Source organism: Nocardiopsis sp. iso_238, assembly GCF_056173325.1.
The window spans coordinates 4,159,924-4,272,929 of sequence record NZ_CM149668.1 but is presented as its reverse complement, the minus strand read 5'-3'; the positions used below and the strand labels follow the sequence as shown (position 1 = coordinate 4,272,929).

Below are 113,006 nucleotides of genomic sequence, written 5' to 3'. Positions count from 1 at the left end.
GGAGGAGGTCCGGGAGTCCCTGGACCTGTGCCTGTCCTGCAAGGGGTGCCTGAGCGACTGCCCCGTCAACGTGGACATGGCCTCCTACAAGTCCGAGTTCCTGCACCAGCACTACAAGGGGCGGATCCGCCCGGCCGCGCACTACTCGATGGGCTGGCTGCCGGTCCTGGCCCGCCTGGCCTCCCTGGCCCCGATGGAGGCCAACCGGGCGGTCCGCCTGCCCGGGGTGTCCTCGCTGGCCAAGCGGATGGCCGGGGTGGCCGCCGAACGCGACCTCCCCGCCTTCGCCCCGACCACGTTCACCCGCGCCCACCGGCGCCGTCTCAACCGGGGCGAGGGCCGCGCGGGCGGTCCCAAGGTGGTGCTGTGGCCGGACACCTTCGGCAACCTGTTCAACCCGAACGTCCTGGTCTCGGCCGTCCGTGTGCTGGAGGACGCCGGGTTCTCCGTGGTGCTGCCCAAGGGGCAGGTCTGCTGCGGACTCACCTGGGTCTCCACCGGGCAGCTGGACGTGGCCCGGGCGGTGATGCGCCGCGCGGTGGCCGCCTTGGCGCCGCTGGTGTCCCAGGGGCTTCCCGTGGTCGGCCTGGAGCCGAGCTGCACCGCCGCGCTCAAGCACGACCTCGTGGAGCTGCTGCCGGGGGAGGAGAGCTCACGGGTCGCGGCCGCCGTGCACACCTTCGCCGGGTTCCTCAACGAGCACGCCCCGGAGTGGCGGCCGCCGCGCGTGGACGCCTCGGCTCTGGCGCAGGTGCACTGCCACCAGCACGCCGTGTCCGGGTTCGACGCGGACCGGGAGCTGATTGCCCGCGCCGGGATCGACGGCGAGGTGCTGGACTCGGGCTGCTGTGGTCTGGCGGGCGACTTCGGCTTCACCGAGGGGCACTACGAGGTGTCCTCGGCCATCGGTGAGCGCGAGCTCCTGCCCCGGGTGCGCGCGGCCGCGCCCGAGACCCTGGTGCTCGCGGACGGCTACAGCTGCCGCACCCAGATCGAGCAGGGGACCGGGCGCCGGGCCCTGCACCTGGCCGAGGCGCTCGCGCTGGGCCTGGACCGCGGGGACCGGGCCCAGCGCGACTGACGCGTACGGGTACGCGGTGGGCTCACACGCCCATCTGTTCGTGGAGGAGGGCCAGGGCCCGGGAGACGGCGTCGGTCAGGCGCGGGTCCTCGGGGTCCAGGTCCTCGCCCAGGTGCACCCGCCAGTCGATCTCACTGCCCAGGGGCGCGCGCCGGGCCACGAGCCGGAAACCGGTGGCGGACTCGGCGTTGGGGAAGGGGACGAAGCGGTTCACCAGGATGGTGGAGGTGACCCGTTCGGCGACGGTCTCGGCGATCCGCCGGTAGTCCACCGGGTCGCCGGTGAGTTCGGTGCGCAGCCGCACGGTGTGCTCGCCCACCCCCTCCTCGACGAACGTGAGCGTGTCCGGGCTCCACCGGGCCCGGTCGATGTCCTGCCAGGGCACGCTGCGCCCGTCGGGCAGGTACAGGGCCCGGGTGGTCGCCACCAGCACGGCGGCGGTCCCGGAGCCCTCGGCGGCGGGGGCGCTCCCCGCCGGGGCGGCGACCCGGGCCTGGGAGAGCACCCGCTCGCCGCGCTCCAGTCGGGAACGTATGTCCTCGGGGACGTTCTGGCCGAACAGTGCCATCCTCAGACGTCCCGGCCCTCGGCCCCGCCGCCGTTGGCACCGGTCCCGGGGCGGGTGCCGTTGGACGGGCTGGTCTCCCACTCGACGAGTTCGATCTCCTCTTCGGTGGGTCGCGCCAGGAAGTCGCGCACGGAGGTGATGGGCATCTTGTCGACGGCCCTGTCGTAGACGGCGCGGCCCGCCCTGCTGGTCTGCGCGCCGACGACCCCGGCCACCTCCTGGACCAGGGGGCTGTCGGCCACCTTGCGTGCGGTGCGGGCGAGCTGCTCGTAGCGGGCCCGGCCCGCCTTGGCGCCCAGCACGTATCCGATGGCGAGTCCGGCGACGAACGTGATCCGGTAGCGCATGGGTTCCTCTTTACGGCCTTGGTGACGGTCGGCGTGGTCCGTGCCCCGACGTTACCCGGTCGTGCCGCGGGCCACACGGGCCGACACCGGTCACGAGCACTCCCGAAGCGCGCTAGTCTGTTCATGTCGACGAGGCCGCAGGCCCCGGAGGCACGCGATCCCGCGTAGCTCAATCGGCAGAGCAGCCGGCTGTTAACCGGCAGGTTACTGGTTCGAGTCCAGTCGCGGGAGCGTTGGAGGAAGGCCCATCGGAGGAGTCCGGTGGGCCTTCGTCGTGTGCGTCCCTCCGGCGTCGCGGAAGCTGCGCCGAGGTCCGGGAAAACGTCACGAGCACCCTTGCGGACGCGCTAGGATTGGTGCTGTCGCCAAGGCCGCAGGGCCTGGGGGAGACGCGATCCCGCGTAGCTCAATCGGCAGAGCAGCCGGCTGTTAACCGGCAGGTTACTGGTTCGAGTCCAGTCGCGGGAGCGTTGGAGGAAGGCCCATCGGAGGAGTCCGGTGGGCCTTCGTCGTGTGGGTGGACGCGGGCGACCCCCGCCCGCTGCCGGGCCCGTGGGCTCCAACGCGGGGACGAGGGTGGACCGTACTCAGACGCGTCCCACGCCGCCGATGATCAGTTGCCGGTTGCGGTGCGGCATCTGGTAGCTCCCCGGGATGGGGGGAGCGACCGGCAGGGTCCGCCACTTCTGGGCCTGGAGCAGGCCCGGAGGCACCGACTCCCAGCCGTCGAAGAGCGAGGCGACGTCGGCTTCGTCGCGCCAGTACCCGTGCCCGAGCTGCTCGGTGAAGAGCTGCTGGAGCTGGTCGGCCCGGAGTGCGTCCTTGGGGTGGCGGACGGGGTCGGGGCGACAGTAGTGGCTGAGGACCATGTGGCTGCCGGGAGCCAGGGCATCGCGGAGCTCCGCGACGCCGCGAGCGGCCGCGTCGAGGTCGCCGAGGTGCGAGACCACCCCGGTGAGCAGGAGGCCGACCGGCCGGTCCAGGTCGAGGAGGCTCGTCTCCGGGTCGCGGAGGAGGCTCGGGACGTCCTCCAGCCCGCCGCGCACGGCGGTGGTGGTGCGGCCGTCGCGGATCAGGGCCAGGTGGTGGGCGAGCACCACGGGGTCGTGGCTGGCGTAGACGACCCGGGCGTCGGGGACGCTCTCGTGCGCGATCTCGTGCGGATCCCCCGGAGCGGGCATGCCCGCACCCACCTGGAGGAACTGACGGATGCCCAGATCGGCGGAGAGGTGACGCACCGCCCGCTGGAGGAAGGCGCGTTCCCCCAGGACGAGGTCGACGAACCCGGCCGCGGTGTTCTCGGCCTTCGCCGCCAGGTCCCGGTCCACCTGGAAGTGGTCCTTGCCCTTGAGGTGGAAGGAGTGGAGCCGGTGGATGTTGGCCCTGGCCAGGTTGACGGGCGGCGGGGGCTTGGCCCGGACGTGATTGTCCCCCGCCTGCCTCAGGAAGTCGGGGGAGGTGAAACGAGACATCGCCGTCCTCTTGTCTGAGGTGGGGAAGTGCGGTCGACTCCCAAGATTGGGATGACCCCTCGCGGGGTCGCGTCAAAGGATTCTATTCCGCGTTGGCGCGGTTGTTAACAGAGTCCACGATACAGGTGGTAAAAATCGTCGCCCGGGCTCGTCCTTGGAGGTGTGGACGTCACACGTTAAGACGGGCTTGCGTGAACTTGCGCTTATACACCTAATGTCCATTTTGCGAGGAATGGGGGTGGGGTCGTGTCTCCTTCGCCCCGGACACCCGCAGCGGAGGGAGCCACATCCCCCTTCCCTCAGGCCTCACCGGGACCTCCGCCGCCGACGTTCCGGCCCCCACGCGTCCGGCCGCTCCGCGTGGGTGGTGCCCGAAGGGCCCGGGTCGTCGGTCCCGAACGGTTCGGGCGTGAAATCGGGCGGTGCCACTATTGGAAAGGCGGTGGACAATTTCCCTAACGCCCCCGCCTGCCTGCGAGAATCCACTGAAGCGCCGTTAGGTCATTCGTCGTCCCCAGTCGAGGGAAGCGTCGGGAAAGGGGGTGCTCGGGGAAGGGGGCGCGCATCCTCGGAGCCCGGCTCCCCGACCCCCGTTAACCTGGTGCCATGGACCGTCCCCACACCATCCTGAGCTGCGCGATGTCGATCGACGGACGCATCGACGACACCAGCCCCGAACGCCTCCGCCTGTCCAACGAGGCCGACTTCGCCGAGATCGACGAACTGCGCGCCGGGTGCGACGCCATCCTGGTCGGCGCGGGCACCCTGCGGGCCGACGACCCGCGCCTCCTCGTGCGCTCACCGGTCCTGAGGGAACGCCGACGCGCACAGGGGCGCACCGAGAACCTGCTCAAGGCCGTGGTCACCCGGAGCGGCGGCGTGGACCCCGGCGCACGCCTCTTCTCCACCGGGGACGCTGGCGCGGTCGTCTACACGGGCGGTGCCGGGGTGGCCACCGCCACCCGCCTCCTGGCCGGACGCCCCGACACCGATCCGCCCGCCGAGGTCGTGGACGCCGGTGAGCCGCCCACCGCCGAGGCGATCCTGGCCGACCTCGCGGCGCGCGGTGTCTCCCGCCTGCTGGTCGAGGGCGGCGGCCACATCCACACCCTCTTCCTCACGTCGGGGCTGGTCGACGAGCTCCGGCTCGCGGTCGCCCCGTTCCTGGTGGGGGAGGAGGACGCCCCGCGCTTCGTCATGCCGGGCGCCTACCCCTACACCCCCGGGTCGCCCATGCGCCTCGTGGAGGCCCGCGCCCTCGGAGAGATCGCGGTGCTCCGGTACGTCCTCGGCCCAGGGGAGCGGTGATGGAACGGAACGGGACCACGGGCGGACCGGCGCCGGAGGAGGGCGCGGCCGACGCGTTCTGGCTCGCGGAGACGGTGCGGCTGTCCCGCTCCTGCCCGCCCTCGACCACCGCCTACTCGGTGGGGGCCGTCGTGGTGGCCGAGGACGGTCTGGTCCTCGGTGCGGGGTACTCCCGCCGCGACGACCCGCACGACCACGCCGAGGAGGTCGCGCTGCGCGGGATCGACCCCGAGGACCCGCGCCTGGCCGGGGCGACCGTCTACTCGTCCCTGGAACCGTGCAGCTCCCGCGCCTCGCGGCCGCGCTCGTGCACGGAGCTCATCCTGGCCACACCCGTGCGACGGGTGGTCCTGGCCTGGCGCGAACCGGCGCTGTTCGTGGACTGCGACGGCGCCGAGCGGTTGGCCGCCGCGGGGGTCACCGTGGTCGAACGCCCCGACCTCGCGGAGGGCGTCCGCGAGGTCAACGCCCACCTGCTCGGCTGAGGGGGACCTCCGCACGGAGGTCCCCGCCCGTCTACAGCCGGTTCACGTCCGTCACGTGCACCACGGCTCGGCCCTCGGCGTTGGACGCGGCCAGGTCGACCTCGGCGCTGATGCCCCAGTCGTGGTCACCGGCCGGGTCCGCGAGGATCTGCCGCACCCGCCACATGTCGTCCTCCTCCTCGATGAGGAGCATCTTCGGGCCGCGCGCGTCCGGGCCCGTGCCGATCTGGTCGTGTTCGGCGTAGTACGCCTCCACGGCCTCGGCCCACTCCTCGCCGCTCCACTCGTCGTCCTCGGACAGCTTGCCGAGGTCGCCGTAGCGCCGACGGGAGGCCAGCTCCACGCGGCGGAACATCTCGTTGCGGACCAGGACCCGGAAGGCGCGGGCGTTGGAGGTGACCGGACGGACCCTCTCCTCGGCCTCGGCGGTCTCGCCCTCGGCCTCCTCCTCGGGGTTGGTGAGCTGCTCCCACTCGTCCAGCAGGCTGGAGTCCACCTGGCGCACCAGCTCGCCCAGCCACTCGATGAGGTCCCGCAGCTCCTCGGTCTTGGAGTCGTCCGGCACCGTCTGGTTGAGGGCCTTGTAGGCGCTGGCCAGGTACCGCAGCACGAGACCCTCGGAGCGGGCCAGCTCGTAGTAGCCGACGTACTCCACGAAGTTCATCGCCCGCTCGTACATGTCGCGGGCCACGGTCTTGGGCCGCAGCGGGTGGTCGCCCACCCACGGGTGGCCGCGCCGGTAGACCTCGTACGCGTGGTCGAGGAGCTCCTCCAGCGGCTTGGGGTAGTCGATCTCCTCCAGCCGCTCCATGCGCTCGTCGTACTCGATGCCGTCCATCTTCATCTGCTGGACGGCCTCGCCCCGGGCCTTGTTGAGCTGGGCGCCGAGGATCTGACGCGGGTCGTCCAGCGTGGACTCCACCACGGTGAGGGCGTCCAGCGGGTACGTCGGGGACTCGGTGTCCAGCAGCTCCAGCGCGGCCAGGGCGAACGTGGACAGCGGCTGGTTGAGGGCGAAGTCGGCCTGGAGGTCCACGGTGAGCCGGGCCGTGCGGCCCTGGCCGTCCGGTTCGGGCAGGGCCTCGACGATCCCGCCGTCCAGCAGCGACCGGTAGATGGCGATCGCCTCACGGATGTGCCGCCGCTGCGACTTGCGGTCGTCGTGGTTCTCGGTGAGCAGGTGCTTCATGGCGGCGAAGCAGTTGCCCGGCCGCGCGATGACGCTCAGCAGCATCGCGTTGCTCACCCGGAAGCGCGAGTTCAACGGCTCGGGGTCGGCGTCGATCAGCTTGCGGAAGGTGGCCTCGTCCCACGAGACGAACCCCTCGGGGGCCTTCTTGCGCACCACCTTGCGCCGCTTCTTGCTGTCGTCGCCCGCCTTGGCCAGCGCCTTCTCGTTCTCGATGACGTGCTCGGGGGCCTGGGCGACCACGTTGCCGACCGTGTCGAACCCCGCCCGCCCGGCGCGGCCGGCGATCTGGTGGAACTCTCGCGCGCGCAGCCTGCGCACGCGGACGCCGTCGTACTTGCTCAGGGCGGTGAACAGCACCGTGCGGATGGGCACGTTCACGCCCACCCCCAGGGTGTCGGTGCCGCAGATGACCTTGAGCAGCCCGGCCTGAGCCAGCCGCTCCACGAGGCGCCGGTACTTGGGCAGCATCCCCGCGTGGTGCACGCCGATGCCGTGCCGCACGTAGCGGGACAGGTTGCGGCCGAACTTGGTGGTGAAGCGGAAGTTGCCGATCTCGTCGGCGATCCGCGCCTTCTCCTCCTTGGTGCACATGTTGATGCTGGTCAACGACTGTGCGCGCTCGATCGCCTGCGCCTGGGTGAAGTGCACGATGTACACGGGCGCGTCCCCGTTGCCGAGGAGCTCCTCCAGGGTCTCGTGCAGGGGGGTGGTCCGGTAGTCGTAGTAGAGGGGGACGGGGCGCTCGGCTGAGGTGACCACGGCGGTCGACCGGCCCGTGCGCTTCTCCAGGTCCTCCTCGAACCGGCTGACGTCCCCGAGGGTGGCGGACATCAGCAGGAACTGCGCCTGGGGCATCTCCAGCAGGGGCACCTGCCAGGCCCAGCCCCGGTCGGGTTCGGCGTAGAAGTGGAACTCGTCCATCACGACGGTGTTGATGTCGGCGTCGCGGCCCTCGGCCAGGGCGATCTGGGCGAGGACCTCCGCCGTGCAGCACACGATGGGCGCGTCGGCGTTGACGCTGGCGTCACCGGTCATCATGCCGACGTTCTCGGTGCCGAAGATCTTGCACAGGTCGAAGAACTTCTCCGACACCAGCGCCTTGATGGGCGCGGTGTAGAACGCGCACTCGTTCCGTGCCAGGGCGGCGAAGAGCGCGCCCGTGGCGACCATGCTCTTGCCGGAGCCGGTGGGGGTGTTGAGGATGACGTTCGACCCGGAGACGACCTCGATGAGGGCCTCCTCCTGGTGCGGGTAGAGGGTGAGGCCCCGCTCCTCGGCCCACAAAGCGAACGCCTCGAAGAGGGAGTCGGGTTCTGGTTCGGCCGGAAGCACATCAATGAGACTCACGGTCTCTATACTGCCCGCTCCCCGACCCCCTTCGGGACACGGCGGGGTGTTCGTCCCCTCACCGGCGCCCGCAACACGGACGGGCACGTCCCCGAGGGGGAACGTGCCCGTCACCGTGGTACCGCTCCGAACCTAGACGAGGCCGAGCTGCTTGACGGTGTCGCGCTCCTCGACGAGCTCCTGCACCGAAGCGTCGATACGGCCGCGCGAGAACTCGTCGATCTCCAGGCCCTGGACGATCTCCCACTTGCCGTTCCTGGAGGTGACGGGGAACGAGGAGATGAGGCCCTCGGGGACGCCGTAGGAGCCGTCGGACGGGATGGCCGCCGAGGTCCAGTCGCCCTCGGGGGTGCCGTTCACCCAGTCGTACACGTGGTCGATGGCGGCGTTGGCGGCCGAGGCGGCCGAGGACGCGCCACGGGCCTCGATGATCGCGGCGCCGCGCTTGGCGACGGTCGGGATGAAGTCGTTCTCCAGCCAGGCCTGGTCACCGACGGCCTTGGCGGCGTTGGCGCCGTTGACCTCGGCGTTGAACAGGTCCGGGTACTGGGTGGCGGAGTGGTTGCCCCAGATCGTGAGCTTCTTGATGTCGTTGATCGACACGTCGAGCTTCTTGGCGAGCTGGGTCAGCGCGCGGTTGTGGTCCAGACGCGTCATCGCGGTGAAGCGCTCGGCCGGGACGTCCGGGGCGTGGCTCTGCGCGATGAGGGCGTTGGTGTTGGCCGGGTTGCCGACCACCAGGACGCGGATGTCGTCGGCGGCGCCGGCGTTGATGGCCTCGCCCTGGGGCTTGAAGATGCCGCCGTTGGCCTGGAGCAGGTCACCGCGCTCCATGCCCTTGCCACGCGGGCGGGCGCCGACCAGCAGGCCGACGTTGGCACCCTCGAACGCCTTGGTGGCGTCGTCGAAGATGTCGATGCCCTGGAGCAGCGGGAAGGCGCAGTCGTCGAGCTCCATCGCCGTGCCCTCGGCGGCCTTGACGGCCTGCGGGATCTCCAGCAGGCGCAGCTTCACCGGGGTGTCGGCGCCGAGCAGCTGGCCGGAGGCGATCCGGAACAGCAGTGCGTAGCCGATCTGACCGGCGGCGCCGGTGACGGTGACGTTGACGGGTGCGTTGGACATGCGTGAACTCTCCTGACGACGTTGTGCGACCCGCGATGTTACCAACGGGTTCGTGACGGCTCCGGTGCCGGGCCCAGGGGGTACGGCCAGGCGCGCGCCGCACCATCACACCCTAGACCGCCCCCCGGTGCCGCTCGCGACCAAGGTGCGCCCAAGCGCTTCGCGCGTCGTCACAGGTGCGGGCAAGCCTTGCGGAGCAACGGATTTCGGGCGAGGAAACGCCGGACGCATCCTGTTAGGATGACGTTTGCTGACGACGGAGGGCCGGTAGCTCAGTTGGTTAGAGCAGGGGACTCATAATCCCTGGGTCGCGGGTTCGAGTCCTGCCCGGCCTACCCCTTCCGAACATACGAAAAGCGCCGCCAGCCTGCACAGACAGGCCAGCGGCGCTTTCTTTCTCTTCCGGACGTGTGCGGTCGGTTACGGCCCCGTCCCGGTGGCTCCGGGGAATGCGCGTTGAAGTTCCGCGCGCTCGAACCCGTCGAAACCGCCCTTCATGCGCGTGCGGGATTCCTCTTCACTCCCGCTCGTGATTCGGGCATAAAACCCAAGAAGGACATGAAGTCCGTGGCCAGCCCATTCCGCAGTCCGGTGTGGAGGGACGCCACTGCTCCGGCTGGCGGACGCACCGACGCGGTGAGGGGTGCACCCGTCCCGGTTCGCCCTAGAGAACCGCCCTCAGGTCCCGAAGCCCTTCAACCACCACAGGCCCGGCATCCTCGCCCACTGCTCCCGTTGGGCGGCGGAACGTTCCCGTGCACGCTGGTACCAGGCCTGGGCCTCCTCCTCCGGCAGGGGCGGCGGGTCGGGCAGGTAGGCCAGGTGGGCGGTCTGGATCTGTTCCCGGGTCAGTGGACTGGACACCCCGGCCTGGGCCAGGCTCACGGCGGCGGCCACCAGCGCGTAGCCGCTCGGATGGCCGCTCTCGGGGCCCTGTCACGTTCCCACTCCGCGACGCGGGTCCACCGGGAGCGGCGACGGCCGGTCGCGACCGGCCGTCGCCTTCGCCCCGGACGAGGGTCAGTCGTCTCCGACCAGCCCCCGCACGAAGGCGCGGTAGTCGCGCAGGGTCACGCGCAGGGCCTCGGTGTCCCCGTCCGCGTCCTCCAGTGCGGTGCGCAGGGCCTCGCGGCGCGCCTCGATCTCCGCGATCACGGCGTCCGCCACCTCCGAGGCCAGGGCGTCCGCCGCGCGCACCGAACCCGGCGGGTCGTCCACGAACGCGCCCTGGGCCTCGTCCCAGCGTTCACGTACCTCGCCTGGGACCAGGCCACGGGGGTGCGGCCGCCAGCTCCGGGAGGGGTCGGGGGTCTTCCGGGGGCTGCCCTGCCGGGGCACTCTGACCTCGGCGGGCTCGGGGGTTTCCGACTGTTCCGTCGGAGCGGGGGGCTCCACGGGTCCGGGGTCGATCCGCTTCGCACCCGGACGGTGCCTGGGCCGTACTGGGCGATCCGCCATGTGTACCTCCCTCGTGTGCTTACTCCACCTGTGCGGTGCGGGTGGTCTCGGTGCCGAGCAGGGCCTCCACGAGGCCCCGGTAGGCGATCAGGGCCTCGCGCAGGTTCTCGGTGGCCGCCTGGTCGGCCTCCGCGAGGTGCCCGGCGGCCCCGGCGGCGCGGTACCGGGCGACCGCCCCGGGGTGGTCCACGGACAGGTCCCGGGCCCGCCGCTCGAAGCTCGCGTCGTCGTGGACGCCGTCCTCCGCGACGGGACCGTCGGGGTATCCGAGGTCCCGCATGATGGTGTCGGTGAGTCTTCGGGCTCCCCGGACCGCTCCGACCGGGTCGTCGACGAACCCCTTCTGCACGTCGGTCCAGGCACGCGCGTAGTCCGAGCGTTCCTCCTCGGTGGGTGCGCGCAGATCCGTGCCCCGGCGCTGGCGCAGCCGTCCGGAGAGGTCCTGTTCGGCCCCCTCCCTGCCGCCGTACGCCTCCAGGGCCTGCTCGTACTCCGGGCCGAACCGCTCCCTGAGCCGCCGCGTGCGCAGGGCGGGGAGGACCGCCAGCCACGCGATGATCGCGGCTCCTCCGATGACGATGACCACGGCCGCGACGATGATGACGATCGTTCCGGTCTCCACGGGGGGTACCTCCTGACGAGCCTGTGCCCCCGGGTACCGGGCGCGAAACGCCACGTTCCGTGTTGGGGACGACTGGGGCCGCTCACGGCAGGTCCGGAACCCGATTGGTCCGATACGCCCTAGACTGGCCGCCGGTCGGAGGGGCACCGTGGCCCACGTCTCGGCAACCACCGCGCCGCGGGGACCGTCGAACACGTGTGGTGAATGGACGGAACCGGTGAGGAAGGCGTGCGGTGGACGGGGGGAGAACGGCGGTGTACGGCACGGACCGGCCCGCCACAGTCTGGGACCATGTCCTGAGGGTGGTCTCCGTCGGCACCGTGGCCGTCCTGCTGCTGGTCGCCTTCAACGCCAGCGTCTCCCGCGACGTCGCCATGCGGCCCGCCGAGGACCGTGACGAGTCCGGCGCGCTCCCGCTCTCCGAAGTCCTCGACGAGACCGGTGTCTCCCAGGACGGCACCGTGGGCTCCGCCGACCTCGACGGCGCGGGCAACAGCCTCTCCGCGCGCACCCTGGCGGCGGCGGGCTGGAACCCCGGGGAGGAGGTGGTCCTCCTGGACACGCCGCTCGCACTCCCCGCCTACGGCCCGGGCCGCCCCGACCACGTGACCGCCGACGGCCAGTCCGTGGCCCTGTCGGCCGAACCCGCCCGGTGGGACTCCCTCACCTTCCTGGCCACCGGCACCCGCACCGACGGCACCGGCGCCGACGTCCGGGGCGAGGGCCGCGTCGTCTACACGGACGGCACCACCCAGGACTTCCCGCTCTCCGTCCCCGACTGGGCGGCCGGTCCGGCCGGGGACTCCGCCCTGTCCCTGCCCTACGCCAACTCGGCCACGGGATTCGGGCAGGGCGCCATCGGGTCCGTCCGCCTCTACGCCCGCTCGGTACCGCTCGACCAGGGACGCGAGGTCGACCACGTCGTCCTGCCCACCGTCGCCGACGACGACGCCAGCCTGCACGTGTTCTCCCTGGGCGGGCGGGCCGCGCAGGCCTGGACCGGCACCTGGGCGCGGGCCGTCTCCGGGTACGCGTCGGTCGGCCCCTGGGAGGACCAGACGCTGCGGATGACCGTCCGCACGACCACCGGCGGACACCAGGCGCGCCTCCGGTTCGACAACACCTTCGCCTCCCGCCCGGTCGCTCTCGGGGCGGTCTCGGTCTCGTTGCGCGGCGAGGGCGCGGCCACCCACGGGGCGCCGGTCCCGCTGACCTTCGACGGGGCGCCCGGCGCGGTCATCCCCGCTGGGGGGAGACTGGTCACCGACCCCGTCGACATCCTCCTGCCACCGCAGACCGAACTCCTGGTCAGCGTCCACCTGCCCGAGCGGGTGACCGCCGCCCCCATCCACTACGCGTCGGTCGACACCAACTACACGAGCGTCCCCGGCAGCGGCGACCAGACCCTGGACCGCACGGGGGAACCCTTCACCGGCCTGGTGGAGCAGTGGCCCTTCCTCACGGGCGTCGAGGTGATGGACGGGCCCGGAGCTGTGGTGACCTACGGCGACTCCATCACCGACGGCCTGCGCTCCACCCGGGACGGACACGCGCGCTGGCCGGACGTGCTGAGCGCACGGCTGCACCGGAGTGAGGACCTGCCGAACCTGGGCGTTCTCAACCTCGGGGTGGCGGGCAACCGGATCACCTCGGACGGCTACCCGGGCGAGGGCGTGTCCACCTACGCCAGCGGTGTGAGCATGCTGCACCGGGCCCAGCGGGACGTGTTCGCGCAGAACGGAGTGGAGGCCCTGGTGCTCTTCGCCGGGATCAACGACCTGCGCTGGGGCGCCACCCCGGACGTGGTGGTCGCCGGGCTCGGACGGCTGGCCCTGACCGCCGAGGAGCACGGGGTGCGGGTGTTCGTGGCCACGCTCGCCCCGTGCGCGGGGGGTTCCCGGTGCACTCCGGAGGTGGAGCAGGCGCGCCAGCGGGTCAACGCGCACCTGCGCTCGGAGGCGGGGGACCCGGAATCGGTCTTCACCGGGGTGTGGGACTTCGACGCGGTGCTGCGGGACCCCGATGTCCCGGAGCGGATACGCCCGGAGTTCGACTCCGGCGACCACCTGCACCCCAACGACGCCGGGCTTCGGGCCGTCGCGGAGTCCGTGGACCTGTACGAGCTGGTCGGCGGCTGAGCCGACGCGGTCAGCGCGGACAGCGCAGATGGTGGTGGATCACCAGGTCCACGTACACGCCGCCGAGGTCGCTGAGGCTGAGCCCGGCCTCGGGGTCGTACCAGTGCAGGAGCGAGTCGAAGGTCTCCAGGACGCTGTCGGTGGCCCTGCCGGTGTCCCGTATCCGGAACTGGTCGGCGGTCACCCCGGCCACGATGATCTCGCGGACGTGCTCGCGGTAGGTCCGGTGCAGCGAGCTGATCTCCCGGTGCCGGACGGGGTGGATGGCGCGCAGGGTGGGCAGCAGTTCCTGGCTCAGTGCGATGGCGGAGCGGTGCCGCCAGCCGGAGTTCACGTGTCTGCGGACCAGGCTGGACATGCGTTCGGTGGGGGCGTTCCCGGGCGCGTCCGCGGCCAACTGGCCGTTGACCCGCTCGCGGGTGGCGCGTAAGACCACCGCGTAGGAGAGGTCGAACCGGGTGGGGAAGGCACGTCTGAGGCACGCCGCGTCGGTGCGCGTCTCGGTGGCGATGAGCCGCGTCAGGTCGGACATGGCGATCCCGCGCGAACCGTGCTCGGCGAACAGCCGGGCCGCGCAGTCCAGGACGGGTGCCGTCGTGCGAAGTGCGTTCGGGGGGTGATCGGCCGTCATTCGTCGTTTCTCGTCGGTCGGTGTGCACCGCGGACGTCAGGGGGAGACAAGGATATCCGCGAACGGTCGACACACAGTGTGGAACGGAGGAATTGACCGGAGAAGATGTCATTCAGGGTGCGCGTGGTGTTGATGTTCCCGCCGTCACCGAGTGGGGGAGTCGTCGTTCGTTCCCCCAGGTCGTCCCCTGGGACACGCGAATGGCGCACCGGATATTCCGGTGCCATCCCGGAAGGGGACGGGAATTGTCGCCGTGCCGTTCCGTGCCGCGCGCACCATTGTTCACGGCGGCCCCGGTGCCGTTTCCTGGGCACGGCCCGAAGTCAGGGAAACGAGGTCGTCGACGCGATCGGTGGCGAGCGCGTCCACGCCCATTCCCATGAGTCGGGCCATCTCCGGGAACTCGTTCACGGTCCAGGCCACCACACCGAAACCGTGCCGGTGGAGGTCGGCCACCCGCTCCCGGTCCACCAGGGAGAAGTGCATCCCCAGGAACGTCGGGCGCAGCGTGCGGGCCACCTCCTCCGGCGGCGGTCCGGGCTGTTCCCAGGCGAGCATCATCCGGGCGCCGGGGCTGCGGGCGCGCAGCGCCTGGAGCGTCTCCAACGGCCCGGTGAACAGCGCCAGGTCGCCGAACCCGTGTTCGCGCAGGACGGTGTCGGCGGCCAGCGCCGCCTGTGGAGAGGCCGCGTCGACCAGCAGCGGCGCGGTGTTCCCGCCGCCGAACTCCGCGATGACCTCCATGAGGGTGGGTATCCGGCGCTCCACGTCGTCCCTGGCGGAGGCGAGTTCGGCCAGGGTCAGGTCCGCGACCTGGCGCGGCGGGGAACCCGGGAGGGCCACGACACGTTCGTCCACCAGGACGGGATACCCGTCCGAGGTCAGGTGGACGTCGATCTTGACCAGGTCGGCTCCGGCACGCAGGGCCGAGCGCAGTGCCGGGAGCGTGTTCCCGGGGAATCGTGCGGTGTCTCCGCGTAGTGCGATGGACAACGTCATGGAGTCAAGAGTGGCAAAGACCCCGCGGTTACGTGGTGCAAACAGGAAAAACGCCCACCAAGGCGTCCCGGACCGCAGGCGGGGGGACCGCGCACGGGTCGTTCGCGCCCCGATTGCGAGCGGTCTCACGTCGTGGGGGCACGTCCTGGGTACGGCTACCTGGGAAACTTCGATAAGGGGTGTCGTATCCGAACGGCACCCGCAGGCCAGGCCCCCGAGTGTGAGGCGAACGATGATCCCGGACCAGCGGCGAGAGCACATCCTGAAGCTCCTCCAGGAGCGCCACGTGCTGAGTATCAACGAGCTCACGTCGATGCTGTCCGTGTCCCACATGACCGTGCGTCGCGACATCCAGGCCCTGGAGAACGACGGCAAGGTCCTGTCGGTCACCGGAGGCGTGCGGCTGGCGGCCCGGCTCAAGAGCGAACCCTCCTACCTGGCCAAGGCCCAGCTGGAGGTGCCCGCCAAGCGGGCGATCGCGCGCGCCGCCGCCGAGCTCGTACGCGAGAACTTCACCATCTACCTGGACGCGGGGACGACCACCCTCCAGATGGTGCCGCTGCTCACCGACAAGGTCGGGCTGACCGTCATCACCAGCGACTTCAACGTCGTCGGCCACCTGATGGAGTACCCGGGGATCGAACTGATCCACACCGGTGGCGTGGTGTCGCACTCCGACCACTCCTCCGTCGGACAGTTCACCGCCGACTTCCTGCGGCAGGTCAACGTGGACCTCGCGTTCATCGCGAGCAGCTCCTGGGACGCCGAGCGCGGCTCGACCACGCCCTCCGAGGCCAAGGTGATCGCCAAGCAGGAACTGCTGCGCATCGCCTCCAAGAGCGTCCTGGTGGTGGACAGCACCAAGTACGGGAAGTTCGGCACCTTCCGGGTGGCCCGCCTGGAGGAGTTCGACCTGATCGTCACCGACGACCGCCTGCCGCGTTCGGCGGTGGACGAGCTCGGTGAGCGCGACATCCGGCTCAAGACCGTCCCGAGCGAGTAGCGGCGCGCCCGGCCCCTCCGGGCCGGGCCGACTAGTCCTCGCCGGTGTCGGGGTCGGCGGGCACGAACAGGGCGAGCTCGGTGCCGTCGGGGTCCTGGAAGGCCAGGATGGACCCCTCCTCGGTGTGCACGACCGGGGTGTGCTCCACGTCCAACCGGGTGAAGCGGTCTTCCCAGGCCTCCAGGACGCCGAGGTTGGCGGCGGCCAGCGTGAGGCGGCCCAGACCGCAGCGGCGACTGTCGAAGCGTCCCTTGAAGTTGTCCCGTTGCTGGACGAGGGCGACGGTCAGCCCGTCTGGGAGGGGGAAGACGGTCGGGGGCGGCCCGTCGGTGTGCGCGGGGTGCTCCGGCCTCAGGCCCAGGACGGAGCGGTAGAAGCGCACGCTGACGTCGAGGTCGCGCACGGACAGGGTCACGCGGGCGATCCCGGCGATCGGAGGAGGCGGGGAGGCCTCGCGGCGGAGACTGGCGCGGGGGGACAGCGCCTTGAACAGATCGAGCACGATCGACAAGCCTACGCACACCTCGGGACCGCCGCCCGACGTCTTGACGCGCGCTTAACACCTTGCACGCTGGATACGGCGTCGTCGCAGGTCAGACCCCGGAACTGAGTCCCGTGTCCTTGGTCACGGGCGGTTCGGAGGCAGCTCCGTCCGGGGAGGCGGGACGCTCGTACCACCGGGCGCGCAGCACCAGCGTGGTCACCGCCAACGAGATCACCCCGCCCGCCGTGGCCAGCGCGAACGCGCCCTGGTGCCCGTAGGAGTCGGCGAGCGAGCCGGAGATCATCGAGCCCAGGGCCTGTCCCAGGATCAGGCTGCTCAGGATGATCGACATCGACTGCGAGAGGCGGCTGGGCGGGGCGGCGCGCTCGATCAGGCCGAACAGGCTCACCAGGTGCGGACCGATCGCGATGCCCAGGACGAGGATGGTGATCGCGAGGGTCGCGGGACCGTGCTCCAGGTACAGCGGCAGGGTGAGCAGCGCGAGGCCGCCCGCCGCCACCCGGGTCCGCGCGGTCAGCGTGAAGCCCACCGGCAGCGAGGCCATCATCAGTCCCGCGAGGGCGCTGCTGGAGCCCATCACCGCGTACATCAGCCCGGACAGGTCGCCGTGCCCGGCGTTGTCCGCGAACGCCGTCACACCCGTCGACATCCCGCCGAAGAACAGCCCCTGGCAGAACATCGGCACGGCGAGCAGCAGCAGGGCGGGCCGGGTGATGCGCCCCTCGGCGCCGCGTACGGGTGCCGACCCGGGCGGGGCCGTGGGGTGCAGGGCGAAGACGGTGCCGAACACGCCGATCAGGACGGCCGCGCCGAGCACGCTCGCGGAGGGGGACAGGGTGAGGGTGAGGACACCGACCAGCGCCGGACCCAGGACGAACGAGGCCTCGTCCAGGACCCCCTCCACCGACATCACGGCGGACACCGAGCGCTCGCGCTCCAGCCCGCGGTCGGGGCCCTTGCGGATCAGCACCACCCAGCGGGTGCGGGCCATCGGCCCCACCTGGGGCATGCACAGACCGCCGACGGCCGCCAGCGCGACCAGCGCGGTCAGCGGGGCGTCCGCCGTGACGGCGGCCACCAGGGCGCCGATGAGGGCGGCGTCCACGATCGCCATGACCAGGACGGGGACGCGCTGACCGTGGCGGTCCGCGAAGCGCGCGATGATCGGTCCGCCGATCGCCTCACCGAGCGCGAACGCCCCGGAGACCAGTCCGGCGGCGCCGACGCTGCCGGTGGTGCTGGTGACCAGGGTCAGGAGCCCGATCAGGGTCATGGACACGGGGAGCCGGGCCAGGAAGGTGGCGAGGAGCAGGGGCCAGCCGGCGATCCGGTGCATCCGTCGCAGGGTCTCCAGGGGTGACATTCAGCCTCGTTCTGTCTCGTGGTGCCGCGCCGTCGCCCTCGGCCGCAAACCATCCCATGATAGGTGGATCTCTCCAGGAGGAGGACGAACCCTGACTTTCGTGGGTGCCCCGAGACCGGTACCCCTGTGTAGGTTCACCAGCATGGACTTCGACCCGCGCCGGTTCCCGGCACCCGGACGGCCCACCCGGGGCGCCCTCGCGCGCGACCTCCTGCTGTGGCTCGGGACCTCCCTCGTCCTGCTGGCCGAGGCCTACGCCCTCACGGTCGCCGGGTACGAACCCGCCCTGCCCGTCCTGGTGCTGGTGGCCCTGGCGGGGGTGGTGGTCGTGCTCAGCCGCACCCACCCCCTGCTGGCCCCGTGCGTGGCCGTGTTCGTGTGCACGTGGTCCCAGGCCTTCACGGTCCTCCTGGTGTGCGCGGCCTACCTGGCCGGACGCCGGTCCGCACGGCTCGGGCCCGCGGTGGCGCTCTTCGCGGGCCTCTGCCTGGCCATGGCGGTGCTCGTGCTCAACCACGTGGACGAGACCCCCGGACTGTGGGTCACCGCCGGGTCCACCCTGGTGTTCTGCACCGCGCTGCCCTGGCTGGTGGGCGTCTACCGACGCCAGCACAGGGAACTGGGCCAGGCGGGCTGGGAGCACGCCCGTCAGCTGGAGCTCGAACAGCGGCTCACCGCCGACCGGGCCAGGCTGCGCGAACGCGCCCGGATCGCCCAGGACATGCACGACTCGCTGGGCCACGACCTCAGCCTGATCGCGCTGCGCGCCGGGGCCCTGGAGGTCGCGCCGGACCTGGCCGAGCACCACCGCGAGGAGGTCGCCCGGCTGCGCGCCGGCGCGGTGGAGGCCACCGCCGGACTGCGCGAGATCATCGGCGTCCTGCGCCCCGGCACCGGAGCCGGACCCGCCCCCACCGCCCCGGTCGGCGAGGACGTCCCGGCGCTGGTCGCACGGGCCCGAGACTCGGGGGTGGACGTCACCCTGGTCAGTGCGGGACCACTCGACGCGCTCCCGCCGATGGTGGACCGCGCCGTGCACCGGGTGGTGCAGGAGTCCCTGACCAACGCCACCAAGTACGCGCCCGGCGCCCCCGTCGAGGTGCGGCTGACCGCCGACGACACCCGGGTGGAGGCGTGCGTCACCAACCGCCCACCGGACGAGCCGGGCCAGGAACCGGGCTCCGGCGGCGGGCACGGCCTCACCGGGCTGGGGGAGCGGGTGCGGTTGGCGCGCGGGGCGCTGACCACGGGTCCCCACGAGGGCGGCTGGCGGGTGCGCGCCATCCTTCCGCTGGACGGCGCCGAGGTGGTGGAGGGCGAGGTGATCGACCAGCTCCACAGGGCGGCCCGCAGACGTGTCCAGCCGTGGACCCTGGCCCTGGTGGCCGCCCCCGTGGCCGTGGTCGTCCTCGTGGTCGCCACGGTCTACTACGTCCTCGCCGAGAGCCTCGCGGACAGCACCCTCCCACCGGAGGAGTTCGCGGCGGTCTCCGTGGGCGCGCACCGCGATGACCTTCCCCTCCCGGCCCAGCCGATGCGGATCACGGAGGCGCACCTGGCGGAGTTCGGTTCCGCCGACCCCGCCTGCGAGCAGTACCGAAGCTCGGCGGGGATGTTCGACGACGACGTGGACTTCTACCAGCTGTGCTTCGAGGACGGGGCGCTGGTGACCAAGGAGAGACTGACGAGATGAGCCGTGGGACGCCGCGACCGGGACCGGAGATGGGGAAACTGTGATCAGGGTGCTGCTCGCCGACGACGAGGCGATGATCCGCGCGGGTGTACGGGCGATCCTGCGGAGCGATCCGGGGATCGAGGTCGTCGCGGAGGCCGCCGACGGACGCCGGGCGGTGGAGCTGGTGCTCTCCCACCGCCCCGACGTCGTCCTCCTGGACATCCGCATGCCGCGCATGGACGGGCTCGCGGCCTGCGCCGAGATCCTGCGGGTGGCCCCCGGCACCAGGGTCGTCATCCTGACGACCTTCGGGGAGGACGCCTACATCTCCCAGGCGCTCGGGGACGGCGCCAGCGGGTTCCTGCTCAAGGCGGGGGACCCCCGTGAGCTCATCGCCGGGGTGCACGCGGTCGCGGAAGGCGGCGCCTACCTGTCGCCCCGGGTGGCCCGGCAGGTGATCGAGCGGTTCGGCGGAGGCAGAGCGGCGAAGGAGGCCGCCGCGGCGGCACGCCTGGCCGACCTCACCGACCGCGAGAGGGAGGTGCTCGCCCTGGTCGGCGCGGGCCTGTCCAACGCCGACATCGCGGAACGCCTCTTCCTCGTCGAGGGCACGGTCAAGAGCTACGTGAGCGCCATCCTCAGCCGCCTGGGCATGCGGAACCGGGTCCAGGCGGCCGTCCTCGCCTACGAGGCCGGGCTGGTCGAGGACGCCGCGCGCTGACCTTTTGGGCCGGGGCCCCGGCGGGAAGACTGGTGGCATGAGCTCCGAGGACCGTTTCCACCCCCTGCGGCAGGAGGACGCCGTCCTCCTCGCCGCGTCCTGGCGTCAGCTCGCCGGTGAGGACTGCGAGGCGCGCGCCGTGGGGGACGAACTCCTCGGCCGCTGGAGCGAGGACCACCGCCGCTACCACACCCTCTCCCACCTGTGGAGCACGCTGCGGGCGGTGGACGTGCTCCAGGAGGAGGCCCGCGACGTCGACGCCGTGCGGTACGCGGTCTGGTTCCACGACGCCGTGTACGAGGGCAACCCCGGCCACGACGAGGACCAGAGCGAGGCCCTGGCGCACCGTCTGCTCGCGCTCCTGGGGAAGGACCCGGTGCTGATCTCCGAGGTGGTGCGGCTGGTGGGTGTCACCAGGGACCACCGGCCCGAGCCGGGGGACGCCAACGGCGCGGTGCTCTCCGACGCCGACCTGTCCACCCTGGCCGGGGCTCCGGAGAAGTACCTGGCCTACACCTCGGCGGTCCGCGCCGAGTACTGGCGCTACCCCGACCGGGTGTTCCGGGCCGGACGGCTGCCGGTCCTGCGTTCGCTGCTGGAGAGCCCGCACCTGTTCCACACGGAGTTCGGTCGGGCGCACTGGGAGCCCCGGGCCCGGTCCAACATGCTGGCCGAGGTGGACCGGCTCAGCCGCGAGCTCTCGGAGGAGCCTGCCCCGACCCGCCGCGCTTGGGGCGGCGCAGTCCCGCCGCCCGCAGACGGGTGACCAGTTCACGGCCGCTGACGAGCTCGGCCCCCAGCTCCAGAGCACGCGGGTGCAGGTGCTCGGGGACGTCGTAGTGGTCCCTCTCGAAGGCCCGGGCGGGGACCCCCAGCTCTCGCGCGAAGGAATGCAGTTCCTCGAAGGAGCTGTCGCTCACCAGGTGGGCGAAGCGCCACCCACGGGGGCCCGGCCAGACGGGGCTGTCGATCAGTACACTCACCGGTCAACCCTAGACGCGCGGCCCCGTGCTCTTCACGGCCTGTTCGCTGACCCCCTCCATCTGGATTGCTGTCGACCCCGTCCGAGGGCCACGGAGGAGAGGGCCGAGGAGAGCCCCCGTCATCGCAGGACGTTCACCGGAGCCCCGCAAGCTCGGGGGAGGCCGACTCTCGTTGGTCCCCGCGCCGCTTCTCACCTGTGAGACCCGCGCACGCGGCTCTGGTCGCGCCGGGTCTCCTTCTCCGTGAGACCCGCTTCTCCGTGAGACCCGCTTCTCCGTGAGACCCGCGCACACGGGGATGGGCCGGGGTCCTCACCCACATCGCCCGGATCCACTCGTGAGCCCAGCGGTCGCGGGGATGGACGGCGTGGCGGCCGGACGGGCCCGACGGACCTCGGTGAGCCCCGCACCTGCGGGGGAGGGCTGGCGGGTGCGGGGTTGGCCGTCAGCGGGTCCGGGGGGCGGTGACGACGCGCCAGGGGACCGGGCTCGACAGGATCATGGTGCTGGAGGGGCGGCCGTGCTCCGCGAGCTGGTCGATGACCTCCTCGAAGTGCTCCATGGAACGCACCGCGATGAGCAGCACACAGCAGGCGTCGCCGGTGACCCGGTGCACCTGGAGGATCTCCGGCAGCTCCAGGGAGGACTGCTCGCGCAACAGGCAGTGGGCGCCGAAGCACTCCATACGTACGAGCGCGGTGACCGGGAGACCGGCGGCGGCCGGGTCCACGTGGGCGTGGTAGCCGGTGATCACCCCCCGGTCGGTCAGGCGGCGGACCCGGTCCGCGACGGCGGGCGCGGAGAGGTTCACCCGCCGGGACAGCTCATTGAAGGACAGGCGCCCGTCCCGTTGGAGCTCGTCGAGGATGCGCTGGTCAACGCTGTCCAGTGGGGTTTCCAGTCGTGAGGCCATACTTCACGTTCCCAAGGCTGATGTCGGATTCCTGTTACGAATGCTAGGTCAGTGCCCGACTTGCGTGGTCGACGTCCCTTCCTTATCGGGGTCAATTGTTCGAGTATGTGAGTTCACGTACACGCAGGTTCGTGAGACCACCGCAGTCACGCAGTACACGAGGGGTACACCCGATGCTCTCCACCACGTCCGCCCAGCAGTGCCCCTACGCCCCGACTGACGTCGGCGCGGCCGAGGCCCGCGCCACGAAGGCGGAGAGCAACGAAGGCAAGCCCACCCTGAGCTTCGACAGGAACACGCCCTACGCCGACTACCTGGGTGTGGACACCCTGCTCGGCCTCCAGAACCCGCGCACCAAGGAGCCCGCCGAGTCGGCCTTCATCATCGGCACCCAGGTGATGGAGCTCCTGTTCACCCTCGTCCAGGAGCGCTGGGAGGCGGCCCGGGACGCGCTGGAGGTGGACGACGTCCCCGGCGCCGTGGCCTGGCTGCGCAGCGCCTGCAACGCCCAGGACGTGCTCAACAGCACCTGGGGCCTGTTCGGGGACATGACGCCCACCCAGTTCAACCGGTTCCGGGACGCCTTCGGCGAGGCCTCCGGCTTCCAGTCCTACAGCTACCGCAAGCTGGAGTTCGTCCTCGGCCACAAGTCCGCTGCCATGATCCGCCCGCACAAGGCCATGACCGGTGTCGTCGACGACCTCACCGCCCTGATCGAGCGCCCCAGCCTGTACGACGCCGCGCTGCGCCTGCTGCACCGCCGGGGCCTGCCCGTCCCGGACGCCCGCGCCGAGCGGGACTGGAGCGAGGACTACGAGCCCTCCCCCGAGGTCGAGGCCGCCTGGATCGAGGTCTACGCCGACGACCGCCCCGGGAACGACCTGTACCTGTTGGCCGAGGCGCTGGTGGACGTCGCGGAGCGGGTGACACGATGGCGTCAGCTCCACCTGGTCGCGGTCAAGCGCACGATGGGCGGCAAACCGGGCAGCGGCGGATCCAACGGTCTCAACTGGCTGGCCCGCAACGCCGAGAAGGACGTCTTCCCGGAACTGTGGTCCCTGCGCAGCACCATCTAGACCAGGACACCACGGCACTAGGAAGCAGGACCCGATGACGCCCATCTCCCGTGAGGAGTGCGCCGCCCTGGACGCGGCCGACCCCCTCGCCCCCCTCCGCGAGGAGTTCGTCCTCCCCGAAGGGGTGATCTACCTCGACGGCAACTCGCTGGGCGCCCTGCCCCGCTCCACCCCCGCCCGGGTCGCCGACATGATCGAGCGCGAGTGGGGCCAGAACCTCATCCGCAGCTGGAACGACGCGGGCTGGTGGGACAAGCCGCGCACCCTCGGCGCCAAGGTCGCCCCGCTGGTCGGGGCCGGTGCCGACGAGGTGGTCGTCGGTGACGGCGCCTCCGCCAACCTCTTCAAGACCCTGGTCACGGCCCTGCGCCTGTCCGACCGCACGGTGGTGCTGGGGGAGGCGGGCAACTTCCCGACCGACCTGTACGTCACCGAGGGCGCTGTTGGTCTCGCCGGGGCCGAACAGCGCCGTGTGGACCCCGACGGCCCCGAGCTGGCCGAGGCCCTGTCCCGTGGCGACGTGGCCGTCCTGCTGCTGAGCCACGTGGACTACCGCAGCGGGGTGCTGCGTGACATGGCCGGGATCACCCGCCTGGCGCACGAGCACGGCGCCCTCGTGATCTGGGACCTCTGCCACAGCGTGGGCGCGGTGCCCATCGACCTGTCCGGGAACGACGTGGACTTCGCGGTGGGGTGCACGTACAAGTACCTCAACGCGGGCCCCGGCGCCCCCGCGTTCCTGTACGCGGCCCGCCGCCACCACGCGGCCTCGGACCAGCCGCTCAGCGGGTGGCACGGGCACGCCCGGCCCTTCGACTTCGCCCCCGACTACGAGCCGGCCACGGGAGTCTCGCGCTTCCTCAGCGGATCGCAGCCCCTGGTGGCGGACGCGGCCCTGGAGGCGGGGCTGGACGTGTGGGCCAAGGCCGACCTGTCCCGGGTCCGGACCAAGAGCCTGGCCATGACCGACCTGTTCCTGGCCAGGGCCGCCTCGGTGGGGCTGGCCTCGATCACCCCGGCGGAGCACGACCGGCGCGGCAGCCAGGTCTCCCTCGTCCAGCCGGAGGAGGGCGCCGGGTACCCGATCGTGCAGGCGCTGATCGAGCGCGGTGTGATCGGGGACTTCCGGGCCCCCGACGTCATGCGCTTCGGCTTCACGCCGCTCTACTTGCGCTACGTGGACGTGTACGACGCCGCGACGGCGCTGGTGGAGGTCGTGGAGTCCGGCGAGTGGCGGGCCGAACGGTTCAACCAGAGGTCACAGGTCACCTGACCGACACGTACTCCCCGGTGGGGCAACCCACCGGGGAGTTCTTTGTGTCCACGGGGCCTCGGGCGCCTTCCGGTGACCCTCCCCAGTGCCGGGATGGCCCGGTCTTTGCCATGGCGGAGATGCCACGCCGACGCTCCGGCGGTCCGCTTCTTCGTGACCTTTCGACGTGTCCGTGGCCCTTTGGGAGGGTCTGGTCCACCCCGTGCCGGTACTTTCTGGTTTATGACGACGGCCACTCATCGAGCCGTCCGAGACGCCCCCTTGGGCCCGGGATCCCCTGCGGTTAGGGCAATCCTGTGACCTGCGGGTTCTCCGAGAAGGGCGTCGTTTCGTGTTCGTCGAAACACGCCCTGTCATTTTACCCGGAATCCTTCGGCACTTTGCCAAAGCCTGGGTTAGTGTCCTTCGTGACCGGTTCGTTATGGACCTTTAGCGATCCGGTGCCGAGCCCTTGACCGGCCTGCGAGCCGGAAGGGAAATCGAGACCTCTTCATCTCTCTCGGGAACGAGCAGCGCGAATCCACGCGCAGCTGTCCGGCGGAGCCGATCCGGCCCCCCGTTCCCACCCCGCCACTCGCCGCCAGCGACGCGGGGAGCGCCATGGCATGACACCAGTCCGGAACACGGACCCTTTCCGTTCGTGTGCCCCGACGCGCCATGGCCCGGTCTTCTCGGCTTCTGTCGTCAACCTGGCTATCACACATGAGCAACGACACTCCCATTCAGTACGGCGAAGTCACCGCGACCTATTTCTGGGACGACGGTTCCGGCATCAACGGAGACACCGGGATGCCCGCCGGAGGCGAGCCCATGCAGAAGGGGCTGTTCTCCAGCCCCAGCTGGCCGCTGGGCACCGAGGGATTCATCGTCCACGAGGGCGAGGAGTACGAGTTCTTCATCGGTGACCGCGGTCCCGGCGTTCCCTCTGAGAACTGCGACGTCCTCCTGGACATCGACGGCCACACCTTCGCCGACATGATGGGCGAGAGCTTCGACGAGAACTCGCTCGTCGTCAGCGGCGGCAACGGTCACGCTGAGGTCGAGTACTTCATCACCAAGTGGGGCGACGGGAACGGCACCGAGGGTGCTCCCCACCCGTTCAACCAGTCCGGCAACAAGTGTGAGAACGCGGTCTCCGACATCCCCGCCAAGTACCTCCCCGAGGAGAAGGCGGAGAAGGAGGAGAAGAAGGACGAGGAGAAGAAGGAGGAGAAGAAGGAGGAGCCCAAGGACGCCTCCGACGAGACCTCCGAGGAGGAGCAGCAGGACGAGGCTCCCGCCGCCGCTGAGCAGGAGGACCAGGACCCCGGCGTCACCGCCGAGACCGCGGCCAACGACCTGTCCGGCTTCGGGCTGACGGGCGCCGAGGGCACTCCCTCCGCCGCCGGTCTGCTCACCCTGGCGATCATCCCCGCGATCCTCATCGCGATGTTCTTCGCCTGGACCCGCCGTCCGTCCGGTGCCCACGCCGGTGCCGAGGACGAGGGCGGCAAGGGTCTGATGGCTGAGAGCGACGGCCGCCACGGCATCGCCACGCTGTTCGACAAGCTGCTCGGACGCTAGCTCCGACACGACCACCCCCGGACCCACCCCGGTCATCCGTGACCACGGGAGTCCGACAGCCAGGTGTTCCTTCTGGCGGGGGGAAACAATGAGACTCCCGTAGGGCGCTGACCCTCGGAGAGTGGGTAGGCCAGGGGCCGCGATCGACGATCGCGGCCCCTGTGCTGTGCGCACCCCGTTGCCGAATATACCCCCAGTGGGTATGTTCGGGGCGCTGGCCGAGCCACGGCACGCACACGGACGGAGGGGGCGCCATGCCTGTCGACGGGTACGCGGAGTACGGCTACGAAGGGGTGCGCGAGGTCTTCCGGGAACTGGTGGACGACGGCCGGGAGACCGGAGCGGGGCTCTCGGTGTGGCGGGACGGCCGCGAGGTGGTCCGGCTGAGCGGTGGCTGGGCCGACACCGAACGCCGCCGCCCCTGGGGCCACGACACCCTGGTCCAGCCCTACTCGGTCTCCAAGCCCTTCGCCGCGCTGGCCGCCCTGGTCGCGACCGGTGGGGGAGTGCTCGACCTGGACACGCCCGTCGCCCGCCACTGGAAGGAGTACGGGGTCGCGGGCAAGGAACACACCACCCTGCGCCACGTGCTCACCCACAGCGCGGGGCTGCCCCGCTTCCCCCCGACCGCCGCGGCGTCGGACCCCCTCGACGACGCCGGGCTCCGGGCCGCCCTCGCGGACGCGGAGCCCGAGTACGCCCCCGGCACCCGGATGGGCGAGCACGCGCTCACCCATGGACACCTGATCGACGGAGTCCTGCGCGCGGCGGCCGGGACCACCCTCGGCGCGGCCTTCAACGAGGTGGTCAGACCCGCCCTGGGGCTGGACGCGTGGTTCGGGGTGCCCGAACACGCGCTCGCCCGCGTCGCGGACGTCGAGTACGCGCACCCGGACTGGCCCCGGGCCCAGCCCGCCGCCGACTGGCTCGCCGTCCCGGACGGGCCCCTGGACCCCGCCGTGGTCAACTCCGACGCCTGGCGCGGGTCCGTGTTCGGCGCGGTCAACCTGCACGCGAGCGCCACCGGTCTGGCCGGTTTCCTGGACGGGATCACGGACGGGGACGGTCCGCTGCGCGCGCTCCTCGGACGCGAGGCACACGAGGAGTACCTCGCCCCCCAGGCCACCGGGTACGACGAGGTCTTCGGCACGGAGCTCACCTGGACCCTGGGGTTCCTGCGGGACGACGCCAAGATCGCCAAGGGCGGGATCGGGGGATCGGCCGTGTGGAGGTCCCTGCGCCACGGCCACTCCTGCGCCTACCTCACCCGGAGACTCGACGACCACTCCAGGGCGGCCGCGATCGCCGCTGCCCTGGGCGACGACCTCTCCGTGGCGCCCGTGCGCTCCGGTCGCCCCTGAACGGTCGGAGCCTCCGAGCCCCGGAAGGCGGGACACCGCCCGGGGCCGTCCGGAGACGAGGGGAGGTGGGGCGGGCCTCCGGTCACCGTTGACGCGGAGGGCCCGCCCGTCCCGTGGACACGGCGGCGTGTGGGCCGCGTGCCCTCACCCGTGCCGGGACCCCCGGGACGGCACCCGAACCCGCGTCGTTCCGGCGGCGCCGTTGCCGCCCGCGGATGCGGAGCCCTCCCGTGTCTCCGGCGCGGTGGTCCCTAGGGGGCCGAACCCCGCGGGTACGCGGCGGTTCCGGCCCGCTGGCCGCAGCGGTGGCCGACGACCGCGGCGCGGCGGGGTCCGGTGGGAGCCGCGTGGTCGGGCCCGGAGAACGAGGGGAGCTCCTGACGTCGGCCGTGCCGGTCCACCGAGCACACCGGCCCCCGCGAGGACGGAGGAGGAACCGGACAAGGCCGATCATCGGTGCGCTTCATGTCTTGAATATGAGGCGAATCACCCCATATTGTCGATGCCTCCGGGGTGATGCTGGACGAACTGCTCGGTAGGACGCCCGTCATCGCACATCATCTAACGTGTCCACGACGCGGACGGTATGAGGTAAGACACATGGCCGTGCAGCTGGACGACACCGACCGCCGGATCATCGCGCTCCTGTGCGACGACGGCCGCATGTCGATCCGTGCCGTCGCAGAGAACGCGCACATCTCGCGGGCCAACGCCTACTCCCGTCTCGAACGCCTGCGCGACGAGGGCGTGATCAGGGGCTTCACCGCCGTCATCGACCCCGAGAAGTACGGCACCGCGCTGTCCGCCTACGTCTCCGTGCGGATCGAGCAGCACTCCTGGGAGAGGTTTCGCGGCTATCTGCGCGACATCCCCGAGGTCGACCACGCGGCACTGGTCTCCGGTGACGTCGACCTCCTGCTCCTCGTCAGGGTGGCCGACGCCGCCGCCCTGCGCACCTTCGTTCTGGAGCGGCTCCAGCGCCTGCCCGAGGTGAAGAGCACCCAGACCATGTTCATCCTGGACGAGCCCCACCTCCAGTAGGAGGAGGACCTCCGGTCGCGGTGAATAGGGTCCATTTCACCCAGGACCGGACCTTGTTCGGTCGGGGCCACTTGGAAGAATGGACCCATGCCCGAGTACCGCGTCATCGACGCCTTCACCGACCGGCCCCTCGCGGGTAACCCCGCCGCAGTCCTCGTGCTGGACGACGTCTACCCCGACGCCTGGGCGCAGGGGATCGCCGCCGAGTTCAACCTCTCGGAGACCGCCTTCGCGCGCCGGATCGAGGCCCCCGACGCCGACTTCGAGCTGCGCTGGTTCACCCCGGTCACCGAGATCGACCTGTGCGGACACGCCACCCTCGCCACCGCGCACGCCCTCACCGAACTCGGCGTGGAGGGACCGATCCGCTTCAGCACCCGCAGCGGCGTGCTCACCGTCCGGAACCGGGACGGCAAGCTCTGGATGGACTTCCCCGCCCGCCCCGCCACCGCCACCGAGGCCCCCGAGGGCCTGGCCGAGGCCCTGGGCGCCGAACCCCTGTGGACCGGGATCGGCGGCAACAACGACCTCCTCGTCGAGTTGGCCGACGCCGCCACCGTCCGTGCGCTGGACCCCGACCCCACCGCCATCCGGGCCCTGCCTGCCCGCATGGTGATCGCCACCGCCCCCGGTGACGGCGGATACGACACGGTCTCCCGGTGCTTCGCTCCGTCCATGGGCGTCCCCGAGGACCCGGTCACCGGAGCCGCCCACACCGTGATCGCGCCGTTCTGGGCCGAGCGGCTCGGCCGGACCGAGTTCCTGGCCCGCCAGGCCTCCAGGCGCGGTGGTGACCTGCACCTGCGCCTGGACGGCGACCGCGTGCTCATCGGGGGCGACGCCGTCACCGTCGCCACCGGCGACCTGAACCTGTAGAGGAGATCCCCATGGAGCAGTGGGCCACCAGGGAAGAGATCAACGCCGCGCGCGAGAGGCTCGAAGCCGGCCACCCCGGCTGGCGGCGCCCGGCGGCCTACGGGGTCGGCGTGCACCGGGACGGCCGGACGGTCTTCGGGCTGACCAACGTCGGCACGAGCCCCCTGCCCGCCGTCGTCCTGGCCATCGTGTGCGGACACACCTCGGGTACCGCCACCCACGAACTCACACCCGCGCGCCTCACAGCGGCCGCCGACGCCCTGGCTCCGGCGGCGGCGTGCACCGAGCTGCGGCACCCCAACCTGGTCGAGTGGCGACGGCTGCTCAAGGAGATCGAGGAGAGGGGCGGGCGGCCCGTGGCGGTGTTCGTCGGAGACCTGGCCGAGGACCCCGTGGACCCGCACGACCGGGCGTTCCGGGCGGCTATCGCCTGATACACACCACCGGGTGGGAAGCCGATCCCGTCGAATTCCCGGTTTTCCCCGTGCGGCCACCCCTGGTCCGGTAAGAATAGTTCCACGACACCCCCCACCCCCCTCCGTGGAGGTGTCGGGACGGCGGCCCGACCGGAGCACCCCTTGATTCCGGACGGGCCGCGTCCTCCCCGCCGATCGGTGCCGGTCCCCCTCCAGCCCGGTCGGCGTCCTCTGGCGGTCGGGCCGAGAACCCCGTACCCGGCTCGACCCCAGAGGCCGGGAGTCCTCAGGGGACGTCGACGCCGGGCGAGTCCAGCATCCGGGGGAACAGCGCCTCGATCTCCGCGAGACCCATCCGGTTGATCCGGTCCTTGGCCGCCTGGGCCCGGGCCGTCGTGGGCAGGTCACCGGAGAGCAGCCGGGGCAGCAGCAGCCGCCGGACCAGGAGCTCGCGCTCGGAGACCCCCTGCGGGCGGCGCACCACCGAGACGTTCACCCGGACCGCGTGTTCGTTCCCCGGCACGGCTCCCGGCCGGTCCGTCTCGACCGCCGCGTAGCGGAACCCGTGCGCGAGTTCGCACGGCCCGCACCCCACCGGTCCCCGGCTCGACGCGCATCCGCACTCCGCGCACACCAGTCGGTCCAGCGCCGCGTCCACCACCCGCCAGTCGTGCCGGTCCGGTTCCCCGCCGACCAGCGCGGCCACCTCGGGCCCGTCCTCCAGCCCCTCACGGATGCGGAAGGCCTCCCACTCCTCCTCCAGGACCGCGTCCACCAGCCCCCGGCACCGAGCACAGTCCGGAGCCCCGCTGTACTCGGGCCCGGGGCACTCCGGGCACGCCCTCAGGGCGTCCCCCACAGCAGGGCGCACGGGCCTCACCTCCGGGACCATTCAATCCGCCCGGGTCCCCGCGCCTCCACCCCTTTTCCGGGAGGGCCCTGGCTGTTCGCACTCCGGAGTCCGTCACCTGGGCGGTGTCACGAGGACCCCACCAGGGCGTGGATGTGGTCGGCGGCGTTCCTGGCGCCGTCGACGCCGGTCAGACGGCTCTGGAGCTCCCCGGCACGGGAGCGCAGGCGGGGGTCGCGGAGCAGGGTCTCCAGGGCACGGCGGAGCCGTTCCCCCTGGGCCTGGTGGGGAGGGAGGCCCACGGCGTTGCCGAAGCGCACGCATTCGTCGACGTTCCAGCGCTGTTCCATCTGGAGGCCGATGCCGAGGAACGGCTTTCCCGAGGCCACGGCGGTCTGGACGGTGCCCTCGCCGCCGTGGATGACGGAGGCGTCGATGAGGTCCCCGAGCCGGTGGGCGGGGAGCAGGTCGAACACGTGCACGTGGGGGCCGAGGCGCTCGCGGTCGCCGGGCTCCAGGTAGCGGGCGACCGGGGCGATCACCGTGACGGGCAGGCGGGAGAGCTCGTGGAGGACCCGCAGGACGATGTCGCGGTGACCCGAGCTCCCCATCGCGCAGTAGACGACGCGTCGGTCGGCCCCACGGGCGGTGTCCGCCAGGTGCCGTACCTCCGGGGGCACCTCGTGGGGCAGCCGGGCGTAGACGGGGCCGACCCAGCGGTAGTGGGGCGGGAGCAGGTAGGGGCGCGGCTGGCCGGAGATCGAGGCGACCAGGTTGAGGTCGCCGTCCAGGGCCTCCACGGTACGGCGGGGGAGCCGCACCCCGTTCTCGCGGGCGACCTGGGAGAAGCCCCGGGGTTTGAGGGTGGTGTACCGGGCGGCCTCGCGCAGGAGGACGGCGGCGCCGGTGTTGACCATCCGGGACAGGCGGCCGTCCCCCTGGAGGAGCGGCACCGATCCGGTCTGGCGCAGGTGCGGCCACGAGTAGGCGAACGGCCTGACGTAGACCAGGGGGACTCCGCTGGCGCGCGCGGAGATCATCTGGCTGAGCGTGGTGCCGATGACCGTCGCGGACGGCCGGAGCACCTTGTTCAGGGCCAGTTCGCTCTGGACCCGGGCGCGGACCAGCTCCGTGGTGAAGGGGTGGCTCACGCCGCGTCCCTGGTCGAAGCGGACCAGCTGGTCGGCCTGTTCGTCGGTGAGCCCGGGGGAGAGCGGGTGGTACTCGAACCCCTCGTCCTCGATCAGCCGCGCGTACCGCTCGGAGTATCCGGTGAACACGCACTCGTGCCGGTCCCTGAGCTGCCGCGCGACCTCGATCGCCCGTGTCGTCTCAGCGAGGTTGAAGGTTTCCGGTGCGAACAGGACCGTGCTCATGGTGCGGACTCCTCGGGAGAGGGGGGCTCATCGCAACCTAGCGGCAGGGGGAGGCGCCGGGCAAAGGGCGGTCGGGGAGGGTGTCGTGCGTCACTTCGGCTTGCCACGGGAGTTCCCCGGAAAGAAACTGGGACGGGCGTCCCAATTGTTTGGGGCGCAACGAACCACGAGGGGACCACCATGCCCAATCCGTACGCCCGGATCTTCGCCGTGCCGGGGACGCGGGGCTTCACCGTCGCCGGGATCATCGGCCGCATGCCCGTGGCCATGACCAACGTCGGCGTCATCACCATGCTCGCTGCCACCCACGGCAGCTACGCGCTGGCCGGAGCCGTCGCCGCCACCTTCACTCTGTCCATGGCCCTCATCACCCCCCAGGTCTCCCGGCTGGCCGACCGTCACGGCCAGCGCCGCGTCCTGCCCCCGGCCGCCGCCGTCAGCGTGGCCTCCCTGCTGCTGATGCTGCTCTGCGTCCAGGTGGAGGCCCCGGTGTGGACGCTGTTCGCCTGCGCCGTGCCCAGCGGGGCCATGCCGAGCATGTCCGCGATGGCCCGCGCCCGCTGGACCGGGATCCACCGGGGCACGCCCCTGCTGCACACCGCCTACTCCTTCGAGTCAGTGGCCGACGAGCTCACCTTCATCACCGGCCCGGCGCTGTCCGTGGTCCTCAGCACCATGGTGTTCGCGCAGGCCGGACCCCTCGCGGCGGCCGCCTTCCTCGCCGTGGGCGTGAGCCTGTTCGTCGCCCAGCGCGGCACCGAACCGCCGGTCCGCGAACCGGAACCCGCCACGGAACGGGGGCCGCGCGGGCTCGGGGCGCGCATCGTGGTGCTGGTGCTGGTCCTGGCCGCCGGTGGGGTGATCGTCGGTGCGGTCGACGTGGTGGCGGTGGCCTTCGCGGAGGACCTCGGCGTCCCCGGGGCGACCGGGATCGTGCTCTCCGCCTACGCCCTCGGCTCCGCGGTCTCCGGCCTGGCCTTCGGAGCCCTGAACCCGCCCTGGAGCGCCCACGCCACGCTGGTGCTGGCGGTGGCCGGAACCGCGCTCACCACGCTGCCCCTGCTCCTGGTCGGCGGGATCGCCGCGCTGGCCGTGTCGGTCTTCGCGGCGGGGGTCTTCTTCGCCCCGACCATGATCCTGGTGATGACCCTGATCGAACGCTCCGTCCCGCCCGCCCGCCTCACGGAGGGGATGACCTGGGCCCTGACCGGACTCACCGTGGGAACGGCGGTCGGAACCCTCACGGCCGGGCTCACCGTGGAGTCCTCCGGCACCACCGGCGGCTTCCTCGTGGCGGTGGTCGCGGGCCTGACCGCCCTGACCGTCACGGTCGCGGGCACGCCACTGCTGCGCGGAGCCGCCGCGACACGGCACGAGACGGAGGCTCCGCTACCCTCGGCGCAGGAACCGAGGAGGACACCTGAAACAGACGGACGGGCGCCGCGCCAAGGGTGAACTGCGCCGGAAGGCCCTGATCGAAGCCACCCTGCGCGTGGTCGAACGCGACGGGGTGGCGGGGGTCAGCCACCGCACGGTCTCCCAGGAGGCCGGGTTGCCCACCTCCGCCACCACCTACTACTTCACCGGGTTGGGCGACCTCCTGACCGCGGCCCTGACCAGCGTGATGGACGAGGACTCCGAGCGCATGCGCCGTCTGTCCGGCGACGGGGACCGACGGCGCGAGCTCGCGGAGCTGATGGCCCGGGTCGCGGCCGAACCCGGTCACCTGCTGGCCGAGTACGAGCTCTTCCTCCTCGCCGCGCGCCGTCCGCACCTGCGCGGGTCCACGGACACCTGGCTCGCGGCCGTGCGGGCGTTCGCGGGCCGCTACACGGACGACCCGGTGCGGACGCGTGTGGTCTCCGCCGTGGTCGACGGGGTCCTGCTGCACTCCCTCCTGACGGAGGCCAAGCCGAGCGCGGACGAGTTCGAGGCGATCCTCACCGACGTGCTCCCCGACCCGCAGGACTGACCGCTGTCGGTGGACCGCGCGGACACGGTTGTCCACAGGGTCGGAGCGGGATTCGCACAGAAGTCCTAATCTGGCGGGGGCACCAGTACGTAGCGACACCGGGGGAGACGATGACGGAGCGGCGGGGGAACGGCGGCCAGGGGCGCCGGTACGGCGGTGGCGGCGGTGGTCGGGGCGGCTCCGGCCGCAGGCCCGAACCCGAACCCATCCGGGGGGTGCGCGACGAGGCGCGGCTGTCCCAGGAACTCCTCGGGATGCAGGGCGCCTCCTACGGCCGCTACAAGTCCCTCAAGGGCGACTGGGACTTCGGGGACTTCACCCTGACGGTGCAGCGGGTCCAGGCCGACCCCTTCGCCCCGCCCTCGCGCGTCCGCGTCCTTCGGCCCGACGCCGGTATCCCCGCGAGCGCCCACGCGGATCCGGTGCGCCGTCGGGCCACCGCCGACTACCTCGGACGGCGCGCCCGCCGACTGCTGCGGGGGTCGCTGCTGAAGATCGACACCGGGGGCCAGGAGGTCATCGCCCGCTCCTCGTGCCAGATCACCGAGGACGGCGCCCTCGACCTGCGGATCGGGGTGGACCTGCCCGGCCACGGCCGCCGGATCGACGGGCGCACCGCCGAGCGCGAGCTGTGTCGCACCCTCCCGGCGCTGGTCGACGACCTCGACTGGGACGAGATCGACCACGCGGAGGCGGCGGCCTTCGCCGACACCGTGGCCGACGCCGTCGCCCTCAGGGCGAGCCTGGCCGACCGCGGTCTGGTCGCCTTCGTCGCGGACGGGGCGGTCCTGCCCCGGCGCAGCGGAGTGAGCGACGAACCCATGGCGGGGGAGGGCGTGGTGCCCTTCGCCGCCCCGGCGAGCCTGCGCGTGAGCGTGGACCTCCCGCACGCGGGCACGGTCACCGGCATGGGGGTGCCCGAGGGCATCACCCTGATCGTCGGCGGCGGTTTCCACGGCAAGTCCACCCTGCTGCACGCCCTGGAACGCGGCGTCTACGACCACGTGCCCGGCGACGGCCGCGAACTGGTCGTGACCCGGGGGGACGCGGTGAAGATCAGGGCGGAGGAGGGGCGCCGTGTGGAACGGGTGGACGTCAGCCCCTTCGTGCGCAACCTGCCGACCGGCGCCGACACCCGCGACTTCCGCACCGAGAACGCCTCGGGCTCCACCTCACAGGCGGCCAACATCTGCGAGGCGGTGGAGGCCGGGTCGCGCACCCTGCTGGTGGACGAGGACTCCACCGCCACCAACCTGATGATCCGCGACGAGCGCATGCAGGCCCTGGTCCACGGCGACCGGGAACCCCTGGTGCCCTTCGTGGACCTGGTCCGCCCCCTGCACCGCGAGCACCGGGTCTCCACCGTCCTGGTCATGGGTGGCAGCGGTGACTACTTCGACGTCGCCGACCAGGTGATCATGCTGGACGCCTACCACCCGCACGACGTCACCGAGCGGGCCCGGGCGCTGGCGCACGACCGCGCCGACGCCGAGTTCACCCTGCCCCGGGCCCGGGTGGTCGACCCCGGCTCGGTGGACGACGACACCGCCAAGGGACGGAGCCGGATCAAGCGCCGGGACATGGACGTACTGGTCTACGGGGAGAGCGACGTCGACGTGCGCTCGGTGGAGCAGTTCGTGGATCCCGGACAGATCACCGGCGCCGGTCTGGCCCTGCGCGCCCTGGTCAGGGGACGGCACCTGGACGGGAACCGGACCGTGGCCGAGGCCCTGGACTCCCTGGAGGAGGCGCTGGCCAAGGAGGGCGTGACCCTGCTCGGCGCCGACTTCGGCGGTGACTACGCCCTGCCGCGCAGGCACGAGACGGTCGCGGTCCTCAACCGGCTGCGGACCCTGAGAGTGCTCGGCCAGGGCTGACCGAGACCGTCAGGACGCGGATCGCGGGACCATCGGGACGGCGGCGCCCAGAGCGGTGTGGGCGTCGTCACCTCCGGGGTCGCGGGGTCCGGACCCACCCGCCCCGGGTCGGTATTGTGGAAAAGCAGGGCACAGCGACCCCGTCAGGGGCCACCGGAACCTTCCGGGCAGGCCGACACGGGTGTGTCGCGGCCCCTGCGAACCCGACCAGTTTTGGAGACGAGAACCCGGTGCGCGACCCCGCAGAACTGTACGAACTCCACCCCGGCTTCGACGACGTCACCGGGCTGGTGATGCTCGTCTGCCTGGACGGCTTCGTCGACGCCGGAAACGCTGGCAGCCAGTTGTCCGAGTCGCTGTTCGAGCGGTTCACCGCCGAGGAGGTCGCGACCTTCGACGTCGACCGCCTGGTGGACTATCGCCGCCGCAGGCCGCAGATGACCTTCGTCGAGAACACCTGGACCGACTACACGCCGCACAAGCTGGCCCTGTACCGGATGCACGACGCCGAGGGCCACCCCTTCCTCGTCCTGCACGGTCCCGAGCCGGACGGCGAGTGGGAGGCGTTCATCGCGGCCGTGACCGGCCTCGCGGAACGCTTCTCCGTCTCGCTCTCCATCAGCGTCAACGGCATTCCCATGGCGGTGCCGCACACCCGACCGGTGACGGTCACGCCGCACTCCACCCGCCCCGAGCTGATCGAGGGACACACCCCCTGGATCGGCCGGGTCGAGGTGCCCGCCAGCGTGTCCGCGCTGATGGAGTACCGCTTCGGGGAGAACGACCACGACTTCGTGGGCTACGCCATCCACGTGCCCAGCTACCTGGCCCAGTCCACCTACCCGCGGGCGGCCATCGCCGCCCTGGAGTACGTGGCCGGGGCCACCGGGCTCGCCCTGCCGAGCGAGGAGCTGGAGGAGGTCGCCGCCACCACGGACGTGGAGATTGCGGAGCAGGTCGCGGCGTCCGAGGAGGTCCAGCGCGTGGTCGCCAACCTGGAACGCCAGTACGACGACATCATGTCCTCGCGCGCGGAGGAGGGCGGCGGGCCGGTCCCGCTGTCCGACGACGGCGCGGGGCTGCCCACCGCCGACGAGCTCGGCGCGGAACTCGAACGCTTCCTCGCTGAACGCGAGGGAGACGGAAACGGATGACCGTGTTCTACCAGATCCTCTTCAGCTCGGTCCTGCGCCACATGGACGCGGAGACGGTGCACAAGCTGAGCTTCGCCGCGCTGCGCGGCGTCACGGCCGTCCCCGGTGTGGCCGAGACCATGGGCAGGGTCCTGGGCCCGCGCGAACCCGAGCTGACCGTGCACGCCTTCGGCCGCGAGTTCCCCGGCCCGCTCGGCATGGCCGCCGGGTTCGACAAGAACGCCGAGAGCCCGCGCGGTCTGGCCGCCCTGGGCTTCGGCTACGTCGAGGTGGGCACCGTGACCGCCCACCCGCAGCCCGGCAACCCCAAACCGCGCCTGTTCCGGCTGGTGGCCGACCGCGCCATCGTCAACCGCATGGGCTTCAACAACGAGGGTTCCGCGCTGGTCGCGGAGCGCCTGCACCACCAGCGCCGTGGCCCGCTGCTCGGGATCAACATCGGCAAGACCAAGGTCACGCCGGAGGCGGAGGCGCCCGCCGACTACGCGCTCAGCGCGCTGCGGCTGGCCCCCTACGCCGACTACATGGTCATCAACGTCAGCTCGCCCAACACACCGGGGCTGCGCAACCTCCAGGGTGTCGAGCAGCTGCTGCCCCTGGTCAGCGCCGTCCGCGCGTCCCTGGCCGAGGCGGGCCGCCCCGAGCTGCCGCTCCTGGTGAAGATCGCCCCGGACCTGGCCGACGAGGACGTCGACGCCGTCGCGGACCTCGCGCTGGCCGAGGGCCTGGACGGGATCATCGCCACCAACACCACGATCTCCCGTTCCGGACTCGACACCTCCGACGAGGATGTCGAGGCGGCCGGAGCCGGGGGCCTGTCGGGCGCCCCGCTCAAGGAGCGCTCGCTGGAGGTCCTGCGCCGCCTGCGCTCCCGCGTGGGCGACCGGGTCACCCTGGTCGCGGTCGGCGGCATCGAGACCCCCGAGGACGCCTGGGCCCGCGTCCGCGCCGGCGCCACCCTGGTCCAGGGGTACACCGGGCTGATCTACGGCGGTCCGCTGTGGCCCCGCCGCATCCACCGGGGCCTGGCCCGCCTGGTCCGCGAGGCCGGGTACCGGTCCGTCCAGGAGGCCGTGGGGTCGGACGCCCCGGCTCCGGCGCTCACGGTGGTCCGGGAGACCCACGAGGCCAGCTGACCGACGCGCGGGCGGCCGGTGGGGGTTCCCACCGGCCGCCCGCGCGTGTGCGCCCTACCAGTCGCCGTCCCAGTCGGGAGGGTAGACGTTGCCGGGTTCCGGGCCGCCGAGCGCCTGGCTGCTGGTGACGAACACGTAGTCCTCCGCGCGCAGCCGTTCGACGATCTCCGGGACCGCCGCGAGCGTGGCGGGCCGGGGGTCGTGCAGCAGCACCACCGCGCCCGGTTCGACCCCGTCGAGGACGGTCTCCACGATCTCGTCCCGGTCGTGCCCCTTCCAGTCCCCGCTGTCCACCGTCCACGCGACCTCCGCCATGTCCTGCGCGGTGATCTCCTCGTGCACGTCGTCGTTGGTGGCGCCGAACGGCGGCCGGAACTGCTCGACCGTGAACCCGGTCTGCCTGCGGACCATCGCGCTCACCGCGGCCGTCTGCGCGGCAAGGCGCCCGGGGTCCATCTTGTTCATGTGCTCGTGTTCGTCGCCGTGGCTGGCGATCTCGTGCCCCTCGGCGTAGGCGCGCCGCAGCACGCTCGGCCGGGTCAGGGTCGGGCCGCCGTTGAGGAAGAAGGAGGCCGTCACCCCCTCCTCCGCGAGGACGTCCAGCAGGTGCGGGGTGGCGTCCACCGGTCCGTCGTCGAAGGTCAGGGCCACGCACCTGGTCTCGCCGTCCTGGCAGTCCACCTCGGGGTCACCGGCGGTGACCACTCCGGGCGGGGGACCGTCCCCGGCGTCATCGGACCGGGCCGCGGGCAGGGCCAGGTCGGGTTCCGCCACCAGGGCGGCCTCCCGGGCGCGCTCACCCAGGTCCGACAGCAGCGGTGCGGCCCGCTCGTGCCCGACCACCACGGCCCTGCGACCGGGGGCGCTGTCGGGGACGTGGCCGTCGACGATCGGTGACAGGTGCCCGTCGTCGAACTCGACCACCAGGTCCCCCGACGCGTTGAACCCGATCGAGTCGTAGGTCCGCAGCACCGGGTGGAACGCGTCGGGGTCGACGTCCTCGTCGTCCGCCAGCTCCTCGCGCGCGATGGCGTTGAGCCGGACCAGCTCCTCCTGCCCGCGCAGCAGTTCGGTGGAGGAGGACACGGAGAGGTCGTGGGCGTCGTACCAGTACGTCGCGTAGCCCTCCCGCAGGCCGTGCATGTCCTCCTCGGTGCGGACCAGCCGGACCCCGAGGACCCCGTCCCCGGCGGCGACCAGCTCCCAGTCGACGTCCAGCCGCACGGGATCGCGGGTCCCGGCACGGAAGTCCCGCACCTCCTGGTCCACCCGCGCGGCAAGGCCCTCCGCGAAGGCGTCGGCGCCCTCGAACTCCGGGTAGGCGACGCTGACCTCCACGCCCTCGGGCTCGTGGGGGTGGCCGGTGAAGTCCCGGGCGTCGCCCCGCCACTCCCCGACACCGTCCCCGACCTCGTCGGCCAGCACGGTGAGCCGCTCGGGGTCGCCCTCGTCCACGCTCACCGCCCCGTTCCCGCACGCGGCGAGCGTGAGGGACAGCAGCACCAGGGCGGTCCCCGGCCGGAACGGCTGTGCCCGGACCGGGCCGGGTGGGGGAACGGTCCGGCCCGGCCCAACTCTCCTCGACGCCAAGACCCGACTCCCTCGTCCCTCTGGGGATGCTCCTCACGACTGCTGGGAGCAACATAGGGGACAACACCCCGGCCCCTCTGGCGGTGTCCACATGTGGACACCGCCAGAGGGGCCGGGGTGCGGGTGGGTCACTCCGAGTCGCTCGGAGCCTCCTCCGGGGCCTCCTCCTCGGGGACGCCGTCGACGTAGGTGCGGCCCGGCTCGGTGGTGCCGAGCAGCTGCGACACCGTGACCATCGAGTACCCGCGTTCGTCCAGTTCACGGATGATGTCGATCGACGCGTCGATGGTGGTGGGGTGGATGTCGTGCATCAGGATGATCGCGCCGTCGGACGCGCCGTCCAGCGCGCGATCGCGCACCACGTTCGCCTTGCGGTCCCGCCAGTCGTTGGTGTCCACGCTCCACAGGATCTGCGCCAGCCCGAGCTCCGCCGTCACCTCCGCGACCGTGTCGTCGGTGGCCCCGTACGGAGGCCGCATCAGGTCCATGGTGTATCCGGTCTCCCGGTACACCAGCGCCTGCGTCGCCTCCAGGTTCTCGCGGACACCGTCCGCCGAGAGCTCGGTCAGGTTGGGGTGGTCCAGAGTGTGGTTGGCCACCTCGTGCCCCTCGGCGTAGGTGCGCCGCACCACCCACGGGTGCTCCCTGACCGGGAGGCCGGTGACGAAGAAGGTGGCCTTGGCGTCGTGCGCGGCCAGGGCGTCCAGCAGCTCGGGGGTGCGCCCGCCGGGGCCGTCGTCGTAGGTGAGCGCCACGCACTTGGTGTCGGGCGCGGAGCAGTCGACCGAGTCGTCACGCGGGGCCAGCACGCCGGGCGCAGCCGAGGCCGAGCCGTCCTTGTCCGCCTCCGGGGCCTCGTCGATCGAGAAGGCGCGCACGCCCGTGGTCGCCGCCTCGCGCACCCGCAGGCCGAGGTCGGAGAGCAGCGACTCGGCCTCGTCCCGGGGCAGTACCGCGTGCACGCGGCCCGCACCGGCCGGGGCGACCTGGCCCTCGTCGAACTCCACCACGAGGTCACCGTCCGGGTTGAAGCCCACCGAGTCGTAGAGGGAACTGATCGGGTGCAGCGCCGAGGGAACGGCGTCCGTGCCGGACACCGCCTCGCGCACCCGCTCGTTCAGTTCGGCCAGCTCCTCCTGTCCGGCGAAGAGGTGGCTGGAGCCGTGGACCGCGCCCGTGCCGGTCTCGTACCAGTAGGTGCTGTGCCCCTCCCTGGTCTCCTCGGAGTCCGTCTCGGTGGTGGTCATCCGCACCCCCACGATCCCTTCGTCGGCGGCGGTCAGGCCCCACTCCCCGAGGAACGTGCGCGCCCCGGGGTTGGCCGCCTCGAAGGAGCGCGCCTGGGCGCCGAGGGTCCTCTCCAGGAAATCGGTCAGCGGTCCGGCGTTCGGAATGGACGGGTAGGTGACGGAGACGTCCGCCCCGCCCTCGTAGGCGAGAGTGATCTCCTCTGTTCCGGGGACCGCGTCGGGGGAGACCGTGGTCAGTTGGTCGGGTTCGCCGGTGGCCGGGGTCCGTGTCCCGTCACCGGATGACTGGTCGCCGTCGCCCGCCAAGGCACTGTCCTCCAACAGTCCGATCGGTCGGGACGCCGACAGCACCAGTCCCAGCAGGACGACCATCGCGATCGCGACCGTGAGGAGGGGCTGGTCGGGAGCCATGGTCTGCCGGTCTTGCTGCTTCACCTGGGGTTCTCCACGTTCATCGTCTGACGAACGTTCGTGGGGGAGGAGGGGGAGCGCTCCCCCACGTAACGCTGATTGTCGGTTGGGATGCCGCGAACCCGACGCGGGTTCACGCCGAGTGGGCGAGGACCACGCCGGGTGCATGGGCGGAGGGGGCGCTCCCTATACTTGCAGCCGTGGAAGGTACACGCTCCACCCTTGGTCACCCCGGAAGCCTTCCGGGGCGGGCGTTGCGTGTCGAAAGAGGGAACCCGGTGCGAGTCCGGGACTGCCCCGCAGCGGTGAGTGGGAACGAACGTCGTCATAAGCACTGGTGATCCGACCGGAAAAGTCGGAAACCGGGAAGCGGCGACCAGTAGGAGGGCCGGCGGTCACGCCGGAGCACGCCCACGAGTCCGAAGACCTGCCTCCGCCCGGCGGCGCACCCGTGCCGTCGGTGGTCCCGTGCCCCGAGGGAGGGCCGAGGGCGGAGACAGCCGTGCGCCGTCGGGCGCCTCCTCGGCGTGTCCGCGTCCTCGCTCGCCTCGTGGCCGGTACCCGGCTTTCGACGAGGGAGAGAAGCTCCATGCCCAGCACCCCGGCCGCCAGGCCGTCCGTGCGTTCCACCGTGCACGGCTATCCGCGCATCGGCCCCGACCGCGAACTCAAGCGCGCCAGCGAGTCCTACTGGAAGGGCGGCACCACCGCCGCCGAACTCGACGCCGTCGCCGCCGAACTCCGCCTGGGCGTCTACGCCCAGCTGCGGGAGGCGGGCGTGGACGACCTGCCGTCCAACACCTTCTCCTACTACGACCAGGTGCTGGACACGGCGGTCCTGTTCGACCTCGTGCCCTCCCGCTTCGCCTCCCCGGCCCAGGCCGGTGAACGGGACGAGCAGCTGCGCCGCTACTTCGCGCTCGCCCGGGGCGAGCAGGGCGCCCCGCCGCTGGAGATGACCAAGTGGTTCGACACCAACTACCACTACCTCGTCCCCGAGCTCTCCCCCAGCACCCGGCCGCGCCTGGTCGGTGACAAGCCCGTCACCGAGTTCCGTGAGGCCTCCGAGGCCGGGTTCCAGACCCGCCCCGTGCTGGTCGGCCCGCTGACCTTCCTCCTGCTGGCCAAGGCCGCCGACGACGCCCCCGAGGGTTGGGAGCCCATCGAGCTCCTCGACCAGCTCCTGGACGCCTACGCCCGGCTGCTGTCCGACCTCAGGGCCGCCGGCGCCACCGAGGTCCAGCTCGACGAGCCGATCCTGGCCACCGACGAGGGCCGCTCGGCCGTCGGCCACCTGGAGCGCGTCTACCAGCGCCTGGGTGCCCTCACCGACCGCCCCTCCCTCCTGGTCTCCACCTACTTCGGCTCCATCGGCGCCGCCGCCCTGCGCGTCCTCAAGGACTCCCCGGTGGAGGCGGTCGGCCTCGACCTGGTCACCGACGCCGAGGGCGTCGAGGACCTGGCCGCGGTCTCCGGCCTCGGCTCCACCCGCCTGGTCGCGGGCGTCGTCGACGGGCGCAACGTGTGGCGTACGGACCTGCCCGCCGCCGTGGCGGAGCTGGGCACCCTGCTCGCCCTCACCGACGAGCTCACCGTGAGCACCTCCTGCTCACTGCTGCACGTGCCGATCGACCTCGACGCCGAGACCTCGCTCGCCCCCGAGCTGCGCGCGGCCCTGGCCTTCGCCAAGCAGAAGGCGGGGGAGGTGGCCCTGCTCGGCCGCGTGCTCACCGAGGGCGAGGACGCCGACTTCGACGCTGCCGCCACCGGGAACCCGTCGTTCACCGACGCCCGGGTGCGCGCCCGCCTGGACGCGCTGGGTCAGGACGCCTACGAGCGCCCCGAGGACCGCGGCGCGCCCACCGACGTCACCCTCACCACGACCACCATCGGCTCCTTCCCGCAGACCCCCGAGCTGCGCCGCGCCCGCGCCGCGCACCGCAGGGGCGAGCTGGCCACGGAGGAGTACGAGCGCACTCTGCGTTCGGAGATCGACCGTGTCATCGCGCTCCAGGAGGAGATCGGCCTGGACGTCCTCGTCCACGGCGAGCCCGAGCGCAACGACATGGTCCAGTACTTCGCCGAGCAGCTGGAGGGCTACGCCACCACCGAACGCGGGTGGGTGCAGTCCTACGGTTCGCGCTGCGTGCGCCCGCCGATCCTGTTCGGTGACGTCTCGCGCCCCGAGCCGATGACGGTCGAGTGGATCACCTACGCCCAGTCGCGCACCGACAAGCCGGTCAAGGGCATGCTGACCGGTCCGGTCACCATGCTCGCGTGGTCCTTCGTCCGCACCGACCAGCCGCTCGGGGAGACCGCCCGCCAGGTGGGTCTGGCCCTGCGCGACGAGGTCGCGGACCTGGAGCGGGCGGGCATCCGCCACATCCAGGTGGACGAGGCGGCCCTGCGTGAGCTGCTTCCCCTGCGCGAGGAGCAGCGCCAGGCCTACCTGGACTGGGCGGTGAACTCCTTCCGCCTGGCCACGTCCGGGGTGGCGGCGAGCACCACCATCCACACGCACATGTGCTACTCGGAGTTCAACCAGATCGTCGGCGGCATCGAGGCGCTGGACGCCGACGTCACCAGCGTCGAGGCCGCCCGTTCGCGCATGGAGCTCGTCGAGGCCCTGGGCGCGCGCGGCTACAAGCGGGGCATCGGTCCGGGCGTGTACGACATCCACTCGCCCCGGGTGCCGTCGGTCGAGGAGATCGAGGCCTCCCTGCGGCTGGCGGCCACGCACGTGGACGCCGGGAACCTCTGGGTGAACCCGGACTGCGGTCTGAAGACCCGTGGTTACGCGGAGACCGAGCAGGCGCTGCGGAACATGGTCGAGGCGGCCCGCCGGGTCCGCGCCGACCTCCCGTAGCAGCGGGGGCCGGACACGAGGAAGGGGGCCGCGGCGATGCCGCGGCCCCCTTCGGTGTTCCCGGCCGCTACACGGCCCGCACGGGTCAGCCCCCGACGATGGCCAGCGCCTCGTTGGCGGCGTTGACCATGATGTCCTGGGTGTTGTCCGGCAGGGCGAGGTCCTCGTGGTCACCCTGGGTGGTGTCGAGGTAGTAGGTCACCGAGATGATCAGGTTGTCCTGGCGCATCAGCAGACTGGCCTCGGGAAGCTTCTCCCCGAGCAGGTCGGTCTTGGTGACGACCAGGTACGCCTCGCTGCCGAGGCCGTCCAGCTCCTCGTCGATCTCGATGTCGTCGGCGTCGTAGCGGTCCGACTCGGCGCCGCCGCGGATGCGGTCCAGCGTGTACTCGATGTCCTCGGCGGCGGCCTCCGGGGAGTCGCTGGCGCTGTAGGGGAGCTTGAAGCCCACCTCCAGCGAGCCGAAGCCCTCGGTGGAGCTGCTGTCGGGGAGGTCACCGAGGTTGGAGCAGCTCGACGTGTTGTCGGAGACGTACTTGCTGCCGCTGTCGCGGAGGACGAAGTCCGTCTGCACCTGGTCGGTGAAGGACTCGCAGGGCTCGGTGGGCAGGGCGTGGGGCGGGTCGCCGAGGGCGCCGTTCGAGGCGGGGGTCTCCTCCTCGGCGGGCTCCTCCTCCGCGGGCTCCTCTTCCACGACCTCGGAGGACTCGTCGGGGCCGGAGGCGATCTCGTCGCCGTCGTTGCCGTTGGTGACCAGCATGACGAACACGGCGATCACCAGGACGATGATGACCGCGCCGCCGCCGATGACCACCCAGAGCCCGGCCTTGCTGCCGCCGCCGCCCTGGGGCGGCGGGGCGGGCGGGTATCCGCCGGGTCCGCCGGGTCCGCCCGGTCCCGGGCCGTAGGGCGGCTGTCCGCCCGCGTACATGCCCTGGTCGGGTCCGGGCGCGCCCGGGTAGGGGCCCTGACCGTAGCCGGGCTGACCGCCGGTGGCGGCGTCACCGTAGGGGTGCCCCTGCGGCGGGCCGTAGGGCGGCTGTCCGCCGGTGCCGTCCCCGCCACCGTAAGGGTTCTGCGGTGGCTGGTTGTAAGGTCCGTTTTCGCTCATGGCTCCCCTCGCCCGGTGATGTGGTGACCGTGTTGTGTGAGGCGCGCGTTCGCGCCCGTGGGTTCTCACGAGTTCCCGTGGTGGCCACCGGCGGATCGCCGGGTGTGTGACAGCACGGGGAACCGTGGGGGAGGTGGGCCCGCCTCGGACGCCGTGACCGCGGGCGAGAGCGGACGGGCGAGGGCGGGAGTTCCCCGTGTTCGTGAGGAGGTCCCCGGTTCGAACGGGGCGCCGACCGCCGTGTGTGGAGCCAGCGGGTCGGTTCCCCGCCGGCCAGGGGTCGGGACGCCTTGCATCATAGCCCTGACCGGTGTCAACAGGGCAGGCCGGACCTGGGGTAGGAGGGTGAATCGTCACCGTTTCGTGCTTCTGACACACCAGTCCGTCATTTGCGTGACTTAATCGTGATGTCAGTGCATGGACAGGGTGGCGGGCATTCGGGTATCAGGACCGCCGGAATGAGGGCCCTTGGTCCCGTAAGGCGTGTGCGGAGACACCCCCTGTGACCTGCGTGACCGTTCCGGGAACCCGACCGGTGCGCGGGGCGCGGCGTGTGTGGCCGGTTGTGGCCAGGGAGAACACGGCTCGCAGCCGTGCCCAGGAGGGTCAGAACATCGAGATGTGCACGTGGTCGAAGTGGTTCTCGGTCATGTTGCCCCGGTCGGACATCGCCCGCCAGCCCTCGTCACCGCGCCGTACGTCCCAGATCTGCTGGCGGTAGATGACGTACATGATCCCCAGGTCGTCGGCGTTCTCCATGGCCCACTCCGAGATCTCCCAGCCCCGGTCGATCTCCTCCTGGCTGGGCATGCCGCCGTTCGGGTCCAGCATGAAGTCGCAGGCCCGGCCCTTGGGGTGCTCACCGACAACGAAACCGCCGTCGGGCCGGTAGCAGCCGACCCCGCCCACGTCGTCCCCGCGCCCGAACTTCTCGATCACCAGGTCACGCATCTGCTCCGTGCGCGGGGTGATGCTGTTGTGCGACTGCATGGGCTGGCTCGGGTGGTCCGCGATCAGGACGTGCACCTCCGACCGGCGGTCCTCCAGCTCGGTGAGGTCGTCCGAGGCCGCGTCCAGCCGCTCCTGCGCGTTCTCCTGGGCCACCTCGTCACGCGAGAGCGCCTGGTTCAGGTGGTCGATCTTCTCCTGGTTGGTGGTGGTCAGGTAGTCGATCACCACGGCACGGTCGATGACCTCGTCTGGCTCGGCCTCCACGAACAGCGACATGGACGGGTCGATCCCGCTGCTGGTGTAGGTGGCCACGGCCAGGGAGACCACCTGGTCGCGGGCGTCCCGCACCTCCTCGCGGGTGGCGTCGGCGCGGCCCTCGGCCCGTTCGGCCTCCTCCATCACCGCCTCCATGTCGCGCAGCTCGCCCTCGTACTCCTCAGTGAGGGTCTCGGCCCGGGACTTGAGGTCGCTCATGCTCTCCGGTTCCCGGGGCGGGGTCGGGGCGGCCGAGGCGGGCAGGGCGACCAGTGCCGTGGCGGAGAACAGGGAGAGGGAGAGCGCGGTCACCCGCGCACCACGGGACGGCACCAGCCAGGACAGCCCGGAACCCGCCGCGGCGGACAGCGCACGCGCGCCCTCCGCCAGGTCGGCCAGGGCCTCCCGCCGGGTGCGGGCCGGGGGGTCGGGCGCCCAGAAGTCGGCGTGCTCGCCGCCGGTGCGCCCTGGACGGCCGGACCCCACCGCACCACGCGGGTGCGCTGCGTCTGCGGTCTGCGCTGTGTCCTCGAAGTCCTCGAACTGCACGGTGTGGTCGCTCCTCGGGCCCACGCGCGGCCCCCTGCGGGCACGGGGCGCTGTGGGTGCGTCTGCTCGTCTTTCCCGGGCGGGCGCGGCGGCCGTGGGGCTGCGGCGGCCCTCGGTACTCACGGCGCGTGTGCGCCAATGAAGAGTCACGGGACGGTAATGAGTGTAGGCACTCACGAGGACCTTCGGGCGGGAGAGGATCGGACGTCACTCACACAAAAGCCTCGATGTGTTGTAAATAACCATATTCAGGTCAAGTATTTTGCTGAACGGACCCGGTCAACCATGGTTGAGTTGGTGCCGTGAAGGCTCCTGAGCACGGCAAAGCGACCCCCGCCACCATGGCGGACACCACCCGGCGGTGCGTTCCGCTGCCCGGCGGCCGCTGTCGCATGCCCCGTTAGCCACCTCTGACACCGAGCCGCGCCCGGCGCCCCGCGCCGGAGCCACCTCCCCGGGGGCCGTCCTCCACGCTCCCCGTGACCGCCGGACGTACCGGCGCGTCGCCGCCGCCCGCCAGGTGAGCGCTTCGTACGCTCGGGTGTGGGCGTCAAACCCACGCTGAGTCCAGAGCCCTCCTGTGTCCGCGAGCGGTCTCCGGGACACCACCGCCAGACGTCGATGGGAAAACCGTGATTGACGCAGTGGGTCTACACAAGACCTACAGGTTGAAGAAACGCCAGGTGCACGCCCTGAACGGGGTGGACCTGCATGTCGAGTCCGGCGAGATCTTCGGGGTCGTGGGCCAGAGCGGTGCCGGGAAGAGCACCCTCCTGCGCTCGGTGAACCTGTTGGAGCGCCCCGACAGCGGCACCGTGCGCGTGGGGGAGGAGGAACTCACCTCCCTGCGCGGTGCCCGTCTGCGCGCGGCCCGGAGGGGGATCGGCATGGTGCACCAGCACTTCGCCCTGCTCTCCTCCCGCACGGTCGCGGGCAACGTCGGCTTCCCCCTGGAGGTCGCCGGGGTCTCCCGCGCCAAGCGGGCCACCCGGGTGGGTGAGCTCCTGGAGCTGGTGGGCCTGGGCGACAAGGCGCGCGCCTACCCCTCCCAGCTCTCGGGCGGGCAGAAGCAGCGCGTGGGCATCGCCCGCGCCCTGGCCTCCGACCCCCACGTCCTGCTGAGCGACGAGGCCACCTCCGCCCTGGACCCGGCCACCACCGACTCGATCCTGTCCCTGCTGCGTCGCCTGCGCGACGAACTGGGCCTGACCATCCTGCTGATCACCCACGAGATGGACGTGATCAAGCGGATCTGCGACTCCGCCGCGATCATGGAGAACGGCGAGTTCCGCGAGTCCGGCCGTGTGCTGGACCTCATCGGCACCCCGGGATCCCTGCTGGCGCGCTCCCTCTTCCCCCTGCCGGACAACGGCGGGCCCGAGAGCGTGGTCATCACCTACCCGCGTTCCTTCGACGAGCCCTTCATGTCCGAACTCACCCGCCGCTTCGACGTGGACGTGAACATCCTCGGCGGCGGCGTGGAGCAGGTCGCCGGGCAGTCGGTGGGGCGCCTCAGCGTCGACATGCGCGGGGAGCGCCGCCGTGAGGCGCTCAACTACCTGTCCGAGCACGGCCTGCTGGTCGAGGAGGCCGGAAAGTGACCATCAACCCCTCCGACGTCCTCGTCCTCGCCCAGGAGGGCAACGCCCTCACCGCCATCGGGGACTTCATCGCGGCCTGGCCGGAGATGTGGCCCAGCCTGTGGCTCGGGACCCAGGACACCATCTACATGGTGGTGTGGGCGACCGTCTTCAGCGTCCTGGTCGGCCTCCCGCTGGGCGTGCTGCTGGTCGCCACCGACCGGGGCGGGCTCGTCCCGGCCCCGGCGGTGCGCGCCGTGCTCAGCGCGATCGTCAACGTCGGCCGTTCGCTGCCCTTCATCGTCCTCATGGTGGCGGTGCTGACGCTCACCCGCTTCCTGGTCGGCACGACGCTGGGCCCCACGGCCGCGATCGTCCCGCTGAGCATCGGCGCCATCCCGTTCTTCGCCCGCCTGGTGGAGACCTCCCTGCGTGAGGTCGACCGCGGGGTGATCGAGGCCGCGCACGCGATGGGCACCCGCAAGTCCACCATCGTGGGCAAGGTGATGCTGCCCGAGGCCATGCCCGGCCTGATCGCCGGTCTGGTGATGACCGTGGTCACGCTCATCTCGTACTCCGCGATGGCCGGTGCCATCGGCGGCGGCGGTCTGGGCGACCTCGCCATCCGCGAGGGCTACCAGCGCTTCAACGACCACTACCTGTGGGCCACCGTGATCCTGCTGATCGTCATCGTGCAGGTCGCGCAGAGTCTGGGCGACCTGCTCGTGCGCAGGCTGTCCCGGCGCTGAGACATCCGGCCCCGACCCCCCGACACACCCCTCGCCCCCCTCCAGAGTTGACCGGAACCGACGGCAAGGAGACAGCGATGACAGGGACGAACGTGCTTCGGGGGGTCGCCGCGGCGGGTGCCGCCGCGGTCCTCCTGGCGGGCTGCGGCAGCCCCAGCGAGCGGGCCGGCGACGACGGCGGCGGAGAGGAGGGCGTCGTGACCCTGCGGGTCGGCGCCACCCCGCTGCCGCACGCGGAGATCCTGGAGTTCGTCAACGACGAGCTGGCGGCCGACGCCGGCCTGGCCGTCGAGGTGGTCGAGTACACCGACTACAACCAGCCGAACGCGGCCCTGGCCGAGGGCGAGCTCGACGCGAACTACTACCAGACGTTCCCCTTCCTGGAGGAGTACCTGGCGGGGAACCCGGACACGGACCTGTCCTACGTCGCGGACGTGCACCTGGAGGCCTTCGGCCTGTACTCCGAGAGCCTCACGGACCTGGACGACCTCCCGGAGGGCGCGAGCATCGCGGTGCCCAACGACGCCTCGAACATGGACCGGGCCCTGCACCTGCTCGACGAGGAGGACGTGATCACCCTGGCGGAGGGCGCGAGCGGCCAGGTGTCGGAGTCCGACATCGAGGACAACCCGCTGAACGTCACCGTCACCCCGGTGGAGGCGGCCCAGCTGCCGCGCTCCCTCCAGGACGTGGACGCGGCCGTGGTGAACGGCAACTACGCCCTGGAGGCGAACCTCACCGAGACCGCCAACGCGCTGGCCTGGGAGGAGACCGAGGACAACCCGTACGCCAACGGCCTGGTGGTGCGCTCGGAGGACGTGGAGTCCGAGGACCTGGTCCGCCTCAACGACCTCCTGCACAGCCAGGAGGTGCGCGACTTCATGGAGGAGCGCTGGCAGGGGGTCGTGATCCCGCTCGGTCCGGGCACGGACTAGCCGGCCCGACGTTTCCGCTCTCCCGAGGGCCCGGTGGGACTCCCCACCGGGGCCCTCGCCCGTGCGGGACGGACGGTAACGGTTGAATCTCGGGGAGGCGTCACTCCGTTGACTCGCGTGAGGGTGTCTGCTTCGGTGAATGGGAGCGCTCCCAGTGAGGTCCACCCACCACGGAAGGTGCGTAACGAAGCAGTGAGCAACCCCAACGACTTCCCCGAAGGCTTCCTCTGGGGGGCGGCGACCGCCTCCTTCCAGATCGAGGGCGCCACCACCGCCGACGGTCGAGGCCGCAGCATCTGGGACACCTTCGCCGAGACCCCCGGCAAGGTCCTCAACGGGGACACCGGTGACCCCGCCGACGACCACTACCACCGCTACGCCGAGGACGTCGCCCTCATGCGGCGGCTCAACCTCGGCGCCTACCGCTTCTCCGTCGCCTGGCCGCGCGTCGTCCCCGACGGCACCGGTCCCGTCAACCAGGCCGGGATCGACTTCTACGACCGCCTGGTCGACAGCCTCCTGGAGGCGGGTGTCCAACCCTGGGCCACCCTCTACCACTGGGACCTGCCCCAGCCCCTGGAGGACGCCGGAGGCTGGCCCGCCCGGGACACCGCGTACCGCTTCGCCGACTACTCACGGGTCGTCGCGGAGGCACTCGGAGACCGGGTCACCCACTGGATGACCATCAACGAACCCTGGTGCGCCGCCTTCCTCGGCTACGAGAACGGCCACCACGCCCCCGGCCGCAGGGACCCCGCCGCCGCCCTGGCCGCCACCCACCACCTGCTGCTCGGCCACGGCCTGGCCGCCGAGGCCATCCGCTCCACCGGTCACCCCGCCAAGATCGGGCTGGCGCACAACCAGGCGGTCATCCGGCCGCACGGCGCCAACGCCGCCGACGCCCGGGCGGCGCGCCGCGCGGACGGGGTGCGCAACCGCATCTTCACCGACCCCCTGCTCAAGGGCGCCTACCCGGCCGACGTGGTGGCCGACCTCGTCGACGTCAGCGACTTCTCGTTCGTGCGCGACGGCGACCTGGAGACCATCTCCACGCCCCTGGACTTCCTCGGCGTCAACTACTACTCGCCCGAGTTCGTCGCCGGCTCGGCCAAGGGCATCGACCCCGCCCTGGTCAGCGGTGACGGCGACGCCTGGCTGGGCGCGGGCCCCGACGAGGTGCACGTCTCCCAGGGACTGCCCGTCACGCACATGGGCTGGGAGATCGACCCCACCGGCCTGTACGACGTGCTCCAACGGCTGGCGGGCGAGAGCGGCGGCATCGACCTGTACGTGACCGAGAACGGCTGCGCGTTCGAGGACACCGTCAGCGAGGACGGCGCCGTCCACGACCCCGACCGGACCGACTACTACGAGGGTCACCTCCGGGCCGCGAGGGAGGCCATCCACGCCGGGGTACCGTTGCGCGGTTACTTCGCCTGGTCACTTCTGGATAATTTCGAGTGGGCATGGGGATACTCCCGCCGGTTCGGGATCGTCCACGTGGACTACGAGACGCAGGAGCGCGTGGTCAAGGACACCGGACACTGGTACGCGGAGCTGGCCAGGACCGGACGGTTCCCCGAGCGGTAGACCACCGGTGGTGGACCGCGAGCGTTCGCGGGGAGCCCGTACGACGGGACCCCGCGAACGCTCGCGTGGTCGACCCGTGCCCGACCGCACACACAACCGCCGCCCGGGCGACCGGCGGCACGACGTCCAAGGAGCCCACAAGTGGCCAAGAGTGGCGGTCGGCAGCGGCCGACCCTGGAGATGGTGGCGGAACGGGCCGGGGTCGGCCGCGGCACCGTGTCCCGGGTGATCAACGGGTCGTCCCAGGTCAGTCCGAGGACCCGTGAGGCCGTGCACGCCGCGATCGCCGAGCTCGGGTACAGCCCCAACCAGGCGGCGCGGACCCTGGTCACGCGACGTACGGACACGATCGCGCTGGTCGTCTCCGAGGCGCGGGACCGCCTGTTCGCGGACCCCTTCTTCGCGGACATCATCCGCGGGGTGAGCTCGGTGCTGCACGAGCGGGACCTCCAGCTCATGCTCACCACCGCCCGGGGCGAGGCCGAGCACAAGCGCGTGGGCGAGTACCTCAGCGGCTCGCACGTGGACGGCGCCCTCCTGGTGTCGCTGCACCGGGACGACCCGCTCACCTCGCGCCTGGCCGAGTCCGGTGTGCCCGTGGTGCACGGCGGACGCCCCTACTCCGAGGCCCAGCCCGCGCCGTTCTGCGTCGACATCGACAACCTCGACGGAGCCCGGGTGGCCATCCGCCACCTGCTGGACGCCGGGTACTCCAGGATCGCCACCATCACCGGGCCGCAGGACATGAACGCCGGTGTGGAACGCCTGCGCGGCTACCGCGACAGCATGGCCGCGGCGGGCCGTGAGGTGGACGAGCGCCTGGTGGTCCAGGGCGACTTCAGCGTGGAGGGCGGAGCCGAGGCCATGGCCCGGCTGCTGGACCAGGGAGGCGAGCCCGACGCGGTCTTCGCCGCCTCCGACATGATGGCCGTCGGTGCCATCCGCGCGCTGCGCGAACGCGGCCTCAGCGTGCCCGAGGACGTCGCCCTCGTCGGTTTCGACGACACCCTCATGGCGCGGCACAGCGACCCGCCGCTGACCACCGTCCACCAGCCCACGGTCCAGATGGGCCAGGAGATGGCCCGGCTGCTCGTGGACGTGGCGATCCCGCGCACGGCGGAGGCCGAGACCATCCTGCTCGACACCCGGCTGGTGGTGCGCGACTCCGCCTGAGGGCTGGCGCGGCCCTGCTCACCGGCACGTTCACGCCCGTGGCCGCTGGACTCCCGTGTGCCGCCTGTGCGAGGCTGGTCGCGATTTCGCGGAGGACGGTGGGGGCACATGAAGTCGACGCGGGAACCGACCCACGCCAGGTGCGCGATCTCCGCGTGCGGTTGGTGCGACCGGAACGGCGACCTCTGCCGGTTCTGCGCCGGGACGGGGTGGTGGCGGCCGGAGCGGCCGCACCGGGAGGTCAACGGACTGGTCGTCTGGCACCGGGTGGAGGAGCCCTGCCGCGGGTGCGCCGGGACCGGCAAGGAACACGGGTCGACGGCCGCGTCCTGACCCGCGCCACGGGGGTACGGCCCCCGCGCCAACGGGCGCTCCCAGCCCGACTTCAGCGAGCCCGACGGAGCTCGTGAACCGAACGTGGAGGAACTGTGCGCTGGGTCACCTACCTGTCACCGAGCGGTGGCGGTGCGCGCGTGGGCGCGCTGGACGACGGTGACGTGATGGGCAGCCCCGGGGGCCGGAGCCTCGGTGAGCTGCTGGAGGGCGGCGACGACGCCCTGGCGGTCGCGCACGAGCGGGCCGTGGACGGCGCGATCGAGATCATCGTCGAACCCGAGGCGCGCATGTGCGCCCCGGTCCGGCCCGCCGGTCCGGTTCCGGTGCGGGTGGGGGAGCGCGAGTACGCGATCGCCCCCGAACTGGTGCGGGGGGTCGACGACCCCGTGGCCCCCGAGGCGCGGTCCGCCCGGGTGGGCGTGGCCGCCCTGGCAGGGGGATCGGGGCACGCGAGCGCCTACACCCCGGCCTGCCTGTGGCTGGACGAGGCGGGCGAGCCCGTGGAGCTGATCCTCGGTCCCGTCCTGACCACCTCCGACGAGCTGTCCGGCGACGTCCTGGAGCTCAGCACCTCGGTGGACGACGAGGAGAACGGGCGCGGCCGGGTCGAGCCCCACCACGACTGGCTGGTGTCGGGGCCGGGAGGGGTCCGCGCGCTGCTGCCCGTCGCCACCCCCGACCTGGAGGCGGACGACGAGCTCTTCGTGGACGCCGGTGAGCTGGGCACCTACGAGGTCAGGGTGGGTTCCCAGGTCTGAGCGGTCCGCTCGGGCCCCGGCTCAGGGGGTGTACTCCCAGTGCCAGGGCTCGAAGCCGCCCCGGGCCCACTCCGGGTTGTCCCATCCCCGCTCCGGCGCGTGGTCGAGCATCCACCGGTGCTCCGGGGACCCGAGCTCGTTCACGCCGCCGCACAGGTCCACGGCGACGCCGAGGCCGTGCGCGCTGGTGCCCGGCCTGGCCGCCATCCCGGGGAGCATCTCCTGGAAGAGTCGCACCTGCTCGTGGTACGGGCGGTAGGAATCGGTCACGCACATCGGGCGCCCGAACTCTGACCGGAAATCACCGTCGAGCTCGATGAACGCGGCGGCCGCATCGGCCCTCAGCCGCTCGCCCGGCTGCGGCAGCGGGCACAGCAGCGTGTCCGGCACCCGCCCGTTCTCGACGTTCGCCGCGCCGTCCCCGGCGCAGCCGCCGAGGCCGTCCTCCACCGGGACCGCGTCGTCCCCTCCGGTGGCGCCCGCTCCGGCGCCGCCGGTGCCTTCCACGGCCTCACGGGCCTCCGCCAGGGCCGCCTTGCGGCGCGCCTCCTCGTTCCCGGGGTCCCGGGTGTCGGCCAGGGCGTCCTCCAGCCGGGTCTGCTGCTCCAGGAGTTTCTCGGTCCGCCCCTCCTGGGCCTCGATGGCCTCCAGGGCCGTCTCGCGCGCGGTCTCCGCCGCCTCGGTGGCCTCGGCCTGCTCCTGTTCGGCGGTCTCCGCCGCCTCCGCCAGGGTGTCGGTGGCCACCTGGGAGGCCCGGGCGCGGGCGAGGTCGGCGGAGCGGTGCTCCCCGAACAACACGAGGTAGGAGCCGCGTTCGAGGGCGTGGGCGGGCCCCTCGGGGCTGGTCCAGGCCTGCATGAGGCTCAGGTCCGCGCCCTTGTAGGCGCTGGCGGCCTGACGGGCGGCGCCCAGCCGGGTGCCCTCGTGGCGCAGGTCGGCCGCCTCCGCGCGGGAGTCGGCGGCCTCGCGCTCGCCGGTGAGCTCGTCCAGCCGCGCGCTCTCCTCCTCGTAGGCCCGGATCTTCTCGGTGGCGCCCTCCCGGAGGGCGGCGACCTCCGCGCGCGCCGTCGCGAGCTCCACACGCAGCCGGTCCAGTTCACCCGGGCCGGGGTCGGTGACGTCGGCGGCGCCGGGGGCGGCGCAGGTGAGGGAGAACAGCAGCGCCGTGCTCAGTGGGAGCAGTGTGTGGACCGAAAAGCGGCGAAGCGCGTGATTCTCCTGTGAACTGGGAGAAGTGCCGTGGGCGATGAATGGGTGACTCTGGGTGCTCGAACCTGGGCGCGACGAGGTGCGCATTTCCGCCTCCCCCTCAGGGCCTGCGTATACGTGACAGTCACGATGTCACGGAGCGGCGGCGCGGAAGTGGATGCTGGCGGTGTGTCCAAATAGTTACCTCAATGTCCGGCCGGTTTTCGGTCGCCCAGTCTGACCTGGGGGATTGGCCCTAATGCGGACAGGGTGGGGATTACGGCCACGGTTGGCGTCGGATGATCTTGCTTGATGGGCATCAATCGCCCGAAGCGAGCCCTTCTCGCCCATTGGTACGCTATGCACCGCACGCGCACCACGACAGTGTCGGTGCGCGGCGCCTCTCCTCCCAGGCGAGTCCGGCGGACAGTCTTCACATCTCCCCACATTCCCACTGCTTCCTGCTTCTGGTGGACCACTGTGGTCATGCCGACCTTCCGGTCTGGAGCGGTCCGATCCCTGGGTTCAACAGCCGTTCGAGGCGGTGACACGAAAGGTTGCGAGGGTCCGTGTCGACACGAGCGACGAAAAGCGGGGCCAGCGCTCAGAGCGAGGCAGCGCAGGCCGAAAACGCCGATGCCAAGCCCCGGCGCAGAGCCAACTGGTGGCGGCCACGTAACTGGCGGGTGCGCTCCCGACTGGTGGCCCTCATCGTCATCCCGACCGCCGTCGCGCTAGCGCTCGGCGGACTGCGGGTCTACGAGGCCTCGGTCTCCACCGTCACCCACGCGCACATCGAGGACCGCGCCCAGGTGGGCGTCCTCATCGTGGACCTGGCCAACCAGCTGGGCCGCGAGCGCACGGCCAGCGCCGTCTACATCTCCGACAACGCGGACCCGGACCGGCGATCCGCCGACCTCCGCCAGGAGATGGACACCGAGCGAGCCGCCACACTCGACCTCCAGAGCACCCTGAACGCCCGCCTGGACGACATGGGCACGATGGACGGCGACCTGGCGCAGACCCGACTCGCCGCGATGCGCAGCCAGCTCTCCACGCTGGAGTCGCTGCGCACCGAGGTCGACACCACCCGCATCACGGTCCTTCCCGTCGTGACCAAGTACCGGACCATCGCCCGGTCGCTCTCCGACTTCAACCAGACCATCGCGGACGAGACCAACGACACCGAGCTCCGTGAGGCCGTCCGCGCCCTCACCGCGCTGTCGAACGCCCGCGACCAGCTCTCCTACGAGACCGCGCTGATGGGCCACTCGCTGGCCCGCAACACGATGACCGGCGGCATCTCCGAGGCCATCGACTCCAGCCGGGCCCGCTACGAGAACGAGATCTCGAACTTCATCCAGGCCGCCTCGCCCCAGCAGCGCGCGGTCTTCGACGAGAACTTCACCGGCCTGGAGGTCAGCCAGGTCTCCACCATGCGTATGCGCGTCATGTACCGCGCCGACCGTGGCGACCCCCTGACCAACGTCACCCCCAACGACGGCCCCGAGGACTACGCGGCCATCGCGGACACGGCCCTGGAGCGCCTCCAGACCGTCGAGTCCAGCCTGGCCGAGGGCATCGCCGCCGACGCCAACGACCTGCGCGGCCAGGCCCTGGTCCGCACGATCATGGACCTCATCATCGTCGCGGGCGTGCTCCTGGCGGTCTTCATCCTGACCTCCCTCGTGGTCCGCTCCCTCGTGCGCCCGCTGCGCACCCTGGAGGACGGCGCCCGCCGCGTCGCGGAACGCGACCTGCCCGAGGCGATCAACCGGATGCAGGAGGCCGGTACGGCCCCCGAGTCCGTCAAGGTCACCCCCATCGAGGTGCACACCCACGACGAGATCGGTGAGGTGGCCCGCGCCTTCGACGACGTCCACCGCGTCGCCCTGACCCTGGCCTCCGACGAGGCCGGACTGCGCAGCAACGTCAACGCGATGTTCGTCAACCTGTCCCGCCGAAGCCAGACCCTGGTGGAGCGGCAGCTGCGCCTCATCGACGGTCTGGAGCAGTCCGAGCAGGACGCCGACCGCCTCTCCGACCTCTTCCAGCTGGACCACCTCGCCACGCGCATGCGGCGCAACAACGAGAACCTGCTGGTCCTGTCCGGTCAGGACAACACCCGCAAGTGGGCTCAGCCCGTCCCGCTGGTCGACGTCCTCCGAGGCGCCGTCTCCGAGGTCGAGCAGTACGAGCGCGTCAACGTGCGCGCCCCCTCCCACATCTCGGTGCTCGGCCGCCCGGTCAACGACGTCATCCACCTCGTCGCGGAGCTGGTGGAGAACGCCACCTCGTTCTCCCCGCACGACACCGAGGTGCTGGTCAGCGCCAAGATCATGGACAACGGATCCGTGCAGGTCGACGTGACCGACAGCGGCATCGGCATGGCCCCGGAGGACCTGGCGGCGGTCAACGCCCGCCTGGCCGCCCCGCCGGTCATCGACGTCGCGGTCTCGCGCCGCATGGGCCTGTTCGTGGTCTCGCGCCTGGCGCACCGCCACGGCATCCGCATGAGCCTCAAGGAGGCGCACGGCGGCGGCACCACCGCCAGCGTCGTCTTCCCGCCGGACCTGCTCATCACCCCGGTCGAGGGCCAGCACGCCCTGGGCGGGGCCGACAGCCGTCCCGAGCTGTCCGCCGGGGCCCCCGACACCTTCGCCGAGGCCGAGGCGGCCTTCGCCGCCAGCCCCGCCGCGGAGGAGCCGGGCGACCCCTGGAACAGCCAGGAGTCCGGCGACCTCGCGGGCGACCTGGGCGGCCTGCCCAAGCGCAAGCCCGTCGGCGGTCGGCCGGAGGAGCACCCGCCCAGCGGCCAGGACCTGTGGAACACCACCAGTACCGGCTCGGTCTGGGAGGCGCCCAACCGCGCCGAGGGCCTGTCGCCCAACAGCGGCCTGACCGACAACGCCAACCCGGTCGTGGACCCCTACGACGTGCCCGAGGAGGACGAGCCGAAGCAGGAGGGGCCCACCGGTCGCAGCCTGTTCGACCCGGCCCCCCGCAACAGTGCCGACACGGGTTCGTTCAGCGCCCCGGACACCGGCTCGTTCCGCCGGCCCACCGACACGGGCGCCTTCGGCCGCCCCGCCTCGGACACGGGCTCCTTCGGGCGGTCCGCCGAGCCCGAGAACCGGAGCACGGAGTCCTACGACGCCTTCGGCACCGGTACCCACCGGAGCGGGGCCTTCGACACCGGCTCCGGCAGGTCGGAGACCCCGGCGGCACCGGCGCGCGGCGAGGACAACACCGAGACCTTCCCGGCGATCTCCTCCTGGGACACCGGCGCCCAGCAGCCCGACCAGGCACCGCCGCAGGCCCAGCAGCCCCAGCAGCCCGAACCCAACACCACGGGCAACTGGCGGGGCGGGGGCGACTCGCGGGAGGGCTACGGTTCCACGGCCTACCTGTCGCGCCGCTACGGTGGTGCCCAGGGCCCGAACAACACCGTCGTCCCGGCGGCGCCGTCCGGTGAGGACGCCGACTCGCTGCCGATCTTCGACGCGATCGAGTCCAACTGGTTCAAGCGCCGGACCGGCGGTCCCACCGTGGACACCACCGAGACCGGTCCGATCCAGCAGGTGCCTCCGGCGCCCAAGGACACGCCGGAGCCCCAGCGCACGCGCAGGGACACCGCCCAGCAGCAGCCCGCGGCCAACCCCCGCTCCGACCAGGAGTGGAACTCGGCGGCGGACCGCGGCTGGAAGGCCGCACGCACCGCGGCCGAGCCGCTCGCCGGTGGTCTGACCACCTCGGGCTTGCCAAAACGGGTTCCCAAGGCAAACCTTGTTCCTGGTACCGCACCCAAGCCGGAGAACTTCAAGCAGATGCCCACCCGAAGCGCGGACCGTGTCCGCAACCGCTTCTCGGGCTTCCAGAAGGGTGTCCGGGACGGTCGGAACCGGCTCGGCGACAGTTCGACAGAGGAGTGACCCAAGTGGCCAGTGGTGGGACGGGGTCCCTCACAGCCCCGGAAGCCGGATGCAATAGCATCTACCGAGCTTCTCGGACGCACCACACCCATCGCTTGACGAGAGCGGAACACCAGACTCCCGGTCACCCCCACGGGAGGGGCCGGGTGGTTCGCAAAGGCAGTGCTGTCACATGCCGTGCCGGCGGTAGCAGTGCCCACAGATCGACCGGCGAACTTGGACAGGAGATCAGATGAGTCGACAGGTGAATGAACTCAACTGGTTGATCACTGACTTTGCCGACCGGGTACCCGATGTCGCCCACGCGATCGTCGTCTCCTCTGACGGCCTTCCGTTGGCTTCGTCCGCGGGCTTCCCGGCCGACCGGGCCGACCAGCTGGCCGCAATCGCCTCTGGTCTGTCCAGCCTGACGCAGGGCGCGGCCCGGGTGTTCGAGGGTGGAGCGGTCGCCCAGACCGTCGTCGAGATGGAGCGGGGGCTGATGCTCATCATGGCCATCAGCGACGGCTCCTGTCTCGCCGTCCTCGCGGCGGCCGAGAGCGACCTGGGTCTGGTCGCGTACGAGATGACCCTGCTCGTCGAGCGGGCGGGGCGGGCGCTGACACCAACGGCGCGCACCTCGGGAATCCACTGATCCACCACCGACAGGAGGAAGTGGTGGCACCTCACAGTAGAGATGCCGGGAGCGCCTCGTGGTTCGGACAACAGCCGGGCCATCCCCCCACGGGAGGGATGCCGGCCGTTCCGGGCGGCGGAGATGTTCCTCGACCAATCCAACAACCGTATGACCAACGACCCGCGCCGGGCAGCGCCCCCAGTTCGCTGGTGCGCCCCTACGCGGTCACCAAGGGCCGTACCAAGCCGAAGTCTCAGCTTCCACTGGAGGCGCTGATCTCGGCCACCGCGGCGGCCCGGAACGAGTCAGGGACGCTGACGCCTGAATGGCAGGCGATCAGTGACCTGTGTCGGGAATGGCGATCCGTGGCGGAGATCTCCGCGCTGTTGCGGATGCCTCTCGGTGTGGCGCGGGTGCTTGTGGCGGACATGTCCGAGCAGGGACTGGTCCAGATCAGGTCTTCGCTCAACAACGACGCTCGCCCCAACACCAACCTGCTTGAAAGGGTGCTCAGTGGACTTCGCAAGCTCTAGCCCAGCCGAGGAAGGCGGTGCTGGGGGGAACGCGATGACGTCGGTCAAGATCGTCGTCGCCGGGGGCTTCGGTGTCGGGAAGACGACATTCGTTGGCTCCGTCTCCGAGATCGTGCCGCTGACGACCGAGGCGGTCATGACCAGCGCCAGCGTCGGGGTGGACGACCTCGCCAAGACGCCGGACAAGCAGACCACGACCGTCGCCATGGACTTCGGCCGTGTCTCCCTCGACTCCGACCTGATCCTGTACCTGTTCGGCACCCCCGGACAGCACCGGTTCTGGTTCATGTGGGACGACCTGGTCAAGGGTGCCATCGGCGCGGTCGTGCTGGTGGACACGCGCCGCCTGGCCGACTGCTTCCCCGCGATCGACTACTTCGAAGAGGCACGTCTGCCCTTCATCGTGGGCATCAACGGGTTCGACGGCTACTACCCCCACGCCGCGGACGAGGTCCGGGACGCGCTCACGCTCAGCCCGGAGATTCCCATCGTCCAGGTGGACGCCCGTGACAAGGCCTCCACCAAGACGACGCTCATCACCCTCGTCGAGCACGCGATCACGGTGGGGGACCCCGAGGGCGCCGCCGGGCAGCAGCCCACCTCCACCGGGGGCCAGAACTCCTGGCGCTGACCAGGACCTGCCCCGGGCCCGGGGTCCCGCACGGAGTACGGCCCGGTTCCCGCACGTCGGGAACCGGGCGTCCGTGTCCCCCCTGAACTGGCATCATGGCGGTATGACCTCCTCCTCCCAGCCTGACGCGGCCGAGATGACCCGACGCTTCCGAGACGTGGCCGAACGGGTGCTCGACGCCCTGTTGTCGGACGCGCCCGAGTGGGCACTGGACCTGGGGGACACCCGGGGAGCGCGTCGGCTGACCGACCACTCCGTCGAGGCCGACTCCCGCCGCGTCGGCGTCCTCACCGACGCCCTGGGTGCCCTGGACGAGATCGACGCGGACCTGCTCACTGCCGACGACCTGGTCGACCTGGAGATGCTCCGGACCAGGATCAGCGCCGACCTGTGGCACACCACCGAACTGCGCCCGCACACGTGGAACCCCCTGGTCCACTCCCCGGGCGAGGCCCTGCACGCCCTCCTCGAACGGGAGACCCTGCCCGCGGAGGAGCGCCTGGCGGCCCTGACCGCCCGCTGCGCCGCCCTGCCGGCCTACCTGGACACGGCGCGCGTCCGCCTGTCCGAGGGCCCCGGCATGCCCCGCGTGCACGTGGAGACCGCCCTGGGGCAGCTGGAGGGCGCCCGGACGATGCTCGACGAGGACGTCCCCGCCCTGGCCGCCCGGCACCCCGAACACGCCTCGGAGCTCGAACCCGCGCGGGCCGCCGCCCTGGCCGCGCTCGACGAGTACACCTCCTGGATGCGCGCCGAGCTGGAGTTCGCCACCGGGAACCCGCGTCTGGGCGCCCGGGCGTTCGCCGCCCAGCTCTGGTACACGCTCGACTCCGAACTCTCCCCGGAGGCGCTCCTGGTGCGCGCCGAGAGCGACCTCCTGGCCACGGAGGAGGCCCTGGCCGAGGCCGCCGCCGAGTACGCGGGCGAGCCCCGTCGTCCCGGTCAGGTGGCCGAGGTGCTCTCCGCCCTGGCCGACGGGTTCGAGATCGGCCCGGAGGGGGTCGTCCCGTCCTGCACGGACGCCCTCGCGCACCTCTACGCCCGGGTCCGGGAACTGGACCTCGCGACCGTCCACGACGACCCGGTCGAGGTCATCCCGATGCCGACCTCCCGACGGGGCGTGGCCGTGGCCTACTGCGACGCGCCCGGGGCGCTCGACCCCGACGCCTCCTCGCAGCCCACCTTCATCGCCGTGGCACCGCCGCCCGAGGAGTGGCCCGCCGAGCGCCGGGCGTCCTTCCTGCGCGAGTACAACGCGGGCATGCTGCGCAACCTGATGGTCCACGAGGCCCTGCCCGGGCACGCCCTCCAGCTCGCCCACGCCGGGCGCCACCGGGGCCACACCCGGGTGCGCTCGGTACTGAGCAGCGGCACCTTCGTCGAGGGGTGGGCGGTGCACGCCGAGGGCGTCCTGGCCGCGCACGGGTGGTCCGGCGGCGCCGATCCCGCCACCCGCCGCGCCAACCTGGGGCTGCGTCTGGTCCAGCTCAAGATGCGGCTGCGGGCCGTCCTCAACGCCATCCTCGACGTGCGGGTGCACACCGGGGACCTCACCGAGTCCGAGGCCGTCGCCCTGCTGACCGAACGCGGCCACCAGGAGGAGGGCGAGGCCGTCGGCAAGTGGCGGCGCGCCCTGCTCACCAGCGCCCAGCTGTCCACCTACTACGTGGGCTACGCGGAGGTCTCCGACATCGCCCGCGACCTGGCCCTGGCGCGCCCCGACGAGCCGGTCGGCCGCCTGCACGACGCCATGCTGGCCCACGGCAACCCGTCCCCGCGCCACCTGCGCACCCTGCTCGGGCTCTGAGACCGCAGACCGCGGCGCGCCACCCGGGGGGCGTGCCGCAGCCCCGCCGCGCCACCCCCGGGGCGCCGGGTCCGGCGCTTCACCCACCGGGCGCTCCTATGCTGGACGCGCGGCACGAAGCGGTCAGGCGAGGGGAGCGGACGAGCCATGCGCGGTACCCACGACGAACCCGTGAGCGGTGCGGGCGCGCCTCCCGGCGCCGGAACCGGAACCCCGGACGGCCACGAACGGCTCTGGACACCCCACCGCATGGCCTACGTCAAGGGCGAGGGGAAGCCGACCGGACCCGGGTCCGACGACGGCTGCCCCTTCTGCCGCGCCCCCGGACTGCCGGACGAGGAGGGCCTGGTGGTCGCGCGCGGCCGGTCCGCCTTCGCGGTCCTCAACCTGTACCCGTACAACAGCGGTCACCTGCTGGTCTGCCCCTACCGGCACGTCTCCGAGTACACGGCGCTGGACGGGACGGAGACCGCCGAGGTCGCCGCGCTCACCCAGGCCGGGATCCGGGCGCTCACCGAGGCCTACGGCCCCGGGGGCTTCAACGTCGGCATGAACCTCGGTACCGTGGCCGGTGCCGGGATCGCCGCCCACCTCCACCAGCACGTCGTGCCCCGCTGGGGCGGCGACACCAACTTCATGCCCGTGATCGGACAGACCCGGGTCCTGCCCGAGATGCTGGAGCGGACCCGTTCCAGGCTGGCCGAGCTCTGGCCCCGGAAGTGAGGCCGGGACCACCCGAACCCCCCATCCCACCGACTCCCCGTGGTCGACGCCACCCCCAGTGGGTGCGGCTCCCACCCCGACGACCGTTCCCGCCCTACGATCACTAGAAGACATGCTGAGAATCCTTCGCCCCTTGACCTCCCGGGTCACCGCTCCGCTCGGCCGGAGCCTGGCCCGCATCGGCCTGACGCCCAACATCGTCACCATCGTCGGTGCCACCGGTGTCGTCGTCAGTGCCCTCTACTTCTATCCCCGAGGCCAGCTCTACGCGGGCTCGGTCGTCATCACCGTCTTCGCGCTCTTCGACATGCTCGACGGGGCGGTGGCCCGGGCCAAGGACAGCGCCAGCGCCTTCGGGGCCTTCCTCGACTCCAGCCTCGACCGTGTGGCCGACGCCGCGATCCTCGCCGGGCTCATGTGGTGGTTCGTGGGTGAGGGCGACGATCCCATGCTCGCCGGGCTCACCCTGTTCTGCCTGATCAGCGGCTTCATGGTCTCCTACATCAAGGCGCGGGCGGAGGGCCTGGGCGTCAACTGCGACGTCGGCGTGGCCGAACGCACCGAACGCCTGATCATCGTGCTCGTGGCGGTCGGCCTCAGCGAGCTCGGCGTGCCGTACATCCTCGCGGGCGGCCTCTGGCTGCTGGCCGTGATGAGCCTGCTCACCGTCCTCCAGCGCCTCGTCGAGACCCGCGCCCGCCTCAACGACCCCGGCTTCGTCGAGGACAAGGGCGAGGGCGACGGCGAGAAGACCAGCAACGGCGCCTGACCACACCCCCGAAGGGACCGAAGCACCAGAGGACGAGGAAGACGACGTGGACGAACGCATGGCCGACCTGGCCTACTCGGCGGGGTGGACCCTCGTCCGCCGCGCACCCGAGGCGGCGGGCCGGGCGGTGTTCCAGGGGCTGGCCGACCGGGCCTGGCGCACCCACAACGACGGCACCCGGGGGCTGGAGCGCAACCTGCGCAGGCCGGTCGGGCCGCACGCCACGGACGCGCAGCTCAGGGCGTTGTCCAAGGCGGGGATGCGCTCCTACATGCGCTACTACTACGAGATGTTCCGGCTGCCCGCCATGGACCGGGAGCACCTCCTCGCCCGCACCCGCCAGACCGGGATCGAGGTGCTGGAGGAGCACGTCCGGTCCGGGCGCGGCGTGGTGGCGGCACTGCCGCACATGGGCAACTGGGACCACGCCGGGGCGTGGATGGCCGCGCGCGGCACCCCGCTCACCACCGTGGCCCAGCGGCTGCGCCCCGAGAGCCTCTACCAGCGGTTCACCTCCTACCGGGAGTCCCTGGGGATGGAGGTCCTGCCACTGACCGGAGGCGCCGCCAACACCGTCGGGGTGCTCTCCCGCCGCCTGCGCGAGGGCGGTCTGGTGTGCCTGCTCGCGGACCGCGACGTCAACGGCACCGGGCTGGAGGTGGACCTCTTCGGTGAGAGGGCGCGCGTCCCCTCCGGGCCCGCCGCGCTCGCCCTGAACACCGGGGCCGCCCTCATGCCGGTCTCCCTCTGGTACGACGGCCCGTACTGGAACATCCGCGTCCACGACGAGGTCCCCGTCGCCACCGAGGGCTCCCGCACCCGGCGCGTCCACGACACCACCCAGGCGCTGGTCCGGGTCTTCGAGGGCGCCATCGCGGAGCACCCCGAGAACTGGCACATGCTCCAGGCCGTCTTCAGCGCCGACCACGACGCCGACCGCGTCCGCCGCCACGAGGCCGAGGCGGCGGTCGCGCCCGCCCTGGAAGCGCGGCGGTGATCCGGGCGCTGACGCGGACCGGACCCCCGGACGACACGACCCCAGAGGAGGAAGGGAGCGGGATGCGCGTCGGGATCGTCTGCCCCTACGCCTGGGACGTGCCCGGCGGGGTGCAGCAGCACGTGGGCGACCTCGCGGAGGCGCTGGGCGCGATGGGCCACGAGGTCTCCGTCCTGGCGCCGCTCGGTGACCCCGACCACCCGATCCCGCCGTACCTGGTCCCGGCCGGACGCCCGGTCCCGGTGCCCTACAACGGTTCGGTGGCCCGCCTCAGTTTCGGGCCGCGCACGGCCGCGCGGGTCCGCCGGTGGATCACCGAGGGCCGCTTCGACCTGCTGCACATCCACGAACCCGCCGCGCCCAGCGTCTCCCTCCTGGCCTGCTGGGCGGCGGACGGACCCGTCGTGGCGACCTTCCACACCTCGAACCCGCGCTCACGCGCCATGGCCGCGAGCTCGGGCGCCCTCCGCTCGGCGCTGGAGAAGATCAACGCCCGCGTGGCCGTCTCCGAGGCGGCCCGGCGCACCCTGGTCGAACACGTGGGCGGAGACGCCGTGCTCATCCCCAACGGGGTGTCCGTACGCCGCTTCGCGCAGGCCGAACCGCTGCCCGGCTGGCCGGGGCGGGGCGGCTCCATCGGGTTCCTGGGCCGACTCGACGAACCCCGCAAGGGCCTGGCCGTACTCCTGGAGGCCTTCTCCCGGATGGCCCCGCACCGCCCCGGGCTGCGGCTGCTCGTGGCCGGACCGGGGGAGGCCGACCTGTCCGGGGTCCCCGACTCCGTGCGTGAGCGCGTGGTGCTCCTCGGGCGGCTCGACGACGCCGACAAGGTCCGCGCCTACCACTCCACCGACGTCTTCTGCGCGCCCAACCTGGGCGGGGAGAGCTTCGGCATCGTCCTGACCGAGGCGATGGCGTCCGGGGCCGCGATCGTCGCCAGCGACATCCCCGCCTTCGCCGCCGTCCTGAACGACGGCGCCGCGGGGGAGCTCTTCCGGGTCGGTGACCCTGACCACCTGGCCGAACGCGCCGGGGCCCTGCTCGACTCGCCCGAACGCCGGGCCGCGCTGTCGGAGGCCGCGCGCGGCGCGGTGCGCGCCTACGACTGGGCCACGGTCGCCGCCGACATCGCCCACGTGTACGAGACCGTCCTGTCGTGGGACGACCGGGGCCACCCCGGGGTACGGGCGGACGGCGGCCCCCGTGCCCCCGGCGCGGCGCGGCGCGGACACCCGAGGCCTCGGGGTGAGCGGCCCTGATCGAGGACGTTCGCTTCGTCACACTGGTCGCGTCGATCCTGCTCGTGCTGGTCCTGCTCGGCTTCTACCTGTCGTGGCGGGCCACCCGGCTCGACCGACTCCACCACCGGGTGGAGACCGCGCGCGCCGCCCTGGACGCCGCCCTGTTGCGCCGGGCCGCCGCCGTCCTGGACCTGGCGGCCGACCCCGGCCTGGAACCGGGGGAGGCGCGGGAACTGGCCGCCGCCGCCAACAGCGCGCGCCGGGCCGGGGAGGGAGGGCGCGAACTCGCGGAGAGCCGACTCTCCCAGGCACTGCGCGCCGCCCTGGACCGTCCGCACGGCGGACCCGACCCGGAGCGGTTGGACGAGGTGACGGTGGCCGCGCGCGGCGTGTACCTGGCCCGGGTGTTCCACAACGACGCCGTGTCCGACACGCGTCGCGCGCGCCTCTCCCGACTGGTCCGGCTCCTGCGTCTGGCGGGCACCGCGGCGCTGCCCGACTACTTCGAGATGGACGACCGGCCGCCCCGGCGCTGAACCGGGGCCCGGTCCCCTTGTGCGGACGGGGTGGCCACACGTCACACACCGATACTCCAGCCTGGCCAAAGGCGGCGAATCGGGTGGAACTAGGATGGGACGTTGGTCGACCCGGTGCGCGCCACCGACGGTGCCCGCGTGTGCGCGTGCGGTCGTCGGGAGCGCCGCGCCGCGTCGCACCCAGGTCGTGCTCCCGGCCGCGCGGGCGTCCGGAGAGCGGGTCCTGGCCCCCAGTCAGCCGAACGAACGGGAGACCACCACCGTGGCCACCAACGCAGCGAACACCTCCGACAACGCCGTCGGTACCCAGCGCGTCAAGCGCGGCATGGCCGAGCAGCTCAAGAACGGCGTCATCATGGACGTCGTCACGCCCGAGCAGGCCAAGATCGCGGAGGACGCCGGTGCCGTCGCCGTCATGGCCCTGGAGCGGGTCCCCGCCGACATCCGCAAGGACGGCGGCGTCGCCCGGATGTCCGACCCCGACATGATCGACGGCATCGTCGAGGCGGTCTCCATCCCGGTCATGGCCAAGGTCCGGATCGGACACTTCGTCGAGGCGCAGGTCCTGGAGTCGCTCGGCGTCGACTTCATCGACGAGTCCGAGGTCCTCACCCCCGCCGACGAGGCGTACCACATCGACAAGTGGGCGTTCACCGTTCCCTTCGTCTGCGGCGCCACCAACCTCGGTGAGGCCCTGCGCCGGATCGCCGAGGGCGCGGCCATGATCCGCTCCAAGGGCGAGGCCGGTACCGGCAACGTCGTCGAGGCCACCCGCCACATGCGCTCCATCAACGGTGAGATCAAGCGCCTGGGCACCCTGGACGAGCCCGAGCTGTTCGGCGCCGCCAAGGAGCTGCGCGCCCCGTACGAGATCGTCAAGGAGGTGGCGCGCCTGGGCAAGCTGCCCGTCCCGCTGTTCTCCGCCGGCGGCGTGGCCACCCCCGCCGACGCCGCGCTCATGCGCCAGCTGGGCGCCCAGAGCGTGTTCGTCGGCTCGGGCATCTTCAAGTCCGGCGACCCCGCCAAGCGCGCCGACGCCATCGTGCAGGCCACCCTGCACTACGAGGACCCGGCCGTGATCGCCCGCGTCTCGCGCGGCCTGGGCGAGGCCATGGTCGGCATCAACCTGGACGAGCTCTCGGACTCCCAGCGCTACGCCGGTCGTGGCTGGTAGCCGGAGCCCCGACCGCCGAACCCACGACCGACGAGGCAGTACGTGACCGCCAACCCCACCATCGGTGTGCTCGCCCTCCAGGGCGACGTGGCCGAACACACGCACATGCTGCGGGACCTGGGCGCCCGCACCGCGCGGGTCCTGTCCGCCGACCAGCTCGACACCGTCGACGGCCTGGTGATCCCGGGCGGCGAGTCGACCACCATGTCCAAGCTCGCCGTCCGGTACGACCTGATGAAGCCGCTGCGCGCACGGGTCGCGGACGGTATGCCCGTCTACGGGACGTGCGCCGGGATGATCATGCTGGCCGACCGTGTTCTGGGGGGAACGGCGGACCAGGAGACCGTGGGCGGCATCGACATGACGGTGCGCCGCAACGCCTTCGGACGCCAGACGGAGTCCTTCGAGACCGGCGTGCGGATCGACGGGATCGGTGACGACCCCTTCGACGCCGTGTTCATCCGCGCGCCCTGGGTGGAGTCGGTCGGCCCGCGGGTGTCGGTCCTCGGTAGCGTCTCCGGCCCGAACGAGGCCGGTAGGATCGTCGCCGTACGACAGGGCGGCCTGATGGCGACGTCCTTCCATCCCGAACTCACCGGCGACACGCGTATCCACCGCCTCTTCGTCGACATCGTGAAAGGACTTGCATGAGCGGCCACTCCAAGTGGGCCACCACCAAGCACAAGAAAGCCGTCATCGATGCCAAGCGCGGCAAGCTGTTCGCCAAGCTGATCAAGAACATCGAGGTGGCCGCGCGTACCGGTGGTGGGGACCCCGAAGGGAACCCGACGCTCTACGACGCCATCCAGAAGGCGAAGAAGAACTCGGTGCCCGCCGACAACATCGAGCGCGCCCGCAAGCGCGGCTCCGGTGAGGAGGCCGGTGGCGCCGAGTGGCAGACCATCATGTACGAGGGGTACGCCCCCGGCGGCGTGGCTCTGCTCGTGGAGTGCCTGACGGACAACCGCAACCGCGCCGCCTCCGAGGTGCGCGTGGCGGTCACCCGTAACGGCGGCAACATGGCCGACGCCGGTTCGGTGTCGTACATGTTCAACCGCAAGGGCGTCGTGATCGTGCCCAAGGAGGGCACCACCGAGGACGACGTGACCATGGCGGTGCTGGAGGCCGGTGCCGAGGAGGTCGAGGACCTCGGAGAGGCCTTCGAGATCGTCTGCGAGGCCACCGACCTGGTCCCGGTCCGCACCGCGCTCCAGGAGGCGGGCATCGACTACGAGTCCGCCGACTCCAGCTTCCTGCCGACCATGGAGGTCCCGGTCGACGCCGAGGGCGCCAAGAAGGTCATGCGGGTCGTGGACGCGCTGGAGGACTCCGACGACGTCCAGAACGTCTTCACCAACGCCGACATCCCCGACGAGGTCATGGCCGAGCTCTGAGGCCCGGGCCCGCACGGGACCACGCGTCGACGCCCGTGGCCGCACCCCCGAAACGGGGGCGCGGCCACGGGCGTTCCCGTGTCCGGAAACGGAAGGGCGGGGGCGGTGTCCGATTGAGTACAGTACGTGGTACCGCGCACCACCCCCGACAGGGGCGCGGCGATTCCCCCGACAACCGGCGAAGGAACCCCCATGAGCCAACCCCCGGAGTACACCCCGGACCCCTCGCAGCAGCCCTACGGGCAGCAGCCTCCCCAGCAGCCCCAGTCCGGCGGCTACCCGGGCGGCCAGTACTACCAGCAGCCCGCGCAGCAGCCCGGTGCCTACGCCCAGCCCGTGCAGAAGACCCCGGGCTTCTTCGGCGCGCTCTTCGACTTCTCCTTCCGGGAGTTCATCACCTCCCGGATCATCAGGATCGTCTACATCCTGTGGCTGGTCCTGATCGCCTTCGGGTTCCTGGCAGGCCTGGTCAGCTCCATCTCGCTCATGGGTGACCAGGACTTCGGCGTCCTCGGCTTCTTCATGCTGATCGGGACCTTCATCGGTACGGCGGTCTCCGTGCTGGTCGCCCGGATCACCCTGGAACTGCTCATCGTGGTCTTCCGCATCAGCGAGGACCTCAGCGCCCTGCGCAAGCGCGGCGGCCTCTAGGACGTCTCCCTGATCCGGTGGGTCGGCGGCTGACGGCCGCCGACCCGGGGACGTCAGGGGAGGCGGCGCAGGACCTCGGCGGTGAACTCGTCGGTCCCCGCCTCGCCGCCCAGGTCGCGGGTGCGCACCCGGCCCTCGGCCAGGACGGCGCGCACCGCGTCCATCATCTGCCCTCCCGCCTCGGGACGGCCCAGGTGGTCCAGCATCATCGACGCCGACCACAGCGCCCCCAGCGGGTTGGCCACCCCCTGACCCGCGATGTCGGGCGCCGAACCGTGCACCGGCTCGAACATCGACGGGTACTCGCGTTCGGGGTTGAGGTTGGCCGACGGGGCGATCCCGATCCCGCCGGCGACCGCCGCCGCGAGGTCGCTGAGGATGTCACCGAACAGGTTGGAGCCGACGATCACGTCGAACCTGGCCGGGTCCAGCACGACCTTCGCGGCCAGGGCGTCGATGTGCTCCTGGTCCCAGACCACGTCCGGGTGCAGCGCCGCCCGCTCCGCCACCAGCTCGTCCCAGAACGGCATGGTGTGCACGATCCCGTTGGACTTGGTGGCCGAGGTCAACCGGCCGCCGCGGCGCTCCGCGAGGTCGAAGCCGTACTCCAGGACCCGCTCCACGCCCTTCCGGGTGAAGACCGACTCCTGCACGGCGCGCTCCCGGGGGGTGCCCCGGTCGAAGCGGCCGCCCTCACGGGAGTACTCGCCCTCGTTGTTCTCCCGCACCACCACGAAGTCCACCTCGCCGGGCAGCGCGCGCGTCACCGGGCTGGGCACGCCCTCCAGGACGGTGATCGGCCGCAGGTTGACGTACTGGTGGAACTCGCGGCGGATGGGGATGAGCAGGCCCCACAGGGACACGTGGTCGGGCACGCCCGGCCAGCCCACCGCTCCCAGGAGGATGGCGTCGTGGTGGCGGATCCGGTCCAGGCCGTCCTCGGGCATCATCGCGCCGGTGTGCGCGAACCGCTCGCAGGACCAGTCGAACTCGTCGTAGGTCAGGGCGAACCCGTGGTGGGCCGCGACCCGGTCCAGGACGGCGGTCGCGGGGGCGACGACCTCACCGCCGATGCCGTCTCCGGGGATCGTGGCGATGCGGTACTGCTTCATGGGGTCTCCATCGGATGAGGTGGGCGGTCGAGGGGCGGGGGAGGGGCAGGGAACCCGGGGTCAGGCCCGGGCGGTGTGCTCGCCCAGGAAGGCGCGCAGGGAGGCGGCGGTGGCCTCGGGCGCCTCCTCGGGCACGTAGTGGTCGCAGTCCAGGCCGTGTCCGCGCAGGTCAGAGGCGTACTCGGACCATGCGCCGGGCACGTCGTAGTGGCGTCCGACGAAGCTGTGGTCGCCCCACAGGAGCAGGACGGGGCACTCCAGTCGGCGCCCCGCGTCCGCCCGGTCGTGTTCGAGGTCGACGGTGGCCGCGGCCCGGTAGTCCTCGCAGGACGCGTGGATGGCGGCGGGGTCGCCGAAGCAGCGCACGTACTCGTCCACGGCCTCGGGGTCGAACGCGGAACCGCCGTGGTGGCGGGCGTTCATACGGGTCCGGACCCAGAACCCGGGGTCCCGCCCGATGAGGTGTTCGGGGATGCCGTGGCCCGCCGTCAGGAAGAACCAGTGGTAGTAGCCCGTGGCGAAGTCCGCGTCGGCGTGCTCGAACGCGTACCGGGTGGGCACCACGTCCAGGGCGGCGAAGGCGGTGACCGACTCGGGGTGGTCGAGCGCCAGCCGGTGTCCGACCCGCGCCCCCCGGTCGTGTCCCACGACGGCGAAGCGGTCGAAGCCCAGCTCACGCATGAGGAGGTACTGGTCCCGGGCCATGGCCCGCTTGGAGTAGGTCAGGTGCCGGGGGTCGGAGGGCGGTTTGTCGCTGTCCCCGTAGCCGCGCAGGTCCGCCAGCACGACGCTGAAACCGTCGGCCAGGAGCGGGGCGACCCGGTGCCAGATCAGGTGGGTCTGGGGGTAGCCGTGCAGGAACAGGACGGGGGGTCCCTCTCCGGCCCGGCGGACGTTGAGGCGCAGCCCCTCGACCTCCACGTCGTGCCGGGTGAAACCGGGGAGAAGTCGGTCGTTCATGTCCTGATCACAGCAGCCCGGCACGGCGCCCGTCCAAGACCGGTTGTCGATAGCGCTGATAGGCACGGCCTATAGGATCGGACAGCGAAGGACGAACCGGGCGGAGGGGTGACGTGGACGTGCGTCAGCTGGAGTACTTCCTCGCCGTCGTCGACCACGGCGGGGTGAACCGCGCCGCGGCCGCCCTCCACCTGTCCCAGCCCTCCCTCTCCCAGGCGATCCGCACGCTGGAACGTGACCTGGGCAGCGACCTCTTCCACCGGATCGGCCGCCGCCTCGTGCTCAGCGACGCCGGACACGCGCTCGTCGAACCCGCCCGCGAGGCCGTGCGCGGACTCGACCTGGCCCGCTCGGCGGTGGAGGCGGTCCGGGGGCTGCGCCGGGGCCGCGTGGACGTGGCCGCCCTGCCCACCCAGTCCATCGAACCCCTCACCGGGCTGGTCGCGGGCTTCACCGAACGCCACCCCGAGGTGTCGGTGTCCATCCGGGGCGCCCTGACCAACCGGGACGCCGTCCAGATGGTCCGCACGGGTGCCTGCGAGCTCGGCGTGGTCGCCACCGACACCCCGCTCCGGGACACCGAGGTGCACGTCCACCCGCTGGTCCGGCAGGCCTTCGTCCTCCTCGCGCCCCGGGGCGGCCCGTTCTCCCCGGGTGCCCCGGTCCCCGTCGACGAGCTGACCGGACACCGCCTGATCGTCGGCCACGAGGGCTCGGGCATGCGCCGGTTCGCCGACCGCCTGCTGGCCGAGGGCCTGGACGCCCACATCGCCGTGGAGAGCGAGCACCGGGTGTCGATCCTGCCGCTGGTCCTGGGCGGTGCGGGGCTGGCCGTGGTCACCGACGCCTGGCGCGGCCTCGCCGAGCAGGCCGGGGTGCTCGTCCTGGACCTGGTCCCCACCGACCACCTGCACGTGGCCCTGATCAGCCGCCGGGGCCCGCTCACCGCCGCCGCCCGGGCCTTCGTCGAGCACGCCGCCGCCCGGGCCTTCGTCGAGCACGCCGCCGCCCGGCCGTGAACCGGGCCGTTCAGCCGGTCATGTCCATCTCCGCGACGACCCTGGTCGGACGCACCCGCACCACCAGCTCACCGGCCACGCCGTTGCGGCGACCGTACTCCTCGGCCAGGTCCGCGCCCATGTACCGGGCGGCGATGGCGGTGGCCGTCCGGAGGAGCTCGCCGGGATCCTCGGACACCTCGGCCACGCCCTGGACCTGGACGAAGCCGTACGGGGGCTCCTCGCGGTCCACCACCAGCGTCAGCCGGGGGTCGCGCGCGAACGCGTGCCCCTTCGCACTGTTCCGGCCGGTGTTGAACACCAGGCCGTCCTCGTCGATGGTGAACCAGATCGGCGCGGCCAGCGGGCGGCCGTCGGAGGCCGTGTAGGCCACCTTGCCCGTGCGCGTGCCGTACAGCAGGAAGTCGCGGACCTCGGGATCAGTCAGGGAGCTCATGGCCCCAAGGTAGGACGCGATCCGCCGCGCCTCCGGCCCGACACGCTCACACCGCTGCGGGGAGACGCCGGGGCAGGGGCCCCACCCGTGGGGCCCGGCGCACCGGTACGTGGGCGTCGGCCCTGGTCGGACCGGAGAACACCGCCTCCAGCGGCAGCCCCAGGGCGTCGGAGACCGCACCCGGCGCGTCCCCCGGCACCGGCTCCAGCACCGGGCGCGCGGCGCCCAGCAGACCGGTGAGCCGGGCCTGGCGGGCCAGGTCGGGGGAGGCCCCCGGGGCGATCCGCACCGGGCTCCCGTCCGCGAGCTCGTAGCCCACGCACCAGCGCAGGTCCCGCCCGAGCCGGGCGGGGGCGTCCGCGTGCGTGACCACCAGCGCGTCCACCCCCGCCGTGGCCTCCAGCGCGTACCGGAGAGCCACCAGGTCCAGGTGGCCCACCCGGAACCCGCCCTGCCACGGGTGCGCGAGGTTGTGCCGGTCGGCCAACCGCTCGGTGAGCCCGGCGTCCTCGGTCACCAGCGGCCCCGCCCCGTGGCGGGTCGCGAAGGTGCGCGTCACCCCGATCCGCCGGGCCCGCCCCGCCATCCCCGCCTCCGCCAGCAGCGCCAGCGGGTTCACGGCGGTGGTCGTGGACCAGGTGGTGTACGGGTGGAAGCCGTGCCACTCGTCCAGCAGCACGCCCTGCGCACCCTCGAAGACCACCGGTGTCCGGGCCAGCAGCCGGGGCAGGTACCGCTCGTCCACCAGCCGGACCCGCTCGGCGAAGGCACGGTAGGCGGCCAGGCACGCGTCCGGGTCGGGCCGGGGCTCCCGATCCGCGCCGCCGCCCCCGTCCTCCGCCTCGGACAGCACCGGCGCCAGCCGCTCCGCCAACCGGTCCAACTTGCGGCGGAGCACCGCCGGGGACGCGCAGTCACCCACGGTGGGCGCGTCCTCCGGGTGCTCCAGGGAGTAGGCCATCGTCTCGCCCACGCCCATCCCGCACGAACCGTGCCGGTCCCGGCCGCGGGCCCGCTCGCGGGCGCGGTTGGCGGCCGCGTGCCAGGGAGTGCTGATCAGCGCGCGCCGGTCCACCGTCACCAGGGAGAGCGGATCCGCCACCCCCAGGGAGGACAGGTGCTCCGCCTCGGCGGCCAACGCGAAGGGGTCCACCACCGCGAACCGGGACAGGTGGGTGGGCACCGGACGGCCCGGGGCGAGCGTGCCCGCCCCGAACTGCGCGAACGTGTGGTGCCGACCGTCCGGGGTCACCACGTTGTGCGCCGCCTGCGCGCCGCCGTTGGCCCGCACCACCGCGCCGTACCCGCCCCCCGAACACAGGAGGTCCACGGTCACGCCCTTGCCCGCGTCGCCGAACCCCAGGTCCACCACGATCGCGTGCTCGCCGGGTCCCGTCCGGTCGTTCACAGCCGGTCCACCCCCGGGCCGTCACCGGCCAGCCCCTCCAGGCCCGAGGAGGTGGCGACCGCTCCGCGCCCGCGAGCCAGCGGCCGCAGGGCCCGGCCCACCACGTCGGCCTGGTCCGATCCGGCGTCGGCCAGGTCCCGCAGCCCCTCCTCCAGGTCGATGGCCTCCTCACCCAGGCCCACCGTGACCGCGATCGTCTCGCAGACCGCGTCGAGGTCGTCCAGCAGGACGAGGTTCTGGCCCAGGTGCCCCTCCCAGAACTCCCGGACCCGGTCGTCCCGGAAGTGGTGGCTGCCGGTCGGCATGAGGAAGTACACCTCGTACTTGCGCCGCAGCTCCTCCAGGATCGCCGGGAGGGTGACGTTCTCGTCGAGGTCGTCACCGATCACGTCCAGGACCTCCCGCGACTTGACCGCGCCGTAGGCCATCTCGTCGCCCACGATGAACAGGTAGCCGCGCCGCCCCCGCTTCTCCAGGCAGTCCAGGGCGGTGTGCCGGGCCATGAAGTACATCGCCAGCTCGTAGGACTCGGTCATCTGACCGCCGCCCCCGCCCTCCAGCAGGATGTTGCCGAGGTCGTCCTCCAGCTCGTTGCCGGACTCGAACTGGCCGACCTGGAGCGGCACGCGGTCACAGGTGGCGTCACCGATCGCGCCGAACAGGATCTGCGGGTCCTCCACGTACCCCCGGCGCAGCAGCAGTCCGAACAGGTCGGGGAGCTTGGCCTGGAGGGCGCGGGGCACGCGCCCCATGGAGCCGGTGACGTCGAAGAGGACCGACACCGCCAGCGAGTTGGGGTGGGCGTCGGAGTCACGGCTCTCACGGACGCCCACGCCGTGCGGGTCGAGCGACGGGTGGGCCCGCCACTGGTCGCGCGGGGCGGTGGTGACGTCGTCGTGGTAGTCGAACCCGCTGCTGCCGGCCGAGGCCTGGTAGGCCCGTCGGGCGTGGTGGGCGTCGGTGGACCAGTTACTGCTTCCCATCGTGGTCTCCTTCTGTTCCTGTGTGGGGGTGGGTCGGGATCTGGGCGGGCATGGAGAAGGGGCGGAACCGGCGCGGGCCGAAGCACCGCTCCAGCGCCTCGTCGACCTCGTCGAGCAGGGCGAACGCGTCCCCGGGCCGCCGGTCGGGGGAGGTCAGCGTGCAACCGCGCGCCAGGGCCCGCAACGGTCCGGGCAGGCGGCCGCCGGTCACGAACTCCACGCACCGGGTGGCCATGTACACGTCGGTGGCGGGCACGGCCGGGCCGCGCCGGGTGACCTCGGGCGGATACGCCTCCTCGCGGTGCGGCACCATCGCGGGCACGTGCGGCGCGGTGCGCGCCTCGGCGAAGGTGACGGAGTAGCACCAGTCCACGAGGACGACACCGTGCGCCTCGGGGTGGACGAGGACGTGTTCGGGGACGACCGCGCCGTGCACGACCCCGGACCGGTGGGCGTTGCCCAGCGCGACCAGCAGGCGCCGCCACATCCACGCGGCGTCGCGCGGGTCGATCCCGTCCGGGTACGCCCGCCGCACCCCGGCCAGGCTGTGGAAGCCGGTCAGGAGGCCCAGGACGTTGCCGCGCCGCTCCACCCCGGTGGCCGCGTCGCGGTGGCGGACCGACTCCACCAGTTCCGGGACGAACGCGCGGTACGCCGCGGCGCCGCGTTCCCTGATCCGGCGCAGCGCGGTGGCCTCGGCCAGGATCAGGTCGTTGTCGCGCGTGGCCCGGGGGAGTTTGAGTACCCCGTCCCGCCAAGGGCCGTCACGGTCGCCCTCCCGCCACCGGACCGGGTGGAGGTCGGCCACGTCGCCGCTGGCCAGAGCCCCGCCCCGGCTGACGTGGTAGGCACGCTTCCGGGTCACCAGGGTGAGGTCGTCGAGTCCCAGGTCCCCTTCGGCGGCCAGCCGGTAGCGCCGCCAGGCCTCGGTGAGCCCGGAGAACCCGGCCGCGGCCTCGGCCGTACGGGTGGCGGGAGCGGTGTCCGGGTGGAGCAGCCGGGCCAGGCGCCGGTACGCGGCCGTGGCGGCCGGGGGGACCGCCCCGCCGTCGACGGGCAGGGGGCCGAACAGCGCGCCGGGGTCGGCCGCGAGGGCGAGGTCGCGCAGGGCGGAGTCGAATCCGTCATGGGGGTGTCGCTCCTGGTCCATCCTTCTCCCTTCCGAGGGTGTGGCCCGGCGAGTGTTCACCGGTCCGGGCTCACTGGGCGCCGCGCAGCAGCGGCGGGTGGAGGAGGGCCGCGCCGCCCGCCCGGTACAGCCGGGCACGGCGCCCGCCCCCCGCGCCCCCGCGCTCGGCCAGCTCCCCGGTGTCCTCCACGAACCCCGGGGTGGCCTGGATCTTGCGGTGGAAGTTGGCGGCGTGCAGGGTGCGCCCCCACACCGCCTCGTACACGCCGCGCAGTGCGGAGACGGTGAAGGTGGGGGGGAGGAAGGCGGCGGCCAGGGCGGTGTACTCCAGCTTGGAACGGGCGCGCTCGACCGCGTCACCGAGGACGCGCGTGTGGTCGAAGGCGAGGTCGTGCCGCTCCTGGGAACCGTCTCCGTGGCCGAGCGCGGTCCACGGCACCCAGGCGGCCTCGGCCGTGTCGCGGCCGGTGTGCGGGTCGGGCAGGTCGGGGGCGAGCACCATGTACGCCACCGAGACCACCCGCATGCGCGGGTCCCGGTCGATCGCGCCGTAGGTGCCGAGCTGTTCGAGGTGGAGCTCGGCGGGCAGCGGGGTCTTCTCCGTGAGCACGCGCAGGGCGGCGTCGGGCAGGTCGCGGTCGGCCGGGCCCCGCGGACCGTCCTCGGCCCGGACGAACCCGCCGGGCAGGGCCCACCGTCCGAGCTGGGGCTGTCGGGTGCGTCGGCCGAGCAGGACGTGGGGGAGGCCGTCGCGGATGGTCATCGCCACCACGTCCACGGTGACGGCGACGGGCGCGAAGGCGTGCGGGTCGTAGCCGTCGAGGTACCTGCGCTCGTCGGCCGCGTCGTAGCGGTCCGTCCCCGCGCCCGTCGGCTCGTCGATCCCCTCGGACACTGCTTCCCCCAAGTTGTTCTCATTCTGAGTTTTTCTCGATGTGAGTTGAACTTAGCACCGACCGGTCCGTCCGTCCACCCCCCGAGTCCACGGGCCGACACGCCGCCCGTGGCGGACGATCCCGTCGGAGCCCGCCGCTAGCATGGTGCGAACGGACGTTCGAGAACGGCGTCCGCGAGACGGTCGAACGAAGGAGCGGGTGGGGACGTGCGCGTGCTGGGGATCGACCCGGGGCTGACCCGCTGCGGGGTCGGGGCCGTGGAGGGCGCCATCGGCCGCCCCCTGCGCCTCCTGGCGGCCGACGCCATCCGCACCAGCCCCGACACCCCGCTCCCGCAGCGCCTGGTGGAGGTCGAGCGCGGCATCGAGGAGTGGCTGGACACCTACGAACCGGACGCCGTCGCCGTCGAACGCGTCTTCGCCCAGCACAACCTCAGCACCGTCATGGGCACCGCCCAGGCCAGCGGCATCGCCCTGGTCTGCGCCGCCCGACGGGGCCTCCCCGTGGCCACCCACACCCCCAGCGAGGCCAAGGCCGCCATCACCGGCAGCGGCCGCGCCGACAAGAAACAGGTCGGCGGCATGGTGGCGCGTATCCTCGGACTCGACGGGCCGCCGAAACCGGCCGACGCCGCGGACGCCGTGGCCCTGGCCATCTGCCACATCTGGCGCGGCGGGGCCCAGGCCCGGGTCGCCCAGGCCCAACAGGACTTCGCCCGCAAGGTGGAACTGGCCCGCCGCACACGCGGACGCTAGCCCCCGAGCGGCGACCGCCACAGGCAGCAGCACCCCCAGGAAGGAGACGGGCACCCCTCCCGGTGCCCCACACGAGATGATCGCGTTCCTCACCGGCCGGGTGGCCGCACGCGGCGCGGCCAGCGCCGTGATCGACGTCGGCGGGGTCGGCATGACCGTCCAGTGCACCCCCTCCGCACTCTCCCGACTCCACGTGGGGGAGGAGGGCACCGTCGCCACCAGCCTCGTCGTCCGCGAGGACTCGCTCACCCTTTTCGGGTTCGCCGACGATGACGAGCGGAACCTCTTCGAACAGGTGCAGACCGCCTCCGGCATCGGACCCCGCATCGCCCTGGCCATGCTCGCCGTGCACAGCCCCGACAGCCTCCGCCAGGCCGTGGCCACCGAGGACACCACGGCCCTGACCCGCGTGCCCGGCATCGGCAAGAAGGGCGCCCAGCGCATCGTCCTGGAACTGCGCGGCAAGCTCGACGCCCCGGTCATGACCGACGGCACCCTGCCGCCCGCCGACGGACCCCAGGGCATGGAACCCCACGGGGCCTGGCGCGGACAGGTCGTCTCCGGCCTGGTCAACCTCGGCTGGTCCAGCAAGGACGCCGAGGCCGCGGCCGCCGCCGTGGCCGCCGAGGCTGAGGACACCAACGACGTCACCGTGCTGCTGCGCAGCGCCCTGCGCAGGCTCAGCCGCGCCTAGCCCCCAACGGGAACCGGAGGGAGAACACCCGTGTACGAGCGTGACGCCGTCTCACCCGAGGCCGACGTCGAGGAACACCAGATCGAGGGTGCGCTGCGCCCGAGGAACCTGGACGAGTTCGTCGGCCAGCACCGGGTGCGCGAACAGCTCTCCCTGGTCCTGCACAGCGCCCAGCGCCGGGGGCGCGCCCCCGACCACATCCTCATGTCCGGCGGCCCGGGCCTGGGCAAGACCACCCTGGCCATGATCATCGCCGCCGAACTCGGGGCGCCCCTGCGCATCACCTCGGGCCCGGCCATCGAACGCTCCGGCGACCTGGCCGCCGTGCTCTCCACCCTCCAGGAGGGAGAGGTCCTCTTCCTCGACGAGATCCACCGCATGGCCCGCCCCGCGGAGGAGATGCTCTACGTCGCCATGGAGGACTACCGGGTGGACGTCGTGGTCGGTAAGGGGCCCGGCGCCACCGCCATCCCGCTCGACATCGCCCCGTTCACCCTGGTCGGGGCGACCACCCGCGCGGGCATGCTCCCGGCACCGCTGCGCGACCGCTTCGGCTTCACCGCGCACATGGACTTCTACGAGCCCGACGAGCTGGAACAGATCCTGCACCGCTCCGCCGGGCTCCTCGGCGCCCCGCTGGAGGGCGACGCGGCCCGCGAGATCGCCGGTCGCTCGCGCGGCACCCCCCGGATCGCCAACCGCCTGCTGCGCCGCGTACGTGACTACGCGGAGGTGCGCGGAGGCGGGCACCTCACCCTGGGCAACGCCCGGGCCGCCCTGGAGCTGTACGAGGTGGACGCCCTGGGGCTGGACCGCCTGGACCGGGCCATCCTGGACGTGCTCATGAACCGCTTCCGGGGCGGGCCGGTGGGGCTGTCCACGCTCGCCGTGTCCGTGGGCGAGGAGGCCGAGACGGTGGAGGTGGTCGCGGAGCCCTTCCTGGTCCGCTCCGGCTTCCTCGCCCGGACCCCGCGCGGCCGCGTGGCGACCCCGATGGCCTGGGCGCACATGGGGATCACCCCGCCGCCGGACGCCGCCTTCGGCGCCGCTGCCGACCCGGCCGCCAACGGCGCCGGGAGGGCCGGTCAGGGCACCCCGGCCCCCTGACCGGGGCGGGAGGCCTCCCCGCGGGTCCCCGCCGCGGCGCGTGGGGGCGCGTGCGCGAACCGGGTCCGAACCGTTAGCGCTCCGACCCCGGGCGGTGGGTCGCCGGTGACCGGCGCCACGTAAACTGTGTCGAACCAGCCACGACGGGGCAGCGTCCCCGTTCTGGCGTCGTCGGACACCGGCGGAACGAGTTGGCTCCCCCGAGCGTTGTAGGCATCGGGTACGACTCCGGCCGCCGAGGTCGGTCGGCCCGAGAAGGTGGTCGTCGCGGTGTCCGAACCGGCAGACGTCGGCCACACGAAACGTCAGGAAGGACGCCCCCGTGCAGGGCATTTACACTCTCGCCGACGCGGCCCAGCAGGAGGGCAGCATCTTCAGCATGATGCTCCCGTTCGTGCTGATCCTCCTGGTCTTCTGGCTCCTCTTCTGGCGCCCGAACCAGAAGCGCCGCCAGCAGGAGACGCAGATGCAGAGCTCCCTGGTCCCCGGCGTCGAGGTCATGACCAAGGCGGGCATCTTCGCCACCGTGGTGGAGATCCACGACCAGGACGTGCTGCTGGAGATCTCCCCGGGCACCCGCATCCGGATGCTCAAGGCCGGTGTCGGCGAGGTCATCACGCCCGCCGCCGACGACACCCCGGTCGAGGACCGTCCCGACTTCGGCGACGACGACAAGCCCAAGGGATAACACCGGGCCGGGCCGTGCCCCGGCTCGCCACAGACTTCGGTACCGGCCCCCTCCCGGGGCCGGTACCGCTGTGTCCCGGCCACCTCCGCCCGCAGTTCCGCCAGACCGGACCCACCACAGAAGGCCCCGCCACCCATGTCCCACGACACCGCGACCCCGGACGTCCCGGACGCCGCCGACCTCGACCTGATTAGGGCCCACGTCCGCGACGTCCCGGACTTCCCGCACCCGGGCATCCTGTTCAAGGACATCACGCCCCTGCTCAACCACCCGGAGGCGTTCGCCGTCGCGGTGCGGGCCCTGGCCGCGCCGTTCCTCGACAGCGGGATCGACCATGTCGTCGGACTGGAGGCGCGCGGGTTCATCTTCGGCGCCCCCGTCGCCATGGCACTGGACGCGGGCTTCGTTCCGGCGCGCAAAGCCGGGAAACTGCCCTCGGAGACCATCGACCAGGCCTATGATCTGGAGTACGGCACCGCGACCGTCGAGATCCACGCCGACGCGATCACCCCGGGCGGCCGTGTGCTCATCGTCGACGACGTCCTCGCGACCGGCGGGACCGGCAGGGCCGCGGTGGACCTGGTCCGCAAGGCGGGTGGTACGGTCGTGGGATTCTCCGTCCTGATGGAGCTCTCCGCACTGCGGGGGCGGGAGAAGATGCCCGACGTGGAGCCGCGCACCCTCCTTTCGGTCTGAGGCCGACCTCGCCTGACTGTCGCCCCCCCACGGGGGAATACCTCGACAGTTCGTCCTTGTTGACGTACTCCAGCACTCGGTGTGACGCACCTGGTGATCTGCGTCACCAGGCGTACCTACGAGTCGGTACCGGGGACACGAGGCGCCTGACCGCTCCCCGCGCAGGTGGGGAGTGGTCCCCACTAGACTGGCGGGCGAGGGGACCGCGGCGGCCGCGTCAACGACTGGCCCTGATGACACGCACGTGCACCGGAGGCGAGCCGGACGGCGACGTCGGCTCCACCGGGAGGAACCGCGGGAGGTAGGCATGCCAAGCGAAGTGGTCTCGACCGGGGCTGTGTCCGATCAGGGGTCGGGCGGGCAGACCCCCGAGACGCGGACGGCCGCCACCCCCCAGGAAGAAGCCACCACCACGCGGTCGGAGCGTGCGCAGGGCACCGACAGACCACAGAAGGACCGCCCGGAGGGCGCCGCGCGTGACGCGGCGCCCTCCGACGTCTCGGGGCCGGGTGCCCCGGGGGGTCAGGCGGCCACCACACCCTCCACCGTGCGAGTACGCCGAAGGCTCGCCCGACTCGGGGCCCAGCGGGGAGTGACGATGAACCCGGTGCTCGAACCACTGATCAAGACCGTGCGCGCCACCCATCCCAAGGTGGACGTGCGGCTGATCGAACGCGCCTACGAGGTCGCGGCCCACCATCATCGCCACCAGAAACGCAAGAGCGGCGACCCCTACATCACGCACCCCCTCGCCGTGGCCACCATCCTCGCGGAGCTCGGCATGCAGGAGGCCACCCTGGCCGCCGCCCTCCTGCACGACACCGTCGAGGACACCGACTACTCCCTCGACGAGCTGCGCGCCGACTTCGGTGACGAGATCGCGGAGCTGGTCGACGGCGTCACCAAGCTGGACAAGGTCAAGTACGGCGAGGCCACCCAGGCCGAGACGGTCCGCAAGATGGTCGTGGCGATGGCCCGCGACATCCGCGTGCTGGTCATCAAGCTGTGCGACCGCCTGCACAACATGCGCACCCTGCGCTACCTCCCGGCCCGGGCCAAGCGGGAGAAGAAGGCCCGCGAGACCCTGGAGATCTTCGCTCCGCTCGCCCACCGCCTGGGCATGAACACCATCAAGTGGGAGCTGGAGGACCTGGCCTTCGCCACCCTCTACCCCAAGCGCTTCGACGAGATCGCCCGCCTGGTCTCCGAGCGGGCCCCCCGCCGCGACGTGTACCTCCAGGAGGTCATCGAGGCGGTCTCGGCCGACCTGCGCGAGTCCAAGCTCAAGGCGACCGTGCGTGGCCGACCCAAGCACTACTACTCGATCTACCAGAAGATGATCGCCCGCAACGTGGGCTTCGACGAGATCTACGACCTCATCGCGGTGCGGGTCCTGGTGGACAGCGTCCGGGACTGCTACGCGGCCCTGGGCACGATCCACGCGCGGTGGAACCCGGTCCCCGGCCGGTTCAAGGACTACATCGCGATGCCGAAGTTCAACATGTACCAGTCGTTGCACACGACGGTCATCGGCCCCTCCGGCAACCCGGTCGAGCTCCAGATCCGCACCCGCGCGATGCACCGCCGCGCCGAGTACGGCATCGCCGCGCACTGGAAGTACAAGGAGGACCGCAACTCCTCCGGTGCCGAGGCCAAGCCCAAGGGCACCACCGACATGCAGTGGCTGCGCCAGCTCATCGACTGGCAGCAGGAGACCAAGGACCCGGGCGAGTTCCTGGAGTCGCTGCGCTTCGACCTGTCCGTGCAGGAGGTGTTCGTCTTCACCCCGGGCGGCGACGTCATCTCCCTGCCGCAGGGCGCCACGGCGGTCGACTTCGCGTACGCCGTGCACACCGAGGTCGGCCACCGCACCGTGGGCGCCCGGATCAACGGACGCCTGGTGCCGCTGGAGAACGAGCTGCACAACGGCGAGACCGTGGAGATCCTCACCTCCAAGGACCCCGACGCCGGGCCCAGCCGCGACTGGCTCAACTTCGTCAAGAGCGCGCGCGCCCGCAACAAGATCCGGCACTGGTTCACCAAGGAACGCCGCGAGGCCGCGATCGAGCAGGGCAAGGACGAGATCGCCAAGTACATGCGCAAGCAGGAGCTGCCGGTCAAGCGCCTGTTCAACGGGGAGGCCATCATCGCCCTCGCCCGCGACCTGCGCTATCCGGACGTCGACTCCCTGTACGCGGCCGTGGGCGAACGCCAGGTCAGCGCGCAGAGCGTGGTGGGCAAGCTCGTGGAGTCCATGGGCGGGCTGGACAGCCACGCGGAGGACCTCGCGGAGTCCTCACTGCCGACCAAGGTGGCGACCAGCCGCCAGCGCGCGGGCAACCCGGGCGTGGTCGTGGCCGGAGGCGACGCCGACGTGTGGGCGCGCCTGTCCAAGTGTTGTACGCCCGTGCCCGGTGACGAGATCGTGGGCTTCGTGACCCGGGGCAACGGGGTCTCGGTGCACCGCGCGGACTGCGTCAACGCCGCGAGCCTGGACCGCGAGCGCATGGTGGACGTCGAGTGGCGCCCCACCGAGGACTCGATGTTCCTGGTGGCGCTGCACGTGGAGGCCCTGGACCGCTCCCGTCTGCTGTCCGACATCACCCGGGTGCTCTCCGACCAGCACGTGAACATCCTGTCCGCGACGGTGCAGACCAGCCGGGACCGGGTGGCGCAGAGCCGCTTCACCTTCGAGATGGCCGACCCCACGCACCTGGGCAGCGTGCTGCGCGCGGTCCGCGGGGTCGACGGCGTCTACGACGTCTTCCGCGTCCGCAACTGACCCGCGGCCGCCCCGCGAGGGCGGTGCGGCCCGGAAAACCGGTGGAGCGGGGAGGTCCCGGGAGCTAACGTGCCTGGGACCACTCCGAGGGAAGGCAGCCCCCCATGCTCCACATCCGTCCGCTCCGCCCCGAAGACGGGCGTTCCCTGGAGGCGCTGGCCCAGCGCCTGTGGCCGACGGCCCCGCACCCGGGCGGGCTCGGCTGGCAGCTGGCCACCGAGGAGTTCACCGGTGGGAACGCGGCCGTGGCCGAACGGGACGGTGAGATCGCGGGCTGGGCCGTGATCGAAGGGCCCGACGCCCTGCGTGCGCTGGCCACCGTCTCGGCCGTGGGTGCCTCCCGCGATCCGGAGGCCGGGGCCGCGCTCCTGGACTGGGCTCTGACCCGAACCGGTGACGCCGCCGTGGAGCTCCTGGCCTTCGAGGGGGACACCGTGCTCCGCGACCTCGCGGAGAAGGCCGGTTTCGCCCTCGGGAAGGACAACACCTTCGGTGAGTGGATGGGCCGCGCCGCCACCGAGGAGGAGATCCGCCTCCCCGACGGGTACCGGATCCGCCCCGTCCGTGAGGACGAGGAGGAGGCCCGCGTGGCGTGTCACCGCACCGCCTGGAAGCCCTCCGACCTCCCCTGGCCCGAGCGTGTGGGCACGGTGAACCCGGACCTGACCAGCCGGTTCAGCCGGGAACGGTACGACAGCACCCGCGCCGCGCTGCTGTACGACCGCGAACTCGACCTGGTGGTGGAGGCCCCCGACGGCTCGCTGGCCGCCTGCTGCGTCGTCTGGTGGGACCCGGAGAACCGCTGCTCGGAGATCGAACCCCTCGGCGTGGTCCCCGCGCACCGGCGCCGGGGCCTGGCCGTCGCGCTCGCCCTCACGGCGTGCGCCCTGACCGCGCGTCGGGGCGGCGACCGGGTGTACATCAACACCACACCGAACGAGGCCTACCCGACCCCGGCCATGACCTACGCGACCGTGGGCTACACAACGCTCGACCGGGGCACGGCCCTGCTGCGCCCCGCGCGCTGAGCCCCCACGGCGGAGCCCCGGCCACCCGCTTCGGGTGACCGGGGCTCCGTGCGCGGTACTACAGACGGATCGTCGTGGACCGCACGATCTGGAAGACCGGGTGCCGGTCGGCCTCGGCCTCGAACGCCTGCTCCGGGGCCTCCGGAGGAGCGTCGAAGTACGGGCCGACGACCGCGGACCGGGGGTTGTCCAGGTACTCCTTGAGTACCGGAGCCGCCTCGGCCGGGCCCAGCTCCCGCACGCTCACCAGCTCGATCCAGCCGCCCTGGCGCAGGGTCGCGAAACCGTCCTTGCGGATGTTGCGCACCCAGTCGACCTCCCCGTACGGGGAGACCAGGTACCGGCCGCTCTCACTGTCCAGGACACTGAGCGGGATGGTGCGCAGGAAACCGGAGGTGCGCCCACGCGTGGTGAGCAGGTGCAGCTCCGGCGGGCAGGCCCCGTACTTGACGAAGCCGCTGACGAAGGCGTTGGCGGTCCGCCGCAGTTTCGTCATCTCGAACCGCTTCGTCGGTTCGTTCACCATCTTCGGCAACTCCCTCGATCGGATGCTCCCATTGTGATGGTTTCCGGCGACCGATGGCACCCGTGGGCGCGCCCCCGGTCTAGCGGAACGCCGAGACGCCGGTCACGGACTGGCCGATGCTCAGCGCGTGGATCTCCTCCGTGCCCTCGTACGTGGCCACGGTCTCCAGGTTCACCATGTGCCGCATCACCGGGTACTCCAGGGTGATCCCGTTGGCGCCGTGGATGCCGCGCGCCGTCCGGGCCACCCTCTGGGCCGCCGCCACGTTCGCGAACTTGCCGAAGCTCACGTGGTTGTGGTGGCAGTTCCCCTCGTCCTTGAGGCGACCGATCCGCAGCGCCGTCATCGCGGCGTGGTTGACGTCCACGACCATGTCGGCCAGCTTGCGCTGGGTGAGCTGGAACCCGCCGATCGGCCTGCCGAACTGCTCCCGCGTCCTCGCGTAGTCCAGGGACGCCTCGTAGCAGGCGCGGGCGGCGCCGGCCACGCCCCACACGATCCCGTAGCGGGCCTCGTTCAGGCAGGAGAGCGGGGAGCCGAGACCCTTCGACCCGGGCATGACGGCGTCGGCGGGCAGCCGCACGTCCTCCAGGACCAGCTCGGAGGTGATCGAGGCGCGCAGCGACAGCTTCCTGTGGATCACGTTGGCGGAGAACCCGGGGGTGTCCGTGGGCACCACGAAGCCGCGGATGCCGTCCTCGGTGGCGGCCCACACCACGGCGACGTCCGCGACCGAGCCGTTGGTGATCCACATCTTGGTGCCGTTGAGGACCCAGTCCGACCCGTCGCGGCGGGCGCGCGTGCGCATGGAGCCGGGGTCGGAGCCGGAGTCGGGCTCGGTCAGCCCGAAGCAGCCGATCGCGTCACCGGCGGCCATCCTCGGCAGCCACTCGTTCTTGTGCTCCTCCGAGCCGAACTTGTGGATGGCGGCCATGGCCAGCGAGCCCTGCACGGACACGAAGCTCCGCAGCCCCGAGTCCACGGCCTCCAGCTCCCTGCAGGCCAGGCCGTAGGCGACCGCGCTGGAGCCGCCGCAGCCGTACCCGTCCAGGTGCATGCCGAGCACGCCGAGGTCACCGAAGGCCTTGGCCAGACCGCGCGGGTCCGGGAGGGTTCCGGCCTCGAACCAGTCGGCCACGTTGGGCAGGAGCTCACGGGTGGAGAACTCGCGGACGGCGTCGCGGATGTCGCGCTCGGTGTCGGAGAGCTCGGCGTCCACCGCCAGGAAGTCGAGGGGGTCGGGGGCGGCGGCCCTGCGCTGGGAGTCGCTCATGGTGGGTGTCCCTTCGTGGTGCTTGCGTGTGCGGGGTCGGTGCCGGGGCGGGGCCCGGCTCAGCCGACGTCGGTCTGTTGGACGGCGCCACTGGTCAGGAGCGCCGCGATCCGCTCCGGGGTGAGGCCGAGCTCGGTCAGGACCTGCGCCGAGTGCTGTCCGAGCAGCGGCGGCGCGGTCATCGGCACGGGGGTGTGCTCCATGCGGAACCCCGCGCGGACCTGCTCCAACGGCCCGGCGGTGGGGTGCTCCACGGTGCGCAGGACGTCGTCGCCGTTGGCGTCCGCGGTGCGCAGGGCGTCCAGCACCCCGCGGACCCGGCCGGCCGGGACCCCGGCCTCGACCAGGACCCGCATCCAGTCCTCGGCGGGCCGCTCCCGCAGCGTCGCGGACAGCTCCCCGACCAGTTCCCCCCGGTGCGCCACCCGCTCCGGGTTGGTGGCGTACCGGGGGTCCGCGCCCAGGTCGGGGCGGTCGATCGCGGCGCACAGACGTTGGTAGAGGGCGTCGTTCCCGGCGGCGATCACCACCTCGGCGTCCTTGGTGGGGAACACCTGGTACGGCACGATGGTCGTGTGGGCGTTGCCCACGCGCGCCGGTTCGGCCCCGGTGACCAGCGCCTGCTGCGCGAGGTTGACCAGGCTGGACAGGGTGGAGTTGACCAGGGAGACGCTGATGTTCTCACCGCGCCCGGTCACCCGGGCCCGCATGAGCGCGCCGAGGATGCCCACGGCAGCGTTCAGGCCGGTCAGGACGTCGGTGAGCGCCACACCCACCTTGCTCGCCGGACCGTCGGCGGGACCGGTGGTGGCCATCAGCCCGCTCTCGGCCTGGACGACGATGTCGAACCCCGGGCGGGTGGCGGGTTCGTGTTCGGGGCCGAAGCCGCTCACGGAGCAGTACACGACGGCCGGATTGCGCGCGCTCACCTGCTCGTAGCCCAGTCCGAGCCGGTCGATCACCCCGGGCCGGAAGTTCTGGATCACCACGTCCGAGGTCGCGCACAGCTCCTGGACGGCGGCCAGCCCCTCGGGGTCCTTCAGGTCGACGGCCAGGCTGCGCTTGTTCCGGTTGACGGACAGGAAGTAGGCGGCCTCGCCGGGGGAGTGGTCCGCCCGGTGTTCCTCGGTGGGTTCGGCGTAGGGCGGGCCCCAGGACCGGGTGTCGTCACCCCGGCCGGGCTGCTCCACCTTCACCACCTCGGCGCCCATGTCAGCGAGCAGCATGGTGGCGTAGGGGCCCGCGAGCACCCGGGACAGGTCGGCGATCCGCACCCCGGCCAGCGGGAGCGGGGCTCCCGGACCGGGAGCGGGGTCGGGTGGGGAACTGGTCTCACGCATGGGGGGTCACTCCTCGCCGTCGGACGGGCTCTCGGGGTCCACGGGGCCGCAGGGCAGCTGGTCGCCGTCCCGCAGCTGGTAGTAGGTCTCCAGGCAGCGGCGCAGCGCGGTGGTGAGCGCGGCGCCGGACTGGCCCGCGTAGCGCGTCTGGACCCGCTGGACGATCTCCGCGATGTCCTCGGTCACCGAGGCGCCCTCGACCAGGGCACGGAAGAAGTCCTTGGCCAGGTCGGTCAGGAGGGTGGTGTCCGCGGCCACGATCCGGCCGTCCGCGGAGTCCACCGCGAGCACGACACCGAGCCGCTGGTACTGGGAATGGCTCGCCACCGAGTCGGGAAGACGGGCGTAGCCGGAGATGAGCACGACCCTGGGGTCGCGGAGAAGCTGCTGAACACGGTCGTCGCCGTACAACGGAAAAGCACCTCTTGTCTGCGGGCACGCGAAAACTCCAACTCACTGGAGTCTCGCGTCTGAAGGGCGGCCGGGGGAAACCGGACACCCGCGACGGGAGGGCAGTTCTCGATCAGTATGGCCCAGCCGGGACGGTCGGTGTCAAGGGCGGGGGTGGTCCAGGGCACACGAGCACACGGATGCGCGCCACGGGAGCCCTGTGTTACATTTCCGCTCAGGTCACGAGTACCAGCGACAAGCCCCGGCTAGCTGGTCGGCAACCCTCCTTCCGCGGTGGGGTGCCCCGGGTGAGGACCAGGTCCCGACACGACCGTGTCAGACAAGCGCGGACCCCTGAGGCGCAGCCGTCATCGGCGTACCCCGTGGGTCCCACGACCCGCAGAAGAGGTGCCCCATGACCACTGTCATCCCGTTCGACTCCACGCGCTCCAGCCGTTCCGCCGCCCGGGACGCGGCCCGCGAGGCCGAGGCCCGTACCGAGTGCGCGATCGTCACCGCCGAGGGCGGGGTCCCCCTGGTCACCGGTGAGCGCGTCGACTACGCCAACTTCGACTACGCCGCCAGCGCCCCCTGCCTGACCAGCGTCGCGGACGCGCTCGCCGCCGCCCTGCCCTACTACGCCAGCGTCCACCGGGGCGCCGGGCACCACTCGCAGGTCAGCACCGACGCCTACGAGCGCGCCCGCCGCAGCGTCTCCCGGTTCCTGGGCGTGCGCACCGAGGCCGACGCGTACGGCTCCGCCGACGCCGTCGTGTTCGTGCGCGGCACGACCGACGCCGTCAACCTGCTGGCCCGCGCCGTTCCCGAGGGCTGCACCGTGGTGGTCTTCGAGTCCGAGCACCACGCGAGCCTCCTCCCGTGGGAGCACCCGGCCTCACGCGCCGGGAAGGTCGTCCGGCTGCCCCTGCCCGCGTCGCCCGAGGCCGCCGTCACCGCCGCCCGGACCGCGCTCGCGGAGGCGCCCGAGGGGCCCCGGCTGCTGTGCGTCACCGCCGCCTCCAACGTCACCGGCGAGATCTGGCCGGTCGAGGAGCTGGTCGAGGCCGCCCACGCCGAGGGCGCCCGCGTGGTGGTGGACGCCGCCCAGTACGTGCCGCACCTGCCGTTCAGTCTCTCCGGGACCGGGGCCGACTACGTGGCGCTGTCCGGGCACAAGCTCTACGCCCCCTTCGGGTCCGGGGTGCTGGCGGGCCGCGCCGACTGGCTCGGCGACGCCGCCCCCTACCTCGCCGGCGGGGGAGCGACGCGCCGGGTGACCGAGCACGACGTCCAGTGGAACGACCTGCCCGCGCGGCACGAGGCGGGCAGCCCGAACGTGCTGGGCGCCGTGGCGCTGGCGGCGGCCTGCGACACCTTCACCACCGAGACGCTCTCGCTCCAGCACATCCGCGAGGCCGCCCTGCTGGAGCGCCTGCGCTCCGGGCTGGGCGAGATCGACGGCGTGCGCGAACTGTCCCTGTGGGACGCCGAACACGCCCGGGTGGGGATCGTGTCCTTCGTGGTCGACGGCCTGCCCGCCGACCTCCTGGCCGCCGCCCTCTCCGCCGAGTACGGGATCGGCGTGCGCGACGGCCTGTTCTGCGCCCACCCGCTCACCACCCACCTGCTGCCCGAGGGGCACGAGCAGGCCGTGCGGGCGAGCCTGGGCGTGGGGACCACCGAGGAGCACGTCGACCGTCTGGTCGGCGCGGTGGCGGACCTCGTGGCCCGTGGCCCGCGCTGGGAGTACGCCGACTGCGACGGCCGCCTCGCCCCGGTCCCGGACCCCCGCAACGTCCTCTGAGGCTCCTTTCCCGCCCGGAGTGTCCGGAATCGGAGTATTCGGGACCTCGGACTCATGGAACTTCACTACGCATGACCCCACATTCGACGCACTGGGTCACATTTCACGCGGGGGTGTGCCGGGGATCACGTTCCCAGGCGGTACTATCGGGCCCTGACGGTGGGGCGCGCCGTCGCCGGACCCGACCGGTCCGTACCGACGCGGCGTCCCGCCTCCCGCGAGCGAACCGGCTGGGGGAGCGTGATCGTGACGGACGTACGAGGACCCAAGACAGGTCCCCTCACGGCCGTGTTCCGAGCGTCCGAACCCCCGCGCGTCCCCGAGCAGCCCTCACCGGTGGTCAGCCTCGGCTCGCGCACCCGCCCGCCGGACCCGGCCGAGGCCGAACGGGTCCGCGTGCACCAGGCCTTCCTGGGCCGCGTCGTCGACTACCTCTGCGCGGACGCCGGGATCCGCCAGTTCGTGGACTGGGGCTGTCCGGTGCCCGGCACCGCCGAGCGCGTCCGCCGGGCCAGCGCCGACGCCACCCTGGTGCACCTGGCGCCGACCGGGACGGCGGGGGTGCTGGCCGCCCCCGCGCGCAACGCGACCGTCCTGGCCGGGGACGGCTCCGGCGACTCCGGGACGGACGCCGTGCTCCGACGCCTCCACACCAGCGGGCTCGTCGACTTCGACGAGCCCGTCGCCGTACTGATGACCCGTCCCGGCACGGAGCAGGACCCGCCCGCCGGGCTCGACACCCTGCACGGCATGATGCGCGGCGGCGGATACGTCGCCCTCACGTCCACGGCTCCCCGCCCCACGGCGGAGCGGGCCTTCGCCCCCTTCCTCCCCGTCGAACCGGGGGTCGCCGACCTGACCTGGTGGCCCTACCCGGACGAGGACGTGTCCGCCCCGGGGTGTGGAACCCTGGGCGGACTGGGCCGCGTGCCCAGGCGAGGAAGGGGAGCGACGCGATGGCGCTGAACTGGAACGGTGAGATCCTGGCCCAGATGAGGTTCTACTGGGACTTCTCCCTGTGGCCCAGGCTGGAGGGGCTGACGGACGCCGAGTTCTACTGGGAGCCCGTCCCCGACTGCTGGACGGTGCGCCAGCTGCCCGACGGCCGCCACGCCCCGGACGGTGCCTATCCGGAACCCGTGCCGCCGCCGGTCACCACCATCGCCTGGCGGCTGGGACACATTGTGGTGGACGTGCTGGAGGCCAGGATCAACTGGCACTTCGGGGACCGGACCGCCAGCCGCGACAACATCGACTGGCCCTCCACCGCGGCCGAGGCCAGACAGCGGCTGCGCAGGGCCTACGTGACCTGGTCCGACCACGTCCAGGAGCTCGACGACGACGACCTGGCCGAACCGGTGGGCGGCGCCGAGGCGGCTCAGTGGTCGGACTTCCCGCTGGTCGTGCTCATCCTGCACCTGAACCGCGAGTTCATCCACCACGGCGCCGAGGTCGCCCTCCTGCGCGACCTGTACCGGGCCCGCTTCGGGGAGAGCGCCGGTCCGTGGTCGGAACCGGTCGCCTAGAGCACGTGCGGCGGGTCCACCCGGACCTGCACGAGGTGTTCGTCCCGGCGCGCGCTGCGCGCCGAGGCGGCAGCCTTCAACGCGCGGGAGAGGTCACCGATCGCCCCGCGCGGCACACGCAACAGCGCCCGCTCGGTCACGTGGTCACCGTTCTCGCCGGTCTCGGAACCGACCGGCACCGGTCCCAGCAGTTCGGCGGACTCGGGCAGCCGGATCTGGTCCAGCAGCTCACGCACGTGCTCGGGGGCCCCGGTGATCGAGGCCATCGACACCGCCGGAGGGAAGCCCAGCCCGCGCCGCTCGGCCAGCTCCCGTTCGGCGAACCCGCCCGGGTCCCAGCGCACCAGCGACTGCACCACCGGAAGTGACGCGTCGGCCGAGACCACCACGGTGCCGCCCGGCCGCACGAGCGCGGCCGCGTTCAGCCAGCGGCGCAGCGCCTCCTCCGAGGCGCGCAGGTCCGCCCGGTTGAGCAGTGCCCAGCCGTCCAGGAGCACCGCGGCCGCGTACCCGCCCTCCGGGACCACCGGCTCCGCGCCGGGGGTGGAGACCACCAGCGACGGCCGGTTCGGCACCTCGGCCAGGACCTCGTCCCGTCCCGAGGTGCGCACGGTCAGGGACGGGAAGGCCCGGCCGAGCTCCTCGGCGGTCCGGCGGGCTCCCACCACCACCGCCCGCATACGGGTCACCCCGCACTCGGAGCAGGCCCACTGCCCGGCCACCCGGCCGCACCACCCGCAGGAGGGCACGGCGTGCGCCTCGCGGATGGCCAGCGGCCCGTGACAGGCCCCGCAGCGGGCCGGTTCGCGGCATCCGGCGCAGGCCAGGGCGTTGAGATAGCCCCGACGCGGCACCTGGAACAGCACCGGGCCCTCCCGCGCCCCCTCCCGGGCCGCCTTGAGCGCCAGGCTCGGCAGCCGGGCGGAGCGCGCCGCCTCGTCCCGGGCCAGTTCGCGGTCGTCACCGGCGGGTTTGACCACCGGCGCCCGGCCGCGCAGGGTCGTCCGGTCGGAGACCAGCGGGAGCGCCCACCCGGACTCCACCAGCAGCTGGGCGTCGGTGGTGCGGGTGTGTCCGCCGAAGAGCGCTCCGGCACCCGACATGTGCGCGCGCATCGCGAGGACCGTGCGGGCGTGCGGATAGGGCGCGTGCGGGTCCACGTGCACGTCGTCCCCGTCGTCCCACAGCACCACCAGGCCCAGATCGCGCACGGGCGCCAGCAGGGCCAGGCGCGAGCCCACCACCACCCTGGTCCGCCCGTGCAGCACCGACAACCAGCGCCGATAGCGCGGGGTCGGGCCCAGGTCGGCGGGGAGCGCGGCGTGGCGTCCCTCGCCCAGGAGGCGCGTCAGAGCGGCGTCCACGGCCTGCACGTCACGGCTGTTGGGGACCACGATCACCGTGCCGCGACCGGCGTCCAGTGCGGCCCCGGCGGCCACCGCGATGGCGTCGGCCCACTCCGGGCCGGGCAGGGCGTTCCAGACAGCGCGGGCCGGACGCCCCTCACGCAGGGCCTCGACGAACGCCGGACCCTCCGGATAGTCCCGCCAGGGCCCCGGGTCCGCCGCCGTGTCGTCCCGCTCCGGGCCGGTCTCCTCCTCCGGCGGGGCCTCCCGCTCCACCTTGACCCTGCGCGGCGGTATGGCCAGCTTGGCCACCTCGTTGAGGGTGCCCGCGTACCGGTCCGCCACGGCCCGGGCCAGCTCCAGGATCTCCGGGGACAGGACCGGTTCCGAGGAGACGACCGAGTCCAGATAGGCGAGCCGCCCGGCGAAGTCCGACCGCTCCACCCGCTCCGCGAGCAGCCCCGCCAACAGGCGCCCGTTGAACATGACCTTCACCCGGCAGCCGGGCACCGCGTCGGCGTCCTGGTCGCTGGAGACCTGGTAGTCGAAGTACCGGTCCAGGTGGGGGAGCGGGGTGTCCACGATGACGCGCGCCACCGGAAGGCTCGCGGCGGGCCTTCGCGGTTCGGGGCGGGACGCCTCCCTGGCCCTGGCCTTGGCCAGCGCCTTGGGGTCCAGCAGTTCCGACACGTCGAAGAGGCCGTCGTCGGGCTGGTCGGGCTGGTCGGGCTGCTCAGTCATCACCCTTGGTTTACCAGAACCCGCCGACAACACCGCCTTTCCCGCTCGGGAGACCCCGCTGGTACTGGTAGAACAGTGATCCGTAGGCGCAGCGGAGGGGACCCGAACATGAAGCTTGTCTTTGCCGGAACGCCGGAGGTGGCGGTGCCCTCGCTCCGGGCGCTCATCGACTCCGAGCACGAGGTCGTGGCGGTGGTCACCCGACCCGACGCGCGCTCCGGCCGTGGGCGGAGGGTCTCCGCCAGCCCCGTCGCGGAACTCGCCGAGAGTGAGGGCATCGAGGTCCTCAAGCCCGCCAAGGCCGGGGACCCCGAGTTCCTGGCCCGCCTGTCGGAGATCGCCCCCGACTGCTGCCCGGTGGTGGCCTACGGGGCCCTGCTGCCGCAGTCCGCGCTGGACGTCCCCAAGCACGGCTGGGTGAACCTGCACTTCTCGCTGCTGCCCGCGTGGCGCGGCGCCGCCCCGGTCCAGCACGCCGTCCTGCACGGCGACGACGTCACCGGAGCCTCCACCTTCCGGATCGTCAAGGAGCTCGACGCCGGACCGGTCTACGGCACCCTCGCGGAGACGGTCCGCCCCACCGACACCAGCGGAGAACTGCTCGGGCGCCTCGCGGAGTCCGGCGCGGGACTCCTGCTCCGCACCGTCGACGGCATCGCCTCCGGGGAGCTCAGCCCGGTCCCGCAGCCGGACGCCGACGTGTCCTACGCGGGCAAGCTCACCACCCTGGACGCCGAACTCGACTTCACCGCGCCCGCCCAGCGCGTGGACCGGGTCGCCCGCGCCTGCACGCCCGCTCCCGGCGCCTGGACCACCTTCCGGGGCACGCGCCTCAAGCTCGGCGCGGTGCGGCCCGTCACCGACGCCGACCGGCCCGACCTCGACCCCGGCCAGCTGCACGCGGACAAGAAGCGCGTCATCGTCGGCACCAGCACCCACCCCGTGGAGCTCGGCCTGGTGCAGCCGCAGGGCAAGAAGGAGATGGCCGCCGTGGACTGGGCCCGTGGCGTGCGTCCCACCGACGACGACCGACTCGGCCGCTGAGCTGCCGTACTCTCGGATCTGGCGTGCGTGAGCGTGCGTCGGCACCCGTCCCCGGCTTGTTGAGGCAGAGCACACGTTGAGCGAGCAGTCCCGGTCCCGGAACCAGCGTCCCCGTAAGGGTGGAAAACCCAGGCAGGGCGGTGGCCACCGGACCGCTCCGCCCCAGCCCCGGGACCCGGCCCGCCGGGTCGCCTACGACGTGCTGCGCGCGGTGGAGCAGCGGGACGCCTACGCGAACCTGCTCCTGCCCGCCCAGCTCGGTGAGCGCGGCATCCACGGCCGGGACGCGGCGCTGGCCACCGAGCTCACCTACGGGACCCTGCGCCACCAGGGCACCTACGACGCGATCCTGGAGACCTGCGTCGACCGTTCGCTGGCCTCGGTGGACGCCGAGGTGCTGCCCCTGCTGCGGCTCGGCACCCACCAGCTGCTGTCCACGAACATCCCGCCGCACGCCGCCGTCAGCGAGACCGTGGACCTGGCCCGCCGCGTGGTGGGCCAGCACCGGGGCAAGTTCGTGAACGCGATCCTGCGCAAGGTGAGCGCCCGCGACCTGGACGCGTGGATCGCGATCGTCGCCCCCGACCGCGAGCGCGACCCCAGCGGCTACCTGTCCGTCGTGCGGAGCCACCCGCGCTGGGTGGTCAAGGAGCTGGCGCGCGCCCTGGGGGAGCGGGCCAAGGACGGCCTGGAGCAGACCGAGAGGCTGCTGGTCGCGCACAACGACCGCCCGAGGGTCACCCTCGTGGCCAAGCCGGGCCGGGCCAAGGTCGCGGACCTGGAGGAGTCCGGGGCGCTGCCGGGCCGCTACTCGCCCTTCGCCGCCTACCTGCCCGAGGGGGATCCGGGGCTGATCCGCGAGGTCCGCCAGAACCGGGCCGCCGTCCAGGACGAGGCCAGCCAGCTGGTGGCCCTCGCGCTGACCCGGGTGGACGCCAAGGGCAGCGACGGCCTGTGGCTGGACATGTGCGCGGGTCCCGGCGGCAAGGCCGGTCTGCTGGCCAGCATCGCGGGCCAGGGCGAGGCCCGCCTGGTCGCCTCGGAGCTCCAGCCCGCCCGTGCGGGCCTGGTCGCCGACGCCGTGCGCCGCGCCCCCCGCGACGCGGGCCGCGCCGTCGTCGCCGACGGCACCCGGCCCGCCTGGAAGCCGGGCTCCTTCGACCGCGTGCTCGCCGACGTGCCGTGCACCGGCCTGGGCGCCCTGCGCCGCCGTCCGGAGTCCCGCTGGCGCCGGGGACCGGAGAACGTCACCCAGCTCGCCCCGCTCCAGCACGACCTGCTCACCCGGGCGGTCGAGTCCGCGCGCCCCGGCGGCGTGGTCGCCTACGTGACCTGCTCGCCGCACCTGGACGAGACCGACGGGATCGTCCGGAAGGTGTTGGCCGAACGCGAGGACCTCGAACTCCTTCGCGCCCCGGACTACCTCGACGAGGTCCCCGACCTCGCCGCCGGGCCCGAGGGGAAGTACGTCCAGTTCTGGCCGCACGTCCACGGTACGGACGCCATGTTCCTCGCCCTCCTCCGCCGCAAGCCGGAGTAGCGGACCGACCGCACGCGCCCCTTGGGACGGTGTTCCCAGGGGGCGCGTTTCGGACATTCAGGAATCTACGCCGTAAAGGTGGCGGTCACGCCCCGCCGGTCGCGACGACCACGCAGATCATGCAGGAGTTCCCCGCCTCCCGCAGCAGGTACCGGTACGACTCGGCCCGGACCTCCTCGCCGCGCGCGTCCCGATAGGACCAGCGCACGTCCGTCCACACCAGCCTCCCGGTGAGCTCCTCCACCCTGCGGATCTCGGGGGAGGCGTCGACCATCCCCTGCTTCCGGTAGCTCTCGGCCGCTCCCGTGAAGGCCGCCCTGACGTCCTCGGGCGAGGCCACCGCGATGCTCTCGACGTCCCCCGCGACGTAGGCCGGATAGCTGTAGCGCGCCGCGATCCCGTCCAGGTCACCGGCGACCAGCTCCCGGCTGTAGGCCTGCAGGAAGTCCCGCAGCCCGTTCTCGTCCAGCATGTCTCCCCCTGACTCGGTGGTACCCCCGAGGCACACCTGCCCCGAACCGGCCCGGATACACTGCTGACGTGGCAATCCAGATCTCTCCCAGCATCCTCAGCGCCGACTTCGCGCACCTCGCCGACGAGGCCGCCCGCGTCCCCAACGCGGACTGGCTGCACGTCGACGTCATGGACGGACACTTCGTCCCCAACCTCACCCTGGGCCTGCCCATCGTGGAGTCCCTCCTCAAGGCGACGCCCACCCCGCTGGACTGCCATCTGATGATCGAGGACCCCGACCGCTGGGCCCCCGCGTACGCCGAGGCGGGCGCCGGAAGCGTCACCATCCACGCCAAGGCAGCCGACGCCCCCGTGCGGACCCTGCGCGAGATCCGCAGGCACGGCGCCCGCGCCGGGCTGGCGCTCAACCCCGCCGAGCCGGTCGACCCCTACGAGGACCTCATCGGTGAGATGGACATGCTCCTGCTCATGACCGTCGAACCGGGATTCGGCGGTCAGCGGTTCCTGGACCTGGTGCTGCCCAAGATCCGCCGCGCCCGCGAACTCCTGGACAACCGCGACGCCTCGGTCTGGCTCCAGGTCGACGGCGGCGTGAGCGACGAGACCATCGAGCGCGCCGCCGAGGCCGGAGCGGACGTCTTCGTGGCCGGATCCGCCGTCTACGGGGCCCAGGACCCGGACAGGGCCATCGAGTCCCTGCGCGCCCAGGCCCGCAAGGCCAGTCCGCTCGCCTGAACCCTCCGGTAACGATCGCGGCGCGCCGGACCCGGGGGCCTGGCCACCGCGGGCGGTCCGCCCTATGCTGCCCGCTGTAGTCGTCGATTTCGCTTGGTCGCGGCTCCGTCTTCCCCTCGGGGGAGCGGCGCGGCGGGAGCGCGTTGCCAGGCGCGGACCCGTGGAGTACGCGTGAACGCTTGGACCACCGAGCACCTGGCCGTGGACGCCCTCTGGGAGGCGGAGAGCGCGGCGATCCGCTGGTTGCAGGGGCTGGCCGGGTGGCTCGCCCCGCCCTTGGAGATCGTCACCTTCCTCGGCTCCCAGGGCGTGATCGTCGTCCTGCTGGTGACCGTCTTCTGGTGCGTCCACGCGAGCCTGGGCGCCCGACTCTTCGTGGTGGTCATCGCCTCGGCGGTGGTCAACAACCTGCTCAAGTCGGTGCTCTACGGCTCCCGTCCCTACTGGTTCGACGCGAGGGTCACCGGATACTCCCAGCACGGCGGCTTCGGGATGCCCTCGGGGCACAGCCAGGCGGCGATGGTGACCTACGGCTATCTCGCGGCCAGGTCCGGTCGCCGGAGCCTGGTGTGGGCGGCGGTCGCGGTGATCGCGCTGGTGGCCCTGTCCCGTGTGTTCCTGGGCGTGCACTATTTCAGTGACGTCGTGGTCGGTCTGGCGGTGGGCGGTGCCCTGCTGTGGCTGGTGCTGCGCTACGAGGACCGGGTCCTGGCCTGGTGGCTCTCCCTGGACACGGTGCGCTGGGTGTCGTGGCTGCTGGCCGTGTCGCTGGTGCCGTGCGCGGTGGCGACCGCCTGGCAGTTCGGCGTGCGGGGGGACTGGGTGGTGCCCACCGCCGAGTGGATCGGCGCGACACCCTCCGACCCCGCCGGACACACGCTGGCCGGACTCTACACGACCTGCGGGGCGCTGCTCGGCGGGGTCCTGGGCTTCACCCTGCTGCACCGGCGCGGTTGGTACAGCGCCGCGGGCACGCTCACGGCACGCGCGGCGCGGTTCGCCCTCGGGATCTCCGTGGTCCTGCTCGTCCTGGTGGTGGAGCGGATCCTCTTCCGGGACCTGGCCGGGCTGCCGTCGGCCTTTGTGTCGTACGCGGTGTACGGCGCCGTGGCCCTCTGGGCGTCCTTCGGGGCGCCGGAGATGTTCGTGCGCGCGGGCCTGGCCACCCGACCCGAACGGCCCGCGGCCCCCGGTCGGGAATGACCCCCGTCACACCGGCTATGCGCCGCGTGGGGGAGGGGTTAGGATCGAGTCGTTAGACAACAGTCAAACGCGTGCTCCGGGGTCGGTGAAAGTCCGAACCGGCGGTGACAGTCCGCGACCCGGTCGATTCCATCGACCGGTTGAACCGGTGGAATTCCGGTACCGACGGTTAAAGTCCGGATGGGAGGCAGTGCGCGTTGGGGCGGGTCCGAGCCGTGCCGATCCTTGGTGACGGCTCCGTGTTCCGCTCCTGCCGTGGACCCGTTTTCCACACCCTTTTCCCCGGAGCCGTGCCAGGCGAAGGGATGTAGGGCGTGTTCACCGGAATCGTCGAGGAACTCGGCAAGGTCGTCTCCATCGAACCCGCCGGGAGCAGTGGTGAGGCGGTCCTGCTCACCCTGGGCGGCCCCCTGGTCAGCTCCGACGCCGGTCTCGGCGACTCCATCGCGGTCAACGGCGTGTGCCTGACCGTCGTCGCGCTCGGCGAGGGCACCTTCACCGCCGACGTGATGAAGGAGTCCCTGGACCGCTCCTCTCTCGGCGCCCTCACCCCCGGCGCCCCCGTGAACCTCGAACGCGCCGCCCGCACCGACGGCCGCCTGGGCGGCCACATCGTGCAGGGCCACGTCGACGGCACCGCCACCCTCCTCTCCCGGAACCCCGGCGACAACTGGGACGTCCTGCGGTTCGGCCTGTCCCCGCAGCTCTCCCCGTACGTGGTCGAGAAGGGCTCCGTCACGGTGGACGGCACCAGCCTCACCGTGTCCGCCGTGAGCGCCCCCGGCGCCGAGGACGAGTTCTTCGAGGTCAGCCTCATCCCGGCCACCCTGGAGGCCACCACGCTGGGCGCCCTGGCGGTCGGCGCCACCGTGAACGTCGAGGTGGACGTCATCGCCAAGTACGTGGAGCGCATCACCGCCGTCTCCCGTGCCCGCGCGCAGGACGGCACCCGCGCCTAGCGCACCCCGCCACCACCCACCGGACCCACCCACCGGACCCACCCACGACGCACCTTCAGGAGCGGGCATGACCGTCACCGACACCACCCCGGCCGCCGACACCGGACAGGCCGTCGTCCTCGACCGCATCGAGGACGCCATCGCGGAGTTCGCCCAGGGCAGGGCCATCGTGGTGGTGGACGACGAGGACCGTGAGAACGAGGGCGACATCATCTTCGCCGCCGAGCTCGCCACCCCCGAGCTGCTGGCCTTCATGATCCGCTACACCTCCGGCGTGGTGTGCGTCCCCATGGAGGGGGAGGACCTGGACCGCCTCGACCTGCCGCTGATGACCGCGCGCAACGAGGAGAGCCTGCGCACCGCCTACACGGTGACGGTGGACGCGCGGGAGGGTGTCAGCACCGGCATCTCCGCCGCCGACCGCGCCCGCACCATCCGCCTGCTGGCCTCCGACGACAGCCGCCCCGTGGACTTCGTGCGCCCCGGCCACATCCTGCCGCTGCGCGCCCGTCCGGGCGGCGTCCTGGCCCGCCGCGGCCACACCGAGGCCTCCGTGGACTTCGCCCGTCTGGCCGGTCTGCGCCCCGCCGGTGTGCTCGCTGAGGTGGTCAACGACGACGGCACCATGGCCCGCCTGCCCCGGCTGCGCGAGTTCGCGGACGAGCACGGCCTGAAGCTGGTGTCGGTCGAGCAGCTGGCCGCCCACCGCGCCGCCCTCGGTGAGTCCCTCACCGAGGAGGAGGCCAACCCCGCCCTGGTCACGCGCATGGTGGAGACCCGTATGCCCAACCAGTACGGCGAGTGGCGCGCGGTCGGCTTCAAGGGCACGGCCGACGGCGCCGAGCACGTCGCCCTGGTCCTCGGTGACCTGTCCGACGGCGACGACGTCCTGGCCCGCCTGCACTCGGAGTGCCTCACCGGCGACGCCTTCGGCTCCCACCGCTGCGACTGCGGCGCCCAGCTGGACGCGGCCATGGCGGCCGTCGCGGAGGAGGGGCGCGGGGTCATCGTGTACATGGGCGGCCACGAGGGCCGGGGGATCGGCCTGCTGCACAAGCTGCGCGCCTACAGCCTCCAGGACGAGGGCGTGGACACCGTCGACGCGAACCTGCGTCTGGGCCTGCCCGCCGACGCGCGCGAGTTCGGCGCCGGCGCGCGCATCCTCACCGACCTGGGAGTGGCCTCGGTGCGGCTGCTGTCCAACAACCCGGCCAAGGCCGAGGGCCTGGAGCACCACGGGGTGCGGGTGAACGAGCGGGTGGCCATGCCGACCTTCGTCACCGACGACAACCTCTCCTACCTGCTGACCAAGCGCGACCGGATGGGCCACGACCTGGCCGGTGTCGCACAGTAGGACCACCACCCCCCGGTACCACCATCACACCCATCCAGAAAGGCCGGTCATGAGCGGCACAGGACGTCCGGACGAACACCAGGTCGACGCGTCGGGGCTCTCGGTGGGCCTCGTCGTCACCCGCTGGAACGAGGCGATCGTCGAGCCCATGCTCGCCAACGCGCTCGCCGTGGTGAAGGCCTCGGGGGCCGCCGAGCCCGTCGTGGTGAGGGTCGCCGGGGCGGTGGAGATCCCGGTGGTGGCCCAGGAGCTGGCCCGCAGGCACGACGCGGTGATCGCCCTGGGCGCGGTCATCCGCGGCGGCACCCCGCACTTCGACTACGTGTGCCAGTCGGTCACCCACGGTCTGACCGAGGTGGCCCTGCGCGAGTCCACCCCCGTGGGCAACGGTGTGCTCACGTGTGACACCCTGGAACAGGCGCGTGACCGCGCCGGACTTCCGGGAAGCGTCGAGGACAAGGGCGCCGAGGCCGCGCAGGCCGCCCTGGACACGGCGGTCGCGCTGCGCGGACTGCGTCGCTGATCCCACCCTGCTGGTGCGCGCGACCGCGCCTGGCCGGACGGTGACCGGGTGAGTCACGCCTGAGCGCGTGGAGATGGAGCAGTTGGTGCGGACGAGGGAACTACCTGTGGACGAGGCGTCGAGCAAGGCGGCCCTGCCGAGGACCTGGCGGCCCCGCGCGGTGCGGCTGGTCGCCTACGGCCTGGGCCTGCTGATCGTGGCGACCATGGTCGTGCTGGCCGTGATCCTGCCCGCCGAGTGGCGGACGATGGACCGCTTCCTGGTCGTGGGGCTCGGGCTCGCTGTGGCCGCGGGGCTGCACATGCTGGGCCGTCCCCGGCTGATCGCCACGGAGCGGAACGTGGTGGTCGTCAACGGCATCCGCACGCACCACCTGGCCTGGCCGGAGGTCCTGGACATCCGGATGCCGGTGGGTGAGCCGTGGCCCTGCCTGGACCTGTCGGACGGCACGTCGCTGCCGGTGATGGGCATCCAGAGCACCGACGGAGAGTTCGCCCAGCGCGCCCTCGCGGAGTTCCGTTCGATGCTGGACCGGGGCGAGGGCCGGGAGCCCGACCCTGCGGAGGACCCGCGTTCGTAGACGAAACCGAATCGAGCCCCCGTTTCCTGGAGGAACGGGGGCTCTTCTGTGTTGCGTTGGGCACATAGGTTGGTATCAGGGCCCATGAGCGGACCGTCGCGGCCCGCCAGGGGATTCGTGGAAGAGGTGCCGCGTGCGTGATGTCCGAGCGAGCGTGTCCGAGCTGTACGCGTCGGGGGAGACCTTCGCGGTGGCCACGGTGATCGACACCTTCAAGAGCGCGCCGCGTGACGCGGGCGCCGCCATGCTGGTGAGCGCCTCCGGTGAGGTCACCGGAAGCGTGTCGGGCGGCTGCGTGGAGGGGGCCGTCTACGAGGAGGCCCTGGAGGCGATCCGCACGGGTGTGCCGGTGCGCCGCACCTACGGGGTCAACGACGACGACGCCTTCAGTGTGGGACTCACGTGCGGGGGGACCCTGCACGTGTTCGTCGAGCCGGTGAGCCGCGCGACCTACCCCCAGCTGGGCGCGGTGATCGGCGCCGTGGACGAGCACCAGCCGGTGGCTGTGGCCACCGTCGTGGCCGATCCCTCCGACGCCTCCCGGGTGGGTCGTCGCCGGATCGTGTGGCCCGGGCACGCCGAGGGTGACCTGGGCGGGGGCGGTGAGCGCCTGGCCGCGGCCCTGGACGACGACGTGCGCGGCATGCTGGCCCAGGGCAGCACGGGCCTGCTGCACTACGGCGTGGACGGCCAGCGGCGCGGTGACGAGCTGGAGGTGTTCGTCCAGTCGTTCGCCCCGGCTCCCCGCATGCTGGTGTTCGGCGCCATCGACTTCGCGGCGGCCGTGGCCGACCTCGGCTCCTACCTGGGCTACCGGGTGACGGTGTGCGACGCCCGCCCGGTGTTCGCCACGGCCAGGCGGTTCCCCACCGCCGAGGAGGTGGTGGTGAAGTGGCCGCACGTGTACCTGGACGAGGTCGCTGACGAGATCGACCAGCGCACGGCGATCTGCGTGCTCACCCACGACCCCAAGTTCGACGTCCCGGTGCTCAAGCGGGCGCTGTCCACCGAGGCCGGGTACATCGGTGCGATGGGTTCGCGGCGCACGCACGAGGACCGGTTGGAACGGCTCCGCGAGGCCGGTGTGGAGGAGGGGGCGCTGGCGCGCCTGCACTCGCCCATCGGTCTCGACCTGGGCGCGCGCACTCCCGAGGAGACGGCGGTGTCCATCGCCGCCGAGCTGGTGCGCAGCAGGTGGGGCGGCAGTGGCAGGGCCCTGAGCGAGACCCGTGGGCGGATCCACCGGGACACGCCCCCGGTACCCCTGGTTCCGGCCGGATTCGGCCACTCCAAGGGGTGATCCGAAACCGCCCCGATGCTGTAGTCCCAGCTCACGGCGGTGATCCCTGGGCGGGGGCCGGTGCGTCGCCCGCGACCTCGTCGAGGTGGCCCACCCGGGGACCGCGTCCGTGGCATCATCGCGTCATGGGTACGGGGGAGCGAGGAGACGGGCGTTCGGGCGCGGTCGCGGGACTGCTGCTGGCGGCGGGTGCGGGGAGCAGACTCGGCCGCCCCAAGGCCCTGGTCGAGCTCGGGGGTGAACGCCTCGTCGACCGTGGCGCGCGCATCCTCTCCGAGGGCGGCTGCGCCCCGGTCCTGGTCGTGCTCGGCGCCGCCGACACCACCGTGTCCGGGGCGGTGACCGTGCACAATCCCGACTGGTCCACGGGGATGGGCTCCTCCGTCCGCGCCGGGATCGACGCGATGCCGGACACCGTCGACGCCCTTCTGGTCGCCCTCGCCGACCAGCCGCTGGTCACGTCCGAGGCGGTCCGGCGCCTGGTCGAGGCCCACACCCAGGGCGCCCGGGCGGCGGTGGCCACCTACCACGGCAATCCGCGCAACCCCGTGCTGCTGGGCCGCGAGCACTGGTCCACGGTCTACTCGATGGCCGAGCGGGACGTGGGCGCCCGCCCCTTCCTGCGGGCCTACTCCCACCTGGTCACGGCGGTGCCCTGCGACGACGTCGCCAGCCCCGAGGACATCGACACCGAGGAGGACCTGGTGAGGCTGACGGAGACACTCGGGGGAGTGTGAGCCGGGGCCGCGCCGATCAGTCCAGCGGCTCCGCGAGGATGCCGAAGGTGTGCTCCACGCTCTCGCCCGGAGCCAGGACGATCAGGTCCGTGCCGCTGTTGAGGGCGTCGGGCGGGCAGGTCATGGGCTCGGCGGCCAGGTGGGCCCGGTGGAGGTCGCCGCCAAGGGAGTCGGAGCTGAACAGCTGGAGCCAGCCGTAGCCCGGTCCCGCCCACAGACACACCCGGTGCTCGGGGCCGCTCAGCCGGACCCAGGCGCGTTCGTTCCGGTCGCGGTCGAGATCGGTGAAGGCCGTGTCCAGCTCCGTGGCGCCCGGGTTCCGGCCGGGCGGGCGCAGGTCGTACTCGGTCCCGGACACCGGAACCGGGGCGCCCACGGGCACCAGGTCGGCGTCGGCGGGCTGGCGGCTCCCGGCCGTGGCCTCCAGCCGCACCTCGTCCCGCTCGACCAGGTCCCGGAGGGGCGTGCCCAGCGTGAGGTAGGGGTGGAAGCCCAGTCCGTACGGGGCGTCGGAGTCCCCGGTGTTGCGCGCCCCGACGGTGACGGTGAGCCCGTGCCCGTCCGAGGCCCCGGAGGTCAGGCGGTAGGTGGCGGTCAGCTCCAGCGGGAACGGGTACCCGGGGGTGCCGGGGAAGTCCAGGCGCAGGGTCACGTCCTCCTCGGAACGCTCCTGCGTGGACCACACCGCCTCGCTGACCAGGCCGTGGATCGCGGATCCGGTCTCCGGGTCGTTGACGTCCAGCCGGTACTCCGTGCCCTGGAAGGTGTAGCGGGCCGAGGCGACCCGGTTGGGCCAGGGGGCCAGCAGCTGCCCCTGTGAGGCGATGGGGCCCGACTGGCGCGTGTACGGCCAGACGAGGTCGTGTCCCCGCCAGGAGAGCGCCTGCAATCCGGCTCCGGTCCGGTCGACGCGCGCCCGGTACTCACCGGCGCGCAGATCGAACACCTCAGCCACCCGTCCACCCCTCTCCCCGTGGTCCGGCACACCGCCGAACCGGGAGATCATAGCGTGTCCGACGCCTCACCCGCGGTGTCGGCCCGCGGTGCTCAGCCGAGCAGTCCGTCCAAGGGGATGAGCACACCGGAGCCCAGGGCCAGCAGTCCGGTGGAGAACAGGACCACGAGCATGAGCAGGGATCCCGCGACGGCCAGGCGGAAGGCGCCCAGTCGGCGGCGGGCCTTGAGCGTGGACTTCGCCGCGGTACGGCCCAGCGCGATCAGTACCACCGACAGCAGGACCGGGAACCACCAGGCCGCGCCGAACCCGCCGGGCAACAGACCGGTGAGCGCGGCGGCCCCGTCGGTCAGGGGGTTGTCACCGAACTCCAGCAGGCCCGTGTAGGCGTCGGTCACGAACGGGCTCTCGGGGAAGAAGCCCTCCCCGGGCCGCAGCGCCCGTCCCAGACCGTCCAGCAGACCCAGCAGCGCGGCCGGGTAGGCGAACCGGCGGCACCGGCCCGCCCTCATCGCGCGCTGGATCTGGCCCATCGTCCGGTCGACCCGCCGGGACGCCCGCTCCTGCTGGCGCCGCTCCTTGGCGGTCACGGGCTCCTGCGGCCGGTGGGGGTCGCCGGGCAGCGCGGGGTTGTCGGGCCGGGTGGCGGCCACCGCGCGGCGCTGCCGGGCCGTGGCCACCTTCTCCTGTGCGCCCTCCCAGCGCGCCCGGGCGGAACCGGCCAGGGAGGCCCAGCGGTCCTGGCGGCGGGCGCGGCCGTCGGCGCGCTCGCGCTCGGCGATCGAGCCGCCGACCCGCGCGGCCTCCGGCAGCAGGAGGAGGGCCGCGAGCGTGGCGCTCCGGCTGGCCAGCTGGTCGCCGCCGTCGCGCAGCGCCGCCTTGCGCTGCTCGGACCACCACGGCGCGTTCGGCGCGGAGCTGCGCTGCTGGGGGTGCCAGGACTGTCGGCGCAGCAGGGACCGGTGCTGCGCGGCGGTCTCGGGTGAGAGCACCAGTTCCACGGCGCGTGCCCAGGTGGAGTCGATCTCGTGGGCGGCGGGGTGGCGGGGCGCGTCGGGGTTCCGGGTGGGCTCGGGGCGCGCGTCCACCACGCGTTCCAGGGTCTCGTTCACCCGCGCCATCAGCAGTGGGACCTCGTGCTGGACCCGCTCCAGCAGCGCGCAGCGTCCGGAGCCGCCCGAGCGGCACTCGGGGTGCGGGCACCAGTGCTGGGCGCCCAGGCCCACCACGCCGGACTCCACGGCCTCGCGCACCACCGAGTGGCGGCTGGCGTCACCCGCCGCCAGGGCCAGGAGGCCGTCCGCGCTGATCTCGTGGCCCCGGAAGCGCGGCGGCATGCCGGGCACGTAGCGGGCGGCCAGGGCGCTGATCGCCACGTGCGCGAGGTCGGGGCGGGCCTCCAGACCGGTGAGATAGGCGCGGTCGAAGGTGTAGTCGTTGACCTCGCGGTCCAGCCAGGTACGGAGCTCGGGCCAGTGGCTGCGCAGCCACATCGCACCGGTGTCGGAGCGGTCCAGCAGGTCGAAGGCGAGGCTGGGCGGGTCCTCGTGGGAGGTCCCGGCGAAGTTGATGGGGCGCCGACGGCTCGCGGTGCGGATCGGCGGGCGCTCTCCGGCCAGCCACGCGGCGACCTCGTCGTGTCCCCACCGGGCGGAGGGGGCCAGGGTGAGCAGGCCCCGGGCGAGCAGGCGCCAGCGCTCGTCGGTGATGGCCGAGATGTCCACCTCGGTGTTGCGTGCGGTCAGCCAGTTGCCGCCGCGATCGGGGCGGCGGCCGGTGACGAGCTCGTGCACCATGACGCCCAGGGACCACCAGGCGGCGGGGGCCTCACGGCGCCCCTCCACCACCTCGGGGGAGGCGTAGGCCTCGGTGACGGCCTGGCCGCCGTAGACACGGCTCATGGTGGCGCGCACGGCACCGCCGAAGTCGGTGAGGGCGACCACCGGCGGGTCCAGGGAGCGGACCAGCAGGTTCTCGGGTTTGACGTCGGTGTGGTTGTGCTGGAGCTCGCTCTGCCAGTGGTGCAGGCAGTCGGAGACGGCGCGGACCACGGCGCGGGCGCCCTCGTCGTCCATGGGGGACTGGTTGATGACCTCGCGCAGGGTGCCGAGGGAGAAGTACTCCTGGGCCTCCCAGGCCAGGTCCTCGCCCCAGGAGCTGGCGGCGGTCCCGTAGCCCTGGATGGCGGGTGTGTGGGGGGAGGCGGTGCCCCGTGCGCGCAGCCGGTCCAGGAGTTCGCGGTTGATGTCGTGGCCGGGCCGGTACACCTTCAGCGCCAGTTGGCGCCCGGGGGAGTCGGTGGGTTCGGCGAGGTAGACGACGGCCTCGCCGCCCGCGCCGATGTGGTCCAGGACCTGGTAGCGGCGGCGGAGTTCGGCGGGCACGGCGTAGTCGAGGTCGCCCGCGGGGCCCACGACCACGCGGGAGACCAGACGCGCCATCCAGTCCAGGAGGGGGCCGAGGAGCACCCGCCACCACGGGGTGCGGCCTCCGGAGGGGCCGGGTGCGGCGCCGACGGGTCGGCTCGCGCCCGGACGCGCCGTGGGGGAGACGGGCCGCTGGACCCGGGTGCCGTCTACCGCGGGGCCCGGGGCGGCGTCGCCGGGCAGGACGGTGGTGCGGTCCGCCCCGGACGGCGTGCCCGGCGGGACCACCCGGGTGGGTGCGTCGTCGGACGCGGGGGGCGGGCCCGGGTGCGCCGACCCCGGCTCGGGCGGAGGCGCGGCCCCCGGCCGGAACACGCGTGTGACCCAGCGCGTGGCGCCCACCGCCGGGTTGGTGCGCGTGGTGGGCGTCGTGGGGTCGATCCGCTGGGTGGGTGCGTTCTCGTCACCGGGGTCGGGCGTGACCATCGAGGCCGGAGCCATCCTTCGGATAGGTGGTCGTCTGCGTGTCCGGGGGATGCCGTGGCGGGGCGGACCCCTCCAGGTTAGGTCGTTCACGGGCCCGGTCCGGGTGGTGGAGCCCACCGCGTCGCGGACCCGTGAACGGTCTTCCCCCGTCACCTGGTGGGACTCCTCCGAGGCCGTTCGGGTTCCCGTTTTCGTGACCCTTCGTCACCGGACCACTCGGCGGTGTCCGTGGCGGGTCGGCTCAGTGCTGGCCGCGCGGGGTGATCCCCAGGGCGGCGCAGGCCTCCTGGTACATGCGGACGACCTCGACGCGGATCTGCGCGCGCTCGGTCAGCGGGGCGGCCCAGGGGATGCGCACGCCCTCCTCGGTGCCGTTTACGGTGACCGCGTAGTCTCCTCCGTCGCCGTCCAGCCCGGTCATGCGGGCGGCGGTGGCCTCGGGGCGGTCTCCCAGGGCACGGCAGATGATCAGGGTGTCCTCGGGGTGGTCGCCGTTCATGTGGGCGGTGACGGCGGTGACGACCTCGGGGGCGAAGGGCTGGGACGGCACGGTGGCTTCTCCTGGGGTCGGTGGTCGTTGCCGGACATACGAGACGGGGGAGGGTCCGCGGACCCTCCCCCGTCGACGATATCCGAGGCCTCACCGGGTTTCTGACGAGGTGACGTCAAAACCGGGGGCGGTGGTCACTCCCCTCGGGTGGCCACGCCCGGACACCGCCGTTCCCACCGGAGCCGGTGCGACTCAGGCCTGGCGGGTGAACTCGGCGTCGATCTCGATGGAGATCTTGTCGCCGACGACCACGCCGCCGCCGTCCATCGGCATCTCGATGTCGACGCCGAACTTCTTGCGGCTGATGGTGGTGGAGGCGGCGAACCCGGCGCGGTCCAGGCCGTAGGGGTCGACGGTGGATCCGTTGAACTCCAGGGCCAGCTCGATCGGGTGGGTGTTCTTCTTGATGGTCAGGTCACCCTTGAGGACGAAGTCCTCGCCCCTGGCCTCCAGGCCGGTGGAGCGGAAGCTGAACTCGGGGTGGTTGTCGGCCTCGAAGAAGTCGTTGGACCGGATGTGGTTGTCGCGGTCGGTGTTGTCGGTGTTGATCGAGCTGGCCTCGATGGTGGCCTCGACGGAGGACTGGGTGGGGTCCTCGGGCACGGTCAGCGTGGCGTCGAAGCTCTCGAAGCGGCCACGGACCTTGCTCACCATCATGTGGCGGACGGAGAAGCCGACCACGCTGTGGGCGGCGTCGATCTTCCAGGTGCCGGGCTTGAGTTCCTGAGCGGCCATGGTGTCTCTCCCTGTGTTCGGGCGACCCGGGTTCTGGGCCGTCCCACTGTGCGGTTCGTTGTCTAGCAACAAAGTACCTTAGAAGTATCTTCCTGGGAAGTAGATTAGGTGTTCGTCCCCGAGGACGCAAGGGCCCTCGCCGTCCCGGGGCCGCGACCCGGGCCGGCGGGCTAGAATCAGGCCATGGAGAAGGCCTGGCTCGAAGCCGACGAACAGGACGTCTGGCGCGGGTTCCTGCGGATGAACGCCTGGATCTACGACGAACTCGAACACGACCTGCGCTCCCGGGACAGCCTCTCCCTCATCGAGTACGGGATCCTCGCCCACCTCTCCGAAGCCCCGGAACAGCGCATGCGGATGCGCGACCTGGCCGAGACCGTCATCGTCTCCAAGAGCCGCCTCTCCCACCAGATCGCCCGCCTCGAACGCGACGGCCACGTGCGGCGGGAGAGCTGCGAGGACGACCGGCGCGGACTGTGGGCGGTCCTCACCGACGACGGTGCCACCGCCCTCCGCGCGGCCGCGCCGGGCCACGCCACCAGAGTGCGCTCACTGATGTTCGACCGGCTCACCTCCGAGCAGGTCGTCCAGCTCAGGGGGATCGTCGACGCGCTCGACGGCGCGCGCCCCTGATCCACGGCGGCGGCGCGCCGCCGGAACAGGGGAGAGGTCACATGGTTCTGTCCGGGAAGCGACCCCGGAACGGACACACACCCCGGGTAGAGTCGGAGCCCGTGAGCAGACCATCGATCATCGGCGCCCAGAACTTCCGTGACGACGACGGCAGCGCCGACCCGGACGTCGAGGCGTGCCTGCGTGAGCACGCCGCGGGCCGGACCGGCGACCGGCAGGTCCTCGCCGCCCTCAGCGGCTCCCGGGTCCTCATCCCCGTGGTGTCCGTGGCCACCGAGACCGAGCAAGGCGTGGGCGGGCTCACCAAGGACAAGAACAGCGAGGTGGCCATCCCCATCATGACCGGCAAGGACGGTCGTCGCGGGGTCCTGGCCTTCACCTCCGTGGACGCCGTCCGGCGCTGGCGTCCGGACGCCCGACCGGTCCCCTTCACCACGCGGGACGCCTGCCAGGCCACCCTGGAGGAGAACGCCGACGCGCTGGTCATCGACGTGTCCGGGCCGGTTCCGCACACCATCCAGGGCCGCTTCCTCACCGTGCTCGCGGAGCAGGGGTCGGTACCCGAGCCCAAGGACGACCCTCAGGTCCTGTCGATCGTCTACCGGGTGACGCACGCCGAGTTCGGGATCGAACGCGTGCGCATCCACCCCTCCGAACGCGCGGACCTCGGCATCCGCCTCGAACTGGACGAGCGCGACGACGAGTCGCTGCGCAGGGTCGCGGAGCGGCTCAGCACCGAACTCCAGCACGTGCTGCCCGGCGGGGTCGAACTCAGCGCGGTCGTGCGGGCCCGGCGCGACGACGAGTGACCCCGGGGTTGTCCACAGGCAGCCGCACACCCTGTCGCCGGGCCCCGCCAGCAGGTAGTTTCCGAACATGCCCACCCCCCTGGCGCTCACGTCGTCCCCGCTTCCGTGGGCGGTCCTCGCGGCCGCCGTGCTCTTCGCCCTCGGCCTCGTGGTGGGCCGCACCGGCGGCCGACTGGTCCCCCTCTTCGGCCCGGGGCAGGTCGCTCACCAGGACGTTGTCACAGGTGGAATCGGAGAACGGGCAGGCGCGCCCGACACACCGACGGCACCCGCCACCGCGACGGTCGACCCCGAAGAGGCGTACGAAGGGCCGCCGCCGCCCCGCTGTCCGCACTGCCTGACCCGCCTCCGCTTCGCCCGGGGCCTGCCGGTCGTCGCCTCCCGCGCCTTCCGGCGGAGCGGCGCCTGCCCCCACTGCTCGGACCGGGTCCGCCCCGACCCGGCCGTCGTCGGCACCACGGCGCTGCTCTTCGCGCTGGTCGGCGCCCTCGCCCCCGCCCACCTGGCCCACTGGTCGCCCTTCGGCCTCCTCGCCCTGCTCTGGCTCGTCGCGCTCGGCGTCCCCCTCTCCGCCGTCGACCTGCGCGTCATGCGCCTGCCCGACGCCCTCGTTGCCCCCGCCTACCCCGTGGCCGCGCTCCTCCTGGCCGCCGCGGTCCTCCTCCCGCCCTTCGGCCCCGACCTCGAACGCGGCACCGGGGCCCTGGTCGGCATGGCGCTCATCACGGTTCTCTACTGGCTGCTGTGGCGGATCAGACCGGGCGGGCTCGGGTTCGGGGACGTCAAGCTCTCCGGGCTCACCGGCCTCTACGCGGGCTGGGCGGCCGGACCGGTGGGCGCTCTGGTCGCCGCCTTCTGGGCCTTCGCGGCCTTCTCCCTGCTGGGGGTGGCCCTGCTGCTCCTGCGCCGGATCACCCGGACCGAACCGCTCCCGCTCGGCCCGTTCATGCTCGCCGCCACCCTCGCGACCGTCCTGGCCGGTCACCCCCTGCTCCCCCAACCCTGAGCCCGGTGACCACGCCTCCACCCGATCCGTGGGAGGATCGTGGACATGTTGCGTTGGCTGACCGCGGGGGAGTCCCACGGACCTGCACTCGTCGCGATCCTGGAGGGCCTTCCGGCCGGTGTGTCCGTCACCTCTGACGACATCGCCGCCGCGCTGCTCCGACGTCGCGCCGGGTACG

The 113,006-nt window shown here is 72.3% G+C and carries 105 protein-coding genes, 3 tRNA genes and 3 riboswitches (2 of these 111 only partly in view); of the genes, 70 read left to right on the top strand and 38 right to left on the bottom strand.

All coding sequences use genetic code 11. The annotated features are described in order from the left end of the window. Positions 1–1,081 carry the 3' end of an FAD-binding and (Fe-S)-binding domain-containing protein gene (locus AC0VYL_RS19380; protein WP_475481058.1) on the top strand. 1,847 nt of this gene lie to the left of the window's left edge, so the window shows 1,081 of its 2,928 coding nt (coding positions 1,848–2,928); its start codon lies beyond the left edge, outside the window; it ends in the stop codon at positions 1,079–1,081. A gap of 22 nt (positions 1,082–1,103) precedes the next feature. On the opposite strand, the gene AC0VYL_RS19375 is transcribed toward AC0VYL_RS19380, so the two are convergent. Further along, positions 1,104–1,649 (bottom strand): hypothetical protein, encoded by a 546-nt coding sequence (locus AC0VYL_RS19375; RefSeq protein ID WP_475454745.1) that lies wholly within the window; start codon positions 1,647–1,649, stop codon positions 1,104–1,106. A 2-nt stretch (positions 1,650–1,651) separates the two neighbouring features. Beyond that, on the bottom strand, positions 1,652–1,996 hold the full coding sequence (locus AC0VYL_RS19370) for a hypothetical protein (protein ID WP_475481057.1): 345 nt from the start codon (positions 1,994–1,996) through the stop codon (positions 1,652–1,654). A 158-nt stretch (positions 1,997–2,154) separates the two neighbouring features. Here AC0VYL_RS19370 and AC0VYL_RS19365 point away from each other — a divergent pair. Together AC0VYL_RS19365 and AC0VYL_RS19360 are read left to right on the top strand one after the other, a co-directional pair. Further along, positions 2,155–2,227: transfer RNA gene (locus AC0VYL_RS19365), tRNA-Asn, on the top strand. A gap of 164 nt (positions 2,228–2,391) precedes the next feature. Then, positions 2,392–2,464, top strand: a tRNA-Asn gene (locus AC0VYL_RS19360). A 119-nt stretch (positions 2,465–2,583) separates the two neighbouring features. Here AC0VYL_RS19360 and AC0VYL_RS19355 read toward each other — a convergent pair. Beyond that, the gene (locus AC0VYL_RS19355; RefSeq protein WP_475454742.1) at positions 2,584–3,468 is read right to left on the bottom strand and encodes an SAM-dependent methyltransferase; all 885 of its coding nucleotides are present in this window, start codon (positions 3,466–3,468) and stop codon (positions 2,584–2,586) included. A gap of 606 nt (positions 3,469–4,074) precedes the next feature. Here AC0VYL_RS19355 and AC0VYL_RS19350 point away from each other — a divergent pair. Both AC0VYL_RS19350 and AC0VYL_RS19345 read left to right on the top strand, forming a co-directional pair. Continuing rightward, entirely contained in the window at positions 4,075–4,776 is a 702-nt protein-coding gene (locus AC0VYL_RS19350; protein ID WP_475454741.1) for a RibD family protein, read from the top strand. After that, entirely contained in the window at positions 4,776–5,261 is a 486-nt protein-coding gene (locus AC0VYL_RS19345) for a cytidine/deoxycytidylate deaminase family protein (RefSeq protein WP_475454739.1), read from the top strand. Before AC0VYL_RS19350 ends, AC0VYL_RS19345 begins: the two co-directional genes overlap by 1 nt. Positions 5,262–5,292: 31 nt before the next feature. On the opposite strand, the gene AC0VYL_RS19340 is transcribed toward AC0VYL_RS19345, so the two are convergent. Both AC0VYL_RS19340 and AC0VYL_RS19335 read right to left on the bottom strand, forming a co-directional pair. Then, positions 5,293–7,785, bottom strand: a complete 2,493-nt coding sequence (locus AC0VYL_RS19340) for a DEAD/DEAH box helicase (protein ID WP_475463150.1) — start codon at positions 7,783–7,785, stop codon at positions 5,293–5,295. Between the two features lie 147 nt (positions 7,786–7,932). Next, positions 7,933–8,922 (bottom strand): malate dehydrogenase, encoded by a 990-nt coding sequence (locus AC0VYL_RS19335; protein WP_475454737.1) that lies wholly within the window; start codon positions 8,920–8,922, stop codon positions 7,933–7,935. Positions 8,923–9,183: 261 nt separating this feature from the next. On the opposite strand from AC0VYL_RS19335, the gene AC0VYL_RS19330 reads away from it, so the two are divergent. After that, positions 9,184–9,257: transfer RNA gene (locus AC0VYL_RS19330), tRNA-Ile, on the top strand. 343 nt (positions 9,258–9,600) lie between these two features. Here AC0VYL_RS19330 and AC0VYL_RS19325 read toward each other — a convergent pair. The 3 genes from AC0VYL_RS19325 to AC0VYL_RS19315 all read right to left on the bottom strand — a co-directional run bounded on the left by AC0VYL_RS19325 (position 9,601) and on the right by AC0VYL_RS19315 (position 11,002). Further along, on the bottom strand, positions 9,601–9,807 hold the full coding sequence (locus AC0VYL_RS19325; RefSeq protein ID WP_475481056.1) for a hypothetical protein: 207 nt from the start codon (positions 9,805–9,807) through the stop codon (positions 9,601–9,603). Between the two features lie 135 nt (positions 9,808–9,942). Then, entirely contained in the window at positions 9,943–10,380 is a 438-nt protein-coding gene (locus tag AC0VYL_RS19320; protein WP_475481055.1) for a hypothetical protein, read from the bottom strand. Positions 10,381–10,399: 19 nt separating this feature from the next. After that, positions 10,400–11,002 carry a hypothetical protein gene (locus AC0VYL_RS19315; protein WP_475454731.1) on the bottom strand — a complete coding sequence of 201 codons (603 nt, stop codon included), beginning with the start codon at positions 11,000–11,002 and terminating at the stop codon, positions 10,400–10,402. A 254-nt stretch (positions 11,003–11,256) separates the two neighbouring features. Between AC0VYL_RS19315 and AC0VYL_RS19310 the strand changes: the two genes are divergently transcribed. Then, positions 11,257–13,140 carry a GDSL-type esterase/lipase family protein gene (locus AC0VYL_RS19310; RefSeq protein ID WP_475481054.1) on the top strand — a complete coding sequence of 628 codons (1,884 nt, stop codon included), beginning with the start codon at positions 11,257–11,259 and terminating at the stop codon, positions 13,138–13,140. Between the two features lie 10 nt (positions 13,141–13,150). Here AC0VYL_RS19310 and AC0VYL_RS19305 read toward each other — a convergent pair whose 3' ends face one another. Together AC0VYL_RS19305 and AC0VYL_RS19300 are read right to left on the bottom strand one after the other, a co-directional pair. Beyond that, on the bottom strand, positions 13,151–13,771 hold the full coding sequence (locus tag AC0VYL_RS19305; protein WP_475454728.1) for a TetR-type transcription factor C-terminal domain-containing protein: 621 nt from the start codon (positions 13,769–13,771) through the stop codon (positions 13,151–13,153). Between the two features lie 282 nt (positions 13,772–14,053). Next, positions 14,054–14,770 (bottom strand): glycerophosphodiester phosphodiesterase, encoded by a 717-nt coding sequence (locus AC0VYL_RS19300; protein WP_475454726.1) that lies wholly within the window; start codon positions 14,768–14,770, stop codon positions 14,054–14,056. 232 nt (positions 14,771–15,002) lie between these two features. Between AC0VYL_RS19300 and AC0VYL_RS19295 the strand changes: the two genes are divergently transcribed. Next, the gene (locus AC0VYL_RS19295; protein WP_352387749.1) at positions 15,003–15,773 is read left to right on the top strand and encodes a DeoR/GlpR family DNA-binding transcription regulator; all 771 of its coding nucleotides are present in this window, start codon (positions 15,003–15,005) and stop codon (positions 15,771–15,773) included. Between the two features lie 31 nt (positions 15,774–15,804). On the opposite strand, the gene AC0VYL_RS19290 is transcribed toward AC0VYL_RS19295, so the two are convergent. Both AC0VYL_RS19290 and AC0VYL_RS19285 read right to left on the bottom strand, forming a co-directional pair. Next, entirely contained in the window at positions 15,805–16,284 is a 480-nt protein-coding gene (locus tag AC0VYL_RS19290; RefSeq protein WP_475481053.1) for a VOC family protein, read from the bottom strand. A gap of 82 nt (positions 16,285–16,366) precedes the next feature. Then, entirely contained in the window at positions 16,367–17,641 is a 1,275-nt protein-coding gene (locus tag AC0VYL_RS19285; RefSeq protein WP_475481052.1) for an MFS transporter, read from the bottom strand. A gap of 142 nt (positions 17,642–17,783) precedes the next feature. On the opposite strand from AC0VYL_RS19285, the gene AC0VYL_RS19280 reads away from it, so the two are divergent. From AC0VYL_RS19280 to AC0VYL_RS19270, 3 genes are read left to right on the top strand one after another with little or no spacing between them, the layout of a single operon-like run. Then, positions 17,784–19,334 carry a sensor histidine kinase gene (locus AC0VYL_RS19280; RefSeq protein ID WP_475481051.1) on the top strand — a complete coding sequence of 517 codons (1,551 nt, stop codon included), beginning with the start codon at positions 17,784–17,786 and terminating at the stop codon, positions 19,332–19,334. Positions 19,335–19,374: 40 nt separating this feature from the next. Continuing rightward, entirely contained in the window at positions 19,375–20,037 is a 663-nt protein-coding gene (locus tag AC0VYL_RS19275) for a response regulator transcription factor (protein ID WP_475481050.1), read from the top strand. Positions 20,038–20,074: 37 nt separating this feature from the next. Beyond that, positions 20,075–20,803: an HD domain-containing protein gene (locus AC0VYL_RS19270; RefSeq protein ID WP_475481049.1), complete on the top strand. Its 729-nt coding sequence runs from the start codon at positions 20,075–20,077 to the stop codon at positions 20,801–20,803. On the opposite strand, the gene AC0VYL_RS19265 is transcribed toward AC0VYL_RS19270, so the two are convergent. Both AC0VYL_RS19265 and AC0VYL_RS19260 read right to left on the bottom strand, forming a co-directional pair. After that, a complete protein-coding gene (locus AC0VYL_RS19265; protein WP_475454714.1) occupies positions 20,724–21,020 on the bottom strand; it encodes a DUF4031 domain-containing protein in 297 nt (98 codons plus the stop codon). The two genes, AC0VYL_RS19270 and AC0VYL_RS19265, sit on opposite strands and share 80 nt — an antisense overlap. 445 nt (positions 21,021–21,465) lie before the next feature. Beyond that, positions 21,466–21,933 (bottom strand): Lrp/AsnC family transcriptional regulator, encoded by a 468-nt coding sequence (locus AC0VYL_RS19260; RefSeq protein WP_475481048.1) that lies wholly within the window; start codon positions 21,931–21,933, stop codon positions 21,466–21,468. A gap of 173 nt (positions 21,934–22,106) precedes the next feature. Between AC0VYL_RS19260 and AC0VYL_RS19255 the strand changes: the two genes are divergently transcribed. From AC0VYL_RS19255 to AC0VYL_RS19225, 7 genes are all read left to right on the top strand, one after another. Then, the gene (locus AC0VYL_RS19255) at positions 22,107–23,009 is read left to right on the top strand and encodes a tryptophan 2,3-dioxygenase (RefSeq protein WP_475481047.1); all 903 of its coding nucleotides are present in this window, start codon (positions 22,107–22,109) and stop codon (positions 23,007–23,009) included. 34 nt (positions 23,010–23,043) lie between these two features. Further along, a complete protein-coding gene (kynU, locus tag AC0VYL_RS19250) occupies positions 23,044–24,282 on the top strand; it encodes a kynureninase (RefSeq protein ID WP_475481046.1) in 1,239 nt (412 codons plus the stop codon). Between the two features lie 702 nt (positions 24,283–24,984). Further along, positions 24,985–25,845 (top strand): hypothetical protein, encoded by an 861-nt coding sequence (locus tag AC0VYL_RS19245; RefSeq protein ID WP_475481045.1) that lies wholly within the window; start codon positions 24,985–24,987, stop codon positions 25,843–25,845. A gap of 254 nt (positions 25,846–26,099) precedes the next feature. Next, positions 26,100–27,206, top strand: a complete 1,107-nt coding sequence (locus AC0VYL_RS19240) for a serine hydrolase domain-containing protein (protein ID WP_475481044.1) — start codon at positions 26,100–26,102, stop codon at positions 27,204–27,206. Between the two features lie 600 nt (positions 27,207–27,806). Continuing rightward, positions 27,807–28,247, top strand: coding sequence for an Lrp/AsnC family transcriptional regulator (locus AC0VYL_RS19235; protein ID WP_378741206.1), 441 nt, complete (start codon positions 27,807–27,809; stop codon positions 28,245–28,247). 87 nt (positions 28,248–28,334) lie between these two features. Continuing rightward, positions 28,335–29,123, top strand: coding sequence for a PhzF family phenazine biosynthesis protein (locus tag AC0VYL_RS19230; protein ID WP_475454702.1), 789 nt, complete (start codon positions 28,335–28,337; stop codon positions 29,121–29,123). An 11-nt stretch (positions 29,124–29,134) separates the two neighbouring features. Beyond that, on the top strand, positions 29,135–29,557 hold the full coding sequence (locus AC0VYL_RS19225; RefSeq protein ID WP_475481043.1) for a hypothetical protein: 423 nt from the start codon (positions 29,135–29,137) through the stop codon (positions 29,555–29,557). Between the two features lie 268 nt (positions 29,558–29,825). Here AC0VYL_RS19225 and AC0VYL_RS19220 read toward each other — a convergent pair whose 3' ends face one another. Continuing rightward, complete coding sequence (locus AC0VYL_RS19220; RefSeq protein WP_475481042.1) at positions 29,826–30,410, bottom strand: hypothetical protein; 585 nt, start codon at positions 30,408–30,410, stop codon at positions 29,826–29,828. Between the two features lie 107 nt (positions 30,411–30,517). Beyond that, the gene (locus AC0VYL_RS19215; protein ID WP_475481041.1) at positions 30,518–31,765 is read right to left on the bottom strand and encodes a glycosyltransferase; all 1,248 of its coding nucleotides are present in this window, start codon (positions 31,763–31,765) and stop codon (positions 30,518–30,520) included. A 180-nt stretch (positions 31,766–31,945) separates the two neighbouring features. Here AC0VYL_RS19215 and AC0VYL_RS19210 point away from each other — a divergent pair, with 180 nt between their 5' ends. From AC0VYL_RS19210 to AC0VYL_RS19190, 5 genes are all read left to right on the top strand, one after another. Next, positions 31,946–33,220, top strand: coding sequence for an MFS transporter (locus AC0VYL_RS19210; RefSeq protein WP_475481040.1), 1,275 nt, complete (start codon positions 31,946–31,948; stop codon positions 33,218–33,220). A gap of 37 nt (positions 33,221–33,257) precedes the next feature. Continuing rightward, positions 33,258–33,737, top strand: a complete 480-nt coding sequence (locus AC0VYL_RS19205; RefSeq protein ID WP_475454692.1) for a TetR/AcrR family transcriptional regulator — start codon at positions 33,258–33,260, stop codon at positions 33,735–33,737. 110 nt (positions 33,738–33,847) lie between these two features. Then, on the top strand, positions 33,848–35,614 hold the full coding sequence (locus tag AC0VYL_RS19200) for an ABC-ATPase domain-containing protein (RefSeq protein WP_475481039.1): 1,767 nt from the start codon (positions 33,848–33,850) through the stop codon (positions 35,612–35,614). A gap of 230 nt (positions 35,615–35,844) precedes the next feature. Further along, a complete protein-coding gene (locus tag AC0VYL_RS19195; RefSeq protein WP_475454688.1) occupies positions 35,845–36,768 on the top strand; it encodes a proteasome assembly chaperone family protein in 924 nt (307 codons plus the stop codon). Continuing rightward, positions 36,765–37,904 (top strand): quinone-dependent dihydroorotate dehydrogenase, encoded by a 1,140-nt coding sequence (locus AC0VYL_RS19190; protein WP_475454686.1) that lies wholly within the window; start codon positions 36,765–36,767, stop codon positions 37,902–37,904. The genes AC0VYL_RS19195 and AC0VYL_RS19190 overlap by 4 nt, the downstream gene beginning before the upstream one ends. A 54-nt stretch (positions 37,905–37,958) precedes the next feature. Here the strand turns inward: AC0VYL_RS19190 and AC0VYL_RS19185 are convergent, their stop codons facing one another. Both AC0VYL_RS19185 and AC0VYL_RS19180 read right to left on the bottom strand, forming a co-directional pair. Continuing rightward, positions 37,959–39,407 carry a polysaccharide deacetylase family protein gene (locus tag AC0VYL_RS19185; RefSeq protein ID WP_475481038.1) on the bottom strand — a complete coding sequence of 483 codons (1,449 nt, stop codon included), beginning with the start codon at positions 39,405–39,407 and terminating at the stop codon, positions 37,959–37,961. Positions 39,408–39,622: 215 nt separating this feature from the next. Continuing rightward, positions 39,623–41,155 (bottom strand): polysaccharide deacetylase family protein, encoded by a 1,533-nt coding sequence (locus AC0VYL_RS19180; protein ID WP_475463148.1) that lies wholly within the window; start codon positions 41,153–41,155, stop codon positions 39,623–39,625. Positions 41,156–41,361: 206 nt separating this feature from the next. Then, a riboswitch (cobalamin riboswitch) is annotated at positions 41,362–41,587 on the top strand. Between the two features lie 157 nt (positions 41,588–41,744). Between AC0VYL_RS19180 and metE the strand changes: the two genes are divergently transcribed. Further along, positions 41,745–44,021, top strand: a complete 2,277-nt coding sequence (metE, locus tag AC0VYL_RS19175; protein ID WP_475454682.1) for a 5-methyltetrahydropteroyltriglutamate--homocysteine S-methyltransferase — start codon at positions 41,745–41,747, stop codon at positions 44,019–44,021. A gap of 85 nt (positions 44,022–44,106) precedes the next feature. Here the strand turns inward: metE and AC0VYL_RS19170 are convergent, their stop codons facing one another. Together AC0VYL_RS19170 and AC0VYL_RS19165 are read right to left on the bottom strand one after the other, a co-directional pair. Then, the gene (locus AC0VYL_RS19170) at positions 44,107–45,132 is read right to left on the bottom strand and encodes a DUF3558 domain-containing protein (protein ID WP_475454680.1); all 1,026 of its coding nucleotides are present in this window, start codon (positions 45,130–45,132) and stop codon (positions 44,107–44,109) included. A gap of 606 nt (positions 45,133–45,738) precedes the next feature. Beyond that, entirely contained in the window at positions 45,739–46,824 is a 1,086-nt protein-coding gene (locus tag AC0VYL_RS19165) for a coiled-coil domain-containing protein (RefSeq protein WP_475483543.1), read from the bottom strand. 707 nt (positions 46,825–47,531) lie between these two features. Between AC0VYL_RS19165 and AC0VYL_RS19160 the strand changes: the two genes are divergently transcribed. From AC0VYL_RS19160 to AC0VYL_RS19130, 7 genes are all read left to right on the top strand, one after another. Then, positions 47,532–48,488 carry a methionine ABC transporter ATP-binding protein gene (locus AC0VYL_RS19160; protein WP_475483542.1) on the top strand — a complete coding sequence of 319 codons (957 nt, stop codon included), beginning with the start codon at positions 47,532–47,534 and terminating at the stop codon, positions 48,486–48,488. Then, complete coding sequence (locus AC0VYL_RS19155; RefSeq protein ID WP_475454678.1) at positions 48,485–49,216, top strand: methionine ABC transporter permease; 732 nt, start codon at positions 48,485–48,487, stop codon at positions 49,214–49,216. The genes AC0VYL_RS19160 and AC0VYL_RS19155 overlap by 4 nt, the downstream gene beginning before the upstream one ends. Positions 49,217–49,293: 77 nt before the next feature. Then, entirely contained in the window at positions 49,294–50,151 is an 858-nt protein-coding gene (locus AC0VYL_RS19150; protein ID WP_475454676.1) for a MetQ/NlpA family ABC transporter substrate-binding protein, read from the top strand. A 192-nt stretch (positions 50,152–50,343) separates the two neighbouring features. Next, positions 50,344–51,741 carry a GH1 family beta-glucosidase gene (locus AC0VYL_RS19145; protein WP_475454674.1) on the top strand — a complete coding sequence of 466 codons (1,398 nt, stop codon included), beginning with the start codon at positions 50,344–50,346 and terminating at the stop codon, positions 51,739–51,741. A gap of 141 nt (positions 51,742–51,882) precedes the next feature. Beyond that, positions 51,883–52,914: a LacI family DNA-binding transcriptional regulator gene (locus AC0VYL_RS19140; RefSeq protein WP_475454672.1), complete on the top strand. Its 1,032-nt coding sequence runs from the start codon at positions 51,883–51,885 to the stop codon at positions 52,912–52,914. Positions 52,915–53,022: 108 nt separating this feature from the next. Next, a complete protein-coding gene (locus AC0VYL_RS19135) occupies positions 53,023–53,247 on the top strand; it encodes a hypothetical protein (RefSeq protein WP_475454670.1) in 225 nt (74 codons plus the stop codon). Positions 53,248–53,342: 95 nt separating this feature from the next. Next, positions 53,343–54,008, top strand: a complete 666-nt coding sequence (locus tag AC0VYL_RS19130) for a hypothetical protein (RefSeq protein WP_475481037.1) — start codon at positions 53,343–53,345, stop codon at positions 54,006–54,008. 21 nt (positions 54,009–54,029) lie between these two features. On the opposite strand, the gene AC0VYL_RS19125 is transcribed toward AC0VYL_RS19130, so the two are convergent. Further along, a complete protein-coding gene (locus AC0VYL_RS19125; protein ID WP_475483541.1) occupies positions 54,030–55,088 on the bottom strand; it encodes a D-alanyl-D-alanine carboxypeptidase family protein in 1,059 nt (352 codons plus the stop codon). Positions 55,089–55,882: 794 nt separating this feature from the next. On the opposite strand from AC0VYL_RS19125, the gene AC0VYL_RS19120 reads away from it, so the two are divergent. From AC0VYL_RS19120 to AC0VYL_RS19055, 14 genes are all read left to right on the top strand, one after another. Then, entirely contained in the window at positions 55,883–59,128 is a 3,246-nt protein-coding gene (locus tag AC0VYL_RS19120; protein ID WP_475454664.1) for a sensor histidine kinase, read from the top strand. Positions 59,129–59,360: 232 nt separating this feature from the next. Then, positions 59,361–59,762, top strand: a complete 402-nt coding sequence (locus AC0VYL_RS19115; protein ID WP_014909276.1) for a roadblock/LC7 domain-containing protein — start codon at positions 59,361–59,363, stop codon at positions 59,760–59,762. A 98-nt stretch (positions 59,763–59,860) separates the two neighbouring features. Further along, positions 59,861–60,277 carry a DUF742 domain-containing protein gene (locus tag AC0VYL_RS19110; protein ID WP_225942487.1) on the top strand — a complete coding sequence of 139 codons (417 nt, stop codon included), beginning with the start codon at positions 59,861–59,863 and terminating at the stop codon, positions 60,275–60,277. Positions 60,278–60,311: 34 nt separating this feature from the next. Then, positions 60,312–60,908 carry a GTP-binding protein gene (locus tag AC0VYL_RS19105; protein WP_378741247.1) on the top strand — a complete coding sequence of 199 codons (597 nt, stop codon included), beginning with the start codon at positions 60,312–60,314 and terminating at the stop codon, positions 60,906–60,908. A gap of 136 nt (positions 60,909–61,044) precedes the next feature. Then, positions 61,045–62,715 carry a DUF885 domain-containing protein gene (locus AC0VYL_RS19100; protein ID WP_475483540.1) on the top strand — a complete coding sequence of 557 codons (1,671 nt, stop codon included), beginning with the start codon at positions 61,045–61,047 and terminating at the stop codon, positions 62,713–62,715. Positions 62,716–62,862: 147 nt separating this feature from the next. Next, positions 62,863–63,438 (top strand): HIT family protein, encoded by a 576-nt coding sequence (locus AC0VYL_RS19095; protein ID WP_475454661.1) that lies wholly within the window; start codon positions 62,863–62,865, stop codon positions 63,436–63,438. Positions 63,439–63,571: 133 nt separating this feature from the next. Then, the gene (pgsA, locus tag AC0VYL_RS19090; protein ID WP_475463141.1) at positions 63,572–64,207 is read left to right on the top strand and encodes a phosphatidylinositol phosphate synthase; all 636 of its coding nucleotides are present in this window, start codon (positions 63,572–63,574) and stop codon (positions 64,205–64,207) included. A 46-nt stretch (positions 64,208–64,253) separates the two neighbouring features. Further along, positions 64,254–65,204, top strand: a complete 951-nt coding sequence (locus AC0VYL_RS19085; RefSeq protein ID WP_475481036.1) for a phosphatidylinositol mannoside acyltransferase — start codon at positions 64,254–64,256, stop codon at positions 65,202–65,204. A gap of 62 nt (positions 65,205–65,266) precedes the next feature. Beyond that, a complete protein-coding gene (locus tag AC0VYL_RS19080; protein WP_475481035.1) occupies positions 65,267–66,463 on the top strand; it encodes a glycosyltransferase family 4 protein in 1,197 nt (398 codons plus the stop codon). Positions 66,464–66,507: 44 nt separating this feature from the next. Then, on the top strand, positions 66,508–66,981 hold the full coding sequence (locus AC0VYL_RS19075) for a hypothetical protein (protein WP_475481034.1): 474 nt from the start codon (positions 66,508–66,510) through the stop codon (positions 66,979–66,981). A gap of 262 nt (positions 66,982–67,243) precedes the next feature. Beyond that, complete coding sequence (gene pdxS / locus AC0VYL_RS19070) at positions 67,244–68,155, top strand: pyridoxal 5'-phosphate synthase lyase subunit PdxS (RefSeq protein WP_475454653.1); 912 nt, start codon at positions 67,244–67,246, stop codon at positions 68,153–68,155. 42 nt (positions 68,156–68,197) lie between these two features. Continuing rightward, positions 68,198–68,806: a pyridoxal 5'-phosphate synthase glutaminase subunit PdxT gene (gene pdxT / locus AC0VYL_RS19065; protein ID WP_475454651.1), complete on the top strand. Its 609-nt coding sequence runs from the start codon at positions 68,198–68,200 to the stop codon at positions 68,804–68,806. Further along, complete coding sequence (locus tag AC0VYL_RS19060) at positions 68,803–69,549, top strand: YebC/PmpR family DNA-binding transcriptional regulator (RefSeq protein WP_378741264.1); 747 nt, start codon at positions 68,803–68,805, stop codon at positions 69,547–69,549. The genes pdxT and AC0VYL_RS19060 overlap by 4 nt, the downstream gene beginning before the upstream one ends. Before the next feature lie 192 nt (positions 69,550–69,741). Then, positions 69,742–70,200, top strand: a complete 459-nt coding sequence (locus AC0VYL_RS19055; RefSeq protein WP_475481033.1) for a DUF4282 domain-containing protein — start codon at positions 69,742–69,744, stop codon at positions 70,198–70,200. A 53-nt stretch (positions 70,201–70,253) separates the two neighbouring features. Here the strand turns inward: AC0VYL_RS19055 and AC0VYL_RS19050 are convergent, their stop codons facing one another. Further along, a complete protein-coding gene (locus tag AC0VYL_RS19050) occupies positions 70,254–71,312 on the bottom strand; it encodes a tartrate dehydrogenase (protein WP_475454647.1) in 1,059 nt (352 codons plus the stop codon). A gap of 60 nt (positions 71,313–71,372) precedes the next feature. Next, a complete protein-coding gene (locus AC0VYL_RS19045; protein ID WP_475454645.1) occupies positions 71,373–72,272 on the bottom strand; it encodes an alpha/beta fold hydrolase in 900 nt (299 codons plus the stop codon). A gap of 113 nt (positions 72,273–72,385) precedes the next feature. On the opposite strand from AC0VYL_RS19045, the gene AC0VYL_RS19040 reads away from it, so the two are divergent. Then, on the top strand, positions 72,386–73,291 hold the full coding sequence (locus AC0VYL_RS19040; RefSeq protein ID WP_475481032.1) for a LysR family transcriptional regulator: 906 nt from the start codon (positions 72,386–72,388) through the stop codon (positions 73,289–73,291). Between the two features lie 10 nt (positions 73,292–73,301). On the opposite strand, the gene AC0VYL_RS19035 is transcribed toward AC0VYL_RS19040, so the two are convergent. Genes AC0VYL_RS19035 through AC0VYL_RS19015 form a run of 5 tightly spaced genes read right to left on the bottom strand, consistent with a single transcriptional unit; the run spans position 73,302 to position 78,142 of the window. After that, positions 73,302–73,727, bottom strand: coding sequence for a PPOX class F420-dependent oxidoreductase (locus AC0VYL_RS19035; protein ID WP_475454641.1), 426 nt, complete (start codon positions 73,725–73,727; stop codon positions 73,302–73,304). Positions 73,728–73,773: 46 nt separating this feature from the next. After that, positions 73,774–75,135, bottom strand: a complete 1,362-nt coding sequence (locus tag AC0VYL_RS19030; RefSeq protein WP_475454639.1) for an adenylosuccinate synthetase — start codon at positions 75,133–75,135, stop codon at positions 73,774–73,776. After that, positions 75,132–76,118, bottom strand: a complete 987-nt coding sequence (locus tag AC0VYL_RS19025; RefSeq protein ID WP_475481031.1) for a hypothetical protein — start codon at positions 76,116–76,118, stop codon at positions 75,132–75,134. The genes AC0VYL_RS19030 and AC0VYL_RS19025 overlap by 4 nt, the downstream gene beginning before the upstream one ends. Continuing rightward, positions 76,105–77,268 carry a molecular chaperone DnaJ gene (locus tag AC0VYL_RS19020; protein WP_475454635.1) on the bottom strand — a complete coding sequence of 388 codons (1,164 nt, stop codon included), beginning with the start codon at positions 77,266–77,268 and terminating at the stop codon, positions 76,105–76,107. Before AC0VYL_RS19020 ends, AC0VYL_RS19025 begins: the two co-directional genes overlap by 14 nt. Positions 77,269–77,317: 49 nt before the next feature. Beyond that, positions 77,318–78,142: an NUDIX hydrolase gene (locus tag AC0VYL_RS19015; protein ID WP_475483539.1), complete on the bottom strand. Its 825-nt coding sequence runs from the start codon at positions 78,140–78,142 to the stop codon at positions 77,318–77,320. 207 nt (positions 78,143–78,349) lie between these two features. On the opposite strand from AC0VYL_RS19015, the gene ruvC reads away from it, so the two are divergent. The 7 genes from ruvC to AC0VYL_RS18980 all read left to right on the top strand — a co-directional run bounded on the left by ruvC (position 78,350) and on the right by AC0VYL_RS18980 (position 85,893). Next, positions 78,350–78,898 carry a crossover junction endodeoxyribonuclease RuvC gene (gene ruvC, locus AC0VYL_RS19010; RefSeq protein WP_431870338.1) on the top strand — a complete coding sequence of 183 codons (549 nt, stop codon included), beginning with the start codon at positions 78,350–78,352 and terminating at the stop codon, positions 78,896–78,898. A gap of 76 nt (positions 78,899–78,974) precedes the next feature. Then, positions 78,975–79,592: a Holliday junction branch migration protein RuvA gene (gene ruvA / locus AC0VYL_RS19005; RefSeq protein ID WP_475454632.1), complete on the top strand. Its 618-nt coding sequence runs from the start codon at positions 78,975–78,977 to the stop codon at positions 79,590–79,592. A gap of 30 nt (positions 79,593–79,622) precedes the next feature. Then, positions 79,623–80,699, top strand: a complete 1,077-nt coding sequence (gene ruvB, locus AC0VYL_RS19000) for a Holliday junction branch migration DNA helicase RuvB (RefSeq protein ID WP_475454630.1) — start codon at positions 79,623–79,625, stop codon at positions 80,697–80,699. A 322-nt stretch (positions 80,700–81,021) separates the two neighbouring features. Next, complete coding sequence (gene yajC, locus AC0VYL_RS18995; protein ID WP_017546174.1) at positions 81,022–81,387, top strand: preprotein translocase subunit YajC; 366 nt, start codon at positions 81,022–81,024, stop codon at positions 81,385–81,387. A gap of 135 nt (positions 81,388–81,522) precedes the next feature. Further along, a complete protein-coding gene (locus AC0VYL_RS18990; RefSeq protein WP_475454628.1) occupies positions 81,523–82,083 on the top strand; it encodes an adenine phosphoribosyltransferase in 561 nt (186 codons plus the stop codon). A 598-nt stretch (positions 82,084–82,681) separates the two neighbouring features. Next, positions 82,682–84,865, top strand: a complete 2,184-nt coding sequence (locus AC0VYL_RS18985; protein ID WP_475454626.1) for a RelA/SpoT family protein — start codon at positions 82,682–82,684, stop codon at positions 84,863–84,865. A gap of 104 nt (positions 84,866–84,969) precedes the next feature. After that, the gene (locus tag AC0VYL_RS18980; protein WP_475454624.1) at positions 84,970–85,893 is read left to right on the top strand and encodes a GNAT family N-acetyltransferase; all 924 of its coding nucleotides are present in this window, start codon (positions 84,970–84,972) and stop codon (positions 85,891–85,893) included. A gap of 58 nt (positions 85,894–85,951) precedes the next feature. Here the strand turns inward: AC0VYL_RS18980 and AC0VYL_RS18975 are convergent, their stop codons facing one another. The 4 genes from AC0VYL_RS18975 to AC0VYL_RS18960 all read right to left on the bottom strand — a co-directional run bounded on the left by AC0VYL_RS18975 (position 85,952) and on the right by AC0VYL_RS18960 (position 89,443). Beyond that, a complete protein-coding gene (locus tag AC0VYL_RS18975; RefSeq protein WP_378741296.1) occupies positions 85,952–86,419 on the bottom strand; it encodes a nitroreductase/quinone reductase family protein in 468 nt (155 codons plus the stop codon). A gap of 79 nt (positions 86,420–86,498) precedes the next feature. Continuing rightward, positions 86,499–87,692, bottom strand: a complete 1,194-nt coding sequence (locus tag AC0VYL_RS18970; protein WP_475454622.1) for an acyl-CoA dehydrogenase family protein — start codon at positions 87,690–87,692, stop codon at positions 86,499–86,501. 59 nt (positions 87,693–87,751) lie between these two features. Continuing rightward, complete coding sequence (locus tag AC0VYL_RS18965) at positions 87,752–89,032, bottom strand: CaiB/BaiF CoA transferase family protein (protein WP_475481030.1); 1,281 nt, start codon at positions 89,030–89,032, stop codon at positions 87,752–87,754. Between the two features lie 6 nt (positions 89,033–89,038). Beyond that, complete coding sequence (locus tag AC0VYL_RS18960; protein ID WP_475454618.1) at positions 89,039–89,443, bottom strand: DUF3870 domain-containing protein; 405 nt, start codon at positions 89,441–89,443, stop codon at positions 89,039–89,041. A 217-nt stretch (positions 89,444–89,660) separates the two neighbouring features. Continuing rightward, positions 89,661–89,775, top strand: a riboswitch (SAM riboswitch). Positions 89,776–89,837: 62 nt separating this feature from the next. Here AC0VYL_RS18960 and AC0VYL_RS18955 point away from each other — a divergent pair. The 3 genes from AC0VYL_RS18955 (at position 89,838) to AC0VYL_RS18945 (ending at position 92,752) form a co-directional block, all read left to right on the top strand. Continuing rightward, a complete protein-coding gene (locus tag AC0VYL_RS18955) occupies positions 89,838–91,226 on the top strand; it encodes an aminotransferase class V-fold PLP-dependent enzyme (RefSeq protein WP_475481029.1) in 1,389 nt (462 codons plus the stop codon). A gap of 246 nt (positions 91,227–91,472) precedes the next feature. Beyond that, a complete protein-coding gene (locus AC0VYL_RS18950) occupies positions 91,473–92,192 on the top strand; it encodes an SAM-dependent methyltransferase (protein WP_475454614.1) in 720 nt (239 codons plus the stop codon). Further along, the gene (locus AC0VYL_RS18945) at positions 92,183–92,752 is read left to right on the top strand and encodes a DinB family protein (RefSeq protein ID WP_475454613.1); all 570 of its coding nucleotides are present in this window, start codon (positions 92,183–92,185) and stop codon (positions 92,750–92,752) included. Before AC0VYL_RS18950 ends, AC0VYL_RS18945 begins: the two co-directional genes overlap by 10 nt. Here AC0VYL_RS18945 and AC0VYL_RS18940 read toward each other — a convergent pair. After that, entirely contained in the window at positions 92,749–94,839 is a 2,091-nt protein-coding gene (locus AC0VYL_RS18940) for a primosomal protein N' (RefSeq protein ID WP_475481028.1), read from the bottom strand. The genes AC0VYL_RS18945 and AC0VYL_RS18940 overlap by 4 nt on opposite strands. 108 nt (positions 94,840–94,947) lie before the next feature. On the opposite strand from AC0VYL_RS18940, the gene fmt reads away from it, so the two are divergent. Together fmt and AC0VYL_RS18930 are read left to right on the top strand one after the other, a co-directional pair. Further along, positions 94,948–95,883, top strand: coding sequence for a methionyl-tRNA formyltransferase (gene fmt / locus AC0VYL_RS18935; protein ID WP_475481027.1), 936 nt, complete (start codon positions 94,948–94,950; stop codon positions 95,881–95,883). A gap of 76 nt (positions 95,884–95,959) precedes the next feature. Continuing rightward, positions 95,960–97,423, top strand: a complete 1,464-nt coding sequence (locus tag AC0VYL_RS18930; protein ID WP_475481026.1) for an RsmB/NOP family class I SAM-dependent RNA methyltransferase — start codon at positions 95,960–95,962, stop codon at positions 97,421–97,423. An 85-nt stretch (positions 97,424–97,508) separates the two neighbouring features. Here the strand turns inward: AC0VYL_RS18930 and AC0VYL_RS18925 are convergent, their stop codons facing one another. Next, complete coding sequence (locus AC0VYL_RS18925; RefSeq protein WP_475481025.1) at positions 97,509–97,895, bottom strand: DUF6841 family protein; 387 nt, start codon at positions 97,893–97,895, stop codon at positions 97,509–97,511. A 68-nt stretch (positions 97,896–97,963) separates the two neighbouring features. Between AC0VYL_RS18925 and rpe the strand changes: the two genes are divergently transcribed. From rpe to AC0VYL_RS18885, 8 genes are all read left to right on the top strand, one after another. Beyond that, the gene (gene rpe, locus AC0VYL_RS18920; protein ID WP_475481024.1) at positions 97,964–98,632 is read left to right on the top strand and encodes a ribulose-phosphate 3-epimerase; all 669 of its coding nucleotides are present in this window, start codon (positions 97,964–97,966) and stop codon (positions 98,630–98,632) included. A 171-nt stretch (positions 98,633–98,803) separates the two neighbouring features. Beyond that, positions 98,804–99,835, top strand: a complete 1,032-nt coding sequence (locus AC0VYL_RS18915) for a phosphatase PAP2 family protein (protein WP_475481023.1) — start codon at positions 98,804–98,806, stop codon at positions 99,833–99,835. Between the two features lie 67 nt (positions 99,836–99,902). Continuing rightward, positions 99,903–100,033: riboswitch (FMN riboswitch) on the top strand. A 116-nt stretch (positions 100,034–100,149) separates the two neighbouring features. After that, positions 100,150–100,794 (top strand): riboflavin synthase, encoded by a 645-nt coding sequence (locus AC0VYL_RS18910; protein WP_475481022.1) that lies wholly within the window; start codon positions 100,150–100,152, stop codon positions 100,792–100,794. 67 nt (positions 100,795–100,861) lie between these two features. Then, positions 100,862–102,148 carry a bifunctional 3,4-dihydroxy-2-butanone-4-phosphate synthase/GTP cyclohydrolase II gene (locus tag AC0VYL_RS18905; RefSeq protein ID WP_475454597.1) on the top strand — a complete coding sequence of 429 codons (1,287 nt, stop codon included), beginning with the start codon at positions 100,862–100,864 and terminating at the stop codon, positions 102,146–102,148. Positions 102,149–102,197: 49 nt separating this feature from the next. Further along, positions 102,198–102,671, top strand: coding sequence for a 6,7-dimethyl-8-ribityllumazine synthase (gene ribH / locus AC0VYL_RS18900; protein ID WP_475454595.1), 474 nt, complete (start codon positions 102,198–102,200; stop codon positions 102,669–102,671). Positions 102,672–102,777: 106 nt separating this feature from the next. Next, the gene (locus tag AC0VYL_RS18895) at positions 102,778–103,251 is read left to right on the top strand and encodes a PH domain-containing protein (protein ID WP_475454593.1); all 474 of its coding nucleotides are present in this window, start codon (positions 102,778–102,780) and stop codon (positions 103,249–103,251) included. 133 nt (positions 103,252–103,384) lie between these two features. Further along, complete coding sequence (locus AC0VYL_RS18890; protein WP_475454591.1) at positions 103,385–104,551, top strand: XdhC family protein; 1,167 nt, start codon at positions 103,385–103,387, stop codon at positions 104,549–104,551. Between the two features lie 125 nt (positions 104,552–104,676). Beyond that, entirely contained in the window at positions 104,677–105,288 is a 612-nt protein-coding gene (locus AC0VYL_RS18885; RefSeq protein WP_475454589.1) for a nucleotidyltransferase family protein, read from the top strand. Between the two features lie 16 nt (positions 105,289–105,304). On the opposite strand, the gene AC0VYL_RS18880 is transcribed toward AC0VYL_RS18885, so the two are convergent. The 4 genes from AC0VYL_RS18880 to AC0VYL_RS18865 form a co-directional block, all read right to left on the bottom strand. After that, positions 105,305–106,294: an aldose 1-epimerase family protein gene (locus AC0VYL_RS18880; RefSeq protein ID WP_475454587.1), complete on the bottom strand. Its 990-nt coding sequence runs from the start codon at positions 106,292–106,294 to the stop codon at positions 105,305–105,307. A gap of 41 nt (positions 106,295–106,335) precedes the next feature. Further along, on the bottom strand, positions 106,336–109,095 hold the full coding sequence (locus tag AC0VYL_RS18875; protein WP_475481021.1) for a serine/threonine-protein kinase: 2,760 nt from the start codon (positions 109,093–109,095) through the stop codon (positions 106,336–106,338). Positions 109,096–109,336: 241 nt separating this feature from the next. Then, positions 109,337–109,645, bottom strand: coding sequence for a DUF2470 domain-containing protein (locus AC0VYL_RS18870; protein WP_475481020.1), 309 nt, complete (start codon positions 109,643–109,645; stop codon positions 109,337–109,339). A 192-nt stretch (positions 109,646–109,837) separates the two neighbouring features. Beyond that, positions 109,838–110,380: a YceI family protein gene (locus AC0VYL_RS18865; RefSeq protein WP_475454581.1), complete on the bottom strand. Its 543-nt coding sequence runs from the start codon at positions 110,378–110,380 to the stop codon at positions 109,838–109,840. A gap of 183 nt (positions 110,381–110,563) precedes the next feature. Between AC0VYL_RS18865 and AC0VYL_RS18860 the strand changes: the two genes are divergently transcribed. The 4 genes from AC0VYL_RS18860 to aroC all read left to right on the top strand — a co-directional run. Beyond that, the gene (locus AC0VYL_RS18860; protein ID WP_475481019.1) at positions 110,564–111,013 is read left to right on the top strand and encodes a MarR family winged helix-turn-helix transcriptional regulator; all 450 of its coding nucleotides are present in this window, start codon (positions 110,564–110,566) and stop codon (positions 111,011–111,013) included. A 101-nt stretch (positions 111,014–111,114) separates the two neighbouring features. Further along, complete coding sequence (locus tag AC0VYL_RS18855) at positions 111,115–111,822, top strand: SseB family protein (protein ID WP_475454577.1); 708 nt, start codon at positions 111,115–111,117, stop codon at positions 111,820–111,822. Positions 111,823–111,889: 67 nt separating this feature from the next. Then, complete coding sequence (locus AC0VYL_RS18850) at positions 111,890–112,828, top strand: prepilin peptidase (protein WP_475481018.1); 939 nt, start codon at positions 111,890–111,892, stop codon at positions 112,826–112,828. Between the two features lie 45 nt (positions 112,829–112,873). Further along, positions 112,874–113,006 carry the start of a chorismate synthase gene (gene aroC, locus AC0VYL_RS18845; protein ID WP_475454573.1) on the top strand. Its footprint extends 1,049 nt past the window's final position, so only the first 133 of its 1,182 coding nucleotides appear in the window; the start codon lies at positions 112,874–112,876; the stop codon falls past the right edge of the window.

Coding starts and splice junctions, on each gene's coding strand:
- AC0VYL_RS19235 (WP_378741206.1), top strand. CDS start 27,807: ATGGCCGTGCAGCTGGACGACACCGACCGCCGGATCATCGCGCTCCTG.
- AC0VYL_RS19115 (WP_014909276.1), top strand. CDS start 59,361: ATGAGTCGACAGGTGAATGAACTCAACTGGTTGATCACTGACTTTGCC.
- AC0VYL_RS19210 (WP_475481040.1), top strand. CDS start 31,946: ATGCCCAATCCGTACGCCCGGATCTTCGCCGTGCCGGGGACGCGGGGC.
- AC0VYL_RS19190 (WP_475454686.1), top strand. CDS start 36,765: ATGACCGTGTTCTACCAGATCCTCTTCAGCTCGGTCCTGCGCCACATG.
- AC0VYL_RS19295 (WP_352387749.1), top strand. CDS start 15,003: ATGATCCCGGACCAGCGGCGAGAGCACATCCTGAAGCTCCTCCAGGAG.
- AC0VYL_RS19050 (WP_475454647.1), bottom strand. CDS start 71,312: ATGAAGCAGTACCGCATCGCCACGATCCCCGGAGACGGCATCGGCGGT.
- AC0VYL_RS19135 (WP_475454670.1), top strand. CDS start 53,023: ATGAAGTCGACGCGGGAACCGACCCACGCCAGGTGCGCGATCTCCGCG.
- AC0VYL_RS18865 (WP_475454581.1), bottom strand. CDS start 110,380: ATGGCCGCTCAGGAACTCAAGCCCGGCACCTGGAAGATCGACGCCGCC.
- AC0VYL_RS19305 (WP_475454728.1), bottom strand. CDS start 13,771: ATGACGGCCGATCACCCCCCGAACGCACTTCGCACGACGGCACCCGTC.
- AC0VYL_RS18885 (WP_475454589.1), top strand. CDS start 104,677: ATGGGTACGGGGGAGCGAGGAGACGGGCGTTCGGGCGCGGTCGCGGGA.
- ribH (WP_475454595.1), top strand. CDS start 102,198: ATGAGCGGCACAGGACGTCCGGACGAACACCAGGTCGACGCGTCGGGG.
- AC0VYL_RS19150 (WP_475454676.1), top strand. CDS start 49,294: ATGACAGGGACGAACGTGCTTCGGGGGGTCGCCGCGGCGGGTGCCGCC.
- fmt (WP_475481027.1), top strand. CDS start 94,948: ATGAAGCTTGTCTTTGCCGGAACGCCGGAGGTGGCGGTGCCCTCGCTC.
- AC0VYL_RS18875 (WP_475481021.1), bottom strand. CDS start 109,095: ATGGTCACGCCCGACCCCGGTGACGAGAACGCACCCACCCAGCGGATC.
- AC0VYL_RS19230 (WP_475454702.1), top strand. CDS start 28,335: ATGCCCGAGTACCGCGTCATCGACGCCTTCACCGACCGGCCCCTCGCG.
- AC0VYL_RS19100 (WP_475483540.1), top strand. CDS start 61,045: ATGACCCGACGCTTCCGAGACGTGGCCGAACGGGTGCTCGACGCCCTG.
- AC0VYL_RS19240 (WP_475481044.1), top strand. CDS start 26,100: ATGCCTGTCGACGGGTACGCGGAGTACGGCTACGAAGGGGTGCGCGAG.
- AC0VYL_RS19350 (WP_475454741.1), top strand. CDS start 4,075: ATGGACCGTCCCCACACCATCCTGAGCTGCGCGATGTCGATCGACGGA.
- AC0VYL_RS19110 (WP_225942487.1), top strand. CDS start 59,861: ATGCCGGCCGTTCCGGGCGGCGGAGATGTTCCTCGACCAATCCAACAA.
- AC0VYL_RS18850 (WP_475481018.1), top strand. CDS start 111,890: ATGCCCACCCCCCTGGCGCTCACGTCGTCCCCGCTTCCGTGGGCGGTC.
- AC0VYL_RS19335 (WP_475454737.1), bottom strand. CDS start 8,922: ATGTCCAACGCACCCGTCAACGTCACCGTCACCGGCGCCGCCGGTCAG.
- metE (WP_475454682.1), top strand. CDS start 41,745: ATGCCCAGCACCCCGGCCGCCAGGCCGTCCGTGCGTTCCACCGTGCAC.
- AC0VYL_RS19215 (WP_475481041.1), bottom strand. CDS start 31,765: ATGAGCACGGTCCTGTTCGCACCGGAAACCTTCAACCTCGCTGAGACG.
- AC0VYL_RS18965 (WP_475481030.1), bottom strand. CDS start 89,032: ATGCGTGAGACCAGTTCCCCACCCGACCCCGCTCCCGGTCCGGGAGCC.
- AC0VYL_RS19260 (WP_475481048.1), bottom strand. CDS start 21,933: ATGGCCTCACGACTGGAAACCCCACTGGACAGCGTTGACCAGCGCATC.
- AC0VYL_RS19245 (WP_475481045.1), top strand. CDS start 24,985: ATGAGCAACGACACTCCCATTCAGTACGGCGAAGTCACCGCGACCTAT.
- AC0VYL_RS19200 (WP_475481039.1), top strand. CDS start 33,848: ATGACGGAGCGGCGGGGGAACGGCGGCCAGGGGCGCCGGTACGGCGGT.
- AC0VYL_RS19285 (WP_475481052.1), bottom strand. CDS start 17,641: ATGTCACCCCTGGAGACCCTGCGACGGATGCACCGGATCGCCGGCTGG.
- AC0VYL_RS19020 (WP_475454635.1), bottom strand. CDS start 77,268: ATGGACCAGGAGCGACACCCCCATGACGGATTCGACTCCGCCCTGCGC.
- AC0VYL_RS18860 (WP_475481019.1), top strand. CDS start 110,564: ATGGAGAAGGCCTGGCTCGAAGCCGACGAACAGGACGTCTGGCGCGGG.
- ruvA (WP_475454632.1), top strand. CDS start 78,975: ATGATCGCGTTCCTCACCGGCCGGGTGGCCGCACGCGGCGCGGCCAGC.
- AC0VYL_RS19355 (WP_475454742.1), bottom strand. CDS start 3,468: ATGTCTCGTTTCACCTCCCCCGACTTCCTGAGGCAGGCGGGGGACAAT.
- AC0VYL_RS19045 (WP_475454645.1), bottom strand. CDS start 72,272: ATGAACGACCGACTTCTCCCCGGTTTCACCCGGCACGACGTGGAGGTC.
- AC0VYL_RS19105 (WP_378741247.1), top strand. CDS start 60,312: ATGACGTCGGTCAAGATCGTCGTCGCCGGGGGCTTCGGTGTCGGGAAG.
- AC0VYL_RS19055 (WP_475481033.1), top strand. CDS start 69,742: ATGAGCCAACCCCCGGAGTACACCCCGGACCCCTCGCAGCAGCCCTAC.
- AC0VYL_RS19035 (WP_475454641.1), bottom strand. CDS start 73,727: ATGAGCTCCCTGACTGATCCCGAGGTCCGCGACTTCCTGCTGTACGGC.
- AC0VYL_RS19300 (WP_475454726.1), bottom strand. CDS start 14,770: ATGACGTTGTCCATCGCACTACGCGGAGACACCGCACGATTCCCCGGG.
- AC0VYL_RS19225 (WP_475481043.1), top strand. CDS start 29,135: ATGGAGCAGTGGGCCACCAGGGAAGAGATCAACGCCGCGCGCGAGAGG.
- AC0VYL_RS19255 (WP_475481047.1), top strand. CDS start 22,107: ATGCTCTCCACCACGTCCGCCCAGCAGTGCCCCTACGCCCCGACTGAC.
- AC0VYL_RS19080 (WP_475481035.1), top strand. CDS start 65,267: ATGCGCGTCGGGATCGTCTGCCCCTACGCCTGGGACGTGCCCGGCGGG.
- AC0VYL_RS18980 (WP_475454624.1), top strand. CDS start 84,970: ATGCTCCACATCCGTCCGCTCCGCCCCGAAGACGGGCGTTCCCTGGAG.
- AC0VYL_RS19280 (WP_475481051.1), top strand. CDS start 17,784: ATGGACTTCGACCCGCGCCGGTTCCCGGCACCCGGACGGCCCACCCGG.
- AC0VYL_RS19095 (WP_475454661.1), top strand. CDS start 62,863: ATGCGCGGTACCCACGACGAACCCGTGAGCGGTGCGGGCGCGCCTCCC.
- AC0VYL_RS19370 (WP_475481057.1), bottom strand. CDS start 1,996: ATGCGCTACCGGATCACGTTCGTCGCCGGACTCGCCATCGGATACGTG.
- AC0VYL_RS18905 (WP_475454597.1), top strand. CDS start 100,862: ATGACCGTCACCGACACCACCCCGGCCGCCGACACCGGACAGGCCGTC.
- AC0VYL_RS19320 (WP_475481055.1), bottom strand. CDS start 10,380: ATGGCGGATCGCCCAGTACGGCCCAGGCACCGTCCGGGTGCGAAGCGG.
- AC0VYL_RS18945 (WP_475454613.1), top strand. CDS start 92,183: ATGGCGCTGAACTGGAACGGTGAGATCCTGGCCCAGATGAGGTTCTAC.
- AC0VYL_RS18925 (WP_475481025.1), bottom strand. CDS start 97,895: ATGCTGGACGAGAACGGGCTGCGGGACTTCCTGCAGGCCTACAGCCGG.
- AC0VYL_RS18880 (WP_475454587.1), bottom strand. CDS start 106,294: ATGATCTCCCGGTTCGGCGGTGTGCCGGACCACGGGGAGAGGGGTGGA.
- AC0VYL_RS18955 (WP_475481029.1), top strand. CDS start 89,838: ATGACCACTGTCATCCCGTTCGACTCCACGCGCTCCAGCCGTTCCGCC.
- AC0VYL_RS18940 (WP_475481028.1), bottom strand. CDS start 94,839: ATGACTGAGCAGCCCGACCAGCCCGACCAGCCCGACGACGGCCTCTTC.
- AC0VYL_RS18970 (WP_475454622.1), bottom strand. CDS start 87,692: ATGAGCGACTCCCAGCGCAGGGCCGCCGCCCCCGACCCCCTCGACTTC.
- AC0VYL_RS18985 (WP_475454626.1), top strand. CDS start 82,682: ATGAACCCGGTGCTCGAACCACTGATCAAGACCGTGCGCGCCACCCAT.
- AC0VYL_RS19170 (WP_475454680.1), bottom strand. CDS start 45,132: ATGAGCGAAAACGGACCTTACAACCAGCCACCGCAGAACCCTTACGGT.
- AC0VYL_RS19025 (WP_475481031.1), bottom strand. CDS start 76,118: ATGGGAAGCAGTAACTGGTCCACCGACGCCCACCACGCCCGACGGGCC.
- kynU (WP_475481046.1), top strand. CDS start 23,044: ATGACGCCCATCTCCCGTGAGGAGTGCGCCGCCCTGGACGCGGCCGAC.
- AC0VYL_RS19375 (WP_475454745.1), bottom strand. CDS start 1,649: ATGGCACTGTTCGGCCAGAACGTCCCCGAGGACATACGTTCCCGACTG.
- AC0VYL_RS19270 (WP_475481049.1), top strand. CDS start 20,075: ATGAGCTCCGAGGACCGTTTCCACCCCCTGCGGCAGGAGGACGCCGTC.
- AC0VYL_RS19345 (WP_475454739.1), top strand. CDS start 4,776: ATGGAACGGAACGGGACCACGGGCGGACCGGCGCCGGAGGAGGGCGCG.
- AC0VYL_RS19060 (WP_378741264.1), top strand. CDS start 68,803: ATGAGCGGCCACTCCAAGTGGGCCACCACCAAGCACAAGAAAGCCGTC.
- AC0VYL_RS18975 (WP_378741296.1), bottom strand. CDS start 86,419: ATGGTGAACGAACCGACGAAGCGGTTCGAGATGACGAAACTGCGGCGG.
- AC0VYL_RS18990 (WP_475454628.1), top strand. CDS start 81,523: ATGTCCCACGACACCGCGACCCCGGACGTCCCGGACGCCGCCGACCTC.
- AC0VYL_RS19180 (WP_475463148.1), bottom strand. CDS start 41,155: ATGGCTCCCGACCAGCCCCTCCTCACGGTCGCGATCGCGATGGTCGTC.